The 115,343-nt window shown below is 47.0% G+C and carries 77 protein-coding genes and 1 tRNA gene (1 of these 78 running past the window's edge); 43 read left to right on the top strand and 35 right to left on the bottom strand.

Annotated elements, in window-relative coordinates:
- Positions 1 to 228: 228 nt before the first annotated feature.
- From OL444_RS15995 to OL444_RS15985, 3 genes are read right to left on the bottom strand one after another with little or no spacing between them, the layout of a single operon-like run.
- Positions 229 to 2,205, bottom strand: coding sequence for an OmpA family protein (locus tag OL444_RS15995; RefSeq protein ID WP_264731655.1), 1,977 nt, complete (start codon positions 2,203 to 2,205; stop codon positions 229 to 231).
- A 31-nt stretch (positions 2,206 to 2,236) separates the two neighbouring features.
- Positions 2,237 to 3,247: a PorP/SprF family type IX secretion system membrane protein gene (locus tag OL444_RS15990; RefSeq protein WP_264731658.1), complete on the bottom strand. Its 1,011-nt coding sequence runs from the start codon at positions 3,245 to 3,247 to the stop codon at positions 2,237 to 2,239.
- Between the two features lie 33 nt (positions 3,248 to 3,280).
- Positions 3,281 to 17,779, bottom strand: coding sequence for a T9SS type B sorting domain-containing protein (locus tag OL444_RS15985; protein WP_264731660.1), 14,499 nt, complete (start codon positions 17,777 to 17,779; stop codon positions 3,281 to 3,283).
- Positions 17,780 to 18,411: 632 nt separating this feature from the next.
- On the opposite strand from OL444_RS15985, the gene OL444_RS15980 reads away from it, so the two are divergent.
- The gene (locus tag OL444_RS15980) at positions 18,412 to 19,470 is read left to right on the top strand and encodes a WD40 repeat domain-containing protein (RefSeq protein WP_264731662.1); all 1,059 of its coding nucleotides are present in this window, start codon (positions 18,412 to 18,414) and stop codon (positions 19,468 to 19,470) included.
- 272 nt (positions 19,471 to 19,742) lie between these two features.
- Here OL444_RS15980 and OL444_RS15975 read toward each other — a convergent pair whose 3' ends face one another.
- The 4 genes from OL444_RS15975 to OL444_RS15960 are packed head-to-tail and all read right to left on the bottom strand — an operon-like array spanning position 19,743 to position 25,823.
- Positions 19,743 to 20,363 carry an alpha-ketoglutarate-dependent dioxygenase AlkB family protein gene (locus OL444_RS15975; protein ID WP_264731664.1) on the bottom strand — a complete coding sequence of 207 codons (621 nt, stop codon included), beginning with the start codon at positions 20,361 to 20,363 and terminating at the stop codon, positions 19,743 to 19,745.
- 6 nt (positions 20,364 to 20,369) lie between these two features.
- The gene (locus tag OL444_RS15970) at positions 20,370 to 23,579 is read right to left on the bottom strand and encodes an error-prone DNA polymerase (protein ID WP_264731665.1); all 3,210 of its coding nucleotides are present in this window, start codon (positions 23,577 to 23,579) and stop codon (positions 20,370 to 20,372) included.
- An 11-nt stretch (positions 23,580 to 23,590) separates the two neighbouring features.
- Complete coding sequence (locus tag OL444_RS15965) at positions 23,591 to 25,084, bottom strand: Y-family DNA polymerase (RefSeq protein WP_264731667.1); 1,494 nt, start codon at positions 25,082 to 25,084, stop codon at positions 23,591 to 23,593.
- Positions 25,085 to 25,088: 4 nt separating this feature from the next.
- Positions 25,089 to 25,823, bottom strand: coding sequence for an ImuA family protein (locus OL444_RS15960; RefSeq protein ID WP_264731668.1), 735 nt, complete (start codon positions 25,821 to 25,823; stop codon positions 25,089 to 25,091).
- 70 nt (positions 25,824 to 25,893) lie between these two features.
- Between OL444_RS15960 and OL444_RS15955 the strand changes: the two genes are divergently transcribed.
- The gene (locus OL444_RS15955; protein WP_264731669.1) at positions 25,894 to 26,715 is read left to right on the top strand and encodes an XRE family transcriptional regulator; all 822 of its coding nucleotides are present in this window, start codon (positions 25,894 to 25,896) and stop codon (positions 26,713 to 26,715) included.
- On the opposite strand, the gene OL444_RS15950 is transcribed toward OL444_RS15955, so the two are convergent.
- Genes OL444_RS15950 through OL444_RS15930 form a run of 5 tightly spaced genes read right to left on the bottom strand, consistent with a single transcriptional unit; the run spans position 26,712 to position 32,351 of the window.
- Positions 26,712 to 27,485: an ABC transporter ATP-binding protein gene (locus OL444_RS15950; RefSeq protein ID WP_264731671.1), complete on the bottom strand. Its 774-nt coding sequence runs from the start codon at positions 27,483 to 27,485 to the stop codon at positions 26,712 to 26,714. The genes OL444_RS15955 and OL444_RS15950 overlap by 4 nt on opposite strands.
- Positions 27,485 to 28,456, bottom strand: coding sequence for a FecCD family ABC transporter permease (locus tag OL444_RS15945; protein ID WP_264731673.1), 972 nt, complete (start codon positions 28,454 to 28,456; stop codon positions 27,485 to 27,487). The genes OL444_RS15950 and OL444_RS15945 overlap by 1 nt, the downstream gene beginning before the upstream one ends.
- Positions 28,457 to 28,494: 38 nt before the next feature.
- On the bottom strand, positions 28,495 to 29,184 hold the full coding sequence (locus OL444_RS15940) for a class I SAM-dependent methyltransferase (RefSeq protein WP_264731675.1): 690 nt from the start codon (positions 29,182 to 29,184) through the stop codon (positions 28,495 to 28,497).
- On the bottom strand, positions 29,181 to 30,191 hold the full coding sequence (locus tag OL444_RS15935; protein ID WP_264731677.1) for an ABC transporter substrate-binding protein: 1,011 nt from the start codon (positions 30,189 to 30,191) through the stop codon (positions 29,181 to 29,183). The genes OL444_RS15940 and OL444_RS15935 overlap by 4 nt, the downstream gene beginning before the upstream one ends.
- 9 nt (positions 30,192 to 30,200) lie before the next feature.
- Entirely contained in the window at positions 30,201 to 32,351 is a 2,151-nt protein-coding gene (locus OL444_RS15930; RefSeq protein ID WP_264731679.1) for a TonB-dependent siderophore receptor, read from the bottom strand.
- Positions 32,352 to 32,621: 270 nt separating this feature from the next.
- Here OL444_RS15930 and OL444_RS15925 point away from each other — a divergent pair, with 270 nt between their 5' ends.
- The 12 genes from OL444_RS15925 (at position 32,622) to nikR (ending at position 41,458) form a co-directional block, all read left to right on the top strand.
- Positions 32,622 to 33,017 (top strand): hypothetical protein, encoded by a 396-nt coding sequence (locus OL444_RS15925; RefSeq protein WP_264731681.1) that lies wholly within the window; start codon positions 32,622 to 32,624, stop codon positions 33,015 to 33,017.
- Between the two features lie 296 nt (positions 33,018 to 33,313).
- Positions 33,314 to 33,619 (top strand): urease subunit gamma, encoded by a 306-nt coding sequence (ureA, locus tag OL444_RS15920; RefSeq protein WP_264731683.1) that lies wholly within the window; start codon positions 33,314 to 33,316, stop codon positions 33,617 to 33,619.
- Positions 33,620 to 33,652: 33 nt separating this feature from the next.
- A complete protein-coding gene (gene ureB, locus OL444_RS15915) occupies positions 33,653 to 34,024 on the top strand; it encodes an urease subunit beta (RefSeq protein WP_307734889.1) in 372 nt (123 codons plus the stop codon).
- Between the two features lie 44 nt (positions 34,025 to 34,068).
- Positions 34,069 to 35,937 (top strand): urease subunit alpha, encoded by a 1,869-nt coding sequence (ureC, locus tag OL444_RS15910; protein ID WP_264731685.1) that lies wholly within the window; start codon positions 34,069 to 34,071, stop codon positions 35,935 to 35,937.
- Between the two features lie 11 nt (positions 35,938 to 35,948).
- Positions 35,949 to 36,413 carry an urease accessory protein UreE gene (locus OL444_RS15905; protein WP_264731687.1) on the top strand — a complete coding sequence of 155 codons (465 nt, stop codon included), beginning with the start codon at positions 35,949 to 35,951 and terminating at the stop codon, positions 36,411 to 36,413.
- On the top strand, positions 36,414 to 37,100 hold the full coding sequence (locus tag OL444_RS15900; RefSeq protein ID WP_264731689.1) for an urease accessory protein UreF: 687 nt from the start codon (positions 36,414 to 36,416) through the stop codon (positions 37,098 to 37,100).
- A 25-nt stretch (positions 37,101 to 37,125) separates the two neighbouring features.
- Complete coding sequence (gene ureG, locus OL444_RS15895; protein ID WP_264731691.1) at positions 37,126 to 37,734, top strand: urease accessory protein UreG; 609 nt, start codon at positions 37,126 to 37,128, stop codon at positions 37,732 to 37,734.
- A 10-nt stretch (positions 37,735 to 37,744) separates the two neighbouring features.
- The gene (locus OL444_RS15890) at positions 37,745 to 38,686 is read left to right on the top strand and encodes an urease accessory protein UreD (RefSeq protein WP_264731692.1); all 942 of its coding nucleotides are present in this window, start codon (positions 37,745 to 37,747) and stop codon (positions 38,684 to 38,686) included.
- Between the two features lie 38 nt (positions 38,687 to 38,724).
- A complete protein-coding gene (locus tag OL444_RS15885; protein ID WP_264731694.1) occupies positions 38,725 to 39,066 on the top strand; it encodes a hydrogenase maturation nickel metallochaperone HypA/HybF in 342 nt (113 codons plus the stop codon).
- 11 nt (positions 39,067 to 39,077) lie between these two features.
- Entirely contained in the window at positions 39,078 to 39,785 is a 708-nt protein-coding gene (hypB, locus tag OL444_RS15880; protein WP_264731696.1) for a hydrogenase nickel incorporation protein HypB, read from the top strand.
- Positions 39,786 to 39,827: 42 nt separating this feature from the next.
- Positions 39,828 to 41,033, top strand: coding sequence for a porin (locus tag OL444_RS15875; protein ID WP_264731698.1), 1,206 nt, complete (start codon positions 39,828 to 39,830; stop codon positions 41,031 to 41,033).
- 23 nt (positions 41,034 to 41,056) lie between these two features.
- A complete protein-coding gene (gene nikR / locus OL444_RS15870) occupies positions 41,057 to 41,458 on the top strand; it encodes a nickel-responsive transcriptional regulator NikR (protein WP_264731701.1) in 402 nt (133 codons plus the stop codon).
- A 1,316-nt stretch (positions 41,459 to 42,774) separates the two neighbouring features.
- On the opposite strand, the gene OL444_RS15865 is transcribed toward nikR, so the two are convergent.
- Entirely contained in the window at positions 42,775 to 43,578 is an 804-nt protein-coding gene (locus tag OL444_RS15865; protein WP_264731703.1) for an alpha/beta fold hydrolase, read from the bottom strand.
- 82 nt (positions 43,579 to 43,660) lie between these two features.
- Here OL444_RS15865 and OL444_RS15860 point away from each other — a divergent pair, with 82 nt between their 5' ends.
- Entirely contained in the window at positions 43,661 to 44,020 is a 360-nt protein-coding gene (locus tag OL444_RS15860) for a winged helix-turn-helix transcriptional regulator (protein ID WP_264731705.1), read from the top strand.
- 240 nt (positions 44,021 to 44,260) lie between these two features.
- Here OL444_RS15860 and OL444_RS15855 read toward each other — a convergent pair whose 3' ends face one another.
- Together OL444_RS15855 and OL444_RS15850 are read right to left on the bottom strand one after the other, a co-directional pair.
- Positions 44,261 to 44,485: a class I lanthipeptide gene (locus tag OL444_RS15855; protein ID WP_264731707.1), complete on the bottom strand. Its 225-nt coding sequence runs from the start codon at positions 44,483 to 44,485 to the stop codon at positions 44,261 to 44,263.
- A gap of 380 nt (positions 44,486 to 44,865) precedes the next feature.
- Positions 44,866 to 46,077, bottom strand: a complete 1,212-nt coding sequence (locus OL444_RS15850) for a cytochrome P450 (protein WP_264731709.1) — start codon at positions 46,075 to 46,077, stop codon at positions 44,866 to 44,868.
- 761 nt (positions 46,078 to 46,838) lie between these two features.
- On the opposite strand from OL444_RS15850, the gene OL444_RS15845 reads away from it, so the two are divergent.
- The 3 genes from OL444_RS15845 to OL444_RS15835 all read left to right on the top strand — a co-directional run bounded on the left by OL444_RS15845 (position 46,839) and on the right by OL444_RS15835 (position 49,201).
- Positions 46,839 to 47,942, top strand: a complete 1,104-nt coding sequence (locus OL444_RS15845) for a helix-turn-helix domain-containing protein (protein WP_264731711.1) — start codon at positions 46,839 to 46,841, stop codon at positions 47,940 to 47,942.
- A gap of 218 nt (positions 47,943 to 48,160) precedes the next feature.
- Positions 48,161 to 48,688: a hypothetical protein gene (locus tag OL444_RS15840; protein ID WP_264731713.1), complete on the top strand. Its 528-nt coding sequence runs from the start codon at positions 48,161 to 48,163 to the stop codon at positions 48,686 to 48,688.
- A gap of 45 nt (positions 48,689 to 48,733) precedes the next feature.
- Positions 48,734 to 49,201, top strand: a complete 468-nt coding sequence (locus OL444_RS15835) for a hypothetical protein (protein ID WP_264731715.1) — start codon at positions 48,734 to 48,736, stop codon at positions 49,199 to 49,201.
- A 399-nt stretch (positions 49,202 to 49,600) separates the two neighbouring features.
- Here OL444_RS15835 and OL444_RS15830 read toward each other — a convergent pair whose 3' ends face one another.
- Positions 49,601 to 61,243: a T9SS type B sorting domain-containing protein gene (locus OL444_RS15830; protein ID WP_264752025.1), complete on the bottom strand. Its 11,643-nt coding sequence runs from the start codon at positions 61,241 to 61,243 to the stop codon at positions 49,601 to 49,603.
- An 811-nt stretch (positions 61,244 to 62,054) separates the two neighbouring features.
- Between OL444_RS15830 and OL444_RS15825 the strand changes: the two genes are divergently transcribed.
- The 7 genes from OL444_RS15825 to OL444_RS15795 all read left to right on the top strand — a co-directional run bounded on the left by OL444_RS15825 (position 62,055) and on the right by OL444_RS15795 (position 72,590).
- Positions 62,055 to 62,567 carry a hypothetical protein gene (locus OL444_RS15825; RefSeq protein ID WP_264731798.1) on the top strand — a complete coding sequence of 171 codons (513 nt, stop codon included), beginning with the start codon at positions 62,055 to 62,057 and terminating at the stop codon, positions 62,565 to 62,567.
- 77 nt (positions 62,568 to 62,644) lie between these two features.
- Complete coding sequence (locus tag OL444_RS15820; RefSeq protein ID WP_264731801.1) at positions 62,645 to 63,193, top strand: sigma-70 family RNA polymerase sigma factor; 549 nt, start codon at positions 62,645 to 62,647, stop codon at positions 63,191 to 63,193.
- Between the two features lie 73 nt (positions 63,194 to 63,266).
- A complete protein-coding gene (locus tag OL444_RS15815) occupies positions 63,267 to 64,310 on the top strand; it encodes a FecR family protein (RefSeq protein WP_264731803.1) in 1,044 nt (347 codons plus the stop codon).
- An 85-nt stretch (positions 64,311 to 64,395) separates the two neighbouring features.
- Positions 64,396 to 67,851 carry a SusC/RagA family TonB-linked outer membrane protein gene (locus OL444_RS15810; protein ID WP_264731804.1) on the top strand — a complete coding sequence of 1,152 codons (3,456 nt, stop codon included), beginning with the start codon at positions 64,396 to 64,398 and terminating at the stop codon, positions 67,849 to 67,851.
- Between the two features lie 21 nt (positions 67,852 to 67,872).
- Complete coding sequence (locus OL444_RS15805; RefSeq protein ID WP_264731806.1) at positions 67,873 to 69,573, top strand: SusD/RagB family nutrient-binding outer membrane lipoprotein; 1,701 nt, start codon at positions 67,873 to 67,875, stop codon at positions 69,571 to 69,573.
- A 36-nt stretch (positions 69,574 to 69,609) separates the two neighbouring features.
- On the top strand, positions 69,610 to 70,965 hold the full coding sequence (locus OL444_RS15800; protein ID WP_264731808.1) for a PhoPQ-activated pathogenicity-related family protein: 1,356 nt from the start codon (positions 69,610 to 69,612) through the stop codon (positions 70,963 to 70,965).
- Positions 70,965 to 72,590 carry a glycerophosphodiester phosphodiesterase family protein gene (locus tag OL444_RS15795; RefSeq protein WP_264731810.1) on the top strand — a complete coding sequence of 542 codons (1,626 nt, stop codon included), beginning with the start codon at positions 70,965 to 70,967 and terminating at the stop codon, positions 72,588 to 72,590. The genes OL444_RS15800 and OL444_RS15795 overlap by 1 nt, the downstream gene beginning before the upstream one ends.
- Before the next feature lie 120 nt (positions 72,591 to 72,710).
- Here the strand turns inward: OL444_RS15795 and OL444_RS15790 are convergent, their stop codons facing one another.
- Together OL444_RS15790 and OL444_RS15785 are read right to left on the bottom strand one after the other, a co-directional pair.
- Complete coding sequence (locus OL444_RS15790; RefSeq protein WP_264731811.1) at positions 72,711 to 73,421, bottom strand: DUF3667 domain-containing protein; 711 nt, start codon at positions 73,419 to 73,421, stop codon at positions 72,711 to 72,713.
- A gap of 9 nt (positions 73,422 to 73,430) precedes the next feature.
- On the bottom strand, positions 73,431 to 73,673 hold the full coding sequence (locus OL444_RS15785) for a hypothetical protein (RefSeq protein ID WP_264731812.1): 243 nt from the start codon (positions 73,671 to 73,673) through the stop codon (positions 73,431 to 73,433).
- An 83-nt stretch (positions 73,674 to 73,756) separates the two neighbouring features.
- Between OL444_RS15785 and OL444_RS15780 the strand changes: the two genes are divergently transcribed.
- The gene (locus OL444_RS15780) at positions 73,757 to 74,518 is read left to right on the top strand and encodes a response regulator transcription factor (protein WP_264731813.1); all 762 of its coding nucleotides are present in this window, start codon (positions 73,757 to 73,759) and stop codon (positions 74,516 to 74,518) included.
- A 193-nt stretch (positions 74,519 to 74,711) separates the two neighbouring features.
- On the opposite strand, the gene OL444_RS15775 is transcribed toward OL444_RS15780, so the two are convergent.
- The 3 genes from OL444_RS15775 to OL444_RS31975 form a co-directional block, all read right to left on the bottom strand.
- Positions 74,712 to 75,065 (bottom strand): plasmid mobilization protein, encoded by a 354-nt coding sequence (locus OL444_RS15775; RefSeq protein ID WP_264731814.1) that lies wholly within the window; start codon positions 75,063 to 75,065, stop codon positions 74,712 to 74,714.
- 755 nt (positions 75,066 to 75,820) lie between these two features.
- Positions 75,821 to 76,096: a hypothetical protein gene (locus OL444_RS15770; RefSeq protein ID WP_264731815.1), complete on the bottom strand. Its 276-nt coding sequence runs from the start codon at positions 76,094 to 76,096 to the stop codon at positions 75,821 to 75,823.
- Positions 76,097 to 76,411: 315 nt separating this feature from the next.
- The gene (locus OL444_RS31975; RefSeq protein WP_371878154.1) at positions 76,412 to 76,594 is read right to left on the bottom strand and encodes a DUF6597 domain-containing transcriptional factor; all 183 of its coding nucleotides are present in this window, start codon (positions 76,592 to 76,594) and stop codon (positions 76,412 to 76,414) included.
- Between the two features lie 453 nt (positions 76,595 to 77,047).
- Between OL444_RS31975 and OL444_RS31970 the strand changes: the two genes are divergently transcribed.
- On the top strand, positions 77,048 to 77,329 hold the full coding sequence (locus OL444_RS31970; protein ID WP_371878170.1) for a hypothetical protein: 282 nt from the start codon (positions 77,048 to 77,050) through the stop codon (positions 77,327 to 77,329).
- Between the two features lie 152 nt (positions 77,330 to 77,481).
- Here the strand turns inward: OL444_RS31970 and OL444_RS15765 are convergent, their stop codons facing one another.
- The gene (locus tag OL444_RS15765; RefSeq protein WP_264731816.1) at positions 77,482 to 77,754 is read right to left on the bottom strand and encodes a helix-turn-helix domain-containing protein; all 273 of its coding nucleotides are present in this window, start codon (positions 77,752 to 77,754) and stop codon (positions 77,482 to 77,484) included.
- A 618-nt stretch (positions 77,755 to 78,372) separates the two neighbouring features.
- Here OL444_RS15765 and OL444_RS15760 point away from each other — a divergent pair.
- The 3 genes from OL444_RS15760 to OL444_RS15750 are packed head-to-tail and all read left to right on the top strand — an operon-like array spanning position 78,373 to position 81,035.
- Positions 78,373 to 79,350: an aldo/keto reductase gene (locus OL444_RS15760; RefSeq protein ID WP_264731818.1), complete on the top strand. Its 978-nt coding sequence runs from the start codon at positions 78,373 to 78,375 to the stop codon at positions 79,348 to 79,350.
- A 13-nt stretch (positions 79,351 to 79,363) separates the two neighbouring features.
- Positions 79,364 to 80,101 (top strand): SDR family oxidoreductase, encoded by a 738-nt coding sequence (locus OL444_RS15755; RefSeq protein ID WP_264731819.1) that lies wholly within the window; start codon positions 79,364 to 79,366, stop codon positions 80,099 to 80,101.
- A 19-nt stretch (positions 80,102 to 80,120) separates the two neighbouring features.
- Positions 80,121 to 81,035, top strand: a complete 915-nt coding sequence (locus OL444_RS15750) for a helix-turn-helix domain-containing protein (RefSeq protein ID WP_264731821.1) — start codon at positions 80,121 to 80,123, stop codon at positions 81,033 to 81,035.
- 292 nt (positions 81,036 to 81,327) lie between these two features.
- Here the strand turns inward: OL444_RS15750 and OL444_RS15745 are convergent.
- Positions 81,328 to 81,400 (bottom strand) — tRNA-Lys (locus tag OL444_RS15745).
- Between the two features lie 146 nt (positions 81,401 to 81,546).
- Here OL444_RS15745 and OL444_RS15740 point away from each other — a divergent pair.
- Positions 81,547 to 82,128: a YdeI/OmpD-associated family protein gene (locus OL444_RS15740; RefSeq protein ID WP_264731823.1), complete on the top strand. Its 582-nt coding sequence runs from the start codon at positions 81,547 to 81,549 to the stop codon at positions 82,126 to 82,128.
- A 46-nt stretch (positions 82,129 to 82,174) separates the two neighbouring features.
- Here the strand turns inward: OL444_RS15740 and OL444_RS15735 are convergent, their stop codons facing one another.
- The gene (locus OL444_RS15735) at positions 82,175 to 82,867 is read right to left on the bottom strand and encodes a hypothetical protein (RefSeq protein WP_264731825.1); all 693 of its coding nucleotides are present in this window, start codon (positions 82,865 to 82,867) and stop codon (positions 82,175 to 82,177) included.
- A 258-nt stretch (positions 82,868 to 83,125) separates the two neighbouring features.
- Between OL444_RS15735 and OL444_RS15730 the strand changes: the two genes are divergently transcribed.
- From OL444_RS15730 to OL444_RS15710, 5 genes are all read left to right on the top strand, one after another.
- Complete coding sequence (locus OL444_RS15730) at positions 83,126 to 84,256, top strand: PepSY-associated TM helix domain-containing protein (RefSeq protein WP_264731827.1); 1,131 nt, start codon at positions 83,126 to 83,128, stop codon at positions 84,254 to 84,256.
- A 187-nt stretch (positions 84,257 to 84,443) separates the two neighbouring features.
- Positions 84,444 to 86,015, top strand: coding sequence for a DHA2 family efflux MFS transporter permease subunit (locus OL444_RS15725; protein WP_264731829.1), 1,572 nt, complete (start codon positions 84,444 to 84,446; stop codon positions 86,013 to 86,015).
- Positions 86,016 to 86,047: 32 nt separating this feature from the next.
- Complete coding sequence (locus OL444_RS15720; protein WP_264731831.1) at positions 86,048 to 87,385, top strand: TolC family protein; 1,338 nt, start codon at positions 86,048 to 86,050, stop codon at positions 87,383 to 87,385.
- A 6-nt stretch (positions 87,386 to 87,391) separates the two neighbouring features.
- The gene (locus tag OL444_RS15715; RefSeq protein ID WP_264731834.1) at positions 87,392 to 88,438 is read left to right on the top strand and encodes an HlyD family secretion protein; all 1,047 of its coding nucleotides are present in this window, start codon (positions 87,392 to 87,394) and stop codon (positions 88,436 to 88,438) included.
- A 32-nt stretch (positions 88,439 to 88,470) separates the two neighbouring features.
- Positions 88,471 to 89,331, top strand: a complete 861-nt coding sequence (locus tag OL444_RS15710) for a helix-turn-helix domain-containing protein (protein ID WP_264731836.1) — start codon at positions 88,471 to 88,473, stop codon at positions 89,329 to 89,331.
- A 170-nt stretch (positions 89,332 to 89,501) separates the two neighbouring features.
- On the opposite strand, the gene OL444_RS15705 is transcribed toward OL444_RS15710, so the two are convergent.
- Positions 89,502 to 89,870 carry a YccF domain-containing protein gene (locus OL444_RS15705; RefSeq protein ID WP_264731838.1) on the bottom strand — a complete coding sequence of 123 codons (369 nt, stop codon included), beginning with the start codon at positions 89,868 to 89,870 and terminating at the stop codon, positions 89,502 to 89,504.
- Positions 89,871 to 90,132: 262 nt separating this feature from the next.
- Between OL444_RS15705 and OL444_RS15700 the strand changes: the two genes are divergently transcribed.
- The 5 genes from OL444_RS15700 to OL444_RS15680 all read left to right on the top strand — a co-directional run bounded on the left by OL444_RS15700 (position 90,133) and on the right by OL444_RS15680 (position 98,281).
- On the top strand, positions 90,133 to 90,711 hold the full coding sequence (locus OL444_RS15700; RefSeq protein ID WP_264731840.1) for an RNA polymerase sigma factor: 579 nt from the start codon (positions 90,133 to 90,135) through the stop codon (positions 90,709 to 90,711).
- A 104-nt stretch (positions 90,712 to 90,815) separates the two neighbouring features.
- A complete protein-coding gene (locus OL444_RS15695) occupies positions 90,816 to 91,949 on the top strand; it encodes a FecR family protein (protein ID WP_264731842.1) in 1,134 nt (377 codons plus the stop codon).
- Between the two features lie 300 nt (positions 91,950 to 92,249).
- On the top strand, positions 92,250 to 95,672 hold the full coding sequence (locus OL444_RS15690) for a TonB-dependent receptor (protein WP_264731844.1): 3,423 nt from the start codon (positions 92,250 to 92,252) through the stop codon (positions 95,670 to 95,672).
- 22 nt (positions 95,673 to 95,694) lie between these two features.
- Entirely contained in the window at positions 95,695 to 97,155 is a 1,461-nt protein-coding gene (locus OL444_RS15685; RefSeq protein WP_264731846.1) for a RagB/SusD family nutrient uptake outer membrane protein, read from the top strand.
- A complete protein-coding gene (locus OL444_RS15680) occupies positions 97,148 to 98,281 on the top strand; it encodes an AhpC/TSA family protein (protein WP_264731848.1) in 1,134 nt (377 codons plus the stop codon). The genes OL444_RS15685 and OL444_RS15680 overlap by 8 nt, the downstream gene beginning before the upstream one ends.
- Positions 98,282 to 98,377: 96 nt before the next feature.
- Here OL444_RS15680 and OL444_RS15675 read toward each other — a convergent pair whose 3' ends face one another.
- From OL444_RS15675 to OL444_RS15645, 7 genes are all read right to left on the bottom strand, one after another.
- The gene (locus tag OL444_RS15675) at positions 98,378 to 99,451 is read right to left on the bottom strand and encodes a dipeptidase (RefSeq protein WP_264731850.1); all 1,074 of its coding nucleotides are present in this window, start codon (positions 99,449 to 99,451) and stop codon (positions 98,378 to 98,380) included.
- Between the two features lie 15 nt (positions 99,452 to 99,466).
- Positions 99,467 to 100,504: a sugar kinase gene (locus OL444_RS15670; protein WP_264731852.1), complete on the bottom strand. Its 1,038-nt coding sequence runs from the start codon at positions 100,502 to 100,504 to the stop codon at positions 99,467 to 99,469.
- An 85-nt stretch (positions 100,505 to 100,589) separates the two neighbouring features.
- Positions 100,590 to 101,063, bottom strand: a complete 474-nt coding sequence (locus OL444_RS15665; protein ID WP_264731853.1) for a RidA family protein — start codon at positions 101,061 to 101,063, stop codon at positions 100,590 to 100,592.
- A gap of 38 nt (positions 101,064 to 101,101) precedes the next feature.
- On the bottom strand, positions 101,102 to 102,418 hold the full coding sequence (locus OL444_RS15660) for a gluconate:H+ symporter (RefSeq protein ID WP_264731855.1): 1,317 nt from the start codon (positions 102,416 to 102,418) through the stop codon (positions 101,102 to 101,104).
- Between the two features lie 59 nt (positions 102,419 to 102,477).
- Positions 102,478 to 104,760 (bottom strand): beta-N-acetylhexosaminidase, encoded by a 2,283-nt coding sequence (locus tag OL444_RS15655; RefSeq protein WP_264731857.1) that lies wholly within the window; start codon positions 104,758 to 104,760, stop codon positions 102,478 to 102,480.
- A 2-nt stretch (positions 104,761 to 104,762) separates the two neighbouring features.
- Entirely contained in the window at positions 104,763 to 106,310 is a 1,548-nt protein-coding gene (locus OL444_RS15650) for a SusD/RagB family nutrient-binding outer membrane lipoprotein (protein WP_264731860.1), read from the bottom strand.
- A 24-nt stretch (positions 106,311 to 106,334) separates the two neighbouring features.
- Complete coding sequence (locus tag OL444_RS15645; protein ID WP_264731862.1) at positions 106,335 to 109,523, bottom strand: SusC/RagA family TonB-linked outer membrane protein; 3,189 nt, start codon at positions 109,521 to 109,523, stop codon at positions 106,335 to 106,337.
- 367 nt (positions 109,524 to 109,890) lie between these two features.
- Between OL444_RS15645 and OL444_RS15640 the strand changes: the two genes are divergently transcribed.
- Positions 109,891 to 110,676 carry a DeoR/GlpR family DNA-binding transcription regulator gene (locus OL444_RS15640; RefSeq protein ID WP_264731864.1) on the top strand — a complete coding sequence of 262 codons (786 nt, stop codon included), beginning with the start codon at positions 109,891 to 109,893 and terminating at the stop codon, positions 110,674 to 110,676.
- 80 nt (positions 110,677 to 110,756) lie between these two features.
- On the opposite strand, the gene OL444_RS15635 is transcribed toward OL444_RS15640, so the two are convergent.
- A complete protein-coding gene (locus OL444_RS15635; protein WP_264731866.1) occupies positions 110,757 to 112,637 on the bottom strand; it encodes a M1 family metallopeptidase in 1,881 nt (626 codons plus the stop codon).
- Between the two features lie 177 nt (positions 112,638 to 112,814).
- Here OL444_RS15635 and OL444_RS15630 point away from each other — a divergent pair, with 177 nt between their 5' ends.
- On the top strand, positions 112,815 to 113,045 hold the full coding sequence (locus tag OL444_RS15630) for a hypothetical protein (RefSeq protein ID WP_264731868.1): 231 nt from the start codon (positions 112,815 to 112,817) through the stop codon (positions 113,043 to 113,045).
- A 64-nt stretch (positions 113,046 to 113,109) separates the two neighbouring features.
- On the opposite strand, the gene OL444_RS15625 is transcribed toward OL444_RS15630, so the two are convergent.
- Both OL444_RS15625 and OL444_RS15620 read right to left on the bottom strand, forming a co-directional pair.
- On the bottom strand, positions 113,110 to 114,510 hold the full coding sequence (locus tag OL444_RS15625) for a SusD/RagB family nutrient-binding outer membrane lipoprotein (protein ID WP_264731870.1): 1,401 nt from the start codon (positions 114,508 to 114,510) through the stop codon (positions 113,110 to 113,112).
- 21 nt (positions 114,511 to 114,531) lie between these two features.
- Positions 114,532 to 115,343: the end of a SusC/RagA family TonB-linked outer membrane protein gene (locus tag OL444_RS15620; RefSeq protein WP_264731872.1), read on the bottom strand. Its footprint extends 2,248 nt past the window's final position; only the last 812 of its 3,060 coding nucleotides appear in the window; the start codon falls outside the window, past its right edge; its stop codon occupies positions 114,532 to 114,534.

Raw genomic sequence — 115,343 nt, 5'->3', positions numbered from 1 at the left:
CGCCAGGGAGCAAAAGCAAACCAGTCAGGTGATATCCCGCCGGCGCTCCCCCTGTCCAGGCGCCACCATCGCCCCGTTTAAGTCAGGCGATGCCATTCCGTTTCGCTTACAGGCTGTATAATAAAAAAACAACGCCCGGGCGGGCGTTGTTTTTTTATTATATAAATACGCTGATACGTAAGTAAACCTGTAATCTTTTCCTTTTGTTACTGATCAGTTACTGCCAACTTATTCTCTTAATATTTTCACGGCTGTTCTCCTGTTTACTTCATGCTCCGCATCACTGCACTTTACAGACTTTGTACAGTTATTCAGTAAGTGCCTGCTACCATAACCTTTTGCAACCATGCGATTACGGGCAATCCCCTGCTTTACCAGGTAAGCTACAGCTGCGGCTGCTCTTCTCTGAGACAGCAGCAGGTTATACTTCGCACTGCCACGGCTGTCTGTATGCGCACTCAATTCGATACGCATCGTAGGATGCTCCCGTAATATAGCAGCCAGACTATCCAGTACCAGGGCTGCATCCGGACGAATCTCCGATTTATCGTAGTCGTAATGCAGGTTATTCAGGATAAAAACAGTTCCCTGTCTCAGTGTATTTTGCGGACATATTTCTTTCTGTAACACATCCGATCCGGTGAGTCCACGGGTACTGAATTTCACGCTATCTACCCTACCTCCTGCACCATGGATACGGATAACATAATCTGTTTCCCTTTCCAGTTTAATCCGGACCTTACCGTCTGCTTCAACCGCCAGACACCAACCGATACCCCGCTGTACGTTATATAGATATATACAGGCAGCCCTGAAAGGAGGACACACGTTGCCTTCGAAAGGTATCTGCAGGCCAGGAACCGGCAGCAAAGGAATGCGTTGTTCTTCCGGCGATGCCCATGCATAAATATCATCGCTCCCTTTTCCTCCCTTACGGTTAGAGGATAAAAATCCGGTACCATTATTCCGGCTTATCAGATAAAAATCATCTCCGGCGGAATTAACCGGATAACGCAGGTTGACTGGCTTGCTCCACTGCGCCAGGGCGCCATTGGTTTTGAAAATATCGTACCCGCCCATACCTGGCAACCCTTTACTGGAGTAGTACAGATTTCCGTCGGCAGCAATGGTAGGAAAAGCTTCATCTTCCGGTGTATTAATGACGGCGCCGCCATTCTGTGGTGTTCCCCAATTGCCGTCTGCCTGTTTTTCGCTATACCAGATATCCGTACCACCTTGTCCTCCGGGCATATCAGCAGCAAAATATAAAGTTCTGCCGTCAGCACTCACCGCCGCATGCCCCAGCGAGTACTGGTCCGGGCGATTATAGGGAAATGCCACTGCCTGCGACCATTTACCGCTGGAATCCCTGCGGCTGATAAATAGTTCGAGCCGGCGGTTACCGTAGATAATGATCCCCGGTTTAAACTTTTCTTTATGTACAGCAATGCGGCGGGCAGGGTCAGTAACGGTAAAATAAGCCGTATTATATCCTTCGTCAAATGCAACAGGACCAATATGATAACGGTATTGGTTAAACGCAGCAGACAGGTCATTGATATATACGTTGCCATAGTTGTTGCTGTCTGCAACATATAACTTGTAATACGGACGATTGGTACGGCCGTACACATTTTTATTGATATGGCTGGCAGGATGCAGAATACCATTACGCAGGGAATCCGACATGAATACAATCCCTTTCGGATAGTAGGTCGCTCCCCAATCGGAAGAACTGGTATTTAAACGCGCCACATTACTGATATTATCTTTACCGGGCGCCGCTATCCATTGTATGGCAGAATCGCAGCCAGCCTGGCGGTTAGCCACCTGTGCTGCCTGGTTATACTTCTGTGCGTATTGGGCGTAAGCGTTTTTTGCTTCTTCATAACGCCCCATGCTTTTGAGCATATCTCCATAATATAATCCGTCTTCCGGTTGAGCATCCGGCCTGGTCAACAGTTTGCTGTACCAGTTGGCCGCATCTTCGTAAGCATTCATCTTACGATAACTATCTGCCAGCCGCTCCAAGGTAAGTATACTCACCTTTTTTTTGCCGGCCAGTCTTTTATACAAGGCAGCCGCTTTAGCGTATTCATACCGCTGGTAATATTCCGCCGCTTTACGTCCTACTGATAATTGCTCCTGCGACCATACTCGCGACAACGGCAGAAAAAGTATTATTATTACGCATATTTTTTTCATAGACGGTATCTATATATGATTCACATGAATATTAAAAATACCGCGGGCTGATGATCCTGCGTTTTTTATTGGGGAAAGTGAAGCCCAGTGATATTTCATGAGAGCCACTCTGGGAAGAAGCCATTTTACTGATGGTAACATCATAGGCATAGCCTATCCGTAAACGTTCCGTTGCATAGATTTCCACGATGGCGCTCCATGCATCCAGTTGTTCCAGGTCGTTGTCCAGATGAGACTTACTCCACAACCGTACACCGGTGCGATAAGAACCACCCAGCCATACACGGTCTGATATCAGTAAAAAGGCATTCAGATCCAGATTGGTAGGTCCTTTAAAATCTTCCTTAATCAGAAATGAAGGCTTTAATTTAAGTTTTTCCGACAGATTAATCAGTGTACCAGCTGTGAGGTACAGGTGCTGTGTTTTGCGGATCACTTTATAAGTATACCCACTCCAGTAATACTTTGTATTATCCGTATACAAGGAAAACAAATCCATCACAGAAACACTTGCATAAAAATTAGGCGTATAGTAATAAATCCCAAACCGCGCATCCGGTACAAACGAAGAAACCTTCGCTGCGGGGACAGACGGATCTCCGGCATCATTATACTGCAAGGCTGTACCATCAACGGAGTACTGACTAACCCCAGCGCCTATACCCAAACATAAGCGCCGGGTTCCTTCTTCATCCAGTGGTATGCGGTAGGAATACATGCCGTAAAAAGATGCTGCATCCTGGGGGCCCAGCTTGTCAAACATCGCCTGCACCCCCAGCCCTACCCGCTCATCCCTTGAATTGATCACCCCATCCAAAGACACCGATCCTGTTTGAGGCGCACCAGGGAAGCTAACCCATTGATGGCGGTAAGTAGCATTCAGATACAAATCTTCCTTATACCCGGCATAAGCAGGATTTACGCTCAACATGTTAAACACATACTGACTGAATTGAAGATTCTGTTGTCCATTCACTAAAACAGGCATCAATCCTGATAAACTCAGCAATAGCAACAGCTTTGTATTAATTGATATGCGCATAGCACGTTTTTTAAGCATTACTATCAGATTTTATTACCGCAATAATTCTATCCAGCCTTTATAATTTCTTTCTCCCTGTGGAGTGTTCAATTTCAGTATATAATAGTAAGTGCCTTCATTCAAACCATCTCCTGTCCACTTGTTATCATAGTCCTTACTCTGATATACCATATTGCCCCAACGGTTATAGATATACAAACCACTACCCGGGTATTTCTCCAGTCCAGGTATTACAAACCGGTCGTTCTTTCCATCACCATTTGGTGTGATTACATTCGGAATGAATAAATCATCTGGTATTGTAACCCCTGTTGTAGAAGATGTATTATTACCCGCATCCGGATCAGGCTCATTACCTTTTACTGTGGCAGTATTAATTAAGTTACCACCACTGATGATACGGGCACTGAATTGCAGGGTAGCCGCTTCATTTACGGCCAGCGTATTCAATCTCCAGGTGAGTTTTTTGGTGATCACATCATAAGTAGCCTCGCCCGCAGAAGTGATAATGTCTATTGGTGAGTAAAGCATGTCTGGTATCACATCTGATACCACTACACCAGTAGCAGGATTAGGTCCTTTGTTCGTAACCAGTATGGTAAAGGATGCATTTTTACCTACTACCAGGGAGGCTGGATTGGCGGTTAATTGTTTGACAACCGACAGATCAGCACTCTGGTTTCCGGAGATGATAACCGAATCTCTTTCATTAGCCGGATTATCAGGATCTCCGATACTACCCACGTTCGTATATGGTCCGACAGCCCCTGCTTTCATCACCAGGGTTAAGGTAGCAGACCGGCCTTTCAGCGCATCTACTGTCCAGATACCTGTACCATTATTGTAAGTACCGGAAGATGGTGCACTGCTTACATAGGTGAAGCCTTGTGGCCGTTCAAATACCTGCACTCCCAGACTGTCTTTTGTACCATTGATGTTACCCAATGTAATCGTGAACGTAACGTCATCACCTGGTTTAACAACCGCCTTATCTGCCGTCTTCCGGATAGACAATGCCGCGAACCGAACACTATCACGCGGGTTGTCCGGATTATTCGGATCGCCTATACTTGCTACGTTACCGTAAGGACCGGTAGCATTGGCTTTCATCACCAGCGTTAAGGTAGCTGTCTGACCTTTCAGTATGTCTACTGTCCAGATACCGGTGCCACTATTGTAAGTACCGGCAGATGGAGCACTGCTTACATAAGTCAGCCCTTGCGGCAGTTCAAATACCCGTACACCCAGGCTGTCTTTTGTGCCATTATTGCTCAGTGTAACCGTAAACGTTACATTATCACCCGGTTTAACATTCACCTTATCTGCCGTCTTCCGGATAGACAATGCTGCGAACCGCACACTATCACGCGGGTTATCCGGATTATTCGGATCGCCTATACTTGCTACGTTACCATAAGGACCGGTAGCATTGGCTTTCATCACGAGTGTTAAGGTCGCTGTCTGGCCTTTCAGTGCATCTACTGTCCAGATACCGGTGCCGTTATTGTAAGTACCGGCTGATGACGTACTGCTTACATAAGTCAGCCCTTGCGGCAACTCAAATACCCGTACACCCAGGCTATCTCTTGTACCATTATTGCCCAACGTAACCGTAAACGTTACCTGATCGCCTGGTTTAACACTGGCCTTATCTGCGGTTTTCCGGATAGACAATGCTGCAAACTGCACACTATCACGTGGGTTATCCGGATTACTTGGATCGCCGATACTTGCTACGTTACCATAAGGACCGGTAGCATTGGCTGTCATCACCAGCGTTAAGGTAGCAGACTGGCCTTTCAGTGCATCTACTGTCCAGATACCCGTGCCGTTATTGTAAGTACCGGCTGATGGATTACTGCTTACATAAGTCAGGCCTTGTGGCAGTTCAAATACCTGCACTCCCAGGCTGTCTTTTGCACCGTCGTTTCTCAGTGTAACGGTAAACGTTACGTTATCTCCTGGTTTAACACTGGCCTTATCTGCGGTCTTCCGGATAGACAATGCTGCAAACTGCACACTATCACGTGGATTATCCGGATTACTTGGATCGCCGATACTTGCTACGTTACCGTAAGGGCCGGTAGCATTGGCTTTCATCACCAGCGTTAAGGTAGCTGTCTGGCCTTTCAGTGCATCTACTGTCCAGATACCGGTGCCACTATTATAAGTACCAGCAGATGGAGTACTGCTTACATATGTCAGGCCTTGTGGCAGTTCTAATACCTGCACGCCCAGGCTATCTTTTGTGCCGTCATTTCTCAGTGTAACGGTAAACGTTACGTTATCACCTGGTTTAACAGCAGCCTTATCTGCGGTCTTCGTTATTGACAACGCTGTCAGCTCAACGGTATCACGTGGGTTATCCGGATTACTTGGATCACCGATACTTGCTATGTTGCCGTAAGGTCCGGTAGCATTGGCCGTCATCACCAGCGTTAAGGTAGCAGACTGGCCTTTCAGCGCATCTACTGTCCAGATACCACTACCACTATTATAAGTACCGGCGGATGGTGCACTGCTTACATAAGTCAGTCCTTGTGGCAGTTCTAATACCTGCACTCCCAGGCTGTCTTTTGTTCCATCATTTCTCAGTGTAACGGTAAACGTTACCTGATCGCCCGGTTTAACATTCGCTTTATTAGCTGTCTTAGTGATCGACAATGCTGCAAACTGCACACTATCACGTGGGTTATCCGGATTATTCGGATCACCGACACTCGCTACGTTGCCGTAAGGACCGGTAGCATTGGCTGTCATCACCAGCGTTAAGGTAGCAGACTGGCCTTTCAGCGCGTCTACTGTCCAGATACCGGTGCCGCTATTATAAGTACCAGCAGATGGAGTACTGCTTACATAAGTCAATCCTTGTGGCAGTTCTAATACCTGCACGCCCAGGCTGTCTTTTGTGCCGTCATTTCTCAGTGTAACGGTAAACGTTACCTGGTCGCCTGGTTTAACATTCGCTTTATTAGCTGTCTTAGCGATAGACAATGCTGCGAACTGCACACTATCACGTGGGTTGTCCGGATTACTCGGATCACCTATACTTGCTACGTTGCCATAAGGACCGGTAGCATTGGCCGTCATCACCAGCGTTAAGGTAGCTGTCTGGCCTTTCAGCGCGTCTACTGTCCAGATACCGGTGCCGTTATTATAAGTACCAGCAGATGGGGCACTGCTTACATAGGTCAATCCTTGTGGCAGTTCTAATACCTGCACGCCCAGGCTGTCTTTTGTGCCGTCATTTCTCAGCGTAACGGTAAACGTTACCTGATCACCCGGTTTAACAGCAGCCTTATCTGCGGTCTTCGTTATTGACAACGCTGTCAGCTCAACGGTATCACGTGGGTTATCCGGATTATTCGGATCACCTACACTCGCTACGTTGCCGTAAGGTCCGGTAGCATTGGCTGTCATCACCAGCGTTAAGGTAGCAGACTGGCCTTTCAGCGCGTCTACTGTCCAGATACCACTACCACTATTATAAGTACCGGCAGATGGGGTACTGCTTACATATGTCAGGCCTTGTGGCAGTTCTAATACCTGCACGCCCAGGCTATCTTTTGTGCCGTCATTTCTCAGTGTAACGGTAAACGTTACCTGGTCGCCTGGTTTAACATTCGCTTTATTAGCTGTCTTGGTGATAGACAATGCTGCAAACTGCACACTATCACGTGGGTTGTCCGGATTACTTGGATCACCTATACTTGCTACGTTGCCATAAGGACCGGTAGCATTGGCCGTCATCACCAGCGTTAAGGTAGCTGTCTGGCCTTTCAGCGCATCTACTGTCCAGATACCACTACCACTATTATAAGTACCAGCAGATGGAGTACTGCTTACAAAAGTCAATCCTTGTGGCAGTTCTAATACCTGCACGCCCAGACTATCTTTTGTGCCGTTATTTCTCAGTGTAACGGTAAACGTTACGTTATCACCTGGTTTAACAGCAGCCTTATTTGCGGTCTTCGTTATTGACAACGCTGTCAGCTCAACGGTATCACGTGGGTTATCCGGATTATTCGGATCGCCGACACTCACTACGTTGCCGTAAGGACCGGTAGCATTGGCTGTCATCACCAGCGTTAAGGTAGCAGACTGGCCTTTCAGCGCGTCTACTGTCCAGATACCACTACCACTATTATAAGTACCAGCAGATGGGGCACTGCTTACATATGTCAGGCCTTGTGGCAGTTCTAATACCTGCACACCCAGGCTATCTTTTGTTCCGTCGTTTTTCAGTGTAACGGTAAACGTTACCTGATCGCCCGGTTTAACATTCGCTTTATTAGCTGTCTTGGTGATAGACAATGCTGCGAACTGCACACTATCACGTGGGTTATCCGGATTACTCGGATCACCTATACTTGCTACGTTACCATAAGGACCGGTAGCATTGGCCGTCATCACCAGCGTTAAGGTAGCTGTCTGACCTTTCAGCGCATCTACCGTCCAGATACCGGTACCACTATTGTAAGTACCAGCAGATGGGGCACTGCTTACATAGGTCAATCCTTGTGGCAGTTCTAATACCTGCACGCCCAGGCTGTCTTTTGTTCCGTCATTTCTCAGTGTAACGGTAAACGTTACCTGATCACCCGGTTTAACAGCAGCCTTATCTGCGGTCTTCGTTATTGATAACGCTGTCAGCTCAACGGTATCACGTGGGTTATCCGGATTATTCGGATCACCGACACTCGCTACGTTGCCGTAAGGACCGGTAGCATTGGCTGTCATCACCAGCGTTAAGGTAGCTGTCTGGCCTTTCAGCGCATCAACCGTCCAGATACCGGTACCACTATTATATGTACCAGCAGATGGGGTACTGCTTACATATGTCAGGCCTTGTGGCAGTTCTAATACCTGCACACCCAGGCTATCTTTTGTTCCGTCGTTTTTCAGTGTAACGGTAAACGTTACCTGATCGCCCGGTTTAACATTCGCTTTATTAGCTGTCTTGGTGATAGACAATGCTGCGAACTGCACACTATCACGTGGGTTATCCGGATTACTCGGATCACCTATACTTGCTACGTTACCATAAGGACCGGTAGCATTGGCCGTCATCACCAGCGTTAAGGTAGCTGTCTGACCTTTCAGCGCATCTACCGTCCAGATACCGGTACCACTATTGTAAGTACCAGCAGATGGGGCACTGCTTACATAAGTCAATCCTTCTGGCAGTTCAAACACCTGCACTCCCAGGCTATCTTTTGTGCCGTCATTTCTCAGTGTAACGGTAAACGTTACCTGATCACCTGGTTTAACAGCAGCCTTATCTGCGGTCTTCGTTATTGACAACGCTGTCAGCTCAACGGTATCACGTGGGTTATCCGGATTATTCGGATCACCTACACTCGCTACGTTGCCGTAAGGACCGGTAGCATTGGCTGTCATCACCAGCGTTAAGGTAGCAGACTGGCCTTTCAGCGCATCTACTGTCCAGATACCAGTACCACTATTATATGTACCAGCAGTTGGGGCACTGCTTACATAAGTTAATCCTTGTGGCAGTTCTAATACCTGCACTCCCAGGCTGTCTTTTGTTCCGTTATTTCTCAGTGTAACGGTAAACGTTACCTGATCACCTGGTTTAACATTCGCCTTGTCTGCCGTTTTTGTTATTGACAATGCAGTCAGCTCAACAGTATCACGTGGGTTATCCGGATTACTCGGATCGCCGATACTTGCTACGTTGCCGTAAGGTCCGGTTGCATTAGCAGACATTACCAGTGTTAAGGTAGCTGTCTGACTCTGCAGCGCATCTACCGTCCAGATACCCGTACCACTATTGTAAGTACCGGCGGATGGGGTACTGCTTACATAAGTCAATCCTTCTGGCAGTTCAAACACCTGCACGCCCAGGCTATCTTTTGCACCGTCGTTTTTAAGTGTAATCGTAAACGTTACATTATCACCTGGTTTAACATTCTCTTTATTAGCCGTCTTGGTGATCGACAACGCTGTCAGCTCAACAGTATCTCTTGCATTATCCGGATTATTCGGATCACCTACACTGGCAAGGTTACTGTAAGGTCCTGCAGCATTAGCAGACATCACCAGCGTTAAGGTAGCAGATTGGCCTTTCAGCGCATCTACTGTCCAGATACCACTACCACTATTATATGTACCGGAAGTTGGGGTGCTACTTACATATGTCAATCCTTGTGGCAGTTCTAATACCTGCACACCCAGGCTATCTTTTGTTCCGTCGTTTTTCAGTGTAACCGTAAACGTTACCTGATCGCCCGGTTTAACATTCGCTTTATTAGCTGTCTTGGTGATAGACAATGCCGCAAACTGCACACTATCACGTGGGTTGTCTGGATTATTCGGATCGCCTACACTGGCAATGTTACTGTAAGGTCCTGCCGCATTAGCCGTCATCACCAGCGTTAAGGTAGCTGTCTGACCCTGCAGCGCATCTACTGTCCAGATACCCGTACCACTATTATAAGTACCGGCAGATGGCGTACTGCTTACATAAGTCAATCCTTCTGGCAGTTCAAACACCTGCACGCCCAGACTATCTTTTGCACCGTCGTTTTTAAGCGTAATCGTAAACGTTACCTGATCGCCTGGTTTAACATTCGCTTTATTAGCTGTCTTGGTGATAGACAACGCTGTCAGCTCAACAGTATCTCTTGCATTATCCGGATTATTCGGATCACCTACACTGGCAAGGTTACTGTAAGGTCCTGCAGCATTAGCAGACATCACCAGCGTTAAGGTAGCAGACTGGCCTTTCAGCGCATCTACTGTCCAGATACCACTACCACTATTATATGTACCGGAAGTTGGGGTGCTACTTACATATGTCAATCCTTGTGGCAGTTCTAATACCTGCACACCCAGGCTATCTTTTGTTCCGTCGTTTTTCAGTGTAACCGTAAACGTTACCTGATCGCCCGGTTTAACATTCGCTTTATTAGCTATCTTGGTGATAGACAATGCCGCAAACTGCACACTATCACGTGGGTTATCCGGATTATTCGGATCGCCTACACTCGCTACGTTACTGTAAGGACCGGTAGCATTAGCAGACATTACCAGTGTTAAGGTAGCTGTCTGGCCTTGCAGCGCATCTACCGTCCAGATACCCGTACCACTATTGTAAGTACCGGCAGATGGCGTACTGCTTACATAAGTCAATCCTTCTGGCAGTTCTAATACCTGTACACCCAGGCTGTCTCTTGCACCGTCGTTTTTAAGCGTAATTGTAAACGTTACCTGATCACCTGGTTTAATATTCGCTTTATTAGCTGTCTTGGTGATAGACAACGCTGTCAGCTCAACAGTATCTCTTGCATTATCCGGATTATTCGGATCACCTACACTGGCAAGGTTACTGTAAGGTCCTGCAGCATTAGCAGACATCACCAGCGTTAAGGTAGCAGACTGGCCTTTCAGCGCATCTACTGTCCAGATACCACTACCACTATTATATGTACCGGAAGTTGGGGTGCTACTTACATATGTCAATCCTTGTGGCAGTTCTAATACCTGCACACCCAGGCTATCTTTTGTGCCGTCGTTTCTCAGTGTAACGGTAAACGTTACCTGATCGCCCGGTTTAACATTTGCTTTATTAGCTGTCTTGGTGATCGACAATGCCGCAAACTGCACACTATCACGTGGGTTATCCGGATTATTCGGATCGCCTACACTCGCTACGTTACTGTAAGGACCGGTAGCATTAGCAGACATCACCAGTGTTAAGGTAGCTGTCTGACCCTGCAGCGCATCTACCGTCCAGATACCCGTACCACTATTGTAAGTACCGGCGGATGGCGTACTGCTTACATAAGTCAATCCTTCTGGCAGTTCTAATACCTGTACACCCAGGCTGTCTCTTGCACCGTCGTTTTTAAGCGTAATTGTAAACGTTACCTGATCGCCTGGTTTAATATTCGCTTTATTAGCCGTCTTGGTGATAGACAATGCTGTCAGCTCAACGGTATCTCTTGCATTATCCGGATTATTCGGATCGCCTACACTGGCAAGGTTACTGTAAGGTCCTGCAGCGTTAGCAGACATCACCAGCGTTAAGGTAGCAGACTGGCCTTGCAGCGCATCTACCGTCCAGATGCCTGTACCACTATTATAAGTACCCGCAGATGGGGTACTGCTTACAAAAGTCAATCCTTGTGGCAGTTCTAATACCTGCACACCCAGGCTATCTTTTGTTCCGTCGTTTTTCAGTGTAACAGTAAACGTTACCTGATCGCCCGGTTTAACATTCGCTTTATTAGCTGTCTTGGTGATAGACAATGCCGCAAACTGCACACTATCACGTGGATTGTCCGGATTATTCGGATCGCCTACACTCGCTACGTTACTGTAAGGACCTACAGCATTGGCTGTCATCACCAGCGTTAAGGTAGCTGTCTGGCCCTGCAGCGCATCTACTGTCCAGATACCTGTACCACTATTATATGTACCGGCGGATGGCGTACTGCTTACATAAGTCAATCCTTCTGGCAGTTCTAATACCTGTACACCCAGGCTGTCTCTTGCACCGTCGTTTTTAAGCGTAATTGTAAACGTTACCTGATCACCTGGTTTAATATTCGCTTTATTAGCTGTCTTGGTGATAGACAATGCTGTCAGCTCAACGGTATCTCTTGCATTATCCGGATTATTCGGATCACCTACACTGGCAAGGTTACTGTAAGGTCCTGCAGCGTTAGCAGACATCACCAGCGTTAAGGTAGCAGACTGGCCTTGCAGCGCATCTACTGTCCAGATACCTGTACCACTATTATAAGTACCCGCAGATGGCGTACTGCTTACAAAAGTTAATCCTTGTGGCAGCTCTAATACCTGCACTCCCAGGCTATCTTTTGTGCCGTCGTTTTTCAGTGTAACCGTAAACGTTACCTGATCGCCCGGTTTAACATTCGCTTTATTAGCTGTTTTGGTGATAGACAATGCTGCGAACTGCACACTATCACGTGGATTGTCTGGATTATTCGGATCGCCCACACTCGCTACGTTACTGTAAGGACCTACAGCATTGGCTGTCATCACCAGCGTTAAGGTAGCTGTCTGGCCCTGCAGCGCATCTACTGTCCAGATACCTGTACCACTATTATAGGTACCGGCAGATGGGGTACTGCTTACATAAGTCAATCCTTCTGGCAGTTCTAATACCTGCACTCCCAGGCTGTCTCTTGCTCCATCGTTTTTAAGCGTAATCGTAAACGTTACCTGATCACCTGGTTTAATATTCGTTTTATTAGCTGTCTTGGTGATAGACAATGCTGTCAGCTCAACGGTATCTCTTGCATTATCCGGATTATTCGGATCGCCTACACTGGCGATGTTACTGTAAGGTCCTGCAGCGTTAGCAGCCATCACCAGCGTTAAGGTAGCAGACTGGCCTTGCAGCGCATCTACTGTCCAGATACCGGTACCACTATTATAAGTACCTGCAGATGGGGTACTGCTTACAAAAGTTAATCCTTGCGGCAACTCTAATACTTGTACACCCAGGCTGTCTTTTGCACCATCATTTTTAAGGGTAATCGTAAACGTTACATTATCACCTGGCTTAACGTTTACTTTATCAGCCGTCTTTGTTATGGATAAAGCTGTCAGCTTAACGGTATCTCTTGCATTATCCGGATTATTCGGATCACCCACACTCGCTATGTTACTATAAGGTCCTGTAGCATTGGCGCTCATCAGCAGCGTTAAGGTAGCTGTCTGGCCCTGTAGGGCATCTACTGTCCAGATACCGGTGCCACTATTATAGGTACCGGCAGATGGCGTACTACTTACATAGGTTAATCCTTGTGGCAGTTCTAATACCTGTACACCCAGGCTATCTTTTGTACCATCATTTTTAAGCGTAATCGTAAACGTTACATTATCACCTGGTTTAACATTCGCTTTATTAGCTGTCTTGGTGATCGACAATGCTGCGAATTGAACACTATCACGTGGGTTGTCCGGATTATTCGGATCGCCTACACTGGCGATGTTACTGTAAGGTCCTGTAGCATTGGCCGTCATCACCAGCGTTAAGGTAGCTGTCTGGCCCTGCAGTGCATCTACCGTCCAGATACCGGTGCCACTATTATAGGTACCTGCAGATGGCGTACTGCTTACAAAAGTCAATCCTTGTGGCAGTTCTAATACCTGTACACCCAGGCTATCTTTTGCACCATCATTCTTAAGGGTAATCGTAAACGTTACATTATCACCTGGCTTAACGTTTACTTTATCAGCCGTCTTTGTTATGGATAAGGCTGTCAGCTTAACAGTATCTCTTGCATTATCCGGATTATTCGGATCACCCACACTCGCTATGTTACTATAAGGACCGGTAGCATTAGCGCTCATCAGCAGCGTTAAGGTAGCTGTCTGGCCCTGCAGTGCATCTACCGTCCAGATACCGGTACCGCTATTGTAAGTTCCGGCAGATTGGGTACTGCTTACATAGGTCAATCCCTGTGGCAACTCTAAGACCTGTACACCCAGACTATCTTTTGTTCCATTTACATTATCCAGTGTAATCGTAAACGTTACATTATCGCCTGGCTTAACATTTTCTTTATTAGTCGTCTTCTTTATTCTCAACGATACAAAACGTGTCGTGTCTTTAGGATCATTGGGATTATTAGGATCACCGGTACTTACCACATTCATGTAAGGACCTGTGGCATTTGCTGTCAGGACTAATTGCAGCGTATGTGTCTCGCCCTGTAATACATCCAGTGTCCAGATGCCGGTACCACTATTATAGGTACCTGCGGTAGGCGCTGTATTACTACTATAGGTAAATCCGGCAGGCAGTTCCTGTACCTGCACACCAAGGGTATCTTTAGTTCCTGTATTCGACACTGTTATGGTAAACGTTACATTATCTCCTGGTTTAACATTTACCTTATCAGCTGTTTTCTTCACATGTAATTCGGTGGTTAACGCGGAGATCATCAGGCTATAGTCTTCTACCTCACCATCTGTTACAAAACCTGCGGGATCAGCTGTGGTAAGTGGATCCGTAGTTAATCGTATACGCGCATAAGTAATACCGCCGCTTGCGCCGCTACCGGTTATGAGTGTATTAACATTATTCCAGATTAATGTACCGGTGGTAGCATTATTGGCTACAGTAGCGGTGATACCTTCTGTTGCATCAAAGACACCATTTCGGTTAAAGTCAACCCAGCCTGCCAGGTTCGCCGTGGCACCGGTGGTATTGGTAACCGGGAAAGTAAGGGTGTAGGTCGTTGTTGTAGTGGCAAGCACAGGTAAAGGCGGTGTGAAGCCATCATCATTCAGATCCCCGTTAGGCGGGTTGGCATCTGCACCTGCAGCTACTGCCGGCGCCTCTGTTTTACCAGCAACGGTAGCACCTATCTTCAGATTCAGATTTATTGCATGTGCAGGACCATCACTTACAGATAATGTCTTATAACTATCGGGAGCATCGCCCATATCTGCCGCCGTTATTCTTACCACACCGCTGAATTCCGAAGTATTACTGATACTGACATCCGTTGCAGTTGCCGTCAGTAAACTGTTCAATATGGTACCCGGTAAACTCGACAATGGGATCTTGAACAGGAATTTGTTTGCTGTTCTGTTGCCAATTGTACCCGTACCATCATCCGTGTATATACCGGTACTTCCATCCAGATCCGTAACACCACCCACAGTGCCTCCTTCCTTTAAAGAAAGCAGGAAAGTGCGGCCTTCACCAAAACCATTGAGATTGGTATATGCCGGCGGTAATGGATTCGGGCTTAATGGTGGCGTTGGCGCAAAGCTGCCATCCCGGTCGGCCAGGAACAACTCAATTGTAGTACCAGGGCCGGAAAAGCCTTTCAGCACGAGGTTATTACCTACGATGGTAGCAGCAGTAAAAACAGGAAAGTTCAACAACTGGTTGGGGCCTGCATCTGCGTCACCATTATCATTAGGCAGTACCAGATTTCTGATAGCCGGATCAGGACGGAGATCAATACCCAGACCTGCATTATTGTAAGTACTATTCTGTGAAATATGCGAAGTAGTGGCACCTGTTACCGATATACCTGCAGAACCTGCGCCTGTCACTATATTTTTGCTGACAGACCCAATAATTACGTCACTTAACATGACGTTATCCAACGACGATAGCTGTGCAGGGGTCGGGCTGGCGACGGCTCCGTTACCGGGAATGGTATTATTCAGAATCGTAACAGTAGTTGCCAGTTGAATGACTATCCCATCCAATCCGTTATCAGCAATGCTATTGTTACTGATATTCCAGCTGTCATTTGCCCGTCCGCCACTGATACCACTACCATCTATCCCTATAACAGCTGCCGTATTGTTACCATTGTTCAATATTTCATTGCCGGAGATGATAATACTTCTAACACCGAACGGGCCAACGCCCCCTCCTTCTATACCATCGAAATCGGCTCTTGTAATGATGTTATTAATAATGTTGGTAGCAATACTCCCTACGAATATATTACTGCCAGGATTGGTGCCGGCAGGTTCATTATTCACGGATATAGCAGCTCCTCCAATAATATTCTCCGTACATATATTATTTGCACCCAGCAGAATATTCCCTCCTGCAGCAGTTCCGGTACCAAACCCATATATAGCAATATTGCGTATAGCGGTGCTAGGTCCGCCAATTAAACCGGTAATAACCCCACCATTACTGTGTATTTCTACTTCCGGTCGCTGCACACCAGGTAATGTCAATTGGTCGACTCCCACCAACGCACCCGGATGGCCTGCCACACCAGGCTGGCTGTTACCGATATTAGCTGTTTGCGTGCGGCCGTCAATAGTAGTAGCAGCATCCGTTATTGCGGGTAAGGCAGTAGCAATATTAAAGATAGCAGTAGACCCACCTCCGGCTGCGGTTAACTGGGATGGCTTATTGATACCCGGATGTGCCGTCCCATCAGGTATCATAAAGATGCTGGTTTCTTCACCGGCAGGCGGATCAAAAAGACTATTTGCCACTTGATCCAGCCCCGTGTTCCCCAACACATTACTATTGATAATAAACTGGCGTAATGACCCCTGTCCGGCATCATTGACATTAACAATGGTAGAAAAGTTAAAACCGAAATCTATATTATCTGCATTCCTGCTACCAACTACTACCTGGGATACAGAAGCAGCGGCACCGCTTACGCTGCCACTCAGCGTAAAATTAGTCGTATTGAGCGTGGTCGTACCTATTCCGCCACTACCGGGATCGGTGGTAGCCGGGCTTCTACCACCCACTTCATTTGATATAGGCGTTAATACAGTTGATACTGTTCTTTCCTGCCGGAATGTTTGTATACCCAGCTCCGTTCCATTACTACCCGGGCGGGAAGAACGCAAGGTTCCATTCGCAACACGGGTATAATATGTTCCATTATTATTTAACCCGATGGCATAATACCCATCCGGTGTGGTGGTGGTAAAATTCTCCAGATTTCCTGCTGCATCATATACTTCAACACGTGCATTACCTATGCCTGCAACGCCTGCCGCAGTAGTCGGACGTCCGGCGCCTCCCCCATAGTTCACATCTTCAAATACGCGACCTACTATTCTGAAAGTATTAGAACCCATATCACCAAAAGTGGCGCCTGGTGCAGGGTTTAAAACAGTAATAGAAGTGAAAGGGATACTCCCGCTGGTACTGGGCCATGAATTGACGCCCAAAAACTCGCTTGCATTGATGCGTACAATAGCAGCAACATTGGAAGCCGCACATACCAGGTTGCCCTGCAGATCAAACCCAATCCCGGAAATAAAAGAAGAACCCGGAATCGGCACCGTTTTAGACGCAATGATAGCCGCCGTAACTGCATCAACTTCCCATAGCACGGCAGAAGAACCAAAACCTCCGCATACAAACAGCCGGCCCGAAGGACTAAAGTCGATGTCTCCTCCGGATACCGTGATATCCATCACCCCGGGAGGAGGAGCGGGTATCACATCCGCAGATAATATCGCGCCGGTATTTTTATCTAATTTGATAACATATGGCCTCGATGGCAGGTTATCTGTATTTCCTCCATTGTAATTAGTGATGGTAAAAAGTTCTCCCGCTGTATTGGTAGCCAGCTTTCCAAAAACCAGGCTTCTGGCTACATTGTTCACATCATTAAATGTAGCGGGTAAGGCAGCTGCAATGGTTGACAAGGTACCTCCGATTGCCGGGGCCGGATTAGGTACGAACTTATACAATGTCGCTCCCGGATCCTCTTTGTCGGTAAAATACAGATCATCATTCAGATCTGTCGCCAGCGCAGTAGCCTGCGTAATCTGTCCCGGAGCGAAATTATGTATATTGGTAAGGTTACCAGTGACATTGTCTATCCGTACAATATTATTGTTGCTGTACGAATAAGAAAACCCGTACGATTGTGCATACGCCTGTTTGGTATAACCTGTACATAGCAACAGTAATAGCCACAGCAGATACCGGGTAATTCCAGGTACATGGCCGGAATTCTCGGATGTGCGAAATGATAAGACGTAGTCGATGCTTTTAGGAGTAGATCTTTTCCGCATACACTGATTTGAATTTGTGTAACTGGTTTGCTGCTTAGAAACTTACATAGCAATAGCCATCGGCCATTCTGGCCTATTCAATAGTAAAAACAAGAATCTGGTTTATTCTGGAATAGCTAGGGCTGATCAATAAATCAACACTTGAGTAATTTGCCAATATTAGAGAACAGAAAGAACAAATTAATTGTTCAAAAAAATGTTAATTTAATGGTGTTAAAACATCTCGTCTTAGTTAATCCCTTCCTGTTAAGATTAAGTCATAGCTATTTAATAATTATGATCATTTAATAATATCAGCGCCCCAGGCGCTTTGTATGCCCCGCGTTCATGGGGATATGTGCGCCTTTGCGTCCGGAAGCGATAACCCCTCCTATAATTATCTGATTTCAATGTTTTCCACTATTTATTGGTATAAGGCAGGATTTTAATTTCAGTGACGCAGCAGTCTATGTGGCGACCGGGGAGGCGAAGCTGGACCTCTTTTTACAAAAGGTCTGCAAAAAACACGATAGCCAGCAGCCCACCGGCAACTACCACCGGTAAATATAACGATACCTTCATCCACTGAAAAAGTTGCAAGTGATCAGAAAAGTGGTTTGTACCTTATCTTTGCGCCGGTTTAAACAAAAAACATGAGTCAATTTCCGCATATAAACCTGCCGTTACAGCACAAACTAACATTCACTGCCAATCCGGTAAACGTAGTACCATTGCCGGATGGAGAAGTCCTGATGAACTTTGCGAGTCAGCCGCTGATTACAAAGCTCAACGCCAACCTTGAAATTGTCTGGGAAAAAATCATCCTGGGACAAAATGCGAACTATGTAAGCAGTAAACTGTCTGCCTCCTCTGATGGCCGCCTGATTGCGATTGCCGGTATGACCGACATACGCATTCTTGATGCAGCAGGCACCCAAATATTACATACCGTGGAACATGACTCCTGGGGATGGTTCCTGGGTGCTGCCTGTTATTTCACCCGTGATAATAAAACCATCTGGTACGTATTACCTGGTCATGAAAATGAACCAGATCAGCTGCAGGTAATAGATGCAGCTACTTTTGAAATACTGGCTACTTCCCCCCTGCTGGAAAGCCAGCAATACACCTATGCCTTTCACCATACGCCAGATAATGGCATTGTGTTGCTGGAAGCTGCTGCCGGCCAGGAACAATCCATCCTGATGCAGTTACAGCTGCAAGATGGCGCCATCTCCCTGACTACACTTACACAATGTAATAATGTGATCATGGGTAACTTTGCGCCATCCGGAAAAGAATTTGTGATGGCCCCTCATTATGATGGCCCCTTAGCCATTTACTCCTTCCCTGAAATTGCCCGGATAGCGGAGCAGGATCAGGAGGCTATTTTCGCCGGTAGTAAAGATTTTCCGGCTACTGAACCCGATAATATCAACTACAGTGTATATTTTGTAGATGATCATCATATCCTGATCGTTTCCCAGTTTGGCAGATTGTTATTACTGGACAGAAAAGATTTACGTTGCAAGGCGGAGGTAATGCCGGAGGGTATTGAATTTACGGCCTATGACCTGGATGGTAATCCTACTACCAATCCGGATTACATCTATGATTACAGCAGTAATATTATCAATGTAATGATGGTGCATAACCAGCTGTTGATGACGACCGGTGATGGTCAGTTACGCAGCTATGCCCTGCCTGTATGATAAAAAATGGTAAAAGTGTCTCCTAAATCCGGAGACACTTTTTTTTACAAGTTATCGAACAGCCGGCAAAACCCCTACTATGGCTGATCATCCCCATGAATAATAATATCGGGTATCGTTTTCCGAACGGCATCTTAGCTGCTACTCCATTCTCTTGCAGGATTGGAAATATGCGGACAGTTAATCAGTTACCATATGGTAAGACTGATTTTTCAGTGGAGATGTATACAGGTTTTAGCGCTATCTCTTACCGATAAAACATTGTACGATTATCAGGCAACATCCGGGGCCACCATTATTCCACCCACTTTCCTGAAAGTAAGGTTAATTCTCGCTTTCATCGGTTTAATAGACTTAGCGATACGGTGCTCCCAATATCTTTGCAGATCCCCTTTCATCAGCAGCAATGATCCATGTTGCAGTTTTATCGAATAACGACGGCGGTGATCATCTTTACTACGGAAATCAAAATGGCGCTCCTCTCCCAGGCTGATGGAAGCGATTTCTGTTTTTAATCCCGGTACCGTGTCCTTGTCTGCATGCCAGGCCACAGAATCATTATTATCTCTGTAATAGTTCAGCAAAACACCATCGAATACGATTCCGGCTGCTGCTTCCACTTTTGTTTTGAGTGCCAGCAATTCATGAGGCCAGGGCAACACCGGGCGTTGGTCGCCACTCCGGATAGGTTCCGTACCAAACCAGGCAGATAGCCGCGGTGTCAGCACTTCCTTTTCATACATCATCACTTTGCTTTGTTGCCAGGGCACAGTGTTGAGCAGCTGTTCCAGCAACCCATCACTTTCCTCTCTGCTCAGAAAAGCAGGATCATATGCTATCAAATCCTCCGGCAGCATCAACAGCCTATCCTCATCAAATAATTTCAGTTGCATGATTCACTATTTAAAATTCCTGCCTTTCGGAAAAAGTTCCGCCTGTACCATTTTAGGAGCCGGCTTTTTCATGGCAGGAGATGTATGATCACTATAAGATACCTTCATCCGCTGTTCTTCGTCAGTCGGCACCGATAGCTGATTAAGCCATGCATTGCAGTTATAGCATTTTTCAATGACAACATGTGTTACAATACCTTCCCGCTGCAATTTCCCTTCCACCATCAGCAAACGTGCTGTCACGATCTCTTTCCGGAACTGTTCAAAAATGCGGGCAAAAGCCACCAGGTTGGCGCTGCCGGTTTCATCTTCAATGGTGATAAAACAGATACCGCTCGCCGTGCCGGGTCGTTGGCGTACCAATACCAGTCCTGCTACCCTCAAAGGCGTTCCATCCGGCCACAGGTCCAGTTCCCGGATAGACAGCACCTTGCGTTCAAACAGCTGCCGGCGTACAAAACTTACCGGATGGGCTTTCAGCGATAAAGCCATGGCAGCGTAATCCTGTACCACCTGTTCGGAAGGCGTCATCAATGGCAGCTGCACCGGTGCTTCGCCGGCACTCGCTGATGGCTGGCCTTCAAAGAGCGCGTGGGGTCTGTCTGCCAATGCCGACACTTCCCATAATGCCTGCCGGCGGTCCATTTTCATAGACCGGAAAGCATCTGCATCTGCCAACCGCTCCAGCGTAGTTAAACTTACGCCGGCATCCATCATGGCATGTATATTCACATAAGACGCTGCCCTTCCTGCTATCAGCCGTTCCATCTCTTCCTGCCCCAATCCTTTTACCTGCCTGAATCCCAGTCTCAGTACCCGGTATTTGCCGGCCTGCTCTTCCAGGGTATTGTTCCAATGTGAATGGTTCACATCCACCGGACGTACGACCACACCATGATTACGGGCATCCGTCACCAGTTGTGCGGGCGCATAGAAACCCATCGGCTGACTGTTCAGCAAGGCACAGGCAAAAACATCGGGGTAATAACATTTAATCCAGCAGGAAACATATACCAGCAACGCAAAACTGGCAGCATGGCTCTCCGGAAAACCGTAAGAACCGAATCCTTCCAGCTGCTTGAATATCCGTTCGGCAAATGCCAGGTCGTAGCCTTTTTTCACCATCCCGGCAATCAATTTCTCCCGCCACTTCACCACCTGTCCGTGTGCTTTGAAAGTAGCCATGCTGCGCCGGAGGCCATCTGCTTCTGCTGCGGTAAAATCCGCAGCCACCATAGCAATTTCCATGGCTTGCTCCTGAAATAACGGTACGCCCAGGGTGCGCTTAAGAATGGCTTCCAGTTCTGGTTTAGGATACACGGCTGCTTCTTCGTTGTTCCGTCTGCGGAGATAAGGATGCACCATGCCGCCCTGAATAGGTCCGGGTCTTACAATCGCCACTTCAATGACCAGGTCATAAAACTGACGGGGCTTTAATCTCGGCAACATCGACATCTGTGCCCGGCTTTCTATCTGAAATACGCCAATCGTATCTGCTTTACAGATCATATCATACACCGCTTCATCTTCTTCCGGAATAGTAGCTAAGGTATAATGCTGGTCATAATACAACCGGAGCAGGTCAAACGCTTTACGGATACAGGTGAGCATACCCAGTGCCAGCACATCCACCTTGAGGAATCCCAGTGTTTCGATATCGTCTTTGTTCCATTCAATATTGGTACGGCCTTCCATTCTAGCATGGAGGATAGGGCAAAGGTCAGACAGCTGGTGCTGCGTAATAACAAATCCGCCGGTATGCTGCCCCAGCTGCCGCGGAAAGCCAATGTATTGGTCTGTCAGTTCCAGTACTTTCATCAGCACCGGATCTTTCGCTTTAAAGCCTTTACTGGAAGCCGTATTTCCTTCCATCCATTCGTCGGTAAATTCATACCCGGCTTTCGCCAGATGATCTACCGCATCCATCGACAAACCCATTGCCTTTCCTACATCCCGTATCGCCCCTTTCCAATGCACCTGGGTCACAGTAGCTACAATCCCTGCTCTGTCGCGGCCATATTTTGCGTAGACATACTGAATCACTTCTTCCCTGCGCTCGTGTTCAAAATCCACATCTATGTCCGGGGCTTCATCCCTGGCATCAGACATAAAGCGGGCAAACAACAGGTTTACTTTCTGGGGATTGATAGCCGTAATGCCCAAACAAAAACATACAACGGAGTTGGCCGCAGAGCCACGGCCCTGGCATAAAATATCCTGGCTTCTTGCAAAACGTACCAGGTCATATACCGTCAGAAAATATGCTGCATAATTTTTCCGGGCCATAAAAGCCAGTTCTTCCCTGATACTGTTCGCTACTTTCTCCGGAATACCATCCGGGAATCGTTCGCCGGCGCCGCGCCAGGTCAGCATTTCCAGCTCCTCCTGGGGTGTCCGGCCTTCTGTGGTGATTTCTTCCGGGTAAACGTATTCCAGGCTGTCCAGCGAAAACTGACAGGAGGCGGCTATTTCCTGTGCATGCGCCAATGCTTCCGGATAATGCCGGAACAAACGCTGTATTTCTGCGATCGGTTTCAGATAACGCTCCGCATTCTGGTACAGCCGGTATCCGGCATCATGAATCGTACATTTTTCCCTTACGCAGGTCACAATATCCTGCAGTTCCCGCCGCTCCGGATGATGATAGTATACGTCATTCGTAGCTACCATACCAATATGCAGCGCGGCGCAACACTGCGCAATGCGGTACAGTTTCTTCCCGTCATTGCCCCGGTAAGACCACGACGCCGCCATGTATAAGTCCGATTTGAAATGTTGCCGGTACTCCCTGGCCGCTCTTTTAAAATCATCTTCAAAATCAAAAGCGCCATTTAAAGCAACAGGTGGTATCATTACGAATTTGATGCCTGCTGCATATTGATACACATCTTTTTTATAGAGTATACATTTACCTTTTTCCGTACGGAGGTTACCGGTAGACAACATGGCTGACAAACGGCCATAGGCAGCCCTGTCAGTAGGATAAGCCAATAATGGCGGCCCATCCTGTAAATCCAGCCGGCAGGCAGGGATGATCCTGATATCTTTCCCTCTTGCGGCCGCATGCGCCCGTACAATACCGGCCAACGTATTATGGTCAGTAATGGCTATCGCCGTGTATCCCAGGCTGAGTGCCTGTTCCACAAGTTCTTCCGGGTGCGATGCGCCCCGTAAGAAGCTAAAATTCGTTGTGATCTGTAATTCCGTATATCCCATACCGTTATTATTCACGCAAAGTATCCGTGTATAAACCACTCCGGCTTATGTTCGCCATAATGCCCGGAGCGAAACAACCAATACCTGCCTCCTGCTTCATCTTCCACCTGATAATAATCTCTTTGTAATCCTTTCTCTATCCACCATTCCCGTTCTATCCTTTCCGGCCCGTCGGCCTTCACCACCTTATGGATGTTGCCTTTATGAATAAAAAGAATAGGCGGGTAATCGGGAATGGGTACCGACACTTCGATGCGCACCGGTGCCCCCAACAGGCTTACCGGCCGCATGGGATATTCCGGCCAGGCCACTGCCGCCGCTTCCTGGATGTCTGTGGTTTGTCTGATGGAACGTTCCGGCCAGTGGTGCTCTTCAGGCAGGTAGCGATGAATGGCCGCGGCGCCAAGGCGGTTTTCCAGCCGATCCAGTAATTTAGTCACGGCCTCTTTTTTCCCGCAGGTGTCCAGGTCCCATAGCCGTTCCTGTTGTGTCGTCAACCCTTCTACGACCGGCGCCTCCAATACAAACAGCTCGATACCCAGATCGGGTTCGATGGTTTCTATTTTCAGTTCGAAAAGCCGGAACAGGTGTTCCTGGTTACGTACCGGACTGTTGGTGCCGATGGCTATCTGTTGCTGCTGGCCATCGGTGCGGTAACATACCAGCCTTGCTTTACGCAGCCCTTTCTCTTCCTGTTGGAGCCGCTGACAAATCATTGCCAGCAGTTGCCGGATGGCCAGCTCAATGCCGGGAGCCGTTCGTATCGGATCGAAGCAGGGAAGCCGCTCCAGGTAAGGCACCGGTGGTTGTACCGGCACCAGTAGTTCCGGCAGATGGCCGAGTACTTTGCCAAGGCATTCCTGTACCTGCAGCCCGAATCGCCGCCGCAATACAGCCGGTGGCATATCCATAAACAGCCCTATCTGCGTAAGACCTAATTTCCGCAGGCGGTCTACCACAGCCGGCTCCAGCCGCAATGCTTCCGGTGGCAGGTAGCGCATGACAGCTGCCTGGCCTCCCTGTGCAATGACCGGATGAGTGCTCCCATACCGGGCCACTGCCCAGGCTGCCGCCATCGTATCTGCAATAGCGGCCCGTACATGATAGCCGCCGCTCTGTAGCCTGGTAACTATATTTTCGAAGTAAGTTTCTTCTCCTCCCCACAGGTGCGTACAACCACTGATGTCGAGTATCAGGCCGTCGGGGCCATCTACGCCGGTGATAGGCGTAAAACGATCACACCATACGGCGAGAGATGCCAGCAGTTTCTCCTGCGAAGGATCTTCCTCATAAAACAACAGGTCCGGATATACCGCCCTTACATCTGCCAGCACGGTACCTGGCAGTATGCCAAGTCTACCGGCCTCACGGCTCACCGCCCGGATGACGACCCTTCCCCGCTCCCGGGCAACCAATACAAAAGGCTGTTGACGCAGACCCGGGTAGCGCAGTGCCAGCCGGTCAGCCGCCAGATGGCGAAACCATACAGCCATGTAACGCTTCATACAACTAACCTGCTTTGATATAAATATTTTGTTGTTCCGTACTTTCACTACCGCCATGCTGAAACTGTTGCCCATCCCATGTTATCGGCCAGTTGCCAGGTTTTCCGTTCCGGACTTTCAGCAGGGATACCTGCCATTGCGGATCACCAACACCCGGCAAGCCTGCTTCCCGCAGACTGGCCATGGGACTAATCATCCAGCGGGTAGTACAAACGGTATTTTCCACGCTTCGCGGGCGATGCCGGTGCAGCAGACAGGGTACGCCGCTTTTTTCTATCGCCAGTTGAAGGCGTCGTAATGCAATGGGAGGAACATCCGGAATCTCTCCTACCACGGCTGCCAGGGCATTACATTTCAGGCACTCCTCCACCACCCAGAGCATTTCTTTCTCCGTTACCAGGTCTATAAAAATGATCCTGTCCGGTACAATACAAAATGTTTGCAGGGCCGGTGGAAACAGCATCCGGTGCGCCCCCACCCAAACAGCCATCTCCGGACCTTTCATGATACGGCTCAACAAACCGGCCATGAAACCCAGCGTAGCAGCCGCCGTTTCACTCGTATGACTGATAAACTCATGGGTGCCCCGGAAAGGGAAACAATGCCCTGGAAACGCCTTATTTAGGGGGCCCAGGTCAGGATGATCATTGACATAGGATGAAAATACAGTCCCCCCGGAAGAAAGAATTTCTCCTCTCAGCCTGGCTATCACCTCATTTCTTGCAGCTGACTGTTTCATATTTCAAAAAGTTGACTTACATTTGGCATTATTAGTGCCATTTTGCTGGCAGTAATAATGCCAAAAAAATATGAAAGAACAAAATAATTTTTGGGCCGCTAACCTGAAATTTCTCCGCAACAGGAAAAAAATAACGCAGGATGATCTGGCGGCTGCCCTGCAATTTACCCGTACCAAACTAAAGGCATTGGAAACCGGCGCCACCCGTAATCCGCTGTTGGAAGACCTGGTGCTGATATCTGATTTTTTTAAGATTGATATGGATACTTTCGTGCGCCTCGACCTGTCGCGGCTCGGGGAATTGCATCTGCGCGAACTGGAAGCCGGGGATATGAATTATGTAACCGGGAAAAAGATGCGGATACTGGCCACTACGATTACACCGGATAATAAGGAACAAGTGGAAATGGTTGCTCACAGTGTTCAGGCCGGCTATACCGCAGGTTTTGCTGACCCTGATTATATTTCCAGCCTCCCGGTGTTTCATATGCCGCAACTCCCGGCAGACCGGAAGTTCAGGATGTTTCCCGTTAAAGGCGAATCCATGTTACCTGTTCCGGAAGGCGCCTATGTTATTGTAGAATATATACAGGACTGGTCTGCCCTGAAAGACGGTACGCCCTGTGTGGTGATCACCAAAAATGAAGGCATTGTATTTAAGGTGGTCTATAACCGTATGCAGCAGAACGGCTTACTACACCTGGTTTCACTGAACCCGTTATTCAAACCTTATGACCTTCCGGTAAGAGAAGTGCTGGAAATGTGGAAATACCATAGCTACTGGACGAATACCGATTTGTCGCCACAGTCAGACATGGACGCTATTTTACAGGCATTGGGAAAACTGGATGCAAAGGTGGACCAGCTGGTAAATACGCATACTCCGGGCTAACAATAACGGTCTCCCACCGGCAATACAATCGGCAGGTCATCATGCGGGATATGCAGAAAATTCGTGTTGTACACGGCTTTCAGCATATCCAGTTCCGGTACAGCCGCATTGGCCGCCGGTACCACGGTTTTATTCAGCATAAAAAAGAAATCGTCTGCAAACTGATAAGCCAGTGTAGGATTGTGCATGATGGCTATCACCGTGCGCCCATCTGCCACAAATGCTTTGAGCTTATTCATTAAAAAGTGCTGATAGTATACATCCAGATGATTCGTAGGTTCATCGAGGATAATAATTTCCGGGTGTTGCATGAGTAAGCGGCCGATCATCACCATCTGCTGTTCTCCACCCGACAGCTGGGGGAAGCGCTTCTTCCGAAGCCCTTCCAGTCCCAGTTCTGCCAATACCTCCGCTACCATTACCCGGTCTTTTTCTGTGGGAGCAAAGCCAGAGAAAGCCGCGCGGCCGGTCAGCAGCATATCTTCCACCGTAAATGGAAACACGGTCTGATAAAACTGCGGCAAAAAACCGATCTGCCTTGCTTTCTGTTTATAAGTAAGCTGATCTATCGGACATCCCTTTACCTCCACGACGCCCTTGTAACCAGACAATATCCCCGTGATAGACTTAAACAAGGTGGATTTTCCACTGCCATTGGTGCCCAGCAGCACCGAAAACCGGCGCGTGCCAAACCCTGCATTCACATTCTCCAGAATGGTTTGTTTACCATAGGAAAAATTCAGCTGCTTTATTTCGATCGCTAATTCCATCAGTGCCAGTTTAATTTGTTTTTACGCATCAGGTATATAAAAAACGGTCCCCCCAGCAGCATGGTGAAGATGCCCACCGGTATTTCAAAAGCGAAAAGAGAACGGGAAAAATTATCGATCACCAGCAGAAAGGTCCCACCCAGGAATATACTGGCGGGAATAGCTTTCCGGTTATCCGCGCCCAGCATCATCCGCACAATATGTGGCAGGAAAAGTCCGTAAAAGCCAATCATCCCTACCGCCGCCACAGTGATGGCTGTCAGCAGGGTGGCGCAGCCGATCAATATCCATTTGTCCAGCCCGGGATTCACACCGGATGCTTTCGCGGCCTCATCTCCCAGCGATAAAATATTGAGGCGCCACCGGTAAATAAATACAATCACCAGCGCCAGTATAACGGGAATGTATATACGCCTTAATTCCTGCCAGGAAGCAGCATGCAGGTTGCCCATTGTCCACTGCACAATTGCCTGCAGTTTGTAGGGATTGCTGATGTATTGGATAATGGCCAGTCCTGCTGTAAAAATGCCGGAAATCACCATCCCGGATAATACAATGGTGACGATGTTGACACCTGATCCTGACCGGGCAATCAGATAAGACAGTAGTACCGCCAGTATCCCGCCTGCAAAAGCAGCCAGGCTCACCGGAATCAGGGCGAAGGTCATTGCCAGCGCAGCGCCGAATGCTGCCCCGGAAGAGATGCCCAGTACATAGGAATCGACCAGTGGATTACGGAATATGCCCTGCAGCACGGAACCGGAAACAGACAACGCTGCCCCCACCAGAAAAGTCATTAATACCCGTGGCAGCCGAACGTTATAGATGATATTCTTTATCATCGTCCAGCTCTCCTCTTCCGTTACTGCAAGCGATGCCCCCACCATGTTTTTGTATGCCAGCTCCAGTGCCGCACCCATCTCCGCCTGACCGCTTGAGCCGATAAAAAGCGAACATAAGATGACCGGCACTGGTAGTGCATAACATATTAAGTAGATAATTCCCTGTTTCAATGTAATGGCTTGTATCCTTTGAGTTCAAACAGATCCGACGTTCCTTCCGGTTGCAGCAATACCTCATCTTCCCTGGCAGCTGCCGACACCTCCACAAACCCGGCCGCCTGCAGTATGGCTACATCCTTCGCAGGACGTGGATGCTTCGAAATATCCAGCTGGCTCTTGATCCGGTTCGCCTCTTCCATAATGTCTGCCGGGTATTTTTCGTGTCCCTCCTGACTAAACCGGCAGGCGCCAAAGTCACCATCAAAGTTCAATAACAAACCACCAGGGGTTAATACCTTAAAACACTCCCTGTAAAAAGTTTTTACATCAGGAGTGGTCCAGGTCATGAGCCGGGTGAATACCAGGTCGAACCGGTTCTCCGGAAAAGCCAGCTGCTGGGCGTCCATCACCTGATAGTTGACGGGCACGTTGAGCGCCGCGGACACTGCTTTTGCTTCGGTGATCATATTTTCAGAAATATCTACCGCGGTGACTTCATATCCTGCCTGTGCCAGGATATTGGCGAAATAACCGGAAGCGGTGCCTACTTCCAGTACCCTGTTGCCTTGCAGCCGGGGTAATAACAGTTTAAAGTAAGTCAGCCACTGCTGTGTTACCGGCTGGGTCCATGCGTCTTGTTTTTCTTCCCGCCAGATGGCGCTTTGCTTATCCCAATAAGCTGCTATTTCCTGCATCATAATAAGGTGATTAACTGGTTACCGATTACCGGACCGTAATAGGTTACGATCATCTTTTTCACTTCCTGCAACGCCGCTTCTTCTGTCTGTCCTGTTGCCCATCCTTTGATACGCGTTGCCGCGATGGTTGATTTGAGGGTATGTGGATTATAAAAAAACATCGGCATCAGGTTATAGATGGCTTTGTTTTTTACGGCCTTTATACCCGAGAGTTCTTGTTTATTATAGAACAAATCAGCCGGATCATTCCACATCACGATCATATCCGGGTTCCAGCTGATCAGCGTTTCTGCATTGATGTTCGGCTGGTCCACAGGGGCCGTGCAGGCATTCCATACGCCGGCAAATTCCAGGCAATCGTTCATCATGCTGTTTCGGCCCGTGGTCGCATAAATGCGACCATTGGCCCAGGTGAAGTAGGCTTTCTTTTTATCCTTCTCCGGTACCGCCGCAGCAGCCAGCTGCATGGTATCGAATTGTTGTTTCGTATAGGCCACCAGCTCATGGGCTCTTTCCACCGCGCCGGTAAGCAGCCCCACATCTTCCAGCTCCTTTAATACCTGGTCATACTTTTCCGAAGAAGCCAGGTATACGGCGATACCCATGTCTTTCAGGCTTTGAATAGTACCGTCGCTCATGTGTTTGGCAATGACCAGATCAGGTTTAAGCGCCAGGATACTTTCGAGGTTGGCGGTTTCGTTGCTGCCGGGAATGGCCAGGCGTTTATCTCTTATCCGCTCGTCGATCAGGCTGAAAGGCACAAACGCTTCTTTATCAGAATACGTTTCTGCGGGTATTCCGACCAGCTTATGTTGCACCTGCAACATATATATGGCATCCAGCATGGGCTCAAACAAACACACGATTTTCTCCGCAGGTTTATTTAAAAGCACTTTGTTGCCTTGTACATCCGTTAATGTTATGGCGGCATCGTCTCCCGCACGCTGACCGGGATTGCAGGCTGAGAAATACATCAGCAAGGCTGCTAAAATAAATATATGCTTCATATGCTATCATTATAAGTTAACCGTCAGTGAGCAACGGAAATTACGTGGCGCCACCTGTACCCAATAATACATGTCGTTTCGCTTCCACGCAGTGCTGTACAAATGATCATCCAGGATATTGTTGACGATCAGGTTGAGACTATACTTTTTTCTTGTATAGGAGATACCTGCATCCAGGCGGAAGAAATCTTTCAGTGCTTCCGGGTTGGTGCTGGTATAACGTTCTGCCCGGCCGGCCATGTATTGATATCCCGTAGAAATAGCGATACCAGGCAGTTTGGCAATGGGCAGCGCATAATTCAGCCAGGTGTTCTGGATATGTTTTATTCTGTTGGGTGTTGCCATACCTACCATCTCCGGATTCTTCTCATCTTTGGTAATTTTCGATTCGGTGAAGGCGTAATTGACCACGATGTTCAGACCTTTGGCTACCCGGCCCCTGACATCCAGCTCCACCCCTTCTGATTTATTTTCTCCCGTCTGATAAATGTCGTTGGACACAGGATCTCTCAGGATCGTGCGTTTCCGGTAGATCTGGTAAACAGATAAGGTGGTATTCCACGTACCGTCGTGCCAGTCTTTCTTCACCCCTACTTCATAGCTTTTACCTGTCAGTGGTTTCAGGGGTGTTTTATCATGGGCTACACCTGCCTGTGGCAGGTAGGAATGATCATATAAGGCATATACACTTGTTGTGGGCTGCAACATGTAGTTAACACCTATACGTGGAGTGACTACCAGGTCGCTGGCATCCGTTTTAGTGCCGTACTGATTAAAGTTGGCGTTGGACTGTGTCATCCGGAGGCCTGCGTTCACTTTCAGTTTATCCGTTAACGATATTTCGTCCATCACATAGGCAGACACATAATGCAGCCGGCCGTTTGTCCGGTTACCTTCTCCCGTAATATCATTTTCTGAATCAAATGACCCGCCTATGCCGTTGTTGTTGGTGACCTCTCCATATTTCGGATGGGTAATACTCAGCGGATAAACCGTGGTGGCGGTACCCCAGGTATCGGTGGTGTTGTTGCGCTTATCATTATAATCTATTCCTGCCATCACAGCATGACCGACGGTACCTGTTTTAAAGCGGCCCTGTACATATGCCTGTGCGGAAAAAGTATTATAGCCTACGCCATCATATACATGGTACCGGTTCAGTATATCGGGGTTATTGTTATTTTTTCCATACACCCAGAATATACTACCGTTATATTCATTGTTGATATTACTGATACGGGTAGTCAGCTTCCAGTTATCATTGAGTTTATGATCCACTGTGAAGAAGATATTGTGATCGTAGGCCCTGTAAGGTCTGATATTGGGATCCGTTATGGAGAAATCCCGTGGTAATGTGCCATAGCCATATGGTGACATCTGTGCCTCGCTCAGCAACATATAATTCATCTGCTGATAAATATACTCGAGGGTGAAGGATGTTTTTTCACTGGCCTGGTATTTCACGGCTGGCGCAATCAATATGCGATTACTATTATCGAATTTCATAAATCCGTTGGTAGTCATTCCCATCAGATTGAACCGGTACTGCCATTTCCCTTTGTTATCCAATACGCCCCCCATGTCCGATTCAGCACGGAACAGCCCAAAACTGCCATGCATCATTTTAAATGTATGCTGTTTTTTTCCGGTAGGTTTTTTAGTGACAATATTATAGGAACCTGCAGGATCGCTAAGTGCGGTCATAAATCCTGACGGGCCTTTTACAAATTCCACGGCTTCAATCATGGCAGCATCATCCCCCAGCGGACCTTTAATCAATGGTCTCAGGTCTACACCATTGCGCTGTGCATTGATGTATCCTCCCCGGGAATAGATATCCGGCGACACCGCATTATGCAGTTCTTCGCGCATGGTACCACTCACATTACGCGCAACACTTTCTATCAGATTAGTGACTACCTGGTCTCTTAAAACTTCCGCACTGATAATCTGAATATTTTGCGGTGTTTCTATTAATGGTGATTGCAGCCGCAAGTCAGAAGATATCTTATTAAGATTATATTTCTTGTAGTATTTACTGGTCACAGTCAATTCATCCAGCATCAGTACCTTTAACGAATCTGTCGTTTCTTTTTCCTGAGCAGAAACGTGCAGACAAGCAAAGGCCAATGCCGCCAGGGACATAGTTTTCCTAAGCATATTGAGTAAAAAAATTAATAAATAAAATTGGCAATAGAAGAAGGCTGTGTATCAACAGCGTGTAGCCATGTGTGCTAGTAGAAGTAGCAAGAATTTTATTTTCGTGCCACGAAGGTCGTTTTTTTTGCGTTAACAAAAAACGTCATCAGCAAAAAAGTTTCAAACAATATGTTAAAAGATCCGCAACAAAACATAATTAATCCAATTTAGCTCTTGTTGTTTAATAACTTTTTACTACTTTCGCCGCAATTCATACGCAGTCACACTTTCATGCGGTTACAAAAATATACATATCAGTTTATCCGCCGGCTTTCTGCCGTACTCTCCATGCTGTTATTCACATGGGTGACTGTTAGCATGCCTTATATTTTAATTAAACAGGCAGAACATAAACAAATTCTATATTCTATCAATAAGGATAATACCCATTCCGCTTCCGATATCAATGATGAGTACTCCGATATCAATGAAGAGCGCTCCGGACTTAATGAAGAGCGGATGGAAGAAGACACGCCCCTTTCCGAATATCTTTGTGAGGGGAAAGATGCTGTTTTTATTATCCCTGATCCTGTTCAGCTCATTATGGGAGAAGATACCTTCTATCTGGATAACCACTCCCTTGAGCTAATAACCCCGCCTCCGGAAGGCCACCTTACTTTAGCCTGATTTTATTTTCGTTTCTATGGTGAATAACGTGTAGAAGACGTTATTCCGTCCAGCCATTTTTCAAGGTTGTCATTTGTGAATTTATTCTCTTTTTATTGCGAATAACGCATAGGAAACGTTGTATCGTGCGGTCTTTTCAAGGCTGTCACCTGCCGCATTTATTTCTATTTCCATAACCGGCAACGTATAAAAATGCAGTGCTGTTCAGCCTTTTCGGGCTGTCCCTGCCATGCCTGTGTCCATCCACATAGGGGAAGTCATCTAAGAATATTCAATCATAATAAAATACAATTACTATGCATCTAACCACCCGGGAAATTGAGAAGCTGTTGTTACACCAGGCAGGAGAGCTTGCTGCCAAACGGCTTAAACGTGGGGTGAAATTAAACTACCCGGAATGTATTGCCTACATCTCCAGTGAAATTATGGAACAGGCCAGGGATGGTAAAAAATCGGTGGCAGAACTAATGGAATGGGGCACAAAGCTGTTGACCAGAAGTCAGGTGATGGAAGGCGTTCCGGAAATGATCCACGATATCCAGATTGAAGCGTTGTTTCCGGATGGCAACAAACTGGTCACTGTCCATGACCCCATCCGATAACATCAATTGCTTAACCTGTTAAATGAATTAATTATGATACCTGGAGAAATCATTCTGAAAAGAGAAGATATTATCTGTAATGCAAAAAAGAATACTGCCAGAATAGAAGTAAAAAACACCGGTGACCGCCCTATTCAGGTGGGCTCCCACTTCCACTTTTTTGAAGTAAACAAAGCGCTTGATTTCGACAGAAACAAGGCATTCGGCATGCGACTTAACATCCCGGCCAGTACAGCGGTGCGCTTTGAGCCCGGAGAAAAAAAGATGGTAATTCTGGTTGAATTTGGCGGCAAAAAAAATATCCATGGTTTCAACAACCTGACCAATGGTAATGTCACCAGCAATACGGTTAAAACGGAAGCGATAGCCAGAGCGAAGAAGAACAATTTCAAAGGCGCCAAATAACCGGCATCGTTTGAAACATTTCACTTTTCATTAAATCAAATAGTATGTCTGAGAATAAAGAGAATAGAAAAAAAGGTGGGAGCTGGAACAGAAGAGAATGGATAAAAATCGTGGGAGTTACCACCGCCGGCTTAACGGTACTGGGCCTAAACAAGGCCTTCGCTCAGAATAGCAACGAAGTAAGATTTGAGAACGGTAACCTATATATAAAACGCGAGAAATATGCTTCCCTCTTCGGTCCTACTACCGGCGATAAAATGCGCCTGGCCGATACGGAGCTGTTTATTGAGATAGAAAAAGATTACCAGGTTTACGGCGAGGAAAATAAATTCGGCGGCGGTAAAACCGTGCGGGATGGTATGGGACAGGCCACTTCCGCGCTGGACAAAGATGTGCTGGACCTTTGTATTCTCGGCGCCACCATCATCGATCACTGGGGAATCGTGAAAGCGGATATCGGTGTTAAAGACGGTAAAATAAAAGCCATCGGTAAAGCTGGTAATCCTGATACACAGGACGGCGTTACACCGGGCATGATCATCGGTCCGGGTACAGAAGTACATGGCGGCTGGGGCTACATCGTTACACCTGGTGGCATCGATACCCACATCCACTTTATCTGTCCTGAAATCATCGACACGGCGCTATACAGTGGGCTGACTACCCTGATTGGCGGTGGTACCGGTCCAAACGATGGCACCAACGCTACTACTGTTACCGCCGGTAAATTCTTCATGGAAAAGATGCTACAGGCATCAGAGGAACTGCCTATCAACGTGGGCTTCTTTGGCAAGGGTAACGTATCCAACGAAGAAGCGCAGGCCGAAATGATCAGAGCCGGTGCTTTAGGTATGAAAGTCCATGAAGATTGGGGCGCCACGCCATCTACCATCGACATGGCGCTGCGGGTAGCCGACAAATACGATACTCAGGTAGCCATTCACACCGATACCTTAAACGAAGCAGGTTATCTCGAAGATACCATCAATGCCATCAACGGCCGGGTGATACACACCTTCCATACAGAAGGTGCTGGCGGCGGGCACGCACCGGATATTATCCAGATTGCGATGTATCCCAACATCCTGCCTTCTTCCACCAATCCTACCAAGCCCTATACCTTTAATACCGTTGCCGAACACGTGGACATGCTGATGGTGTGTCATCACCTGAGCCCTGAGATCAAGGAAGATGTTGCGTTTGCCGATTCCCGTATTCGCCCTTCCACCATCGCGGCGGAAGACGTTCTACACGATCTGGGCGTCATCAGTATGATGAGCTCCGACTCTCAGGCAATGGGCCGCGTTGGGGAGGTGATTACCCGTACCTGGCAGACTGCCCATAAAATGAAAATACAGCGGGGCGCCTTACCGGAAGACAACAAACACGGCAACGATAATTTCCGGGTAAAAAGATACATGGCCAAATACACCATCAATCCGGCGAAATCGCACGGTATCGATGAATATGTAGGTTCTATCGAGCCGGGCAAGATTGCCGATCTCGTTATCTGGAGACCGGAATTCTTCGGGATAAAACCTGAGATGATTTACAAATCAGGTATGATTGTAGCCTCAAAAATGGGTGATCCCAACGCGTCTATTCCAACACCACAACCTGTGCTCTACCGGAAAATGTACGGCGCTTATGGCGCAGCAACCGCACAGACCAGCTACAACTTCGTTTCCAAAATATCCATAGAATCCGGCAACATCGGGAAGCTGGGACTGAAAAAGAAATCGCTGCCGGTAAAAGGATGCAGAACCGTAGGTAAGAAAGACATGGTACACAACAATGCCATGCCTAAACTGGAAGTGGATCCGGAAACATATGTAGTAAAAGTAGACGGCAAAGTGGCCACCTGCGAGCCTTTGAAAGTGCTCCCGCTGGCACAGCGTTACCTGTTGTTTTAAACGATGTAGCTATGATCATTATTGAAGCAGTGTTGAATAATCCGGTTACCGGAAACAGATCAAGAGACGTTTTTGAGATTGAATGGTACGAGACGACCAAAACAATTATCAGGCGCCCTACCCTGTCGGGAATGGAAATAGTGATCAGAAAACACAACCGGGTTCCGCTGGCCGACGGCGATATTTTGTGGATGGACGATGAAAGATACATTGAGCTGGTGATAAAGCCCTGTGAGTGTATTGTGTTTACACCGAAGACACTCAGGGAAATGGGGATTATTTGTTTTGAGATCGGTAACAAACATATTCCCATTTACATCGATGAGGAGGATAGCATCAGTGTAGCGTACGAATCGCCTTTATACATGCAGCTGCAGCGGGCAGGTTATGCCCCCCGCATTGAAGAACGCAAATTATTGCAGACACATATGCTGCGGGCGCATGGCCATGGTAATAACAACGCAAATAACTACTAAATGCAGAAACTATTAACACTGTTACAGGTTAATGACTCCATGTTCCCCATAGGAAGCTTTACGCATTCCTATGGGCTGGAGTCTTATGTGAATGCCGGCATTGTGCATGATAACAGTTCAGCTGCCGAGTATGCCAGAACGATGCTCGAGCACAGTATCTATTACAACGACGCTGCTTTCCTTTACAGGACCATCACCTTACCTGCAGGAAAAAAAAGGTGGGAGCAACTGACGGAACTGGACATACTGGTGACCGCCCTGAAGGCACCCTATGAGATCAGAGATGCCAGTAAAAAACTGGCGATCCGGTTCCTGAAACTGGTGAATGAGCTGAAGGTATATCCTGTTTGCAAGAAGTACGCGGAAGCCATACAAAGCGGGGAACTGCACGGGCATTACGCCATCGCCTTCGGGTTATATGTGAAGGCCGCTGGCATCAGTACAGAAGATGCCCTCAGCGCCTTTTACTATAACACGCTGAATGGTATTATCACCAACTGCGCGAAGACAGTACCTATCAGTCAGACTGTCGGGCAGAAAATACTGTTTGAACTACAACCGGTGATTACGAAGCTGGTCAGCAAACAAAAGGATATGGACGAGCAGCAGTTGGGATTATGTTGTATAGGACAGGAGATAAAGTGTATGCAGCATGAAAAACTGTATACCCGTATTTACATCTCCTGATCATTAAACTTTAAATTATTGTGACATGACGAAATATGTAAAAGTAGGTGTGGCCGGCCCTGTAGGGTCCGGGAAGACAGCCCTGATAGAAGCGCTTACCAGAGCGATGAGTGATGACTACAGCATCTGTGTAGTTACGAATGATATCTACACCAAAGAGGATGCGCAGTTCATGATTAAAAATTCCAAGCTTCCTGCGGAAAGAATCCGTGGTGTTGAAACAGGCGGATGTCCGCATACAGCTATCCGGGAAGACGCCTCTATGAACCTGGAAGCCGTAGAGGAGCTGGTAAAACTTCATCCGGATACAGAACTTGTATTTATAGAAAGCGGTGGTGATAACCTGGCGGCTACCTTCAGCCCTGACCTGGCAGATGTAACCATCTTCGTGATAGACGTGGCAGAAGGCGAGAAAATACCCCGTAAAGGAGGCCCTGGTATTACCAGGTCCGACTTACTGCTGATCAACAAAATAGATCTGGCACCGTATGTAGGCGCCAGTCTGGAGGTAATGGAAAGAGACGCTAAAAAAATGCGGGGCGACAAGCCATTCCTTAAAACCAATATCCGGGAAAAACAAGGACTGAGCGATGTGATCGCCTGGATCAAAAAATACGCATTATTAGAAGCATAATCCAACGACAATGATAAATAGGGATAATTCACTGACAAGCAGGGTTGACATTAGCTGCAAGCGGGAGGGGGCCAAAACCCTGCTGGTGAACAGTTATTTTGATATTCCCTATAAAGTGGTACACTATGGTTCCAAGCGCCTGCAGGATCACCTGGAGGTGATGATGATGTGTTACTCTCCCGGCGTCATGGATGGCGACGCGCTGCAGGTAAGCGTGCATTGCCCGGAACACGTGGAAATGAAGCTGTTTACCCAATCTTTCAATAAGGTACACCCCATGAAAAAGGGGGCTTCCCAGGCGATGCATGTGAAAGTAGATGAACATGCGATCTTACAATATCTGCCTCAGCCCACCATCCCGTTCAAAAACGCCATTTTCGATATGGACAACCTGATAGAGGTGGCGGCAAACGGACACCTGATATGGGGAGATATCATCAGTGGTGGCCGTATCCACTCCGGCGAGCGGTTTGAGTTTTCGAAACTGCATAGCCGGACAAAAGTCTACAGTGGCGGAAAACTGGTGTTCTTTGACAACCAGTTAATGGCGCCGCGTAAACAGCCACTGGAACGTATGTTATTCTTTGAAGGACATACCCATCAGGGGACCTTACTGATCGTTTCTGAATATGCGAAGGCATTTAAGGAGGAGCTGGATGAAGTGCTGACGGAGCAATTTGTGGACATGCGTTACGGGTTTACCATGAGTGGGCCCAACACGCTGCTGATCAGGGCCCTGGGAGAAAGCGGCGATGCCATGCACGAGTGGCTGTCCAACATCGGTGATATGTGCTGGAGTTTCATCCGCCATCATACTGCCGATATGGAGCCTGTGAAGACGCCCGCAAAAGTTACTGCCAGCAAACAGACTTTGAAGAAGAAAGCAACACCTGCTACCAAAAGGCAGCCAGCCAAAAAGGTGGCCGCCAAAAAAGCGGTTGCCAAATTGTAGCCTGGGGCGGTTGCCCCGGAAACATTAAACAGGAAGCCATGCATGAAGTGCCGATAGTCAGAGATATTTTCAATACGCTTCAGGAAAACCATCCGGAGAAGTTCGACCGCATCACCAAGGTGCAGGTAGAAGCAGGGCTGTTATGTAATGTACAACCCATCCTGATCCAGAATGCCTTTGAAGCATTGATACGTGATGAGCCGCAGCTGGCTCATATAGACCTGGAAGTCGTGTTGTTGCCGATTGTGGCACACTGCGACACCTGTGACCAACACTTCACCGTGATCCGGCACAGGTTTGTATGCGCATGTGGCACACCTTCCAGAAAAATTGTGCAGGGCGAAGAACTGCGCATCAGCAAAGTTGAATTTCTAAACTAAAAATAACTACCATGATTGATACTAAACCTAAAAGCAACAGAATGCCGGCCGGTTCCGTGCAGTGTGACAATACCACTTTGAACCTGTTAAAGGCCAACGATTTTGTTGCCAAAGCAATTAAAGATAAAGTGCCGGATGTATTGATCCTCAATATATGTTCTTCTCCGGGCAGTGGTAAAACCACCTTACTGCAGGAAACCGGCAGACGCCTGCAGGATAAATTAAAAATTGCCGTACTGGTAGGTGATCCTGAAACAGAAAGGGATGCGGTGCGGTTACGGGATGTGGGCATCAATGCCTTACAGATCGTTACCGGCGGTATGTGTCATATAGAAGCGCAGATGATATACCAGGCGCTGGACCATATAGACCTGACGGAGGTAGACCTGCTGATTATTGAAAACGTAGGTAATCTCGTTTGTCCGTCGGCGTTTGACCTGGGCGAAGATTATCGGGTAACCTTACTGGCATCTACCGAAGGAGATGATAAACCTAAAAAATATCCGCGGATGTTTTTAACCAGCGAATTGATGGTGGTATCAAAAGCGGATCTCCTCCCCTACGTTCCGTTCTCCGTAGAAGCTGCCATTAAAGATGCCCGGGAAGTAAATCCTGATCTTTCGGCGATGCAGGTGAGCACCTTAACCGGAGAAGGTATTGATGAATGGTGCAACTGGCTGGAGGAAAAAGTAAAAGAGAAAAAGGCCCGGAAACAATAATAGTATCCGGCCGCCTTTCCTCTGAAAAATTGAATCTGATATATGAAAATGAAACTCGTTCTGACTGTAAGCTTTGTTTGTTTATCTGGTTACCTGTTTGCTCAGACAGCACCGGTACCTGCCAGCGATACGACCAAAGAAGTATCTGCTCCTTTAATAAAAAAGAGGCCGGAAGCACTGCAAAATGTTCATATGAATTTTTTGCTGCGTAGTTCCCTGGAGATTCCGGACGGAGACAAACAATCGGCTATGCGCCTCAATGAGGCCCGCATTGAAGTATTAGGTACCATCTTGCCGGACCTGGATTTCCGGATCCGCTACCGGCTCAACAGATCGCAGGTACAAAGAGATCTGGACAACGCGCCTGCTTCTTTAGACATCGCATCTGTCAACTATAAATTCGGGAACGGGAAAAAGTGGTCCGTCAATGTGGGGAAACAAGCCGCCTATGTAGGGAACTGGGAGTTTGAAACCAACCCTACCTACGAGTATCAGTACTCAGAGTTTGTGAACTTCCAGACCAATTTATTCCTGATGGGTGTACGGCTGGGATACCAGGTAAACAAAAACCATGGCTTCTTCCTGCAGCTGCACAATACCTACAATAATGCCTTCAATACCACCTATACCAATGCCGGTTATGCTGCTGATGGCCTGAAGGGATCCAAAACACCCATGGGCGTATATGCGAGCTGGTTAGGTAAAATGTTTGACCAAAAGCTCCATACCTTCTGGAGTTACGATATTGCACAGTATGCGTCTGGCAAAACCAATCATGCCGTGGCATTGGGTAATAAGGTGGTGCTGAACAAACTGAAAGGTTATCTGGACCTGCAATGGGCCGCTATGGCGGTAGATTATGTCAACATAGCATCTCCTTCCGTCAACAAGTACCAGCAACGGCTCCATCCCGATTTCACACCGGCATTTGCCAGGGACATCAATTATAAAGGCGCCGTTTTAAGACTGGACTATGAATTTGTTCCGGGATGGTTTATTACGACCAAAGGTATTTTCGAATCTGCCAGTCAGACGAAAAATAGTGCTGCGCCGGGAAAGAACTTCCGGCAGAATATTGGTCTGCTTGCAGGATTGGAATATAAACCTATTGCCAGTCAGAACATGAAGTTGTTTGGTTATTACTATAACAACCAGGTGAAGTACCGCAACGTGATCGCCGATGCCAATGCGCACCAGCGTTCCAGCCTGTTTGCCGTTGGTGTGCTGTACCTGGTCAATGCATTCTAAGTTGTAAGTTTTAAATGCCGCATATGAAAGTTGTAAGATTTGGTGTCTCCATAGAGAAAAATGTATTGCAGTTATTGGATAATTATATTGAAGACAACCAGTTTCCCAACCGGTCGCAGGCCATCCGCCATCTCATCCAGCGGATAGAAGTCGAAAAACAATGGCAGTCAGATGAAGTAGTAGGTGGCTCTATTACCTTGCTGTTTGATCATCATAAGAGAGACCTGCTGGACAAGATCACAGATATCCAGCATGATTATCATCATTTGATCCTTTGTTCCCAGCACATTCACCTGGACCACGACAACTGTATGGAAATTATTGCCGTCAAAGGAAAGGCCACCCTGTTAAAACAGCTGGCCAATGCATTGACGGCGGTAAAAGGCATTATACATGGAGAGTTATCTATGACGAAGATTAATTAAGGATCAACAGGCAGGTATAAAGACGCTATAGAAACAATAAGCAGCTGTCTCAAAGGGAATGTAGACAGCTGCTTGCTTTTTCCAAAGCAAGCAGCCTGTTAAGATGTATGTTCGTTAATCCATGCTGAAATAAAACAGCGCACTTTTGCATAAAATTAAGTGTGCTAATATGGAACAACAATTCAACCTCCCTGCAGCTACCGCTAATAGCAAAATGGATTTTATATTATTTAAGGAGAACCGATATTTCATTTACCAAAGGCAAGATGCGTGTGCATGCAGAAGAAAAGAATAGCGATAGAAAAAAGTAGGGAATGAGCATACCCACGCTCCTTTTATGCATCCATTCCGACAGCTATCTGCTGACTATTCAAGCCTTACAAATATTCTAATTATAAGCTGACAGCTGACCAACCGGCACGATGAAGATCAGTACAGCAAATCGGATATACATTACCTCATACCTAGTATTAGGTACTGCCCACCAATTATAACAAGGCACATCCCACCGGCAGCATTTATAAAACATCAGGCTACTATCGTTTATGTCTTATTAAAAATCGTGTAGTAAATAATTTTTAAAATAATGAAATTCCATCAACATTATTATACTAAACAGGTGAGTGTTACATTCTCCATTCCTTATATCTAATCGTATCACAGTGAAATTAATCAACCCTACCCTACTCAATTAATGTGGCAACACATATTTTTTCGCATGTCTATTCCTCACCCATCATAGCTCATTAGCAATACTCTTAAAACAGGAATAAAAGCAGCGGTTATCTTTAAATAAAAATAGCATTGGATTAATTGAAAGTACAGGATAGATCCAGGTAGTTATAACTTATATTTCAGGTATCCCTACATTCCCCTGGTACAACTGAACATATTATATCCAGTCAATACCTCGTTAGAAACAGGTTAAATAGCTCCACTCACCGACTAAAAGGAATAAGCTTTTCGTATATGCGTCCACTTTATTTTTTTGTAAAAACCCTTGACAATAAATAATGGTAGCATTTACTTATCCAATAATTGATGTAAAAAGAAAAGACTTCCAACTTAGGGACGAATACATTAACAAGGGAAAAGTTTCTAATAGAATAACAAAGCAATGTTATCATTGTAGTGATATGGTAAAACAAGGGATGTAAACACCATGCTCTCAAACACACAACTAAAAAACACCCCACACCTAACGACTAAGCAATCGATCCTATGGTACCCGAACTCCTTATCAATTTAAAAACAATGTAAAGGCGTTGTTGCATCAATAATGGCACCACCCCTATTTATGCAACAACGTCTTTGTTTTAATCGGCGAAGGATTCAATGAGTGTAGCGGTTTCTTTTGGAGCTGTCATCATCGCATCATGCCCTGTTACCAATTCAAAATATTTCCATTTCTTATCATTTTTAGCACTCCTCGCAAAATGTGCAAACGCAGGATTAATCTCCGCTGTACAGGCGATAAAAATCAATGGCAGGTGATTACCGAATGGATGAACTAAAGTCAGCTTTTGGGTAAAGGTCCGGAATGGTTGCCCGGTAAGCCTTTGTCCTACCCAGCGGGCATCTGCAGTATCTTTTATACCGAATACGGATACGGGCCACGACGAAATGGTTAACCCACCATTTTTCGCTGCTGATTCTGTGACATATGATGTTACCGATGGCGCATTAATAGCGGATAGCACACTCTGACCACTTTCCACCAATACCGGATCCAGGAACACCAGTTTACGCAGCCTTTGCGGTATCCGATCTGCCACACCTGTTATCACTGCGCCGGCATAACTGTGACCTACCAATATCACATCGTGCAGGTCTTCCATCTCTATTAGGTTCACGATGTCTGTAATATGTGTTTCAAGATTCACGACAGGGCTTACTGTATTCCGGTGTTCCCCAAGTCCGCTGAGTGTAGGCGTATATACCGTAGCACCGTTTCCACGCAGCATACCGCTGACCCGCTGCCAGCACCATCCGCCATGCCATGCACCGTGTACCAGTACATACACTGGTGGTATCTTGGGGGATTGTGCATAACTGTTACTGAATAGCAGTAGAGATAATAGCGTAGATATAACTACCCCTCTTATTCTTTTGTAGTCCATTTTAAATTATTTTTGGCAAATTTATCTACACATTACACCGTGACCAATATCTCACCTAAAAGTGAGTTATTAAATCAGCAATATGGCCAGCAACATTAAAACGAGTTCATCAAACGCGCATAATCGTCAGCTATTGGCCGACGCTCATGACGTGAATGATATTTTAAGAACGATCAGTGCCCGATGGAAAATGGAGATCCTCTGCAGTATAACCCTGGGAGTAAATCAGTTCAATCGTCTGAAAGAAAAGTTTCCCTCTTTATCTGATCAGATATTGGGTAAACGATTATCGGAAATGGTGAGTGAAGGATTAGTGCTGAAAGAGCATATCGCCGGAACGGTGCCACCACAAACTATTTACAAACACACCGAAAAGGCAACGGAACTGATTGTAATATTAAAGCAGCTACATTTATGGGGACAAAAGAAGCGGGATAAGTAACCTGCACTGCCCGGTATCACCGACGTACTTTATCAACAAATGAATTTGTAACTACAAGGCCACACTAAGTGTGGCCTTGTGCTCTCTATGGTACAATCTTTTTGTAATAGTCTGATCCCAATCCATCCGGTACTTTCCCACCATGACAATTAGTTATTTTGCAGATACCAGCTTTGGTGATAGCTGCACTGCGTTATACAACTGGTAAATCGACGAAAGAAATCCGCTGACATTCCTGGCTTAACAATTATTAAGTACACGGGAAAGGGCACATCTGGGGTCAACTGTAACAAAACATTTAATCATCCTGGTTTCAATATCAGTATCGCAGTATACAATACAACTCTTGACATAAACAGTGATTCCCAGATCTATGCCGCCATTCACATGCTGTTGGCTGGCGGGTGTTAAAGCGGCAATGTTGATTTTCTTAAGCGATAGTTTTTTGGCAATTTTCTTTTTCATAACATAATATTTGTGAAGGTTAAAGAAAGATTACAGGTTGCATCATAAAAACATGAAACAGTCGCGGGGTGCAGGATTAAGTAGTAATGACTGAGTCGTTGAACAAGCCATGTACTATTTATGGTTTTACAGACAGCACCGGAAGTGTTCGGGGCCGCCCCTGTCATAGCAGGCTAAAAAATACGACATAGTAATCTAATGACCATCCTATCCCTAAAAACCGTTCCCATCCCCCCAGGTTATAAGATAGGGACAGCGATGGAGTAAAACCGTACTGTCAGGTCAGATAGTAGCTATTACAGGTATCCATTTACTTTCCAACTGGAATGTTTGCTATTTGTTTATTGCTGTTGCTTATGTATAAATTTTACTCAGGGTAGCTATTCGAAAGGTTTGAACTTTATTTTCAGATTTTCCGGATAACGGGTGAAGAGGCCAATTTCCGTGGGTATATCATCTGTTGCAAACTGCATATCCTGGAGATCATTCAGAATAGCTTCCACTGCCACCTGCATTTCCAGTTTCGCTAATTGTGCACCAATACAGAAGTGCCGGCCGAATCCAAAAGTAGCCATATTTCTGGCAGCGGTAAAAGTGGTTTTAGTATCCAGTTCTTCGCGGAATATATTGAATTTGTCCGGGTCTTTAAATTGTGTTTCATCACGATTGGCCGCTGCCAACAAGCACGTCACGGTAGCGTTGGCAGGTATTTCCCCACCTGATACCTGTACCTTTTCATTGGTGACCCTTAATATCATACTGAGAGGAGGTGTATATCTTAGTGACTCTGTAATGGCTCTGTCTATCAGGCTACGATCCTGTAGCAGTTGCGTAAACTGGTCCGGATGCATTAACAGGTTCCGGAAGAGACTGGCCAGTCCCTTATCCGTTGTTTCTGCACCGGCCTGCATTAGTACGCCACAGAATCCCATTATTTCCAGTTTATCCATTCTTTTCCCATCAACGATGGTATTGCATAATGTGGACAATATATCGCTTCCATGCTGAGGGTCATCTGTTCGCTCGTCGATGATCCGGCTTAGATAGATATGAAATTGATCTCTATCGCGCAGTGCTTCTTGCAGTATTTCCGGATTGCCACTGAGGTCTTCAAAATATACTGCGAAGGAGTTGTACCATTTGTAGAAAAGAGAAGTGTCTTCATCGGGCAACCCCAATAAACTCATGACGACTTTAAGTGCAAATATGTTAGTGAACTCCATTCTCAAATCAGCCTGACTTTTCCCTTTCAATTTATTCAGGAGTCTGGTGGCGATGTCTTGTATGATGGTAGTGGATTGTTCCATCAGTTCTTTTCCCCGCAGCGCCGGCGCTACAAAATTACGTTGCCGGGAATGTTCTTTTCCATCGAGCTGGATAAAGGTTACCCCATGAAGTGGCTCTACCTGCCATGCATAATTGCGGGATGAAAATACAGGATCTTTCAAGGCTCTTTCCACATCTTCAAATCTGCTGAGCACGTAGCTTTGTGTAGGCTCATGGAAAAATAGCGGCTGCTCTTTATGCATATGCTTGTAATAGAAATAAGGATCTTTCTGATAAGATTCAGAGAAAAAATTAATGGTATGCATAGCGGAGGGTTTTAAAGGTTATATCATAACAAGGCGATTGGATATTTTGTTGAGTTGGAATGCAGGACGGACTGTCGTTATATACTTTGTCTCTTCTTTCTACAAGATGAAATTAGAAGAAGCAACTGCTATGGTGTTACATGATATGTTAATGTTGCCTGTAAAGATGAAATGGCGGTACCGGCTGATTAGCGGGAATAGCATGGTGGAGTTGTCGTCTTTTGTATATGACAGGGTGTTTAGACCGATTATAGCAACGAGACGGTTACGATACATAAAAGGGACTGTAAGGGTTAGCTGCGACGATTAAATGGTCTGGTGTAGGTGAGATGTTCCCTTATCAGCGAGCGGATGTTATTGTACGGGCATTTTACTTCGAAAGCACTTTGCATCAACTTATCTTGATTGATATTGGTAATAGCGCCCAGGTCATCAGTTATATTTTTCAACTTATGGATAGCATCCGCTCCAAATCGCGGGGAAGCCTTAGCCTGAATAATGCAATTCTCCAGGTTTATATCCTTCATCCAGGCATCCCATCATTTGCACTACTGTTGTGATCACGATAAGATACCCTTCGTGCATATATAAGCTACACTGGAAGCCAATTCAGTACTTCCCGAATTATAAAGCGTATAGTTACCCGGTACTTCTTAAAATCATGGAGGAATAACATATATTACATGCCACGCTGATATGCTGTTTTGTTCCGACAACATTTATTAGACCACTTATATTTTTTGAATGCTTAATCTAAGAATATGCAGATATGCTTCACCGGTATCGTTGCATTATTGGCAATGATCATTTCGCAATCTGTTTTTGCTGCCGGCTTATTATTTTTCGCAAAATACAACAAGCTTTCTAACCGACTGCTGGCTACATTGATCCTTTCCATCGCATTGGGTTTGACAGATCATTTTATGAGAATTGCCGGAATTTATGATCAAAGACCGGCGCTTTATTTTATGCCAATTTTTTATTCATTTGGTTTTGGCCCTTTACTCTATTTCTATGTCCGGTGCCTGGTGAATCAGGATTTTAAATTCAGGCGGATACACCTGCTACATTTTATTCCAGTTGCTTTACAGTTTGTATTGTATCTTATATTGGCCTTTTGCACGCTCTCTTTTAAAGAATGGTACTGGGAAAACGTTCACCAACCATACAGTTACAGGATTGAATTTGACGGCAGTTGGATCTCCCTTAGTATTTACTTGTTTATGTCAGTCCGTTTGTTGCTGCGTTACCAACGATGGCTACAAAATAATTTCTCAGAATTATCAAAAATAAAGCTGAACTGGCTCAAAACGCTATTAATTATATTAATGATTTTATGTTCGCAATGGTTTATTGAGATGCTGCTAAGAGATTGGAAGGGTTTATATTTTGATTACGACTATTCAGTAGAAATACTGGGAATTACAGCGCTTGTTCTTGGTGTCGCTGGAATACGGCAATCAAATCTGACCGGAATAACCTATGAGGTGGCTGATAAACAGGCGGCAGAAGATGCAAAGACATTATTTGAACCAGACCCCGAAATATTGAACAAAATCCGGGAGGCCATGGAAAAACAACAATTATATCTTAACCCGGGTTTAACATTGATTGAGCTTGCTCAAGCTATCAAACTAAATCCGAAGGTTGTTTCCCGTCATATTAATGCTGGTTTCAAAAAATCCTTTAATGATTTTGTAAATGGGTATCGGGTTGAAGAGGTTAAACGAAAACTAACTCCCGCCAATCTGGAAAGAACAACCATCATGTCCATAGCAATGGATGCAGGGTTCAATTCCAAATCTACCTTCAACCGCATTTTTAAGGAACTTACCGGTATGGCTCCCTCCGAATTCAATAGCTAAGTGGCTTATTTTTCATCCCCCCTGCCCTTTTGACTTACCGCAGGCATCCAACTTTCCCCCTATTGCAAATGCAGCCATAAACTCCTTTATTTTTATCTAGCAGCCCATTTTCTGCCTGAAACAGGTACCATATACGGTATTTGAGACGTCCCAAACTGATTTTGAACCTCCTTCAACAGCAGGAAAAGCCATTTTTGCCTCCTAACCAAAAAAAAATTATGACCAGAAAACAACGATTGAGTTATTGCATGGGGGGGATATTTGTGCTAGTCTGCCACCTACCCGCATTGGCACAGGTTTCATGGACCGATCGCTCCAGAATTCTCCCTGATGACCTGAGAAATATTCCTACAGCTATTTTACTTTACCATTCTCCAACACCGGTTTATCCCATGTTAAATGATGACACCATTGGATTCCCCGGTAAGTACATATGGAAACATAATACCAGCGTAAAAACAATGATGGCTGATTTGGAAGTCATCGCTGCCGGCAGTTATATCTGGTCGGCCAATAAAGGCTGGATCCCCAATATAAAATTAGACCGGCAAGAGTTTGCAAAAGAATTCAGTTGTAAGGATGGAATACTTAAGCAACACCGGCTCTATTTGTTTGTAAAAAACTACCGTTACGGAAACAAAATTTATCCAGGTGATGCACTTTGGTATGTAATTGCAAAAGACAATAACGGAAAAACCTATAAAGGCATTGCCATAGTGGAAACAGAAGCAACATTAAAACAATAACACAAAACAGCTAATATGAAATTCCCGCTAATTACATTAATGTTCATGATAACATTATATCAAACCAATACCAGACTTAAATCTAATGATCTTGACGGATTAACCGGTAAAAACTGGAGTGGCTCGCTCATCTACCGGGATTACAGTACCCAAAAACTGGTATCCATCCCAACAGCGCTAACCGTAACAGTTTCAGTAAAAGGAACCGGTTCCTACAATTTTAAAACTTCTTATCCCAAAGAACCCTCACATGATAACCTCCAGGTTATTGCGATTACCAATAAAGGGCAGACGATCGACGGAGAAAATGTTAAAGCCCGCACATTATTGCCCGAAGGAACCCTGACGTTTGTGACAGAGCGGAAAGGGGTTGATAATGATAGAGAGGCTCTATTCCGTTTTACTTATCGGATTGGTAAAACATCCTTTTCCCGTAAGCAGGAAGTTTGTTATGTGGGCGATTCTACCTGGTTTATGCGGAATGAGCTTTCACTAAAAGTAAGTACTGAATAAGTACTTCTTCTAAAAACTGATACAAACGCTTCCTGTTTCCGAGCCCGAAAATGTTCGCTTAAACGGCCTTCTTATATAAATGACAATTTCATATATCCATCGCCGTTATTATCTTCGGGCTGGCTTTTAAGCAGCTGTCGTAATGGTAGTACGTATTAATTGATAACTTACGATACTTTAATACACATAGGGTGCATACTATCCACCATATATATACCTGGTCATACCTCCATGCAGAAATTGGCTGAGGTCTGCGAAAAAATGATGGTTTACCTATGTAAAGTATAATAAAAAATATAGGATACAGTAAATCTGAATTTGTTTACTGTATCCTATATTCTATCTTCTCAGATTCATTTTGTATAATTTACCTTTTTATGGTAAAAGAAAAAGCCGCTTCTACCTCACCAACAATATCCATCCGCTGTACGGAATTATTCCGATTGGTGTTTTCAGATTTAATATATAAAAGTAAGTCCCTTCATTCAAGCCATAGCCATCCCAATTATTTCCGTAGTTGTTACTGATATACACCTGATTTCCCCATCTATTATAAATTTCAAGCCTGCTACCGGGATATTTTTCCAAGCCAGGAATTACAAATTTATCATTCTTTCCGTCTCCGTTCGGTGTAATAGTATTCGGAATAAACAGCCCTCCTGTTACTTTCGCCTTTACAACTGATGTATTATCAGCGGGATCAATATCATTTTCATTACCTGAAACAACTGCCATATTATCAATATCTCCCTCATTATTAAACATGCTAACCATAGTCAATGTGGTGTAAGCACCAGCATTCAGTGCACCAATACGCCAGCTTAATGTCCTGGTTAATGGATCATAAGACGCTATACCAGCATCAACTGTTATATTTTTCGGATCTGCCAATGCCATGACCAACACATCTTTCACTATTACCCCTGTTGCATCTCCCGGGCCGCTATTATGCACCATAATTTTATACGTGATTCGCTGTCCCGTTGCATATGGCGCTGGTTCAACAATAGTTTTAATAATCCCCAGATTAATCTGTGTTTCATTCAAAATCACCGTATCTGACGGATTATGGGGATCTGTAGGGTCACCCGCAACTACAATGTTACGATAAGGCCCGGTTGCAGCGGCATCCATTATCAATGTCAGCTGCTGCGTCGTTCCTTGCAAGGCGTCTACTGTCCAAATACCAGTGGCACTGTTGAAGGTTCCGGAAGTTGTTGAACTACTTACATAATTCAAATTTACAGGTAGATCATTTACTTTTAGTCCAAGGGTATCTTTACTTCCCCGGTTGCTTAAAGTAATTATAAAGGTTACTCTTCCTCCCGCTTTCACAGTTGCAACATTAGCTGTTTTTCTTACCGACAATACAACAAACCTTACTGTATCTTTCAGACTGGCAGGGTCATTAACGTTACCCGCAACAATGGTGTTTAAGTAGGGGCCTTCGGAATTAGCCCGCATGATCAACGTTAATACCTGAGTAGTATTCTTCAACGCATCTACGGTCCAAACACCGCTACCACTGTTATAACTACCGTTACTTACACTGCTGCTTACATAAGTAAATCCTTGTGACTGATCGGTCACCTGTAAGCCCAGCGTATCTTTTAGGCCACTGTTGGTGACACTTACTGTAAAGCTTACCGCGTCACCTGGCTTCACCACATTTTTATCGGCTGTCTTTTTGATGCTCAGCACAGCAAAACGAGCCGTATCTCGCGGGGTGGTCGGATCCACCGGATCTCCGATCACAGCTACGTTACCATAAGGACCACTCGCATTAGCCGTCATCACCAGCGTTAAAGTTTGGGTACTACCCTTTAGCGCATCTACGGTCCAGATACCGCTACCGTTGTTATAGCTGCCGTTACTTACACTGCTGCTTACATAAGTAAATCCTTGTGGCTGATCGGTCACCTGTAAGCCCAGTGTATCTTTTAAGCCACTGTTGGTGACACTTACCGTAAAGGTTACCGCGTCACCGGGCTTTACTACATTTTTATCGGCTGTCTTTTGGATGCTCAACACAGCAAAACGGGCCGTATCTCGCGGGGTGGTCGGATCTACAGGATCTCCGATCACGGCTACGTTGCCATAAGGACCGCTCGCATTAGCTGTCATCACCAGCGTTAAAGTTTGGGTACTGCCTTTTAGCGCATCTACCGTCCAGATACCACTGCCACTGTTATAACTACCACTGGTCGTAGTATTGCTTACATAAGTAAATCCTTGTGGCTGATCTGTCACCTGTAAGCCCAGCGTATCTTTTAGGCCACTGTTGGTGACACTCACCGTAAAGGTTACTGCGTCTCCTGGTTTAACAACACTTTTATCTACTGTCTTTTTGATGCTCAACACGGCAAAACGAGCCGTATCTCGCGGATTGGTCGGATCTACCGGATCTCCGATTACTGCTACGTTACCATAAGGGCCGCTCGCGTTAGCCGTCATCACCAGCGTTAAGGTTTGGGTACTACCTTTCAACGCATCTACGATCCAGATACCACTGCCACTGTTATAACTGCCGTTACTTACAGTGCTGCTTACATAAGTAAATCCTTGTGGCTGATCGGTCACCTGTAAGCCCAGTGTATCTTTTAGGCCACTGTTGGTGACACTCACCGTAAAGATTACCGCGTCTCCTGGTTTTACTACACTTTTATCGGCTGTCTTTTTGATACTCAACACGGCAAAACGAGCCGTATCACGCGGATTGCTCGGATCTACAGGATCTCCGATCACGGCTACGTTACCATAAGGACCACTCGCATTTGCCGTCATCACCAGCGTTAAGGTTTGGGTACTACCCTTTAGCGCATCTAGTGTCCAAACACCGCTGCCGCTGTTATAACTACCACTGGTCGTAGTATTGCTTACATAAGTAAATCCTTGCGGTTGATCAGTCACCTGTAAGCCCAACGTATCTTTTAAGCCACTGTTGGTGACGCTTACCGTAAAGGTGACCGCGTCACCTGGTTTAACAACACTTTTATCTACTGTCTTTTTGATACTCAGCACGGCAAAACGAGCCGTATCTCGCGGGGTGGTCGGATCCACCGGATCTCCGATTACAGCTACGTTACCATAAGGGCCACTTGCATTAGCCGTCATCACCAGCGTTAAAGTTTGGGTACTACCTTTCAGCGCATCTAGTGTCCAAACACCGCTGCCGCTGTTATAACTACCACTGGTCGTTGTATTGCTTACATAAGTAAATCCTTGCGGTTGATCAGTCACCTGTAAGCCCAGCGTATCTTTTAAGCCACTGTTGGTGACACTTACCGTAAAGCTTACCACCTCACCTGGCTTTACTACATTTTTATCGGCTGTCTTTTTGATACTCAGCACGGCAAAACGAGCCGTATCACGCGGGGTGGTCGGATCCACCGGATCTCCGATCACGGCTACGTTGCCATAAGGGCCACTCGCATTTGCCGTCATCACCAGCGTTAATGTTTGGGTACTACCCTTTAGCGCATCTACTGTCCAGATACCACTACCACTGTTATAATTACCATTACTTACACTACTACTTACATAAGTAAATCCTTGCGGCTGATCTGTCACCTGTAAGCCCAGCGTATCTTTTAAGCCACTGTTGGTGACACTTACTGTAAAGATGACCGCGTCACCTGGCTTGACTACATTTTTATCGGCTGTCTTTGTGATACTCAACACGGCAAAACGAGCCGTATCACGCGGATTAGTCGGATCTACAGGATCTCCGATCACGGCTACGTTGCCATAAGGACCACTCGCATTGGCCGTCATCACCAGCGTTAAGGTTTGCGTACTACCCTTTAGCGCATCTAGTGTCCAAACACCGCTGCCGCTGTTATAACTACCACTGGTCGTTGTATTGCTTACATAAGTAAACCCTTGCGGCTGATCGGTCACCTGTAAGCCCAGTGTATCTTTTAGCCCACTGTTGGTGACACTTACCGTAAAGCTTACCACGTCACCTGGCTTTACTACATTTTTATCGGCGGTCTTTTTGATACTCAAAACTGCGAAACGGGCTGTATCACGCGGGTTGGTCGGATCTACAGGATCTCCGATCACAGCCACATTACCATAAGGACCATTCGCATTGGCCGTCATCACCAGCGTTAAGGTTTGGGTACTACCCTTTAGCGCATCTAGTGTCCAAACACCGCTGCCACTGTTATAACTACCGTTACTTACACTGCTGCTTACATAAGTAAACCCTTGCGGCTGATCTGTCACTTGTAAGCCCAACGTATCTTTTAGGCCACTGTTGGTGACACTTACTGTAAAGGTTACCGCGTCTCCTGGCTTTACTTCATTTTTATCGGCTGTCTTTTTGATGCTCAACACGGCAAAACGAGCTGTATCACGCGGGTTGGTCGGATCTACCGGATCTCCAATCACAGCTACGTTGCCATAAGGACCACTCGCATTGGCCGTCATCACCAGCGTTAACGTTTGGGTACTACCCTTTAGTGCATCTACTGTCCAGATACCGCTGCCACTGTTGTAACTACCGTTACTTACACTGCTGCTTACATAAGTAAATCCTTGCGGCTGATCTGTTACCTGTAAGCCCAACGTATCTTTTAGGCCACTGTTGGTGACGCTTACCGTAAAGGTGACCGCGTCACCTGGTTTAACAACACTTTTATCTACTGTCTTTTTGATACTCAGCACGGCAAAACGAGCCGTATCTCGCGGATTAGTCGGATCTACAGGATCTCCGATCACAGCCACGTTACCATAAGGACCATTCGCATTGGCCGTCATCACCAGCGTTAAGGTTTGCGTACTACCCTTTAGCGCATCTAGTGTCCAAACACCGCTGCCACTGTTATAACTACCGTTACTTACACTGCTGCTTACATAAGTAAACCCTTGCGGCTGATCTGTCACTTGTAAGCCCAACGTATCTTTTAGGCCACTGTTGGTGACACTTACCGTAAAGGTGACCGCGTCACCTGGCTTCACTACATTTTTATCGGCTGTCTTTTTGATGCTCAACACGGCGAAACGGGCTGTATCACGCGGGTTGGTCGGATCCACCGGATCTCCGATCACGGCCACGTTACCATAAGGACCATTCGCATTAGCCGTCATCACCAGCGTTAAAGTTTGGGTACTACCCTTTAGCGCATCTACCGTCCAGATACCACTGCCGCTGTTATAACTACCACTGGTTGTAGTATTACTTACATAAGTAAACCCTTGCGGTTGATCGGTCACCTGTAAGCCCAGTGTATCTTTTAAGCCACTGTTGGTGACACTTACCGTAAAGGTTACCGCGTCTCCTGGCTTTACTACATTTTTATCGGCTGTCTTTTTGATGCTCAGCACAGCAAAACGAGCCGTATCTCGCGGATTGGTCGGATCTACAGGCTCTCCGATCACTGCCACGTTGCCATAAGGACCATTCGCATTAGCCGTCATCACCAGCGTTAAAGTTTGGGTACTACCCTTTAGCGCATCTACCGTCCAGATACCACTGCCACTGTTATAACTACCGTTACTTACACTGCTGCTTACATAAGTAAACCCTTGTGGCTGATCTGTCACCTGTAAACCCAGTGTATCTTTTAAGCCACTGTTGGTGACACTTACTGTAAAGCTTACCACGTCACCTGGCTTTACTACATTTTTATCGGCTGTCTTTTTGATACTCAGCACGGCAAAACGAGCCGTATCCCGGGGATTGGTCGGATCTACCGGATCTCCGATCACAGCTACGTTACCATAAGGACCACTCGCATTAGCTGTCATCACCAGCGTTAAGGTTTGGGTACTACCTTTCAGCGCATCTACTGTCCAGACACCGCTGCCACTGTTATAGCTGCCACTGGTCGTAGTATTACTTACATAAGTAAACCCTTGTGGCTGATCCGTCACCTGTAAGCCCAGCGTATCTTTTAGGCCACTGTTGGTGACACTTACCGTAAAGGTTACTGCGTCACCTGGCTTTACTACATTTTTATCGGCTGTCTTTTTGATGCTCAACACGGCAAAACGGGCCGTATCCCGGGGATTGGTCGGATCTACAGGATCTCCGATCACGGCTACGTTGCCATAAGGACCACTCGCATTAGCCGTCATCACCAGCGTTAAAGTTTGGGTACTACCTTTCAGCGCATCTACCGTCCAAACACCGCTGCCGCTGTTATAACTACCACTGGTCGTTGTATTGCTTACATAAGTAAATCCTTGCGGCTGATCGGTCACCTGTAAGCCCAACGTATCTTTTAACCCACTGTTGGTGACACTTACTGTAAAGGTGACCGCGTCTCCTGGTTTAACAACACTTTTATCTACTGTCTTTTTGATGCTCAACACGGCAAAACGGGCCGTATCACGCGGATTGGTCGGATCTACCGGATCTCCGATTACAGCCACGTTGCCATAAGGACCACTCGCATTAGCCGTCATTACCAGTGTTAAGGTTTGGGTACTACCCTTTAGCGCATCTACGGTCCAAACACCGCTACCGCTGTTGTAGCTGCCACTGGTCGTAGTATTGCTTACATAAGTAAACCCTTGCGGTTGATCAGTCACCTGCAAGTCCAGCGTATCTTTTAAGCCATTGTTGGTTACACTTACCGTAAAGGTGACCACGTCACCCGGCTTTACTACATTTTTATCCACTGTCTTTTTGATGCTCAACACAGCAAAACGGGCAGTATCACGCGGATTGGTCGGATCTACCGGATCTCCGATCACGGCTACGTTACCATAAGGACCACTCGCATTGGCCGTCATCACCAGCGTTAAAGTTTGGGTACTACCTTTCAGCGCATCTACGGTCCAGACACCGCTGCCACTGTTATAACTACCGCTAGTCGTAGTATTACTTACATAAGTAAATCCCTGCGGTTGATCGGTCACCTGTAAGCCTAGTGTATCTTTTAACCCGCTGTTGGTGACACTCACAGTAAAGGTTACCACGTCACCGGGTTTAACTACACTTTTATCTACTGTCTTTTTGATACTCAACACAGCAAAACGGGCCGTATCACGCGGATTGGTCGGATCTACAGGATCTCCAATCACAGCTACGTTGCCATAAGGACCACTCGCATTTGCCGTCATCACCAGCGTTAAGGTTTGGGTACTACCCTTTAGTGCATCTACGGTCCAGATACCGCTGCCGCTGTTGTAACTGCCGTTACTTACACTGCTGCTTACATAAGTAAACCCTTGCGGCTGATCGGTCACCTGTAAGCCCAGTGTATCTTTTAGGCCACTGTTGGTGACACTTACTGTAAAGGTGACCGCGTCTCCTGGCTTTACTACATTTTTATCGGCTGTCTTTGTGATACTCAACACGGCAAAACGAGCCGTATCACGCGGATTAGTCGGATCTACAGGATCTCCGATCACGGCTACGTTGCCATAAGGACCATTCGCATTGGCCGTCATCACCAGCGTTAAAGTTTGGGTACTACCTTTCAGCGCATCTACGGTCCAGACACCGCTGCCACTGTTGTAACTACCACTGGTCGTTGTATTGCTTACATAAGTAAATCCTTGTGGCTGATCTGTCACTTGTAAGCCCAACGTATCTTTTAGGCCACTGTTGGTGACACTTACCGTAAAGGTGACCGCGTCTCCTGGCTTTACCACATTTTTATCGGCGGTCTTTGTGATACTCAGCACGGCAAAACGAGCCGTATCACGCGGGGTGGTCGGATCCACCGGATCTCCGATCACAGCTACGTTGCCATAAGGACCACTCGCGTTAGCCGTCATCACCAGCGTTAAGGTTTGGGTGCTACCTTTCAGCGCATCTACGGTCCAGATACCACTACCGCTGTTATAACTACCGTTACTTACACTGCTGCTTACATAAGTAAATCCTTGCGGCTGATCTGTTACCTGTAAGCCCAGTGTATCTTTTAGGCCACTGTTGGTGACACTTACCGTAAAGGTTACCGCGTCACCCGGCTTTACCACATTTTTATCGGCTGTCTTTTGGATGCTCAGCACGGCAAAACGGGCCGTATCCCGGGGATTGGTCGGATCTCCCGGATCTCCGACCACCGCTACATTGCCATAAGGACCACTCGCATTTGCCGTCATCACCAGCGTTAAAGTTTGGGTACTACCTTTCAACACATCTACGGTCCAAACACCGCTGCCGCTGTTATAACTACCACTGGTCGTAGTATTGCTTACATAAGTAAATCCTTGCGGTTGATCAGTCACCTGTAAGCCCAGCGTATCTTTTAAGCCACTGTTGGTGACACTTACCGTAAAGGTGACCACCTCACCTGGCTTTACTACATTTTTATCGGCTGTCTTTGTGATGCTCAACACGGCAAAACGGGCCGTATCTCGCGGGGTGGTCGGATCTACAGGATCCCCGATCACAGCTACGTTGCCATAAGGACCACTCGCGTTAGCCGTCATCACCAGCGTTAAAGTTTGAGTACTACCTTTCAGTGCATCTACCGTCCAGATACCGCTGCCACTGTTATAACTACCACTGGTCGTTGTGCTGCTTACATAAGTAAACCCTTGCGGCTGATCTGTCACCTGTAAGCCCAGTGTATCTTTTAAGCCACTGTTGGTGACACTTACCGTAAAGGTGACCGCGTCACCGGGTTTAACTACATTTTTATCTACTGTCTTTTTGATGCTCAACACGGCAAAACGAGCCGTATCTCGCGGGTTGGTCGGATCCACTGGATCTCCGATCACGGCTACGTTGCCATAAGGACCACTCGCATTGGCAGTCATCACCAGCGTTAAAGTTTGGGTACTACCCTTTAGCGCATCTACCGTCCAGATACCGCTGCCACTGTTATAACTACCGCTAGTCGTAGTATTACTTACATAAGTAAATCCTTGCGGCTGATCTGTCACCTGTAAGCCCAACGTATCTTTTAGGCCACTGTTGGTGACACTTACTGTAAAGCTTACCGCGTCTCCTGGTTTAACAACACTTTTATCTACTGTCTTTTTGATACTCAACACAGCAAAACGAGCCGTATCACGCGGATTGGTCGGATCCACCGGATCCACCGGATCTCCGATCACGGCTACGTTGCCATAAGGACCACTCCCATTTGCCGTCATCACCAGCGTTAAAGTTTGGGTACTACCTTTCAGCGCATCTAGTGTCCAAACACCGCTGCCACTGTTGTAACTACCACTGGTCGTTGTATTGCTTACATAAGTAAATCCTTGTGGCTGATCTGTCACCTGTAAGCCCAGCGTATCTTTTAAGCCACTGTTGGTGACACTTACCGTAAAGCTTACCTCGTCATCTGGCTTTACTACATTTTTATCGGCTGTCTTTTTGATACTCAACACGGCAAAACGGGCTGTATCACGTGGGTTGGTCGGATCCACCGGATCTCCGATCACAGCTACGTTGCCATAAGGACCACTCCCATTTGCCGTCATCACCAGCGTTAAAGTTTGCGTACTACCCTTTAGCGCATCTACTGTCCAAATACCGCTGCCACTGTTGTAACTACCGTTACTTACACTGCTGCTTACATAAGTAAATCCTTGCGGTTGATCTGTCACCTGTAAGCCCAGCGTATCTTTTAAGCCACTGTTGGTGACACTCACCGTAAAGGTGACCGCGTCACCTGGCTTTACTACATTTTTATCTGCGGTCTTTTTGATACTCAACACGGCAAAACGAGCCGTATCTCGCGGGTTGGTCGGATCTACAGGATCTCCGATCACAGCCACGTTACCATAAGGACCATTCGCATTGGCCGTCATCACCAGCGTTAAAGTTTGGGTACTACCCTTCAGCGCATCTACGGTCCAGATACCGCTGCCACTGTTATAACTGCCACTGGTCGTTGTATTGCTTACATAAGTAAATCCTTGCGGCTGATCGGTCACCTGTAGACCCAACGTATCTTTTAAGCCACTGTTGGTGACACTTACCGTAAAGGTGACCGCGTCACCCGGCTTTACCACATTTTTATCGGCTGTCTTTTGGATGCTCAGCACGGCAAAACGGGCCGTATCCCGGGGATTGGTCGGATCTCCCGGATCTCCGACCACAGCCACATTGCCATAAGGACCACTCGCATTGGCCGTCATCACCAGCGTTAAAGTTTGGGTACTACCTTTCAACACATCTACGGTCCAAACACCACTACCGCTGTTATAACTACCACTGGTCGTTGTATTACTTACATAAGTAAACCCTTCCGACAAATCATTAACTTCTAATCCAAGCGTATCCCTAAGTCCGGTATTTTCTACCGTGACTGTAAAAGTAACCTGGTCACCAGACTTCACACTCCCCTTATCAACTGTCTTCAATATATTTAATGCACTAAACAATGTCGTATCACGCGGATTAACCGGATCATCAGGATCTCCAATGCCAGCGACATTGCTATATGGACCCGTTCCGTTGGCTGTCATCACCAGCGTCAGGCTCTCCAAACTATCCTTCAGCGCATCTACGATCCAGGTTTTGGTAGCATTATCGTATGTTCCTGAAGAAGCACTACTGCTCACATATGTAAACCCTGCTGGTTTTTCAATCACCCTTACACCTAAACTATCAGCTAACCCCGTATTGCTTAATACAATCGTGAAGGTGACCTGGCTACCCGGTGTAATAGTATGTTTATCTGCCGTCTTAACGATGGAGAGTATAGGTTTTGCGCCAATCGTAATGATTCCTGTAGCTTCATTTGATAAAGATCCACTGACGTCTTTTACAGTATATTTAAAATTATCCTGCCCGGTAAAACCAGCGTTAGGTGTATAGGTAACGGTGCCGTCTGCATTAACTGTCAGCACGCCGTTCAGGGGCTGCTGGGTAATGGTTACTGTTGCAGGGTCCAAAGCATCCCCGAAAACAATATCATTATTCAACACGGGTATGGTTACAGCAGTATTTACCGGTGTAGATACCGTGTCGTTCACAGCTATAGGCGGCACCACCCTTATGGAAGTATAGAGATAGCCCGGCTGGTTCCAGTCATCACAACCATATGGTGCATTACATCCACCGGGTGCACCATTAGCTTGCGGGTAGAACTTAAGGGTATACTGCGTTTGCCCTCTCACCAGCAATGCAGAAATATCTATCACATCTAAATCAAACCAGGGAAATGCAACATCATTTCCGGAAGCTGCATTTGTATATGAAAAAGACGATGCCGGATTCCGGCCGCTGGTAACAGGACTCCCCCTGTAGCTCCGGGATTCATTTAATGGATTGTTAGCCGGATTGACCGCATCACTCAGAAAAAAATTGTTTAACGCTGCCGAACTACCTGTAGCCGGTCTGTTATAAGTAACAGCGTCGTTCCAGGGCGCATTTGCTCCACCGATAAACCAGCCGGCTTCTCCGTCTATCGCCACGGAGGTATTTTCCGGCACCTTAAACCCCGTAGCTGTAACATCATTTGATCCACCGGTAACATACTTAAATCCATCTGTGAGGGATATCATCCTGAAATTATGAGATACATCCGAAAAGGGATACTCATATTCAACCCATAATGACCACCCTGCATATGGTGGATAGCCATTTGTAGCGGGAGGTTGAGGATCGGAATCAATATTAGCCACTGTATAAGTACCAGATTGCTGCACCAGCGCAGTGACGTCTTTCATACCCTGCCAGAAATAAGTACTAGATTGCCACGCTATATCCGGGATAATATTCACATAAGCACCAGAAGCAGGCGTTTTTATTTTCACGTGTGTGAAATTAGGCCTGGAAGCCGGCGGGTTACTTATATTATATACCGCGCCTGTACTATAACAATTTGACTGCCAGTACAAAAAAGCTTTTTTCACGCTGCTGCCGGCTGGAATTAAAAGGTCCTCACTGGAAGAGTTAAATGTAGTTGGATCCCCATCAATATCAATGTGGTAGGAATAAGGCACTGTCCGGGTTCGTACAACATTCGCATTACCCGCTACCAATACCCCTCCCCTAACAACATCCTGATAGCGCAATGCATAAGGTGTACCACTGCTGCTAATGAAAAACCGCGTTTGTGCCTTGACATTACTTTCAATCAATAATAATAAAAGGGTCAGAAGCAGTAAAAGTTTTCTCATAATTTCTATGTCTTTCGAATTTCACCAGATCTTTCTAATCACAGCTGCAATCCGAATAATGGTGCATCAGTTATTAGGATTAATAAGCTCAATTCATAACTGGTTATTATGACAAATGATTTATCCTACTTTGGTATGATCAACCAGTCTAATGGTCCTGGAATTCATAGTTAATAACTGGCTGATTTCGTTACGCTATTTCATACACATGAGACCCTGCCCCCCATTAGAATTTTTATTGCAAAAACAGATTACAAACTGGCTAACTAGTGGAGACAAATAACAAAACCTGAAATTATCTTATAGATAAAGCATTATGAAATGCTACGATATGACATTCTTCACTATCTTAACGTATCAAACATCCTACAAGCCGAATTGTTTGCATTTGCATTCAATAATTCACCCCTAAGGAATACAGGAGCCTCCTGGTTCCTCCGATCCCCGGCCAGGCATGGGTTATGCTTCGTTCATTTTCAGCTCCGTTTCGTTGGAGTTCATAACGGCAACATGGGTACTCTATTCCGGATACCCCTACAAAGGCGGGAGCGGCATTCAGGATATTCGCTACTGCAGACACACCTGAACACGCAGGAGATAGCCCTCCTGTTCCTGTATATCAAAATGCCCAAAGTATCAGGTATTGAACTGCTCAGGACCTTGCGGCAAGATTATGCACCGTCATCAATCAGTGCACTCCCTATATGAACTAATTGTTACCAGATGAGGGATTTATCTTTTCTAAACGAATACATCATAAAGGCTTCCGTAGCAAGTTATTCATCATCCCTATCATTTAACGTAAAAAGTTATGCGTAATTCTATACCTGTAAAAGTACTGGCGCTATTGGCAGCAGGGCAACTGCTGATGGCATCCTGTAAAAAGAACAAGGACGCTGCTCCTGATAAATCCGCCAAATACGAACTGGTAGCAGGCAACTGGCAACAAAAGGATCTTGTTTTTGCTGTTCCGGTAAAGCTCGGCGGGCAAAATATTCCCGCCGGCACCAGCATCATTAAACTGGCTCCTCTCTTAGGCCCGGCCGGCGCATTATTTACCTGTACCACCAACAACACGTATCAGTTTGGCGCCGATGGCAAATTCAATATCAAAGGCTGCACCGATCTGATACTGCCCACTGCCGGCAATACAGGCAGCTGGAAACTGGATGTACACGATGCGGTATGCTTACTCACCAACGAAAAAGGCAACAATGATCCGCACTGGATCGAAAATGTAAGCGATTCTACCCTGGACCTGTCTGTTACAGTCACCATTCCGGGCGTAGCCACCGCTCCGTTAGTATTGAAACTGAAGAAATAAGGAACCACCAAAATAACAATAATATAATCAGCAATTCCTTGTCTCTTGTTTAGGTCCATTAGATATTTGCGGGCATTATGGAAAGTATCGTACAGGATATAAAAAATGGAAATGTCGAGCGTTTCAAAATGATATATCAACAATATCATACAAAGCTCTATTTCTACGTATTGAAATGTACACATTCCGCTTACCTGTCTGAAGAGACAGTACAGCTGTCTTTCATATTACTTTGGGAAAAAAGGGAAAAACTATCAACAGAATACAATATTTCCGCGCAGCTTTTCCGTATAGCCAAAAGCGTCATGACGGATCTCCTGCGCAAACAACAGGTCAGGAACCGGCATACCGAGATCATGATCCGGGAAACGCCCGATTGGCACATGGAAACAGACCTTACCGTGAAAGATGAATTGACGCGGGTATATAACAGTATAGAACTACTGTCTCCCATCAGGAGATATGTTTTTAAACTAAGCCGCTTCGAAGGACTTCCACATAAAGAGATAGCCAAACAATTATCCATCTCCCCCAAAACAGTTGAAAATCACATTGTACGTGCAATACGGCAACTAAAAGATTCCCTGTTATTGTTATTACCAGCCATCGTCGCCTGGTTTTGCTGATTCTTTTTCTCACCTGAATATTTACTTATTGTTAAGCAGTGAGGGATTTACTGTTTTCAAACGAATACTACATATGAAGCATCCAGCAGCATTACTTGAAAAGTTTTTCCGGGGAGCATGTAACGAAGCAGAAAAGCAGGCTGTCACCGCTTATTTCGCGGAACATCCGGAAGCGATGCAGCCCTGGTTAACAGAAGAGAGCTGGCATTCTTTTCACCCGGAGCACACTTTATCAACCGACGTTTCCGACAAAATGCTGGCCGTCATTGAAAATCGTACCTGGCAAAAGAAAACGGTGAAGACCCTTTACTATAAATGGATCGCGGCTGCAGTACTGGGTGCTGTCCTTACGGGTTTTGTATGGAACAGCTACCGTCACCAGCCGGCAACGCAGATAGCAGCGGCCACACCTGTTACACGTGCGGTTACGGTGCCGGATACTTTTGTACAACAGGCCAATCATACGCGGGAAATAATGTCTATCCGTTTAAAAGACGGCAGCAAGGCAGAACTGGCACCTGGTAGCCAGCTAAAGTACCTGTCTTCTTTTGCTGTTACCGGCCGGGAAATATTTTTAACGGGAGAAGCCGTATTCAAAGTAGCTCCCGACAAAAACAAACCATTTACCGTACATGCAGGTAACCTGGCTACTACCGCCCTGGGGACCGTGTTCAAAATCACCGCCTGGAACGCTGCAAAAAAACCTATCCGCGTACAACTCATCAGTGGTAAGGTAAAGGTGCAACCAGACAGCCTGGCGGGCATTAAAGGGCTTAAAACCACTTATCTGCTGCCCGGCGAGGAGCTCTCTTTTGATCCGGTGAAAATGACCACGGTAGTCAATAAAACAGTGAGCACGCCCACCAGGCAGGTGATCGCGAAAGCGGAGAAGGAAATATTCATGTTCAACAATGAACCACTGGCAAATATTTTCAGGCTGATGTCGGAGAAATATCACCTCACCATTCAATGCCAGGAAGGTACGCTCAGAGACATGAGCTTTACCGGAACGTTTGATAGTAGCAAAGAGTCCCTGACCGATTTCCTGTCTACCATTGCTACGTTAAACAACCTGACAATGAAGCAGACAAACAATATCATTTACGTAACACCGTAAGCCGGATCTAATCATCTTTAACTATAACTAACTGCATCCTGAAAAGGCTGCCAGTGATTCCTTTTGCCTAAAAATGAAATATTTTATGCGTGTAAATATTCGACAATCCCGAAAAGATCGTCCCACCAAAACGATTTGGCTGCTCCTGTTATCGCAGTTGTGTATAGGCAGTCTGCTGGCGCAAAATACACATCCTGCTGCCATCGGTATTATCAAAAATGCCAACAACGAAGTGCTGGCACGTGTAATGGTAAGAGTAGAGAATGCAGACAATCAGGTACTGGCCAATACCCAGACCACAGAAAAAGGTATTTTCACTTTTCCGAAACTACCTGTCGGCGGCCCTTATCGTTTCATCTTTAACTATGCCGGCTATACAACAGATACCCTGAAAGGCTATACGATTAATGATTCCAGCAAACTATCGCTGTCGGTTGTCATGAAAAAAAAAGTAGAAGAGCTGGAACAGGTACTCGTCACCGCCCTCGGCATTAAAAGAGAAAAAAAAGCATTGGGTTTCTCCGTAGAAGAAGTCGGCGGCAAAGAATTTACCCGCGTCACACAGGAAAACCTACTGAATTCCATGTCTGGTAAAGTAGCCGGTGTTACCATCAACTCCACCGGCGGTACCGGCTCCTCTGTCAGCATGATCATCCGCGGCGCCACTTCCCTCAGCAGCGACAACCAGCCACTCTTCGTAGTAGATGGCGTACCACTGGCCAACACAGTGAATAACGTCAGCCAGATTGGTCAGGATAACAAGGTAGATTATGGCAACGCTATTGCTGATATTAATCCGGATAACATCGAAAGTGTTACCATCCTGAAAGGCCCCAGCGCCGCTGCATTGTATGGCTCCCGCGCAGGTAACGGGGTCGTACTCATCACCACAAAAACCGGTAAAAAAGTAAACCGCGCTACGGTTAATGCTTCCGTGAATACCGTATTCGACATTCCCTACAAATTCCTGAAATGGCAAACCAAATTCGGCGCCGGACAGTTCTCCGGTGTCCCCGTATCGCGCAGTGGTAATATGCTCACCAATCCTTTTGGTACCATTGTCACGGAAAATATTGATGCCACCTTCGGAGCCGAGCTGGATATGGGTTATGAAGAAGTACAATGGAACAGCCCGAAAGATCAGAACGGCAAACCAATTCCCATGCCACTGGTATCACATAAAAACAACGTGAAGAATTTCGTAAACACCGGCATGACCACCACTACGGCTGTTTCTCTGGCAAACAACAATGATAAAATTGCTTATCGGATAGGTTATGCCAACATGACCAGCAAAGGTATTATCCCTAACACCGACCTGTTCAAAAATGCACTCAACCTGAACTCCAGCCTGCAGGCCAATTCAAAACTGAGCTTCAGTACCAACGTGGATTTCAGCCGCACCAATTCCAATAACCGGCCGGCGGGCGACAGAGGCGCCAATCCCTTACAGGCAGTATACACCATCTCTCCGCACATCGATGTACGCGACCTGAGAGATTACTGGATGCCCGGCCAGGAAGGCCTGCAACAACGCACACAGGCCAACGGCGTATTCAACAATCCTTATTTCCTCGCTAATGAAGTAAAAAACGGATTTGTGAGAGACCGTGTATTCGGTAACATCAGGGCCGACTGGAAAATACTGCCCTCCCTCAGTTTCATGGCCCGGTATGCACTGGATACCTATAATGAAAAAAGAGAAACAAAAATCGCCAACAGTTATATCAACAATCCTGGTGGCGCATATGGTATCATCAATCTCAGCAACTTTGAACGCAATATAGATGTGTTGCTGACATATAAGAAAGATATCGGCCACTTCGACTTCTCTGTTGCTGCAGGTGGTAACAAACGCTATCAGACCGGCAAAAACATTATTACCTCTACTAAAGATGGTACCGGTTTAAATACACCAGGCGTATACACGATTCAGAACATTGCACCGCAAAACCTGAACTATAACAGTACGATGTTCGAGAAAGGGGTGAACAGCATCTACGGCACGTTAAACGTAGGCTATAAAGGGATGGCCTATCTGGATGTAACGGGTCGTTCCGACTGGTCCAGCACCCTGCCGGATGCAGCAGCCTATTTCTATCCCGCCGCCTCACTGAGCTTGCTGATAAATGAAATGGCCCATCTCACCTCCGGTGATATTAATCTCATCAAGCTGAGAGCCGGCGCCGCACAGGTAGGTAACGACGCCTCCCCCTATCAATTGCTGGCAACCTTGTATAATGCCGGCGCCTGGGGTAATATCCCACGCTTATCTACTTCCGGTAGCCTGCTCAATCCATTCCTGAAACCAGAAATCGCTACCTCTTACGAAGGAGGCGCCGACATCAACCTGTTCAGCAATCGCCTGCGTTTTGCCGCCACCTATTACATGGTGGAAAATAAAAACCAGATCTTCAGTCCTAAAACAGCCCCATCATCCGGATTCTCCTCCCGCAACATCAACGCAGGTTTGCTGAGAAGCCGTGGTGTGGAAATAACGCTCGGCGGTACACCGGTGCAACAGAAAAACTGGAAATGGGATGTTAATCTGAACTTCACCCGCAACAGAACAAAGATCATTTCACTCCCTGATGACATGCCTTACTATACCCTTTGGGAAGAAGGTAAAGGTGGCGCATGGACCTACGTAGGAGAAGATATCGGCGATATTTATGATGCACAACTGATGACCGTTACGGATAAATCATCTCCCTATTATGGCTATCCGCTACTGGATAATACCGGTAAATGGCAGAGTATAGATGCTACGAATTCCCGTAATAAAATAGGCAACTTCAACCCTAACTTTATTATGGGTCTGCAAACAACACTGAGCTACAAAAACTTCACCCTCAGTATGACCTTCGACTGGAGAAACGGCGGTGACTTCGTTTCCCAGACCTACCGTTACGGAGAAGAGAAAGGCAATTCACAGCTCTTCCTCGATAAACTCACCAATCCCGGTAACATGAAAGGACAGGAACTCAGAGATTATCTCGTGAGTCACCAGGACGAACTGATTATCCCCAGCGGCAACAAATTTCCTTTAGTGGGTGGCCCTACACCGGAGTATAATGGTTATGGATTTGCCTATGGTCCGTATGTACTGCCTTACGGTGGTGTATTTATTCCCGGTGTAAGAGCCAAAGGATACGATGCCAACGGTAACCCTACCGGCTATATTGAAAACCTGGGAGGCCCCGGTACCACTACCCTTCCTTACGCAGGCAGTACCGCCTGGGCTTTCACAAGAGCATTCCTGTTTCCGGCTTCTTACCTGAAACTGCGGGAAGTATCGCTCTCTTATGAATTACCCAAAAGCCTGCTCTCCGGTGTGAGCGTGCAGCATGCCAGTGTGTCTATCTACAGCAGAAATATCATTCTGTGGACGGCCGCCAAAATTGGTATTGATCCTGAAAATGCCTACCAGCCTTCTACCTCTGTACAGGGCTCTGGTATGCAATTTATGCAGGGCATCGAAAGATACAATGTTACTCCCTGGTCTATTCCCATGGGCGCTAAACTGAACGTTACTTTTTAAGAGCACCTTTAACGCAGCAACATGAAAACAGTTACTAAATCAATTATACTTTGCCTCGGGTTGTTAGGTACTTCCATGACCTCGTGTAAAAAGGACCTGATGAAATTGAATGAGAACCCGAATGGTTCCAATCCGGCAACAACTAATCCGAACCTCGTCCTATCTACCGTACTAACACAGGCAGGCATTGAAATCGTGACCCTGGGCTATCAGGATATGGCCGGTGTTATGCAACATACCCAAAAGGATGGATGGACCACCGCACACAATGAATATGACTGGGGTGGCAGCAATAGCTGGACCCCCTACTACGATATCCTGCGTAATAATCAGCTGGTATATAACCGCGCCGTGTCCTTACAAAACGAATTACAACAAGGCGTGGCCCTCGTGATGAAATCCATGATGTTTGGACTGATCACCGATCTGTGGGGAGATGCTCCTTATTCACAGGCATTAAAAGGAGAAGATGGTCCTCCTGCCACTACGCCGGTTTATGACCCGCAACAGGATATTTACACCGGCATACTCGCTGACCTGGAAAAAGCCAACATACTGCTTTCCAAGCCTAAGAGCGCTTATCCTGCCCCGATTGACGCTGTTGACGTGTACTACCAGGGCAACCCTGCAAAATGGCGCAAAATGGCTAATTCTCTCGCATTACGCTATTATATGCGCTTATCAGAGAAACTGCCGGCCATCGCCAAAGCAGGCATTGAAAAAATAGCAGGTAATCCAACACAATATCCTATCATCACCGACGCTGCAGACGACGCTACCATGTCTTTCCCCGGCAACAGCAACGCCGACTCATGGCCTGCCAACGCCGTGTATGACAGCGACAGCAGCAACTACCGTCGGCTGAAAATGTGCAATACCCTCGTTACCGGTCTGGAGGCGCTGCATGATCCGCGGCTGGGCGTATGGGCCAATAAAGTACAGTGCTTCCTGGTCATAAACGATAAACTGCCTCCCGGCACCGGCAACGTATACAAAGCCTTAGACACCGTAGTAAACGGCGAAAACAGGAAAGTAAGATATATATCGCCCGATGTACTTGCCGCGAAAGGATTGACGCTAAAGGATATTAACCAGGACGTGGACTATGTAGGATTACCTCCGGCCATCCCCGGCCCGGCAGTATATAATCTAAGTCCGGACGCGGCACAGGCTTCCCGGAATCCGCATGTATCCTGGCTCAATGATATCTACAAACAAGCCAAAGGACCCTTGCTGAAAGCCAGACTGATCTCCGCTGCAGAAGTGCATTTCATCCTCGCGGAAGCAACTGCTGTAAAAGGCTGGGCCGCCGGCGATGCGGAAACACATTACAAAGCCGGTATACAGGCTTCTTTCAGCACCTGGGGCATAAGCGGCAACCTGGCAGCTTATCTGTCTCAACCTAATGTTAAGTTTAACAATACACAGGAACAGATTATTACACAGAAATGGATCGCCAGCTGGACTGCCGCCACAGAAGCCTGGGCCGACTATAAACGCACCGGATATCCCAACTTACACGCCGGCTCTTATGCAAAGGCGCCGGTATTACCCGTACGGCTGTATTACATGCTGGAAGAAAGAAACCTGAATAAAACCAATGTGACAGAAGCCATGAAACGATTGGAAGTAACCTCCCAATCTGCTTTTGGCGCCAACGGTTCACAGAACAGTCCCTGGTCTAAACCGTGGATTATTCAAGGCACCGGTAAACCCTGGTAAAACATTTTTATCTTACTTTAAATCACTAGTCTGTATATGAAACAACGCTTTCTGAAAACAACCACCGCATTATTTGTCAACCTGCTTTTCTTCGTTGCGGCGTTTGCACAACAAACCGTTACGCCGGCCACTGCGCTGAAAAGCTACCTGAACAACGGCGACACCGCCTTCCATTATGAGCTGAAAGACTCATTCCATATCAAGGACGTAAAATGCTACAGTATTTTACTCACCTCTCAGCAATGGCGGGAATATACCTGGACACATCAGCTCACCATCTTTGTACCTGCCAACGTCAGCTATGATGGGGCGCTACTGTTCATCACCGGAGGCGCTATCAAAAACGGACTACCTAACTGGAACGGCCCTACGGACGAACTGTATCAGCAGATTGCTGCTATGGCCGGCACCAATAAAGCCATTACCGCCGTACTCAGACAGACACCCAATCAGCCACTCTTTAAAAATCTGACGGAAGACGCCCTGATCTCTTATACCCTTCATCAGTTTAAAGAAAATGGCGACTATACCTGGCCCCTGCTTTTCCCTATGGTGAAAAGCGCCGTGCGTGCTATGGATGCAGTACAGTCGTTTTCAAAAGAAAGACTGTCACAACAAATAAACAGGTTCGTGGTATCCGGTGCTTCCAAACGTGGCTGGACAACCTGGCTCACCGGCGCCAACGACAGCCGCGTGGCAGCCATTGCACCGATGGTGATTGATGTACTGAACATGCCGGTAAGCCTCGACTATCAAATCAAAACATGGAAAGAATACAGTATACAAATTGAAGACTACGTGAAACTCGGCATCCCGCAGGCAGCACATACGGAAGGAGGACAAGCCATCAATACCATGATAGATCCCTACTCCTATCGTCAGTTCCTCACTATGCCGAAAATGATTTTCATGGGTACCAATGATGAATACTGGGTAGTAGACAACGTTAAAAACTACCTCGACAGCATCCCTGGTAAAAATATGCTCCACTACACCCCCAACGCCGGACATAATCTGGGGGATAAAAAGCATGCCTTCGAAGGATTGAGCGCTTTCTTTGGAACGACGCTCACGCAACAGCCCTATCCTAACTGCAGCTGGACTACCAGTATCCGTCGTGGTAACGTAAAGCTGACCGCTAAAGCCAGTGCCGACCAACTTGTAGACGTAATATTATGGACGGCTAGTTCCACCGACCTGGATTTCCGCAATGAGAAATGGTCCTCACAAAGTCTGGGGCAAGCACATCAATCAACGGTAAAAGTAAGCACACCATTGCCCGCCAGCGGCTACCGCGCTTTTTATGCAGACCTTCAATATGTGAATCCTACCGGCGGCACTTATACTGTCAGTACCCGTGTATTCGTAACCGATACTAAAAAGATCTTGTAATGATAAAATACCTGTTCCTTTTTGCCGGCGCCAGCCTGTTGATGCAAAACACGATTGCACAACAGGCAGCACCGCTGCCCGCTACCAAAAATAAGTTTGTGGTAGTTGCCCATCGCGGTAACCATGTAGACATGCCGGAGAATACAGTCGCCGCTATTGCCGCCACCATTCAATGTGGCGCCGATTATGCAGAACTGGACCTCCGCACCACCAAAGACGGCCAACTGGTACTGATGCACGACGCTACCGTAGATCGCATGACCAACGGTAAAGGAAAAGTCGCTGACCTCACCTGGGCGGAAATCCAACTGTTAAAAATCAATAGTAAAGATGGAAAAGATTACCGCGTACCTACGTTCTCAGAAGCCTTACGTGCCAGCAAAGGGAAAGTTAATATCTACCTTGATTTCAAAGATGCCGATGTAGCCGAAACCTGGAAACAAATACAGGCCGCAGGGATGGAGCAACAGATAGTAGTATATCTCAATGGCAAGCAACAATATAAACAGTGGAGAAAAACAGCGCCGCAAATGCCACTGATGACCAGCGTACCTGATGAAGTAACTACACCCGCGCAACTGAACTATCTGCTGGACAATATCGCCATCGCGGTATTAGACAACGTCACAGATAGCGCCATGCTGGCTGTTACCCGGCAACATGGCGTAGCTGTATGGCTGGATGCACAAGCTTCATCAGAAGGTCCCGCCACCTGGAATACGGTATTAAGCAAGGGCGTACAAGGTATGCAGAGCGATCACCCGGAGGCACTCGTCAGCTATCTGAAAAAAAATAATCTGCGGGATGGGAGCAACGGCAGCGCACTACCGGCAGTAGCCAGCAGTACCAGGTACATTACGATGCGCAATGTACCCTATGGCGATGCAGGAGAAGATAATACCCTGGACGCTTATCTGCCGGAAAACCATTCGGCCAATACAAAAATAATTGTATACCTCCATGGCGGTGGCTGGACAGGCGGTGATAAAAAAGAATTGCCCAAACAACTCATCGAGGAACTGGCCGGCAAGCTGCACTATGGCGTAGTGTCCATGAACTATCGCCTGATCCGGGATCACCAAAACATTTACCCTGCCCAATTGGACGATGTAAAAAAAGCACTGGCGTTCATCTCTTCCAAATCCAAAAAACTGCCATTTGATGGCAACCAATTTGCCCTGATAGGCGGTAGCGCCGGCGCTTATCTCGCTATGCAGTACGCCTACGCCTGCGATAGTTTACGTCAGATAAAAACAGTGGTAGACTTATGGGGACCAACAGATTTCACTGATAAAAAAGTAAGACAGGAAAATAAAGATGCTGATGAAAAAGTAACCCGGCTGCTGGGGGAACCTGATCCTGCCGCCAAAATTGCATTTGACGCCAGTCCCTTTCACCAGCTCACTAAAGCCAGCGGCGTACCTACTATTTTGTTCCACGGCGGACAAGATCCACTGGTAGATGTCAACCAGGCAAAAAAGCTGCATGAAAAACTAACGTCGTTGCATATCCCAACACAAATTGAGTTGTATCCAACAGAAAAACATGGGATGGGATTAACCGCCTCCATGGATGTTTTTGTGAAAGTAATTACCTGGTTAAAACAATATTACCCTGCCGAATAATGATTGGTACAGCCCTTTCTTACTTTTTACCATAAAAGCGGAAAAGCCGCTTAAATCGAGTGATTTAAGCGGCTTTAATTTTCTTTGAATGGCCCGCCGGGATGACTGCGCCATACTTAATCATTTGAACCGATCTATTATCCAGGCCAACAATTCCACTGCCAACCAGAACGATCCCATGCCTAATATATAACCCACCAGTGATAAAACATATCCCTTTATCTTCCTCCCTCCCAATATCTGACCAATGGCCCACATACTGTATAACAGCGATACCACTTCCGATACCAGCTTTATATTTTTCCCGCTGATTCCCTGCACCAGTGCAAACAATGTATATATCAACATCCCCGTACCAATCACGAAACATAACATGATCAGTACCTCATAATAATTGTACGCGCTTTTGCGCATAAACAATTTCAACCAGGCGCCGATAAAAAGACCCATGATGATATTGGCATAGCCGTAATGCCCTTCTATCCATGTGGTGAGGGCCGCAAAAGTTTCGTACCGTATGGAGTCGCTTACGTAATGGTCCTTCTCGATATGAAAGAAATGGGTCATCAGCGTATACAACAGCGAACATATGATAAGGAAAATGACCGGTTTCACCAGCCGACTCCTGTCTTCTGTAAGGAACCTCCTGATATTTACGCCGGGGCGTATCAACAGCTCCTTGATTGTATACAATATTCCCTTCTCAAAATGCAGCACGTGCTGCACCTCATGAATGATATAATGGCTATCCACCCGCTTCAATGCTATCGGATTGCCGCAGTGTCCACAATACTTATCAGCAACAGCCGCGTTACATGATTTGCAATTCATAGTAAAAAATTATTTGGCGGAAGTTGCTGCACGGGATTGCAGCTCTTTCTTAATAGCTTTCAGCTGTTGAAATAAAGGTAAAAAGACCAGCGACAATGGCAACACCGGGGCGATATACACCACCTTCTTTTCTTTAATCATCAGTACACAAACGATCATTATCACGCACAGTAACTGGAATCCTGCCAGTATTCCCTGAATACGGCTTTTTCTTTTTAGCAGCTCCTTAGTGTCAATACTTGATAGGTTCATAATCTGGATTTCCACCAAAAATCCCGACTTTTTGCTTGCAAACCTCTACACTTGAGTGTAAATTTATAGCGATTTTAATACTTATGATGAAAAATAGGCCCGGCCATGCCCTGCTGACAAAGAACAGACCAGATAACATCACTGACAATGATCTCAGCGGGCAGCACTATCTGGATGTAGTGAAGGCGTTTGCACGGCTTTCTTACGAGAGTATCTATATAATAGATTATTCGAATATGTCATTTGAATACGTTTCGGACAATCCGCTGTTCCTCTGTGGCCATACGGCCGATGAAGTGATGCAGCTGGGTTATGAGTTTTACTTCCGCCATGTACCACCTCAGGACCTGGAAATGCTTGCCACGATCAACGATGCCGGGTTTGATTTTTATGCACAGCTCCCCGAGCCGGAAAAGAAGCAGTACAGCATCTCCTACGACTTTCACCTGCTTACCAAAGCAGGAAAACAAATACTGGTCAACCACCGGCTCACGCCCCTCTTCCTGACAACCGAAGGAAAAATCTGGAAATCCATGTGCGTGGTATCGCTCTCTTCCCAACAATACGCCGGCAATGTTCGTATATTCAAACAAGGTAGTAACGACATCTGGCAGCTAAACCTGCAAACAAGGAAATGGAGCAAAAATGGTAAACCTTTACTTACAGACAGAGAACTGGAAGTATTACGCATGTATGCCCAGGGACTTTCCATCAACCAGATCGCGGAAAAGATATTTGTAGTGCCGGATACGGTGAAATATTATCGACGGAAGATATTTGAGCGGTTAGAAGTGGGGAGTATTGCGGATGCGTTGGCGCAGGCGGTGAATAACAGGATGATGTAATGGGGCCGATGGGAGCAGGTGATTTACTTTTGGAGCTGCCTATTGCTATCCTCTTTTTCGTACAGTGGTAAAAGCGCGTTAACCTGTATAACCCTGTAACAGTAATATGGATGCAGATAGTATCCTTTCAGATTCCTTTGATATGATTTATCTTTTCATACCAAAAGCAGAAAAGCCGCATAAATCCTAAGATTTAAGCGGCTTTAATTTCCTTTGATATTCTTGTGGTGAACCTTATGCTACAAAATTCGAACCTTTTTGTATTTGATCTACAAAAATTAGCAGAAATACCCGAATTTGATACCTGATTGATGTTATTTGCTAAGTTGTTTGATATACGCCTGTTCCTCGTTAAATGGGCTGTAACGCTTCCAAACAATGCCATCTGACGGATATAACCTGTGTAATGCATACGTGCTTTAATGGCCTTTTCTTTCACGATAAAATACTCGGCTTTGGTAAACCTTACGCCTGTACGTATTTCTTTCCTTACGGCTTTAGGCGGTCTACCGCCTTTACCTTTCCTCTTTTCCTCCGTCTGTTCCATATCAGCTACGTTTTAATCTTCGAGGGCTGGCAGCTCTGCTACAATACCCGATATCTTTGAACAGATGGCAATGTCGTCTGTTTCGTCTACAAGGACGGGTAGCGTAGCTGCCCGTTACCAATCCGTTACAATCTCCGCTGCATTAATCCCCTTTGCTACCACCGGGAGTAAAGGGGCGAGCGGTTTTTGCGCAGCGAAAACACCGCTCGCTAACGGAGCGAAGATCCGTTCCGAATCAGCGAACGGGATACCGAAGGCGGCCCGTTCAATCTCCGCGGATGGAGCCTACGGAGAGCAGCCCCACCCCATCTCCACGTACAGGTGGCAACGTCTATACCATCTCCCTGAACGGGATGCCAAAGGCGGCCCGTTCGAACTTTGCGGCTTGGGGCCTGCGTGGAGCTGCCCCGCCCGATCTCTGCGACAGGTAGCAACGCGGCCTGTCATTCTTTCGGCTGTTCTCCGGCTGCAATAATCGCTGTATAATGATTAATTGTGGTAAGTACGAGTCTATCAAAAGCACGACAAACCTGCACTTATTTCGTACAGGGTTGTTATGCTTTTGATCCCGTTGGACCCTGATCTTAATGTCTATTTCTCTTCCGCTGGCTACCGTAGAAAATTCCAGGTTGCAGATTCAACGCATTGTAACGTGCGATGGCGACATCTGTAGCCGCCGTATAGGCGCCCGGCAGATTACTTACGGAAACAATGATGGTGCGGGGTAACCCTGAAACCAGGTTATGGGAGCTGGATTACTCTCCCTGGGCAGTACGCCTGGCAGGAGAAAATGTGCCCTCATTCAGGGCAGCTTCGGATAAGAAAATATTTCCTTCCACCACATACCCACCTGTTACTTTGCTAATGTTCCGGGTACTGAATCCCTGGGCCTTAATCTTCTTCTCTACATCCTCAGGAATGACCATTTTAGCAATTTGTCCCGCTCCCTGTCCTTCTTTTTTACAGGATACCATCAGGAGGGGGCTGGCCATCACCAGCGCACACAAAAACATCTTAACAAAGTACTTCATAGTGTATTTTTTTAAATAATTAACAAAATTGTGCTATCGTATTTTCGTCAACATGGCAGGTTGCAGATATGCTTTGTAAACCATAACATCAGGAGTACAGGGAGTATGAACAGCTCTACACGTTATCTTTGATAGATACAAATGTAGCAGAGCACAAATGCAGTATGACAGCAGTCAAACAGATACAACACAATGGTATAAGTCTCCTTTGTAAGAAGGCGTCCCGATAGTATTCGGGATATCTTCCGGCACTTTTAAAACCTATACTATTTATTCAGTTTTACACTCATAAAAACCGGCGCCAAGACAGACCAATCAACTATTTCCGTCTTCGGTGTATTGTTTATACAAATCACCATAGTGAAAAATCATTTTCATAGAGCCATCAGGAACGATGATGTTTTTTTCAGGTGTCTTTTCTTTCGGACTTTCCAATGTCCGATAACATTCGACCCATGTTGCTAAGTCCTGGTGGGGTGGATAGGTTTGATGGTTCATTTATTAGACGATGTTGATAGCATAACTTGTTGATAGATATTACAAATCTGCACAAATACCTCCATGCTTAATCATCACTATCCACAAAAGAACCGATCCGGGATATTGTCTGTAAATACTTCAAGGGTGTAGTTAAAACAGACCTATTAACATACTCCTTCCTTCTCAATAAGGCCCATTAACTTTTCTCCATTTCATCACCAGATGTTGAATGTTCATTGGATGGTCTATGAGTACAGGTATGACAGCCGCAGAAACAATTGTTGCCGCATGGTAAATGGCTATCAGGAATAGATCTGTGGTTAAGCATATGGTATTCCATTCCATTCCAACAGCAGCATACAATATGCAGGTCATGAGTTTCGAAAATCACTCAAAGGCATACCAGTACAGCAAAGTATGAGCAGAAAGGAGCATTGTTAGGATAATGCCGTAATGTAGAATTTCTTCAGGATTCTTAAATCAGAAAACGGTTACAATACCGCATATGCCGCTATTGAGATCCCAAAAAGAGAACGATTTGAGTTCATCGAAATATGGTACAACAGACAGCGAAAACATTCAATACCGGGATATTTAAATCAGGGTTATTCAAAAGGAACCCGACTAAACACTCAACTAAAAAACAAAACCTCCACGCCTTGCGTGGAGGTTTGTAAGTTGTCTGTGATCCCTATGGTACAAAACTCGAACCTTTTTGTTTCTGATCTTCGAAAACTAGCGGAAATAACCTGACCTACTGAAGTCAATCTCATTCCAACGATCCCGCTGGTACTTTTCCGAACTTTCTTATGTATTTAAGGAGGCTTCAAGCATATGTATATGATAACTAAGTATCAGAGGAAGATGCATAAAAAATCCTTTAGTTTATTACTTGGCATATACCATTATATTCGCAATTGCCCCAAATAGTAGGTGGTTCTTAAGTGTATAATCCGCGCTTCAATCTCACCTGCAATACGTAGCTTCAGATTTTCAGGACAAGATTTACTATTAATTAAGGCGCTTTCTCCTTCACTTTCATAGTCTTTGTTCCATTTATAGTAGGTTTCCTTAGATATGTCAAAGTATCGACAGGTTTTTGACACATTTCCTGGCTCTTGGCCGTATTGAATTATCCTAAACTTTTTACGAATATCTGATAGTTCCTTTGGACTCATATTTAGACATTTGATTGACAAGGCAAAAACTGTCAACCAAAGTCATGATTTCCATAAATAAAGCATTGAAAACAATGAGTACAAAGCTTTGCTGCATCCTTACATTTTAGCTTTGCTCCCAGTAAGAAATGTGACATCACATTAGCTGGTTAACTTGTACATGACATTAAAGATAATCAAACACCTTGCAAAAAGCTCATTGCAGTGAGCAATATATTCAACCAGGCTAAGTTTCCTCTCAGTCTTTCCTCCCTTACCTGTTTTAAGCATAATTTCCTGATCTTCCTTTTCAGCCCTTGATGCCTTATGATGTGTTGCATTACGGATTCCCGAATCATAAAATTCAGAAAGTTCCTTAAGATTAGGATTTGCGAGAAAATTCGTGCACCTAACAATAATACCGGAACAGCGAAAGTAGATATGCATCTTACTGATGGCGCAGCTGATTTTGATGCGGTCTATCTGAATGTGTAACAGGTACAGGTTAATTGTTCAAATGGTGGTTGGTGGAAAATCTGACTACAACAATTACCAATCCAACTACTTTTTATAGAGCGGCAATCAAGAATTTTGTACTTGAAATTTAAGTCAGTTTAAGAAACAATTAAAAATAGAATTATGCAAAAAAGAAAATTAGGAAATAGCGGATTGGAAGTTTCCGCATTAGGATTTGGCTGTATGGGTTTAAACTTTTTGGACGGTAAAGGTCTTGATAAGAAAGAGGCCATAGCATTACTACGCAACGCGGTTGAAAGAGGTATCACATTTTTTGATACCGCAGAAGCCTACGGACCTTACACCAATGAAGAAATTGTTGGCGAGGCATTACAGCCTTATAGAAAAGATGTAGTAATCGCAACAAAATTTGGTTGTAAAGATGCTAGGCCAGCAGTAGGTTTAGACAGCAGACCCGAAACTATCAGAGCAGTAACCGAAGCGTCTCTAAAAAGATTAAAAACAGATTACATCGATTTGTTGTATCAGCATAGAGTTGACCCTAATGTTCCGATAGAAGATGTTGCAGGAACAGTGAAAGACCTGATACAAGAGGGCAAAGTAAAATATTTCGGTTTATCAGAAGCAAGTACTAAAACTATCCGAAAAGCACATTCAATTCAACCTGTATCAGCATTACAAAGCGAATACTCTTTGTTTTGGCGTGAGCCAGAAGATGAAATCATACCGACTTTAGAAGAGTTGGGAATTGGTTTCGTTCCGTTCAGTCCTTTGGGCAAAGGCTTCCTCACAGGTATAATAAACAAAAAACTAGAGGATATCGACCGTAGAAATATTATTCCTCGTTTCAGCGAAGAAAACATAAAAGCCAACCTAGTTTTAGTAGATGCGCTTTCAGAAATTGCTCAACAAAAAAATATTACAACCGGCCAATTAGCATTAGCTTGGCTATTAGCTCAAAAGCCGTGGATAGCACCAATACCAGGGACTACAAAATTGCATCGTTTAGAGGAAAACATTGGCAGTACAAATATTGTATTAACAGCCGATGAACTTGCAAAAATTGATACAACGGTAAATGGAATTACACTTGTAGGTGACCGCTATCCTGAATTTTTAGAAAAACAAATAGACAAATAAAAAGCTAACATCAATGCAAAATATTAAAGGGAAAGTTATAGCTATTACAGGTGCAAGTAGTGGAATGGGCAAAGCCATTGCAATAGAATTAGCAAAAACCGGTGCAAAGGTTGTTTTGGGTGCAAGGCGAACAGAACAATTACAACAAATTGTTGAAGAAATTAAAAGCACAGGTGGTGAAGCCACCTGTGCTAAAATTGATGTAAAGAATAAAGCCGATTTAGTCCGGTTGGTAAATACAGCAGTTGAGCAATACGGAAAATTAGATGTCATTGTAAACAACGCAGGTGTCAGTCAATTAAGCCGTATTGACGAATTGGATATTGATGATTGGGAAGAAATGATTGACATTAACCTCAAAGGCGTTTTGTATGGGATGTCGGCTGCAATTCCCATTTTCAAACAACAACAATCGGGACATATCGTCAATATCATTTCAACGGCAGGAATAAAGATTGTCCCAATGCAGGGCGTTTATGCAGGAACTAAAAATGCCATTCGCACTATTGCAGAAGCGTTTCGTCAAGAGTCAGACGGAAACATACGCATTACAGGCATTTCGCCAGGCTTTGTGAAAACAGATTTTGCGAACAACCTAAAAAACGAAGAAATGAAAGTAACTATTCAAAAAGGAATGGAAGTAATTGCTATAGATCCCATAGCCATTGCCAATGCTGTCATTTATGCTATCAGCCAACCTGACGATGTTGAAATTGGCGACATTGTTATTCGTCCGTCAAAACAAAATTGATTAAATTCGTAAACAAAAAATGCAACAACAATCTAACATCAATCACATTAAAAGTATTTCGCAATTGGTGCGTCTCTTGGGAGTTCCTGCACCATTGCACCCACTGATTGCATTGGTTGATTATAATAATGTTCCGATTGAAATGTTTCCAAAGGGGCAAAAAGTAAGTCTTGATTTTTACAAAATTTCCTTTAAACCTACATTCACAGGACAGATAAAATACGGACAAGGATATTATGATTTTGAAGAAGGCGGATTAGCATTTTTGAAGCCAAAACAAATCGTTTTTCCACCGGAAGACATAGAAAGCTATGAAGGGATTGCTTTGTATTTCCATTCAGACTTTATCCGAAATTATCCGTTAGGAAGCACAATAAATCAATATGGCTTTTTCTCTTACGATGTTTCAGAAGCCTTATTTCTATCGGCAAAAGAAAAAGAAATCATAACCAATTTATTTGCTATAATAGCCAATGAATTAGACAACAATATTGACAGTTTCAGCCAAGATGTTTTGGTGTCGCAAATAGAATTGTTATTGAATTACAGCAATCGTTTTTACAACAGGCAATTTATCACGAGGAAAGCAATCAATCACGACATCATAACATCTTTGGACAAACTTTTAAACAGCTATTTTGAAGAAAAAAACAGTCTGAAAAACGGCTTGCCCTCAGTGAAATATATCAGTACAGAATTAAAGCTATCGCAACGCTATTTGAGTGACATGTTGAGTTCATTGACAGGGCTAAACACACAACAATACATTCAGAACGCAATCATAGAAAAAGCTAAAGAAAAATTATCAACTACAAATCTTTCCGTTTCGGAAATTGCTTATGAATTGGGCTTTGAACATTCACAATCGTTTAGCAAACTTTTCAAGACAAAGACAAATGCTTCGCCTTTGGAGTTCAGACGTTCGTTTAATTAAAGACGGCAGAAAGCAAATGAATAAAAGCGACTTGCCACTAACATTGGTTTGACAATATGAGGGCAGAAAACGTTTTTAACTGATACCAATACATGGATGCATCTGATAAGAAGAAAATTATCAGTTTGATATCACCTGCAAATGTTGATATTAAAACGATAGTATCTCACTGATTACCCAGTCTTCTTATTGGTATAAATTGAACTAGCTATCACTAAAGCCTAACTAGCTGCATGGTGTGCATGTATGAGCATAAAAAAAGAAACACCGTAATAACAGTGTTTCTTTGTTGTGATCCCGCTGGGACTCGAACCCAGGACCCATACATTAAAAGTGTATTGCTCTACCAACTGAGCTACGGAATCATTCCCTGTCCGTTGTTGTAAGGGAGTGCAAAAGTAATCATTTAAACTATATTTCCAAATCTTTTTAAAAAAAATATCAAACTAAACGTCACGCATATACGTTGATCTCATTTCCCCCTACTTCCCGAAAAATTGTAAATTTGGATATGGCTACCAAAAAAGAATATCCGGTCATTACCTGCAGCAACCAGGAAGAATGGGCTGCCTGGCTGCAACAACACCACGCCGCCGAAGATGGGGTATGGATACGCATCCATAAGAAACATACCGGCGTACCTTCCATCGTATATGCGGAAGCATTGGATGAAGCCCTGTGTTACGGTTGGATAGACGGCATGTCTAAACGTATTGATGAAGATACGTATGTACAGAAGTTTACCCCCCGACGGCCCAAAAGTGTATGGTCTGTACGCAACAGAGAACATATTGACCGCCTCCTCAAAGCAGGGAAAATGTTACCGCCCGGATTGCAGGAAGTAGAACGCGCCAAAGCAGATGGCCGTTGGGATGACGCCTATAGCAATACCAAAACGGCAGAACTGCCGGACGACTTCCTGGCGGTGCTGAAAAAAAATAAAAAAGCAACAGCCTTCTACGATACCCTGACCAAGCAAAATAAATTTGCCATCTACTATCGGTTACATACCGCCAAGAAGCCAGAAACCCGCACCAAAAGGATAGATACCATCATTGCCATGCTGGAGAAAAACGAAAAGTTCTACCCTTAATAAACATAAAAGCTCCCCGTTTCTTACGGGAAACGGGGAGCAGAGCTTACAACATACCATTATTGTGCGACATCACAGCAGGTATCGCCTGCGCCACCCGCCAATGCGCCGTAATACTATTTCCCCGTAACCGGAAAATATCATAACAGGCCCATTCCACGCCTTCGCGGACCATCATAGCTTGTACCCCTATCAGACTCCCCTCTCCCATTATCCGGTGTAGCTGATATTGCGTAACCGTCATCCAGGTATCATCGGGATAGTAGCCGGTATAGTCCGGTGCAAAGAAAGCGGACCAGGTAGCCGCTCCGGTTATGACAGCTGTATAACATTGTTGTATAAATGTTTTACCGGCAGCCGCATCTCCCGCCATGTCGCCACTGATCAGGGCTACCGGTGGCTGCACTTCCATGGCATCCCAGTGTTCTGCCAGCTGGTTATGTGCTATCCGGTACAGGTCTGCTACCGCCCATGTTTTCCCATAGAGGGAAAGGGATAACAGCAGGAGTACATAGTCGCCATCGGCAATGACCAGCCTCACCGGCGAAGTGGTGGTCGCAGGCCGGGGTTGTTGCTGCAGGGCAGATAATGCGGCCAGCAATCCGGCTTTCCCGTCTTTCAGGGTAGGATTATGTTGCCGGTAATGGTCGCTGATATAGTGATCCAACAGGGCGGTATTACCTTCGCCAATCAGTTGTTTAAAGGCATCGAGGACTAATTGTTTATGGTGGATAGACATACATACAGGTATTATCCGAAAAAGATGCTTTCGGAAAGTGAATAATCTGAATATCGTTTTGCAGGGAGGAAGGCTCAGCAATAGCTGTAGCCTGCCTGGGAGGCAGGTACCACCAAATGGGTGTGCTGATATGTGGTAATAATGATGATGTGGCAAAGATAATAAAAGCTGCGGTACCACGTGGAGCTTTATTTATCCATTATTTCTGATATTTTTGCGCTGCCCTCAAACCATGGGCAGCTCAATTATTACCGATACATGAAAAAAAACTATACACTCCGGAAATTATTCAATGACATCCATCTTTGGCTGGGACTGGCCAGCGGCCTGGTATTATTTATCGTTTGTTTAAGCGGTACCATCTATACCTTCCACGCGGAGGTGGAACAATTGCTGGAACCAGCCAGATTCAAGGTGGTAGCCCCCGCAGGAGCACAGCCACTGCCGGTGGATACCCTCATTGTCCGATTGGAACAACAATCCGGAGGTAAAGTAACATCGGTGACAATTCCCGGCAAGTCCGACCGGACCTACCTGTTCGGAGTGAAAAAACCAAAGCAGGAACGGGGTGAAACCTGGTATGTAGATCCTTATTCCGCCACCGTGAAGGCTACGGGCGAAAGCAGCACCTCCGGTTTCTTCTTCTGGATGATGCGTGTACACCGCTGGCTGCTGCTCGACAAAAACGGCGGCAGCATTATCGTGGGCGTATCCACCATCATCTTTATTTTCCTGGTGCTCACGGGTCTGGTACTATGGTTCCCGGCGCGGCTTAAAAACATCCGGCAGGGATTCAAAATCATGTTCAGCGCCAACTGGAAACGGGTCAACCACGACCTGCACAATACGCTTGGCTTCTACTCCTTCCTCCTGTTGCTGGTGATGGGCTTAACTGGCCTGTGCTGGTCTTTTGAGTGGTACCGCGATGGGGTAACCAAGGTAATGGGCGTAAAGGTGTTTCGGGGCAGAGGAGAAAAACCCATGCCGTCTGCCCTGCCGGCAGATACCACCCAGTTTCCGGCAGTAGCAGCCTACCTGGCCAAAGCCAATACCGTACTCGATTTCCAGGGTGATACCCGCATCTCCCTGTCGGGAGATATCCGTACCGCCGTAGTCATCACTAAATCACGTACCGGCTTCTTCTCTCTTTCAGCACCCGACAAAGTGCAGCTGGACCGCTTTACCACAGCGGTTTTGAAGACAGAACGTTTTGCAGATAAAAAATGGAATGAGAAAATCACAGACTCCATCCGTTCCCTGCATACCGGTGATATCTTCAATAATTTCTCCCGCATCCTATATTTTATTGCCTGCCTGATCGCCACCAGCCTTCCGGTAACCGGCACCCTGATATGGGTCAATAAATTCAAGAAGAAGCCACGAAAATAGGGCATCCCCGCAGTATAAATCAGGAGCAGGCAAACGTCATCAATGATAACGGTTGTCTGCTCCTGGTGCGTTACAGGGATCGCTGATATCCGTATTTCGTCCACCTAAAAGTGCGAATTGTCAGTTTTACTGCGCAAGGATCGGGAATAATTTTGCCGTCATTATTCACATAGGAAATCATGACGGCATGTTACAGGAATCAATGATTGAATACGGATACCGGCGAATCATCATCACGATGGTGGTGATGTTATGCGCCATACTGGAGCTATTGGATGTAACCATTGTGAATGTGGCGCTGAATGACCTGCAGGGCAATCTGGGTGCGACCCTCACCGAAGTCGGTTGGGTAGCTACCGCCTATGCGATCGGCAATGTGATCATCATCCCGATGACCAGCTGGTTGTCGCAGCAGTTTGGCCGGACGCACTACTTTGCAGGCTCCATCGTATTGTTTACCATCTGCTCTTTTTTATGCGGCCAGTCCAACAATATCTTCGCCCTATCGGTATTCCGTTTTCTGCAGGGCATGGGCGGCGGCGCGCTGCTGGCCACTTCGCAGACCATCATCACGGAAATATACCCCACAGAAAAACGCGGCCAGGCACAGGCTATCTTCACCCTGGGTGTCATTATCGGTCCGTCACTAGGTCCGATACTCGGCGGTTACATCATCGACAACTACAGCTGGCCAATGATATTTTATATCAATGTGCCACTGGGTATCATCGCCGCACTCCTCTCCTTTCAGTATATCCGGAGCCCGCAGTACGGCAGTAAAAAATCGGCCCGCGAAGTAGACTGGATGGGCATACTCTTACTGGCTGCGGCCATCGGCTCCCTGCAGTTTGTATTGGAACGCGGCCAGGAAGAAGACTGGTTCAACAGCGAAATCATTACCATTCTGTCTGTGATCGCATTCTTCGGTATTTTCTTTTTTATCTGGCGGGAGCTCACCTGTACACATCCCATCGTAAACCTGCGGGTATTACACAACAAAAATCTGCTGATGGCAACGATCCTGTCTTTTATTTATGGATTTGGTTCCTACGGGTCTACGTTTATTGTACCGCTCTTTACCCAATCGCAGCTGGGCTGGCCGGCTACCGATGCGGGGCTGCTGGTTGCCGTTTCTTCCATCTCCAGCATCTTTGTGCTGCCCGTGGTGACCCGGCTCAATAAAATGGGCGTAAAGCCACAATACCTGCTGGCTGCCGGTATGCTCCTGTTTGCGTTTAACTGTTACTGGAGCCGTAATATACTGACGCCACACACCGATATCTACACCTTTTTTACGGTATTGCTGTTCCGTTATATCGCGCTGAATTTCTTTGTCGTGTCTATCAGCAATATTGCATTTGCCACCATTAAAACCAATGAAATTGCCGACGGTGCAGCCTTTACCGGTATGCTGCGGCAACTGGGCGGATCGTTCGGTATTGCCGTTATCACCACTTATATTTCCCGGCAACAGGTATTCCACCGCAACACGCTGGTGAGCCACCTGGTCAATGCCGATCCGGCGGTACAGCATCGGCTCCTGGCCGTCCAACAATCTTTTCAGGGCAAGGGTATGCCGGTGAACATCGCTGTAAAAAGCAGTTACAAGCTGCTGGATATAAGTGTCAACCAGCAGGCAACCATCCTCTCCTATATGGATGTATACCTGGCTGTAAGTATGTTGTTCCTCCTGGCCGTGCCTTTTGTACTGCTGACGAAATCTGCTCATAAATCCGCACCTGCCGCAGACCTGCACTAAGGCGGCCGGTACTTACAAAAAACAATGATTGCATGAAAACAATAAGAAGCACCGCCCGGCTAACAGTGGCCGGGATCCTGATCTATGTCCTGCTGGGCAGTGGTAAGCTGCTGGCACAGACCATGCCGCTGTCATTGCCGGCAGCCGTGAAAATGGGGCTGACCAACAGCAAGGAATTAAAACTGTCACGCGGCCAGCTCGAAGCAGCGATGGCCCGGTATAACCAGGCCAGGGATGCCGCCCTCCCTACCGCTAAAGCGAGTTATGGTTTTACGCATGCGGAAATTCCCGCACACCGGCTGAACATGGGCGAACAAGCTATGCTGCTGCCCGACCGGGCCGACAGCTATATGGGTACCCTTTCCCTGTATACCACCCTTTTTAATGGCAACCAGCTGCGGTTTGCCCGGAAGTCAGCAGCACTGCTGGCCGACATCGCCCGGCTGGATATCGCCGGTAATGAAAATGAAATAGTATATGCCATCATCAGTACCTACTATGAGTTGTATAAGGTCATACAGCTCCGGCAGATAGCAGATAAAAACGAGGCTGCACTGGTGTTGCAGCTGCAACAGGCCAACCGCTTTTTTGAACAGGGACTCGTTACGAAGAATGATGTGCTGCGTTTTGAACTGCAGTTATCAGATATCCGGATACAGGCAGTCACCCTGGAAAACAATCGCCAAATCATTCAATACAACCTGGCGGTATTGCTGGGTATAGCACCGGAAACAGCCTGCTCGCCGGCCCCTCCGGACACCACCACGCCTGCTGCCGACAGCCTGGATCATTACCTGCAGCTTGCCTGGCAGCACCATAGTGGATTACAGCAATCGACCCTGCAGCAGGAAGCCGCACAGCTCCAGCTGAAAAGCATCCGGGCAGCACAGTTGCCTGCCCTCAAAGCGGGTGCCGACCTGTATTACGTGAATGCTGTCAGCAACTTCATTCCGGCATCCGGACAATATATCACGCCCATCACGGTAGGCGTGAAGGTCACCTGGGATATGGGCACTCTGTGGACTACCCGCAATAAGGCGGCCGGCGCCGCGGTACAACTCCGGCAAACCCATACACAGCAATTATTACAGCAGGATTATATCAGCCGGGAAGTACATGCAGCTTTCCGCAACTATCATCTGATGCAGGAAAAAGTACAGCTGCTGCAACCCACCATCCGCCAGGCGATCGAAAATGATAACATGATGGAGGTAAAATACCAGCACAATATAATAGCTGCGATTGACCGCATAGATGCACAGGTACAGCGGTTCCGCGCACAGATCAACTATGAGCTGGCTGTCACGGAAGCGGCACTGGCCTACTATACTTTATTGAAATCAACCGGTACACTGACCCATAACTTTTAACTGCATATGGAAACAAAGACAAAGAAAACGAATCAGAAAATCACCCTCCTGTTATCAGTATTGCTACTGGCAGGTACCGTATTAGGTATCAGGGAATACAACTATTACCGCCATCATGAAGATACCGATGATGCCCAGATAGATGGTGATATCAGCCCGGTAGTAGCCCGGATTGGCGGCTATGTGGATAGTATCCTCTTTGAAGAAAATACCCGGGTAACTGCAGGACAGGCACTGGTAGTACTGGACGACCGCGACTATACCGTAAAGCTGGAACAGGCCCTGGCAGCACAGAAAGGAGCGAGCCAGACGTTAGGCATTTCACAGGCAGGTATCCAGGCTACCCGTGCTTTTTCCTCCCGATACAAAGCAGAAGCCGAAGCGGCCCGGGTAAAGCTGTGGCAGGCAACGCAGGACTATGAACGGTATCAGCACCTGGTGAAAGCAGGCGCCATCACCCGCCAGCAATATGAACATGCCAAAGCAGCTAAAGACGCAGCCCAGGCAGCATACCTGGCTTCACAGGAGCAATACCTGGCCACCATGGAACAAATGAAAAGCGCACAGTCACAGCTGGCAGTAACCCACACCGGCATCGATCAGCAACAGGCAGCAGTAGATTTTGCACGGCTGCAACTCACCTATACCCGTATGATGGCGCCGGCGACAGGACTGGTTTCCAAAAAATTTATCCAACAAGGACAGCTGGTACAGGCCGGGCAGCAACTTTTTTCTGTGGTGCACGACAACAGTTTATATGTTACCGCCAACTTCAAAGAAACACAACTGGAACACCTCCGGCCCGGACAACCGGTGACCATCAAAGTAGATGCCTTCCCCGGAAAACCCTTGCAGGGAACGGTATACAACTATGCACCGGGTACCGGCGCCCGGTTTGCTTTATTGCCTCCGGACAACGCCACCGGCAATTTTGTGAAGGTTGTACAACGGGTACCAGTGAAAATCAGGATCACCGATTATCACCAGCTGCAATCCCTGTTATGCCCTGGTATGAGTGTGAAGGTATCTGTTACAACGACCACAGCACTTTAATAATCCGGCAATAATTTTTAAGTTGCAGCGTCATGAAACGTAAAAATATTCCTGTCAATCAGATGGATAAACAGCTGTCGGGCTTCCAGATCCGGCAGCTGCAGGAATTCCAGCAAACAGTTGAACAACCATCCGATGGCGAACATCGCGATGATCATTATGTATTTGTATTGGTAACACACGGTAAACTGGACCTGTTTGTCGACTTCCGGGAAATATCCCTGTCGGCCAGAACCCTGCTCCTGCTGCTACCCGGACAGATTCACAAAGTCCTTTCCTATCATAAAAGCCAGGGGTATGTGATCTCTTTCGATCACCTGCTCGTCAAAGAACATTGCAGCAATATGCTGGAACAATTGTCTGATGAATCGCTGGAAATAAAATTGAAAAAAGAAGAGGAAGATACGCTGACAAACTTTTGTCTGTCGCTCTTTCAGGCATTCGGCAACGAAAAGGCCATCCCTTTCACCCAACAGGTATTGCATGCCTTGCTGGAAGCATTCATCTACCGGGCCATGGGTATTTACACCCAAAGGGCAACAGCCGGCATACAACATCCGGCACGGGCCGTACAGCTGGTACGGGCATTCAAAAAACTGGTCAGGCAGCACTTCAAAACCATCAAACGTCCGTCACAGTATGCGTCTATGCTGAATATTTCTCCTTCCTATCTGAATGATACGGTGAAAAATCTCACGGGGCACACGCTCACTTTCTGGATTAAACAGGAATCAATACTGGAAGCCAGGCGGTTGTTGTATTACACCAATCTTAGCATCAAGGAAATTGCAGGCACACTTGCTTTTGACGATCCTAAATATTTTCTGCGGCTCTTCCGGCAGGCAACCGGACAAACACCTGGCGCCTTCCGGAGTAAGATGACGGGGAAATAATTGCCTTTTACTTTATCATCTCCCGATCATAAAATAATCCGCAGGTGGTATATTTTTTATTTTCGGGAGATGATATCCGGAGCGATCATTCACGGGCATAACAAGTCAGATCCGTTTCAGGAAGCGCGGCCTATCAGCGTATAACCGATAGCGTTAGTAACCGTTAAGACTTAGTATATTTCTTTTCCGAAAGGAGCAAAAGTGAGGCTCATCAGCTTGAAATGCTGCCGGGCAAAGGGAATACCAATAATAGTAATGGCCAGCATGAACCCCCAGAATAAATGATTCAGTGCTACCCAGAGGCCGCCGGTAAATATCCAGATGATATTGAAAATGGTTGCCAGACAACCGGTAGGCCCAGGTACATCCCGCACCTGGCTGCCAAAAGGCATCAACGTAAAGAGACCAATTTTAAAACACTGCAATCCGAAAGGAATGCCTATAATAGTAAGACACATCAACAACCCGCTCACCATATATCCGAGAAAGGCGAAGAAACCGCCGAAGATGAGCCAGATAACATTACCGATTAGATTCATATCTGTAATAATACAAAAAATCAACAAATTTCCCTCCTGTCATTATCCTGCTTGATAATTTCCTATCTTCCGCTGCTAAAAACAGCGCTATTTTAGCAATTAACCAACGCGTACCGGATAAATACCGCCGCCAGGACGAGCAATAAATACATAAATGCTGTAATTTTTCTGAAAATTGTTCTAATGTTGCGCATAACTTGTATCCATGCAGGGGCAGCACTGATACACACCATCGTACAAACAAAAGGGGCTTAATACACACATGACAGACTATACCGTGCTTAGTGATCCTGAATTGGCAACACTGCTGGCAGCAGACAGTGAACTGGCTTTTGCGGAGATCTATCGCCGTTATAGCCGCCTGCTGTTTGGGTATGCCTGCAAAAAGCTGCAGGACCCCGAAGAGGCCAAAGATATTGTACAGGAAATTTTTGTACAGCTGTGGAACAAGCGTAATACCTACTCCATGCAAACTTCGCTGGCAGGCTATCTGTACCGGTCTGTACGCAACAGGGCGCTGGATCTCTTTGCCCATAAAAAGGTGGCCGACCAGTACCTCACTTCCCTGCAACACTTCCTGGATCAGGATAATATCCTCACCGACCACCTGGTACGGGAAAAAGAAATTACCCTGCTCATAGAAAAAGAAATCGCTGCCCTGCCGCCCAAAATGCGGGAAGTATTTGAATTAAGCAGAAAGGCACATCTAAGCCACCGCGAGATTGCCGACCGGCTGCACATCTCCGAACAAACCGTCACCAAACAGGTGAAGAAAGCACTGAAACTCCTGAAAGTCAGACTGGGTGTACTCCTTTACCTGATCTGGCAACTGCATTCCTGAATAGTTATCTTTTTTTTAAAAAAATTTTATCACGACGTACCCCCTGCGTAATACTTAACCGTCTTGTTTACAGGAGGACGACTGGAAGTCCTTGTTTTTAAGCTATGCAAAAAAGAGATGCGCAAACATTACTGACCAAATACAGAGCGGGCGAATGTACCGAAGAAGAGCTGCTGTTGTTGCGCAACTGGTTTCACCAGTTACCGGAAGCCGCTGATACCGGTTTGTCTGAAGCCGAACTGGATAGTATCGACCGGGACATGTGGCAGACCATCCAGCTGCGCAAAGACAAAACCAGGAAGGCATGGCCATGGCCACGCGTGGCGGCCGCAGCAGCAATGTTCCTGTTTGCGTCCGGAGGTATCCTGTTGTACCTTAATCGTACCGCGGCTCCACCAGCTGCCGGTACCCGACAGGTAGCTGCTACACCCATTATGCCCGGTGGCAAACGGGCTTTCCTGATATTGGAAAATGGCACCCGTATTTCGCTCACGGATGCCGCCAACGGAGAAATTGCCCGTCAGGCCGGCGTACAAATCACCAAAAAAGCCGATGGCCAGCTGGTATATCATATCCTGCCTTCCGATAATAAAGGCAGTGCCATCACTTACCATACCATTACCACGCCCCGCGGCGGCCAATACCAGGTGAACCTGCCGGATGGCAGCACAGTATGGCTGAATGCGGCCTCCTCGCTGCGTTTCCCCACCCGGTTCGCCGGCAGGGAGCGGAAAGTGGAACTCACCGGAGAAGCCAGCTTTGATGTCAGCAGAAATCCGGATGCACCCTTCCTGGTAGCTTCGGACAAACAAGTTATCACCGTTCTGGGCACACTGTTTAACGTGAACGCCTATCCGGAGATGAAAAACATCACCACCACCCTGCTGACCGGCAGTGTTAAAATCAGTCTCGTAAAAACCGGCGCCACCACCATCTTACAGCCGGGGCAACAAGCCATCGCAGATGAAACGGTAAGACTGACCACGGTAGATGCAGCGGAAGCCTTTTCATGGAAAACCGGCTATCTCGTATTCGGCAACGAAGACTTTAAAACGGTCATGAACCGCATTGCCAGATGGTACGATATGGAAATCGTGTACAAGACTACGCCACCCGATTTACAGCTCGGCGGCCGTATCTCTTTATACAAAGACCTGTCCGTAGTACTGTCGGCCATGGAAGCTACCGGCAAGGTACATTTTACCATCGCAGGCAGAACAATTATAGTAACAGCATAAAAAAACAGCAGCAACAGTCGCAGGAAACCCATCGGATGTGCCACCAACACATCGGTGAAAAAAGGGTTATCCGTTATTAAGCACCGAATTACCACCACCAGGCGCGCCACCAATGCCCCTGGCAGCTACACGGATCTATCCGTTTATAAATGTTCAGAAACGCAAGAATCAACCAAACCGCTATGTTACGGTATGCTGCAGCACACAGCAACATGGCCTGAAAAATCAACACAAGGAATGAAATTTTACACTAAAATTTTATGCAAGCCTCCGTGCGGCATAACTAAACTATTGCTGGTGATGAAACTAACTGTTGCTTTACTGATCGCTGCCACCTTACAGGTGAGCGCCCGTACTTATGCCCAGGGAATCACCCTGCGGGAGAAACAAACACCGATACCGGTCATCTTTAAAAAGATATGGACACAGACAGGCTACGATTTCGTATATGACCAGGCGTTATTAAATACCACCAGACCGGTAGATATCAATCTGCAAAATGCGACACTGGAAGAAGCCCTGACCGCCTGTTTTGCCAACCAGGAACTGACCTATACGGTGAAAGATAAAATTGTACTGGTAAAACAGCGCGCGGCCACCCATCCGGGTACCAGCCAGGCTTCCCGTGAAGTAAGAGGGAAAGTCACCGATGAACAGGGCACTCCCCTCCCCGGTGCTTCCATTAAAGTAAAAGGCAGTAACCAGGCTACCACGACCAACAATACCGGCGATTTTGTATTACCGGATGTAGCGCCCGATGCCGTACTGGTGATCTCCTTCGTGGGCTATCTGCCCCGGGAAATCAATGCTGCCGGCAACCTGGGCGTGATCCGGCTGCAGATCAATAATGCGAAGCTGGATGAAATTGTGGTCATCGCTTATGGTACCCAGAAAAAACAAAGCGTGGTAGGCGCCATTGCCGCCGTAACCGGTGAACAGCTGGCCAAACAACAGGTTGTCAGCGTTACCCAGGGGTTACAGGGCCTGGCAGCGGGTGTTACCGTTGTCAATTCTTCCGGACAACCCGGTAGTGCACCGGAGATCCGTATCCGTGGTATTGGTTCCATCAACGCCTCCTCCTCTCCGTTACTGGTCGTAGATGGTATTCCCTATGATGGCAACATCAATACCATCAACCCCAACGACGTGGAATCCATGAATGTGCTGAAAGACGCCAGCGCGGCCGCCTTATACGGTTCCCGTGCTGCCAACGGCGTTATCCTCATCTCCACCCGGAAAGGTCGTGGCGGCAAAGATCCGGCCATTACCGTGTATGGCAGCTATGGGCTTTCTTCCCGCGCTACCAAAGAATATGCGTTCGTATCTTCCGAAGACTATATGAAACTGGCCTGGGAAGCACAAAAGAACTATGCGATCTCCCAGAATATTGCCAACCCGGGTAAATATGCCTCCGATAACCTGATCACCGGCGTAAACACGTTCGGATTAAAATACAATCCCTACAACGTCGCCAATCCCATCGATGAAAACGGTAACCTGAAATCCGGCGCTACCCTGCTGTGGGATACCGATTGGGAAAAAGAAATCCGGAACCCGGCCATCCGCCGCAAAAATGTAGGCGTCAATGTATCCGGCGGCAGCGACAAATACAAATACTATATTTCTGCAGACTATCTCGATCAGGATGGGGTGGTACGGAACTCCAACTACAAACGTATCACCACCCGCTTTAACGGCGACGCCTATCTGAAAAAATGGTTGAAAGTCGGTGTCAATACCACCATTGCCTCCAGCAATGAAAACAACCCGACGCAGTCTGGCCCTACCTATAACAATGCGGTACAGTTCCCGCGGCTGGTGTCGTCCATCTATCCGTTATACCGGCGCAACGATGCCGGTGAAATTGTACTGGACAACAAACAGCAACCCATATACGATTTCGGATATCCCGTACCAGGCAATACCATCAACCATAGCCGGCCCGTTTCTGCCGCCGGTAATATGAACGTGGTATCCCTGCTGCAACGCGATAAAACCACCGGCCAGGGCTTACAAACATCCCTGAATGCCTATGGTGAAATCACCTTCACCGATTACCTGAAATTCAAATCCAATATCGGGGTAGACCGCTTCAACACCAACACCCTGCTGTATGCCAACCCTACTGTCGGCGATGCCGTTCCGGTAGGTGGCCGCGTACGTAAAGATGCGAACTTCACCAGCTCCTGGACCTGGAACAACATGTTGTCTTTCCAGAAAACTTTCGGCCTGCACAACATCGGCGCAATGGCCAGTGCGGAAGCCTATGACCTGAATATCAAAACCACTGCCGTAGGCAACACCGGCTTTCCAGTATCCGGCCTGGAAGAAGTAAGTGCCGGCGCCTCCAAGGAAACCTCCGAATCTGCTACCAGCAGAAACAGGATAGAAAGTTACCTGGGCCGTATTACCTATAGCTACAACGATAAATACTTCTTTGAAGGAACCCTCCGTACAGATGGTTCTACCAGATGGAGCAACAAAAAAAGATGGGGCGTATTTTATGCCGTGGGTGGTTCCTGGGTATTGTCTAATGAAGACTTCATGAAACACCAGTCTGTTTTTGACCTGGTGAAACTACGCGCTTCCTACGGAGAGCTGGGCAACCAGGCACTCCCGGAATACTTCCCCTACATCACCGCTTATGGTACTGGTTATAATGATCTCAGCTATCCGGGTATCTACAACAGCCTGCTGGGGAATCCCAATCTCAGCTGGGAAAAACTCGGTACCTATAATATCGGAGTGGACCTCTCCTTTGCCAACAACCGGATTGATCTCTCCCTCGAATACTACAACAAAAATACATTTGACCTGATATTCACCCGGCCTTTCCCTACTTCCACAGGCATCACCGGTATTACCGACAATATCGGCAAGCTGCGCAACAGTGGTATAGAAATTACCATTAACAGCCGGAATATGGTGAAAGGAGATTTCAAATGGTCGACTTCCTTTAACCTCACTACCTTGAAAAACCGCATCACGGCGCTGCCACAGGCTGCCATCATTTCCGGCAACAAACGCCTGGAAGTAGGCAACAGCTACGCTGCCTTCTGGATCTACGAGTGGGCAGGCGTAAACCCGGACAATGGTAAACCACAATGGTATGCCGATGATCCGAAAAATCCGGGCGGCACCGTGATTGTTAATCAGCTGGCGGCCATACCTGCTTCCGGCAGTAATCCGGGTTCTCCCGCTGCCAGAAGATCTTATCAGGGTAGTGCGCTGCCAACGATTACCGGCGGTTTAAGCAATAGTTTCAGCTACAAGCAGTTTGATCTTTCTTTCCTGCTGAACTATGCCTTTGGTGGTAAAATTCTGGATGCAGACTACATCCGCCTGATGCACGGCTTCTCCAGACTGGGTAGCTCCCTCAGCACCGACATCCTGGATCGCTGGCAAAAACCAGGCGATGTAACAGACGTACCCAAACTGGGCTTTGGTCAGAACGACTGGGAAAACGCTTCTACCCGGAACCTGTTCAGCGGGGATTATATCCGCCTGCGGAATATCACCCTCGGCTATACGCTGCCGGCTCACGTAACCGGTTATACGAACCAGGTGATTAAATCCTGCCGCATCTTCCTGCAGGCAGATAATATCTTCACCTGGTCCCGTACGAAAAAAGGAACAGATCCGGAACAGAACATAGACGGTACTACCAGAAACAGTTCTTCCGTATTCAAAACATTCAGTGTAGGCGTAAACGTTGGTTTATAATCCATCTCATTAAAGCGATTTTATGAAAAGAACCTTTCAACATATCAGTTATATAGGTTGCCTGGTAGCCCTGCTGGTGACCGGTTGCAACAAAAATTTCCTGGACGATCCCAAGCCTACCGATACGGTAGATCCGGCAGAAGTATTTGCTTCAGAAGCCGGTGTACGGGCCTTTTTCAATGGTATCTACAGCCTGTTGCGAACACAATGGCGCTCTCCTTCCGACGTATACGGCATTGTATCGGTAAACCTGGCCCGCGAAGTAAGAGGCGGAGATGTTTCCTTACCCAATGCCAACACCTATTACACCGATTACCTCTACGAGAACCGGGCAGCTACCTACCGCAGGAGCAGCTTTACCTGGGATTTTTTCTACAGCTTCATCAACTCGGCCAACAACCTGATCAGCGGCGTACATAACAGCCAGCTGGCAGAAAGCAGCAAACAGCAACTGGAAGCCGAAGGCCGCGCTTTCCGCGCCTGGTGCTACTTTGAGCTGGTACGGGAATTTTCCCGCTCCTACAGCGAACTGCCCGGCGGTCCCGGATTACCGATTTATACGGAACCAACTACGGCTTCCACCATCGGCCACCCACGTGCGGCGCTGCCGGAAGTGTATGCCCTCATCCGGTCCGACCTGGAATATGCCGTTACTTACCTGCCGGTGAAAAGAGCGAACGGCGGTTTAAAGGATATCATCAACCGGGACGTAGCCTATGGATTGCTGGCCCGGGTATACCTGGAGCTGGGCATGAAAGATCCTGCGTTCCTCACCAAAGCCATTACCGCTTCACAACAGGCGAGAGCCGGCTATCCGCTGAATGCAGCTGAACTTTCCGCTACCATGACCGCCGACTTTGCTACTAAAAAAGAAGTATTGTGGGGCTTCCCGCAGGCGCCGGATCAAACCATTTATTACGGCACCCCTTCTACTTTTTATGGCATCTCCGGCATCGGACCCTTCAACTTTTTTGTAGACAGTAACTTTGTAAGATTGTTTACCGACACAGATATCAGAAGAAGTAAGTTCGTGAATCCGGATGCTTCCTATGTAGGCCTCGCCAAATGGAAAACCATTAAATTCGGTACCACTACCAACTTTTCGGATTACATCGTGATGATGCGCTCTCCGGAAATGTACCTGATAGAAGCCGAAGCCAAAGCCAGGCTGAACGACGCCACTGCCGGCGATGTACTCTTTGCGGTACAGCAGAACAGAGATCCTGCCGCCACGCCGTCACACGCTACCGGCGCCGCCCTGATTGCAGAAATACTGGTGGAAAAAAGAAAAGAACTGTTTGGGGAAATTGGTATCGGCTTCCTCGATATCAAACGTACCAACGCACCGCTGGTAAGAAGCAACGGACATCCGGCCAACGCCGTATTCACCATTCCTGCCAACAGTGCCGGTTTCACCCTGCAGATTCCACAAACAGAATTTGATGCGAATCCGGCTTTAAAACCTACTGATCAGAATGATTAACCTACGCAATACACTCATCGCCGCCTGCGTGCTCCTCCCCATCCGGGGATGGGCACAACAGCCCGGCTACGTGATCAGCGGCATACTGCCTGCTGATACGGTTACCTACCAGGTATACCTGCAGTACGCTGTCAGCAAGGAAGAAAAAACCATCGACTCCACCACGGGCGCGCATGGAAAATTTGTGTTGCAGGGAAAAGTAGCCGCTCCCGTGAAAGCCACGCTGACAATCGTTTCTGCCTATCAGGCTGCACAGACATTGCCTTTCTACCTGGAGAATACCCGGATGACGGTACAGGTCAAAGATGCGCCACAATCAGCTGCCATCACCGGATCACCGCTGAATACCGCCTATCGCAAATATGCTACTTATCTGGAAAAACCGGAACAGCTGATGCAGGCCGTAAGCGCGGCTTACCGGAATGCGCCGGAAGAAAAACAAAAAGATCCTGCCTTCCGCGATCAGCTGGATGAACAGTATGCCCAGGCAGTAAAGCTGCAGGAACAGCTGCAATATGAATATATCAGCAACGAAGGCGATCCTTTTTTCAGCCTGCAGGCATTAAAGGATATTATCCGGCATACACCGGATCCGGCAAAAGTAGCAACGGTTTTCAGCACACTGCCGGCAGCCGTGCGGCAAAGTCCGGATGGGAAATTGCTCGCGCAAAAGATCACCATCGCACGTACAACCGCCATTGGCGCCCCGGCGCCGGATTTCGTACAGCCGGATGCAACAGGCAAAGCCGTGAAATTATCGCAGTTCCGTGGTAAATATGTGCTGGTTGATTTCTGGGCGTCGTGGTGTGGTCCCTGCCGCGCAGAAAATCCCAACCTGGTACGCCTCTACCACGCCTACAAAGACAAGGGCTTCACCATACTGGGTGTTTCACTGGACCGGAAAGATAAAAAGGCAGACTGGCAAAAAGCCATCCTGACCGATCAGTTGTCCTGGACACAGGTATCTGATCTGCAGGGCTGGAACAACGCCGTCGCCAAACAATATGGTATCGAATTTATTCCCCGGAATTTTCTGATAGATCCCAATGGCATCATCATTGGCCGGGATCTGAAAGGAGAAAAACTGGCCGCAAAGCTGGCTGGGTTGCCGGCCACCAATAAATAAAGCAAATCTTCGGGAGCCATCTGTACCCGCAAGCAGTGCTGTTCCCTTCAAACCGGAAAGTGGCACAGCGTGCGGGTATTTTTTTTGGAAGATGGGTTAATCAATCCAGGTACTTCTCAGCAAACGAAGCCAGTTGCCATGCATGATATTTTCAATATCAGCTGCCGCATAGCCGCGTTTCGTCAGCAAGGCGGGAATGGTTTGCAGATCAGCAATAGTTTCCAGGTCGTACGGACACTGTTCTTTACCGAAAGCCCCATCGAGATCCGTACCGATACCCACGTGCAGCGCATTGCCTGCCAGCTGGCAGATATGATCCATATGGTCTACCAGTTTCTCCAGGTTACACCCCATCGCTTCCGGCGTGGATTGTTGTCTTACCCATCCCGGTACCATCATCCAGGCATCCAGTGCACCACCAATAACAGCACCCTTCTGAATCAACACCCGGATCATATCATCACTGAACTGACGGTTATGATCTACCAGTGTACGGCAGTTGTTATGACTGGCCCAGATAGCGCCGTTATAGAGATCCATGGCATCCCAGAATGCATCATCGCAGAGGTGCGTGGCATCCAGGATCATGTTCAGCTGTTCCATTTCTTTCAGCAGCGCACGTCCCTGTTCTTTCAGCCCACCAGTAGCATCCGTACCATTGGCATAACGCCCGGGTCCGTAGTGTGCCGGCCCGATAGCCCGCAAACCTTTATTATAAGCCTTTTCTACGTGTTTAAGGGTTACCAGTGAATCTGCCCCTTCCAAGCTCAGGATATAGCCGATTGGCTTACCGTCATTCGGTTTACCATCGTTCCATAACAGCAGGTGTTGTTCCAGTCCTTTGCGGTCTTTGATCATCACCATTTCGCCGGCGTCTTCCATTGCCTTGTACCAGGCCAGCTGTCCCTGTGTCTGGGCCCATGCCTGTTCCGGCGAATGCCATCCCGGCAATTTGTTATCCGGCGCCACATAGCGGGCAATCTGTGTGGCGACTACCAGACCGATATTTCCTTTTCTTAATTCCGGAAAGGCTACTACCCCTTTTGCCCGGTCGGGCTTATCCGTCAGGCCGGCTTCCCGCTCCCGGATGGCAGCAACGGGTTGCTGCAGATCTCTGTTCCACTCCAGCGCATTCATGCTGAGATCCAAATGTGCATCTATCGTAAACATCGTTGTATTTAATTTTTAGCGTACTATTCTTCCTGACAGGCCGTTTGTCATCAGGGTTTCCACTTCCTGCCTGCTGATGATTGCCCAATCGCCGGGAATACTTTGTTTGAGCGTGCCGCAGGCAGTGGCAAAATCAATGATCGTCTGGGGCGCCTCTCCCCTCATTAAACCATGCAACATTCCTGCAGTAAAAGCATCACCGGTACCAATCTGGTCTGTAACATGTGACAGGGCAAAGCCTTTGGAAAAATAAAAATCACCGGCATGTGCCAGTGCGCCGGAATACCATAGCTGATTCCCTTCTGTTCTACGGAAACTCATGCCCAGTGTTTTCAGCCGGGGCATATGTGGCTGCAACGCGGTAAAACATTGCCGGAATCTTTCTGCAACGGGCAACTGCGGATCGGTAGTGATACCGTAATATACCTGCACCGCATCCAGATCTGCCACGGCAATATCACTGTGTTGCAACAACGCAGGCATCACTGCCTGTGGGTGTTTACCATATTTCCATAAGGTAGTCCGGTAATTGAAGTCAGCCGAAATAATCAGGCCCGCTTCCCGGGCAGCCGTCAGCGCTTCCGCGCAAACTGCCGCCGCACTGTCCGACAACGCAGCCGCTACACCCGACCAATGGAAATAGTGCGTATGCTGTAAAATACTTTTCCAATCCATATCGCCGGGCTGCAACGAATCAAAGGCGGTACCTGTGCGGTCATAAATTACCCTTGCCGGACGGATATGATTACCGGATTCCGTAAAATACAATCCCAGCTTATGACCGCCGTATTGTATTTTACTGGTCTCCACACCCTGACTCCTCAACTGTTGTATACCTGCGGCAGCGATATCATTATCCGGTACACGGGTAATATAATCCACCGGAATTCCCAGTCTGGCCAGCAACACACATACATTGGCTTCTGCGCCCGCGTAATAGGCCGTATAGCCATCCGTTTGCTGAAACCGTTTACCACTGTTGCTGTGCAGTCTTAACAGGAACTCCCCGAAAGCGGCCAATCGCATATCTTTATTACCATCCGGCTTTTGCATTGCTCCATATTTTAAGGGAAAGTAAATATTTTCCCTGAATTCTGTACCAGCCAGTCAGCCGTCTGTCATTTACTGCCGGGATTTATCAGTACAGTTCGAACAATGCTTCTATTTCCACTGGAATATTATCCGGTAAAGAACCAAAGCCCACAGCACTTCTTACACCAATACCATTTTCTTCGCCCCATACTGCTGCAAACAGTTCACTGCAACCATTAATGATATAAGGATGACGTTCAAAATCAGGCGTACAGTTCACCATGCCCAATACCTTGATCACTCTTTTTATTTTATCGAGACTACCCACATGGGTTTTGATGGTAGACAACATCGTTAAACCTACCTGTCTGGCAGACAACTTGCCCTGTTCCATATCCAGTGCATCTCCGATACGGCCGATGATGAGGGAACGGTCCTGTTGTACCGGACCATGACCAGAAAGATACAGGTACTTGCCATCAATCAGAAAAGGTTTGTATACTCCTAATGGCGCCGGCGCCGGTGGTAATTCCAACCCCAGGGCGGCAAATTTTTCTTCTGCGTTGTTAGTGTTTTCCATTTTTCGATGATTTAAAATTACTGATAAAAAAAATTCAATTACAGGAAGTAATCCAGTATCAATACACCTATCAGGCCCATTACGCCTACGATAGTTTCCATGACAGACCAGGATAAAAAAGTATGTTTGATACTGAGGTTAAAATATTCTTTGAACAACCAGAAGCCGGCATCATTCACATGCGAAAACATCAGGCTGCCGGCACCTACAGACAATACCATCAGATTGGGATCTACCTGTTCCCGGACCATTAAAGGCAGAATCATACCCGCTGCAGTAATCCCTGCAATGGTAGCAGAACCGATACAGGCGCGGATCAGCGCCGCCGTCAGCCATCCCAGTATCAATACCGGAATATGCCACGACTGCATCACCACGGCAATCTGTTCGCTCACGCCACTATCTGCCAACACCTGCTTCAACGCGCCTGCCCCGCCGATAATCAGCAGAATCATTACCACATCTTTCACAGCGTCTGCATACACCTGCATAACACTTTTGATACTCCTTTGCTGTAAAACACCCAGCGAAAAAGTAGCCACCAGCAAACAGCACAGCATCACCACAGTAGCATCTCCGGCAAAAGCCATGAACTGCTTACAGGCAGGCGTACTGTCTTTCAACAGGTACTGCAATCCCGTGATGAGCACCAACAAAATAACCGGCAGCAATGCCGTCAGAAAGCTGTTGGCACTGCCAGGCACCTGCGTATCCGGTGTAGCATCGGACTTAAAAAGTGTAGCCGGCGCCGTAGGAATATTTTTCAGGTAACGGGCAAAAAACGGCCCGCCTACCAGCAAAGCAGGAATAGCCACCAGTAATCCATAGATGAGGGTAAGTCCCATATCTGCATGAAACTGGGTTACCAGCGCTGCCGGCGAAGGATGTGGCGGTAAGAAACCGTGGGTAATAGATAATGCTGCCAGGGTAGGCAAACCAATATATACTGCCGGCAATTTATACTGATATACCACCGAAAAAATAAGCGGTACCATCAGCACAAAACCAACGCCGTAATACAAGGGAATACCGATAATAAAACCGGCAATGAGCAACGCCCACTGCAAATATTTAGGGCCGAAAACCCGCATGAGGGTATTGGCAATCTGCCGGGCAGCCCCGCTTTCCGCGACCAGTTTCCCCAGCATGGCACCCAGTGCAATAATAGACACCAGGCCCCCAAGCGTATCACCGATGCCCTTTTGCAGGGACCCTGGAATTTTATTGGCCGGGATGCCGAGCAGCAACCCCGCCAGTATAGATACCAGGAGGAAGGCCACAAAGGCATTCATCTTCCCCCAGGTGAGTAACAAAATCAATATCAGGATACAAAGAAAAACGATGAAAAAAGCCATGTTGTGAATGTGTTGATGAATGTGTGATACCTGTGTGCGCTATTCCTGTATACGCGCTGTTAATTCACCAGCAACTCATCCACCATCAGCAGGCTGTTACCACCTGCGCCATATTCACCTGCCGGAATCACTCCTTTATTGATCGCTTTTACTTTGATATATCTGGCCTTCATCGCCGGTACGGCTAAACGAACTTCGTTGATACCATTCACCGGAAATGCGTTGGCGGCACCCAGCTGCTGATAATGCACTCCATCTTCGGAGGCTTCAAACTGCAGCGATACCGGCGCCCACATTTTTTGCCAGTGATAGTTCAGGATATTGGCGCCTGCCTGCCGGATGGTTTCCACCGCACCCAGGTCGATCACCGCATCCAGGTCATTCACCGAAAAACCCAACCATTGCTGGTCGTTAAAACGGTGCGTACCTGCCACCCCATTTACCAGCTTGCCGGCGCCACCACCATATTTGGCGCCTGGCTGTTGCTGCAGCGTAATGGCTGCACCAGTAGCTTTATGCACCAGGAATGGCTGCCGGAATACCCGTCCTACAGGTTTACCTGCTTCAAACAGTTGCGCCTGGAAGTCCGTATTGCCGGAGAGTACGATCCTTCCTTTGTACAGCGGGCTTTTCAGACCAGGCGTACTGCCATCTGTGGTATAACGGATCTGTGCATTCGTGGCATAGGTATGCAGGGAGATATATAACTTTCTTTTACCTACGCTGTCCAGCGTATAATTGATTTCCTGATACACTGGTTTATGGGCAATACCTACTTGCTGTAAGAGCGGTTGCTGCGCTTCGAGGCGACTGGTAAAGTCATTGAAATCCCTGACATGCTGCGGCGACCAGGCTCTTTCCGCCATGGCTTGCAAACGAGGGAAGATCATGTAGCGTGCGTGTTCTGCAGTAGGCAGGTATTCACTCCAGATTTCACCCTGGATACCCGCAATAAATGGCAGCAGGGCTGTATCTGCAGCCACGTGCAATGGTTCGTAAGCATATACTTCGTCTAACGGGGTAAAGCCTCCTGCTGCCACTTTTTCTGCAGGGTATAATGATTGATAGTGATCAAAATACAACTCGTCTTCGGGAGTCATGATCACTTGTTGTTGTTGCCTGGCGGCGGATACTGCGCCCTCTACTCCTCTCCAGCTCATCACCGTTGCGCCGGGGGCCAGCCCGCCTTCCAGGATTTCATCCCAGCCTATGATACTACGTCCTTTACTATTTACATAATCACTGATACGGCGGATAAAATAACTTTGCAGCGCCGATTCATCCGGCAGGTGCAATTGTTTCATCCGTTGCTGACAGGCCGCACATACTTTCCACCGGGCCTTCGGACACTCATCCCCACCGATATGGATATACGAAGAAGGGAACAAGGCGATCACTTCATCCAATACATCCTGCAGAAAGAAGAAAGTGCTGTCTTTACCCGCGCAGAAAACATCATCGAATACGCCCCAGAACTGCGCCGTTTTATAAGGACCGCCGGTACAACCCAGCGTTGGATAGGCTGTCAGGGCTGCCAAAGCATGTCCCGGCATTTCTATCTCCGGAATAACATTAATATGCCGTGCCGCCGCATAGGCGATCACGGACTTCACTTCTTCCTGTGTATAAAAACCACCGTAACGTTTTCCATCAAAGCGGTGTGGTAATTCTTTTTTATGGCCGATCATGGTTTGGTCGCGCCATGCAGCTACACTTTGCAGCCGCGGATATTTTTTGATTTCAATCCGCCATCCCTGGTCATCCGTGAGGTGCCAGTGGAAATTATTGATCTTGTACAGGGCCAGCTGGTCAATAAACTGTTTGATGAATTCCACAGAAAAGAAATGGCGGCCCACATCGAGGTGCATTCCTCTATAGCCGAAGCGCGGGTAGTCTGCAATCCGTGCACCCGGAACGGCTAAAGAACCTGACGTGGTATGCCGCCATAATTGCCGCATGGTTTCCATTGCATATACGACACCAATTGGACCGCGTGCTATAAGTTTTACCTGCTGAGATCCAGCCTGTAACAGGTAACCTTCTTTGTGTGTAACCGCCAGTGTATCTATTTCTAAAATAATTTTCTTAGGGGCCTGGGCAACATTTACCGGCAGTTCCAACCCGCTTGCTGCGTGTATGTATTCCCGTAGCAACGCTGCTTCCGGCGCGAGGCCGGAAGCAGCAATAATGCTAACATTTGCAGTGATATAAAATGTATCCGTGCTATAGGAAGCGGCTACGGGTAAAGGGATCACGGCCGCTGTGGGAGCAGCCCCCTTCCTTTGCGCAAGTAGGCAGTTATGAACGATCGTTAGTATGGTTATCAGTAATATCTTTTTCATATTTATTTATCCCACCAGATTCTCGTAGTTAACAAATCAGGTCCTTGCCTGCTGATTGCTGCATTATAGTTGGCAGCATTGATACCTTGTTCCGCCTGGGAATAAGGGAAGCGACGGGGAATAATACCGCCGGTAGCATTACCGATATAGTTCACCGGTGTCAGCTGCGGATAACCGGTTCTTCTCCAGTTTGCATAGGCTTCATGTTCATCCAGCAGTAATGCCGCCCAGAACTGAGAATGGATCTGGTTCATCTGTGCGTCAAAATTACCGGTAGTCGTCAGCGGATGATCGTTGACAAACTGGTCGATCTTAGCAGGAGCAATGGTACCAGCCGGACCAAACAGGGCCCAGTTACGTAAAGCCGCTGTTACGCCGTTGCGGAACAACTGGGCTTTATCACCACTACCCCATCCGCGTAAAGCTACTTCACTCATCAGCAGGTTGGTTTCTGCATTGGTAAGCAACAACAGCGGAGAACCATATTGCAGGATCGTAGCCGGATTCGGTTCGGAGAAGGTCACGAAATCAGCGCCTTTTTTATCGGTGCCATTGGGCATGCCCTGTTGAATGGCGGCGGAAGTATCTGCCACACCATTGTTCCATACCACTGCTACCACACCTAAACGCGGATCGTGCTGTGTTTTCAGGAAGTCGATAAATGTTTTGCTGAACTTACCCCACTCTGTATTGTTTTTGCCTTTAGCGCCGGTCACATAATCCTGTGATGCCAGCTCAAATGCGATGGGGTTGTTGTTATAGGTTTGCGGACCATTGGTATAACGCAGTACGGCGTTGTCGGTACCTTCTGTAATCACGCCACCGGCGATCGCTTTCAACGCCCAGTCTTTCGTAGGAATTTTACCATCTGTTACCTTGGTGGTACGCATGGCTACACGCAGCATCAGGGAATAACCAAATTTCTTCCACTGCGCAATGTTACCATTGTACAACAGGTCGGCGGATCCGAAAGTAGGTTTGCTGTTGTCAAATGCTTTGATAGCCTCGTCCAGCTCTTTCAGCATATCGGCATAGATGTCTGCCTGTGTATCATACTTTGGCTGAAAAACATTGCTCCGTCCTTTTATCGCATCAGAATAAGGTACGTCTCCGTACAGATCGGTGATACGTTGCATCAGCAACACTTTCCAGATACGGGTGGCCGACAGTTTGTTCACGTTTTCCGGCGCCTGGGCGGCGTTGATAATTTCGCCCAGGGTGGTAATTGCGTTGGTATAGATATAACGGAAATAAAAGCTTTGGTAGAAATCATTCACCGCATATTTATCGCCACATCCCGCACCGGCAATTTCCTTGGCGGTGGCGAAGTGCTGGATAAAGTTACCGCAGTTGAGATAAGAGGTATAAAAATATCCGCGGTCGTAAGGCAGGTTTCCTTTCAGTAAACTCTGCGTAAACAGCAGGTCTACATTGGGCTTCTCTGCGGCATTCGGGTTGATATTCATCTTCTCAAAACCTTTGTCGCAGGACGCCAGGCCGAGCACCGCACTTGTCAGCAGGAGAAAGGTATATTTAGCAAAACGTTGCATGTATTGACTATTTAAAAAAATGAACTAAAGTTTTACCATCAGGTTAACACCATAACTCCGGGTACGTGGTACGCCAAACATTTCAAAACCCTGTGCATTTGAATTGCTGAAAGTAGATTCCGGATCGATGTTCGGAGCGTTCTTATACAGGATCAGCAGATTTCTGGCTACCAGTGATACGGACATCGCCTGCAGTTTGGTGAAGGCAAAGGCTTTCACAGGTAGGTTGTACGTCAGTACTACCTGTCTCAGTTTAATGAAGCTCGCATCGTATACAAATTTCTCAGAGAGATTTTTGTAGTTGTCATAGTAGCCCTGCAGGTCTTTACCATAGGTAAAGGTTCTGGAGAATGGTTTTCCGTCTGTATCCACACCATTTACTGTGAGGCCATCTTCCCTGCCTGGCAACGTGATCTTAGACAAACCGAAACGGGTCGCATACAGGTTGGTAGCAGAATATACATGTCCGCCGAACTTACCATCTATCAGGAAGCTCAGGTTGAATTGTTTGTAACGGAAATTGTTGGTGATACCGGCAGAGAAAGGAGATACACCTGTTCCCAGATCGGTGAGTTCTGATTTTACTTCGTAGCCGGTGGCTTTATCGTAGATGGTATTACCCGCTGCATCTTTCTTCACTTTAAAACCTTTGATGGTGCTGTAGGGTTTACCTTTCTCCGCATAGATATAGGCGTAGCTGTTTACGCTCACGTCGAGCTGTAAGCCGCTGATACCTTCTGCCAGGCTCAGTACTTCATTTTTATTGTAGGCCATGTTATAGCTCACATCCCAGGAGAAGTCTTTCTTTTTCACCGGGTTGCCGGTTAACAATACTTCAATCCCTTTGTTGCTCATTTCACCTACGTTGAGCAGTGCGTAGTTATATCCGGAAGCAGGAGAAATCGCTGCCTGCATGATATCGTTGGTGGTTTTACGGCTGTAGAATGTGATGTCTGCAGATAAGCGGTTGTTCAGGAAACGTGCTTCGATACCTGCTTCCAGGGTAGTCGACAGCAACGGTTTCAGGTCCGGATTAGGCGCCTGCAATAAGCCGGAGCCACCGATGCCGGATTGGGAAGGAATCTGCGTAGGTGTTTGCAGGGGTTGTCCCAGGTGACCGCCACCGGATAAAATGGTATAGCTCTGGTACAGGCCATAAGGTTGCGGTGTAGCGCCACCTACCTGTGCCCAGGAAGTTCTTACTTTGGCAAAGTTGATAAAGTCCGGCATTTTCACCGCTTCTGATAACAGGAAGCTGGCGCCTACAGACGGATAGAAGATGTTGTTGTTTTTCGGAGCCAGTGTAGAGAACCAGTCGTTACGGCCGGTAACAGTCAGGTACAACATGTCTTTGAAAGACAGATCCACGGAACCAAACAGAGAGTTGGTAGCCTGACGCAGGTTTACATTGGTCGTACTTAAACTTACCACATTGGAAGGATCATAAAATCCTGGTGCAAAAAAGTCGGTACCGTTCAGGTTCACCGCATCGGAGATCGACTTCCGCTGGTTACCACCCGCCATCGCAGTGATACCCAGGTCGCGGGTTAATTTACCCTGATAGTTCACGGTTAACTCACCGTTGGTTTCTGTGCTGGCAGTGCTGTACTGCTGATAAAATCCTTTCGGCGCATAGGCGGTACCGGTAGGTACAATACCTGTATAGTTCAGGTTAATGTAATCGTGGTTCACCCGGCCGCGTACAAACAGGTTGGGCAGCAGGTTGTATTTCACACTGAGGTTACCGATAAAGCGTTTACGATCGTCGTTATTCCGGAATTTGTTGATCACAAAAAACGGGTTGCTCGCAAAGCCGGAAGGGTTCCAGTTAATTTCCTTGCCATCAGCATCATAACCTGGATCCAGGCTACGGATGTCTATGGAGTTACCCAGCATATAGGTACCCCAGTTTACGTTACCGGGAGCATCAGATACACCACTTCTGTTCTGCGCCTTCTCAATATTATACTGGGCGTAGGCTTCGATGCTCAGGTTTTTAGCCGGATTCACAGCCAGGCTTACTGCCCCGATTTTTTTGTTGAGATGCTGATTGGGTACCAGGCCATGATTGTTCATGTCTGACAGGGATACCCGGTAGGTAGCCATGTCATTACCACCAGATACTGCAACCGTGTTGGTAAAGGTGGTACCGGTGTTATAGAAGTTCTTGATATTTCTTTTCTGTGCCTCATACGGACGGCTTACGCCATCGAACTGGATCACATTGCTGCCATCCATTTTAGCACCCCAGGAAAGGCGGCCGGCGTTGATCGCGTCTGCCTGTGACAGTGGTTTTTGTCCGTTCTGTCCGGAGCCGTATTCGTATTGCCAGTCAGGAATGATAGCGGGAGTTTCCACGGTGAAGGTGGAGTTATAATCTACCCCGATACCTTTTTGTTTCACGCCTTTTTTGGTAGTGATGAGGATAACGCCATTGGAAGCGCGGGCGCCGTACAAAGCGGCAGCAGGGCCGCCTTTCAGTACGGTGAGGCTTTCAATGTCATCCGGGTTGATACCTGCGATACCATCACCCCGGTCGCTGTTCAGACCAATGGCGCCGTTGCCGCTGGCTACGGAGCTTTGGGTGGTGTTGTCGATGGGCATACCGTTTACCACGTACAGCGGCTGGTTATCGCCATTCAGGGAACCGTTACCGCGGATAATAACGCGGCTGGAGCTACCCGGGCCACCGGCAGTACTGGAGGCATTCACACCGGCTACTTTACCGGTAAGACCATCTGCTATATTGATTTCACGAGCCTGGGTAAAGTCGCTGCCTCTTACTTCCGTAACGGCATAGGCCAGTGCTTTTTTCTCTTTTTTAATACCGAGGGCAGTTACCACCAGTTCTCCGAGGGCTTTTGAGCTCACTTCCAATTGAACATTGACGAGCGTCTGGCCTGGATTTACTTTCACTTGTTTCTTTTCAAAGCCCATAAAACTGACCAGCAGTTCTACGTTAGCCTGGTTGGCTGCAGGAATTTTTATGACAAACTTACCTTCCGGATCTGTCATGGCGCCGACGCCTTTGGCAGCGACGAGCGAAACGGAGGCTCCGATAATTTTCTGGCCGTCGGCGGCGCTGGTCACCGTGCCGGAAATTTGCAACGGATTGTTGGCAGTGGTCTGAGCGGAACTTCCCAAAGAAAACAGCAGGCCGGAGAGCGACAGTATTATTTTCAGGAAGCCAGCCACGTGTTTGCTAGTTTTCATCACAGTGGTTTGGTTGATTGAATAGTTCAATAATTATTAGTGGAACACGATCTAAAAGTAGGCATTTCATTTACAATTGCAAATTTTTTGCAGTAAAAAATTGCAAATAGTGCGTATTTTTTCTCCAAAGGGGCTATCAGTCAGTATCAATGGGTTGATAAATAAGAATTTATACTTTTAAGCAGCTATTTAAATTATCGCAAAAAAATTATTTATATTGCTAAAAGTGCAAAATTGTAACCGAAAACCTATTTTTGCCCGGTTAACATTAACCCACTGTCACCCGGGAATGTGTCAGTAGCTCGATAGCTTTTTTGCATATTCTCCAATTTTTACCTAACATCACTATATAGAATCTACAGACGCTATGGACAGCACGAATACGCAAGATCAGGTGCCCCCGGTTTCCCTGACTAAAAAAGCCAGAAAAGAGCTTATCATCAAACAGGTAAATATCCATACCCGTATCACCTACAGCGAACTGGTAAACCTGATCAATGTGTCGGAAGACACCATCCGCCGGGATGTCAATGAATTAGCAGAGGAAGGAAAAGTGGTGAAGATAAAAGGTGGCGCGATGTCCATTGCCTATCATTACGGCCATGAATCAGAAACCTATGCCCAGAACAACAAACTGGTGATTGCAGAAAAAACCCTGCAACTGCTCCGCGACGATATGATCGTACTGATCGGCGGCGGTACGACCATCCGGGAATTCATCAAAAAAATACCCGCTACCCTACGCGCCACCTTCATCACAGTCAACGTACTATCGGCCGTGGAACTGCTGGACAAGCCCATGATCAAAACCATCGTGATCGGCGGACAAATATCCGCCTACAGCCAGATGACTGTAAGCGGCGAAGTATTCGAATACCTGTCCAACATCAAGGCAGACCTGTGTATCATCGGTACCAACGCCATCGATCCGGTACACGGCCTCACTGATGCCGACTGGGAAACCATCCAGGTGAAAAAAGCCATGATCAAGGCGGCAGACCAGGTAGCCATCCTCGCCATCTCCGAGAAACTGAATTCTTCCATGAAAATGAAAATTGCAGACCTCCAGGATATCCAGTACCTCATCACCGAATTACCGGCAGATCATGCAGCGTTACAGCCTTATAAAGCCCAGAACCTGACGATCCTGTAACTACACTACGCGCAAAAAAAGCAGGGCAGCTATCCATGCGATAACTGCCCTGCGGAACTATTTATATAAACAGATAACGACTACCCCTTCTTCCACTCATTATCTGCTGCGGTAGCATCCATAAACAAATTGCCATCCAGCTTCACCGTGGCCACCGGCTTGGTAGCCGGCACCGTTACTGTGGCCTGACGGGCCTGCGTTTTCCAGATCACCGGCGTATAGTGCGTTTTGGTACTGGTACCATCCGTATACGTCACCACCACATCAAAAGGAATCGCAAAACCACCGTTGTTATTGATTTTAACCGTTGCCTTGTTATCTTTCTGCTGCACCCCGGCAATAGCCAGATCTATATAGTTATTGGTGAAAAACCAGTTCTGCCAGTACCAGTCCAGGTTTTGTCCGGCCGTGGCATTAAAGGAGTTAAAGAAATCCCACGGAATAGGATGTTTACCATGCCAGGTATCCATGTAAGTATGCAAACAAGCCTTGAACCGGGCATCGCCCAGCAGGTCTTTCAGCCCCAGATACGCCAGCGAAGCCTTTCCGTAGGAGTTGCTGCCATAGCCCATTCCACTCACCTGATTAGACAGGGAAATAATGGGCTGGTCTTCCTCCGTGGAAGGATCAGCGATATACCTGTGTACCCGGAACTTCCGGTAAAACTCATCGGCATGTGCCTGCCCCTTTTCTGCAATATTGATCAGGTATTCAAAGGTGGTCGCCCAGCCTTCATCCATAAAGGCATAGCGGCTTTCATTGATGCCCATATAAAAAGGGAAATACGTATGTACCATCTCATGATCCTGCAACAGCTGCGCAAAATCCAGGTTATCTCCCACAGAACCATCATTCACCATCATCGGATACTCCATATCTGCCTCACCCTGAAAAGCGGTCATGACAGGGTAAGGATACGCTACCCCCGGCCAGTGATGCGAAAACCAGTTGAGTGCATATTTACCAAAACCAACGGAATGCTTAAAGTCGGGCGCCGACTCACTATACGCTGCCTGTACGCTGGCACGGCGGCCTGTGCTGCTATCTGTTACCGCGCTGGCAGCATCCCATACATAATGGTTGCTAAGTCCCAGTGCTACATCCGGTACATTACCGGCGCTGAACCGCCAGGTGTTCCAGGGTTGCTGCCGCGTAACAAGCCCCTGCAGCGTTTCCGCAGGCGAAGCGATGCGCATCACTTCGTCCGAAGTATAGGACTGCTGTAACCGGGTGGCTACTGCCGGCTGCAATACTTCGGACGCATTCTGCAAGGTGCCGGTACCCCATACGACATAGTTGGCGGGTACTTTCACGGCTACTTCATAATCATTGAAATCATTATAGAACTCTACCCGGCCGGTATGCTCTGTTCTGTCCCAGCCATTGTAGTCATCGTAAACGGCTACACGCGGATAATAGTAAGCAAGGAAAAAAGTAGTGCTGTCAATCATCCCTTCCCGCCCGCTTTGTTCAGACATATCGTAGTGCCAGTTGAACACCAGCTGCGCGCTATCGCCGGACAGCAAAGGTTTTGGCAGCTTTACGCCAGTGGAGGTAGCGCTGTTGTTGTTATATTGCAGATCCGTACCATTCACGCTGAAAGCATCTACGGTAACACCGGATGTGAGGTATTTTTTATCTACAAAACCAGACCGCGGCGCCTCATTTTTATGCACGTTGCAAATCAGCTGTATCACCAGGCCACGCAACGTATCCGGACTGTTGTTGATATAGGAAATGGTAGCGGTACCATTGATTCTTCTGGTGGGCGGCTGCGCCGTAATTTCAATCCGGTAGCGGCCTTTGTTCTGCCAGTAACGCTTACCCGGTTTCCCGGATTTGTCTCTCGTATTATTTACATACGCCTGCTTAATGTGGCGCGGCGTATACAATTCCTGCGCCTGCGTCACGATGGCCAGTCCCAACAGACCCGCCAGGCTGTATAACATTTTACTCATCATCTTATAAAAGTGTTGGTTAACCGCAGTAAAAGTAGAAAAAGAATTTAAAACGGGCGGGCGGCACATCCGGCGGATCTTACCGCTCATATAAATAAAACCGGCTTTCTCCCTCCCGAACGGTCTGCTTTGTTCCTCCTGCTGGCCTGATAGTTGTGCCATCTTCCAAAAAACTATCCCATGGGCAAATTTCATATCAAACTGCATCATGACAACGTCACTGTGGAAAGACGTTCCAGTCATTTGTTCTCTGTGCACCTGCCGGAAAAGGTATTACACCTGCAGCTGAAAGAAGATAATGAAGGCGCCAGCCACTGGTTTGAAGAAGGCAAAGATGATGAAACACCCGAAAATGCGGCGATCGGCCTGGTGATAGAAACCTATCTCAACAACGAAAATCCGGCAGAATAGCCCACAGCAAACGGCCGCCCCTTTGGAAAGAGGCGGCCGTCATTTATCATCGTCATTCGGGCATTTATTTCGTATCCCACCATACGCGGTCTGCGGTACTGGCATTCTGTCCGGGTTGCGGATTAGCCAGTATTTCATTAGACGGATAAGGCCACCTTCTCGGAATATAATTCACGTAGGCATTCTGTACCAGCTGTAACTTCGGATAGCCGGTACGACGCCAGTCGTTATACGTTTCGATAGACAGAAAACCAGCCACATACTTTTCATAAATGATCTGTTCCAATGCATTGGCAGCCGTCATCGGCACCCGGGCAGCTATATAGGCTGCTGCAGCCGTGCCATCTACTTTCAATAACGACATATGGGAATTGACCGCAGCGGCAAACACCGGCACGGCAGCTGGTACCCCTTGTTTAATCAGCGTTGCTTCTGCTTTAATGAACAGCGCTTCGCTGTAGGTAGCCAGGAACAAAGGCGAAGCAGCGCCACCGTAGAAGGTATTCAGCTTCGACAATACATTCGGATTGGGAATGGTATTGGCGCCCGGTACCCGGCCGCTATAGCCGCCACTGGCGTCTTTGGTGGCAATCACCGGCAGGCGGGGATCATTATTGTTTTTCAGGAAATCGATGAATGTCTTCGACATCACCACGCCACCGGCACCCGGCAACGTATTCTGATACCAGGGGCTTTCCGCCTGCGCCGTGCCCGGATAAGGCATCACGGCATTGTCTTCATTGCCCACAAAACCTTTGGCCAGTGCCGTCAGCGCACTATCTGCCTGCAAAGCAGCCGTACGGCCCGGCGCCTTGGTCAGGCGCAGATAAAAACGGGCTTTCAGCATATAGATAAACTTCTTCCACTTATCCATATCTCCCTGATAAATATAATCATCTCCACCCGGCGCTATTTTACTGGCAGGCTGCGAAGCAAAATACAATGCACTATCCAGCATCCCCTGCAGGTTAATATATACCGACTCCTGACTGTCGTACTTAGGCCGCATGATAGCAGGCACTTTCAACGCATCAGTGTAGGGTACATTGTTCCAGATATCCGTAGCGATGGCCAGGTTGAAGGCATACAACGTTTTACCGATAGCCGCATATTCATAATGCTTCGCGGCAGTAGCCTGGTTTATCATCTTCTGCAGATTCGCCAGTATATTCGGATAAATGTAAAACGTCCAGGTATTATCTACATCAGAAGATAAGATCCGGTAGGACTCCATATCAGGCGCCGGCTGATTCTGCGACAACTGCTGCATCCAGTAAGCAGCACTGGAACCATTGAAACCACCCACTACCTGCGTACCTATGGTTACCTCCACCGGCGGCAGGATCAGCTTCTCCGATACTTCCAGCGGATTGTTGGGATCATCATTTACATCCAGAAATTTCTTACACCCGCTGCCTAAAGCAAGTGCACTTAATAATATGATAGCAATATTTCTCTTTCTCATGTTGATGCTTTTTTGATGCTGCTAAAACGATGCTTTTAATCCCAGAATAATGCTATGGTTGGCAGGCGCCATGAAGTTGGACAGTCCCTGCCCGTTACCACTGCCATTCAGACTCACTTCCGGATCGGAACCGGTATAGTTCTTATGCAGGATAAAATTGGTACCGGTTACATTTAATACCAGGGATTTAAAGGGCGAATGTTTCAGCATATGACCGAAATTATAGCCCAGTGATACCTGCCGTAGTTTCAGGTAGGAACCATCTTCTACAGATGTTTCATCTGCGGAGCTGAAAATATTCTGGTAATAGCTTTGTGTCAGCACCACTGATTTGGTATTTTCTTTCTGTGTGCTTTCAATCAAACCAGGGAAAACAGTACTGGTACCACGGTTTTCCGTTACTTTAGGCGTGCCGTAGAAATACAGGTAGTGATTATCCAGGTTCAGGATATCGCCGCCGTTTTTGTAGTCCAGCACAAAAGAAAAAGTAAGTCCCTTGTAGGTAAGCGTGTTGGTGATACCGCCCGTCCAGTTGGGGGTTACGTTTCCGATTGGCGCCAGGTCATCGGCGAGTTGCGGATAGCCCTCATCATCCAGCAACAGCTGACCGCCTTCATTGCGTTTGAAATGCGAACCCATAATCACACCATAAGGCTGGTTGGCAAAGGCATAGATACCCGGATTGGTAAATCCTGCAAAGAACAGGCTGTTTAATCCTTCACTCAGCCGCAATACTTCATTTTTGATTTTAGTATAGTTCACGCCTACTTCCCAGGTAAAGTTTTTTGTTTTCACCGGCGTCACATTCAGCACCACTTCTACCCCCCGGTTGC

The organism is Chitinophaga nivalis (assembly GCF_025989125.1).
Lineage (GTDB): Bacteria > Bacteroidota > Bacteroidia > Chitinophagales > Chitinophagaceae > Chitinophaga > Chitinophaga nivalis.
Note: the sequence above shows the minus strand (reverse complement) of the source record. Positions and strands in the feature narration are given on the sequence as shown.

Excerpts from the sequence above, each read along its gene's own strand:
- OL444_RS15995 (WP_264731655.1), bottom strand. The coding sequence starts at position 2,205 with ATGAAAAAAATATGCGTAATAATAATACTTTTTCTGCCGTTGTCGCGA.
- OL444_RS15990 (WP_264731658.1), bottom strand. The coding sequence starts at position 3,247 with ATGCGCATATCAATTAATACAAAGCTGTTGCTATTGCTGAGTTTATCA.
- OL444_RS15985 (WP_264731660.1), bottom strand. The coding sequence starts at position 17,779 with ATGCGGAAAAGATCTACTCCTAAAAGCATCGACTACGTCTTATCATTT.
- OL444_RS15980 (WP_264731662.1), top strand. The coding sequence starts at position 18,412 with ATGAGTCAATTTCCGCATATAAACCTGCCGTTACAGCACAAACTAACA.
- OL444_RS15975 (WP_264731664.1), bottom strand. The coding sequence starts at position 20,363 with ATGCAACTGAAATTATTTGATGAGGATAGGCTGTTGATGCTGCCGGAG.
- OL444_RS15970 (WP_264731665.1), bottom strand. The coding sequence starts at position 23,579 with ATGGGATATACGGAATTACAGATCACAACGAATTTTAGCTTCTTACGG.
- OL444_RS15965 (WP_264731667.1), bottom strand. The coding sequence starts at position 25,084 with ATGAAGCGTTACATGGCTGTATGGTTTCGCCATCTGGCGGCTGACCGG.
- OL444_RS15960 (WP_264731668.1), bottom strand. The coding sequence starts at position 25,823 with ATGAAACAGTCAGCTGCAAGAAATGAGGTGATAGCCAGGCTGAGAGGA.
- OL444_RS15955 (WP_264731669.1), top strand. The coding sequence starts at position 25,894 with ATGAAAGAACAAAATAATTTTTGGGCCGCTAACCTGAAATTTCTCCGC.
- OL444_RS15950 (WP_264731671.1), bottom strand. The coding sequence starts at position 27,485 with ATGGAATTAGCGATCGAAATAAAGCAGCTGAATTTTTCCTATGGTAAA.
- OL444_RS15940 (WP_264731675.1), bottom strand. The coding sequence starts at position 29,184 with ATGATGCAGGAAATAGCAGCTTATTGGGATAAGCAAAGCGCCATCTGG.
- OL444_RS15935 (WP_264731677.1), bottom strand. The coding sequence starts at position 30,191 with ATGAAGCATATATTTATTTTAGCAGCCTTGCTGATGTATTTCTCAGCC.
- OL444_RS15930 (WP_264731679.1), bottom strand. The coding sequence starts at position 32,351 with ATGCTTAGGAAAACTATGTCCCTGGCGGCATTGGCCTTTGCTTGTCTG.
- OL444_RS15925 (WP_264731681.1), top strand. The coding sequence starts at position 32,622 with ATGCGGTTACAAAAATATACATATCAGTTTATCCGCCGGCTTTCTGCC.
- ureA (WP_264731683.1), top strand. The coding sequence starts at position 33,314 with ATGCATCTAACCACCCGGGAAATTGAGAAGCTGTTGTTACACCAGGCA.
- ureB (WP_307734889.1), top strand. The coding sequence starts at position 33,653 with ATGATACCTGGAGAAATCATTCTGAAAAGAGAAGATATTATCTGTAAT.
- ureC (WP_264731685.1), top strand. The coding sequence starts at position 34,069 with ATGTCTGAGAATAAAGAGAATAGAAAAAAAGGTGGGAGCTGGAACAGA.
- OL444_RS15905 (WP_264731687.1), top strand. The coding sequence starts at position 35,949 with ATGATCATTATTGAAGCAGTGTTGAATAATCCGGTTACCGGAAACAGA.
- OL444_RS15900 (WP_264731689.1), top strand. The coding sequence starts at position 36,414 with ATGCAGAAACTATTAACACTGTTACAGGTTAATGACTCCATGTTCCCC.
- ureG (WP_264731691.1), top strand. The coding sequence starts at position 37,126 with ATGACGAAATATGTAAAAGTAGGTGTGGCCGGCCCTGTAGGGTCCGGG.
- OL444_RS15890 (WP_264731692.1), top strand. The coding sequence starts at position 37,745 with ATGATAAATAGGGATAATTCACTGACAAGCAGGGTTGACATTAGCTGC.
- OL444_RS15885 (WP_264731694.1), top strand. The coding sequence starts at position 38,725 with ATGCATGAAGTGCCGATAGTCAGAGATATTTTCAATACGCTTCAGGAA.
- hypB (WP_264731696.1), top strand. The coding sequence starts at position 39,078 with ATGATTGATACTAAACCTAAAAGCAACAGAATGCCGGCCGGTTCCGTG.
- OL444_RS15875 (WP_264731698.1), top strand. The coding sequence starts at position 39,828 with ATGAAAATGAAACTCGTTCTGACTGTAAGCTTTGTTTGTTTATCTGGT.
- nikR (WP_264731701.1), top strand. The coding sequence starts at position 41,057 with ATGAAAGTTGTAAGATTTGGTGTCTCCATAGAGAAAAATGTATTGCAG.
- OL444_RS15865 (WP_264731703.1), bottom strand. The coding sequence starts at position 43,578 with ATGGACTACAAAAGAATAAGAGGGGTAGTTATATCTACGCTATTATCT.
- OL444_RS15860 (WP_264731705.1), top strand. The coding sequence starts at position 43,661 with ATGGCCAGCAACATTAAAACGAGTTCATCAAACGCGCATAATCGTCAG.
- OL444_RS15855 (WP_264731707.1), bottom strand. The coding sequence starts at position 44,485 with ATGAAAAAGAAAATTGCCAAAAAACTATCGCTTAAGAAAATCAACATT.
- OL444_RS15850 (WP_264731709.1), bottom strand. The coding sequence starts at position 46,077 with ATGCATACCATTAATTTTTTCTCTGAATCTTATCAGAAAGATCCTTAT.
- OL444_RS15845 (WP_264731711.1), top strand. The coding sequence starts at position 46,839 with ATGCAGATATGCTTCACCGGTATCGTTGCATTATTGGCAATGATCATT.
- OL444_RS15840 (WP_264731713.1), top strand. The coding sequence starts at position 48,161 with ATGACCAGAAAACAACGATTGAGTTATTGCATGGGGGGGATATTTGTG.
- OL444_RS15835 (WP_264731715.1), top strand. The coding sequence starts at position 48,734 with ATGATAACATTATATCAAACCAATACCAGACTTAAATCTAATGATCTT.
- OL444_RS15830 (WP_264752025.1), bottom strand. The coding sequence starts at position 61,243 with ATGAGAAAACTTTTACTGCTTCTGACCCTTTTATTATTATTGATTGAA.
- OL444_RS15825 (WP_264731798.1), top strand. The coding sequence starts at position 62,055 with ATGCGTAATTCTATACCTGTAAAAGTACTGGCGCTATTGGCAGCAGGG.
- OL444_RS15820 (WP_264731801.1), top strand. The coding sequence starts at position 62,645 with ATGGAAAGTATCGTACAGGATATAAAAAATGGAAATGTCGAGCGTTTC.
- OL444_RS15815 (WP_264731803.1), top strand. The coding sequence starts at position 63,267 with ATGAAGCATCCAGCAGCATTACTTGAAAAGTTTTTCCGGGGAGCATGT.
- OL444_RS15810 (WP_264731804.1), top strand. The coding sequence starts at position 64,396 with ATGCGTGTAAATATTCGACAATCCCGAAAAGATCGTCCCACCAAAACG.
- OL444_RS15805 (WP_264731806.1), top strand. The coding sequence starts at position 67,873 with ATGAAAACAGTTACTAAATCAATTATACTTTGCCTCGGGTTGTTAGGT.
- OL444_RS15800 (WP_264731808.1), top strand. The coding sequence starts at position 69,610 with ATGAAACAACGCTTTCTGAAAACAACCACCGCATTATTTGTCAACCTG.
- OL444_RS15795 (WP_264731810.1), top strand. The coding sequence starts at position 70,965 with ATGATAAAATACCTGTTCCTTTTTGCCGGCGCCAGCCTGTTGATGCAA.
- OL444_RS15790 (WP_264731811.1), bottom strand. The coding sequence starts at position 73,421 with ATGAATTGCAAATCATGTAACGCGGCTGTTGCTGATAAGTATTGTGGA.
- OL444_RS15785 (WP_264731812.1), bottom strand. The coding sequence starts at position 73,673 with ATGAACCTATCAAGTATTGACACTAAGGAGCTGCTAAAAAGAAAAAGC.
- OL444_RS15780 (WP_264731813.1), top strand. The coding sequence starts at position 73,757 with ATGATGAAAAATAGGCCCGGCCATGCCCTGCTGACAAAGAACAGACCA.
- OL444_RS15775 (WP_264731814.1), bottom strand. The coding sequence starts at position 75,065 with ATGGAACAGACGGAGGAAAAGAGGAAAGGTAAAGGCGGTAGACCGCCT.
- OL444_RS15770 (WP_264731815.1), bottom strand. The coding sequence starts at position 76,096 with ATGAAGTACTTTGTTAAGATGTTTTTGTGTGCGCTGGTGATGGCCAGC.
- OL444_RS31975 (WP_371878154.1), bottom strand. The coding sequence starts at position 76,594 with ATGAACCATCAAACCTATCCACCCCACCAGGACTTAGCAACATGGGTC.
- OL444_RS15765 (WP_264731816.1), bottom strand. The coding sequence starts at position 77,754 with ATGAGTCCAAAGGAACTATCAGATATTCGTAAAAAGTTTAGGATAATT.
- OL444_RS15760 (WP_264731818.1), top strand. The coding sequence starts at position 78,373 with ATGCAAAAAAGAAAATTAGGAAATAGCGGATTGGAAGTTTCCGCATTA.
- OL444_RS15755 (WP_264731819.1), top strand. The coding sequence starts at position 79,364 with ATGCAAAATATTAAAGGGAAAGTTATAGCTATTACAGGTGCAAGTAGT.
- OL444_RS15750 (WP_264731821.1), top strand. The coding sequence starts at position 80,121 with ATGCAACAACAATCTAACATCAATCACATTAAAAGTATTTCGCAATTG.
- OL444_RS15740 (WP_264731823.1), top strand. The coding sequence starts at position 81,547 with ATGGCTACCAAAAAAGAATATCCGGTCATTACCTGCAGCAACCAGGAA.
- OL444_RS15735 (WP_264731825.1), bottom strand. The coding sequence starts at position 82,867 with ATGTCTATCCACCATAAACAATTAGTCCTCGATGCCTTTAAACAACTG.
- OL444_RS15730 (WP_264731827.1), top strand. The coding sequence starts at position 83,126 with ATGAAAAAAAACTATACACTCCGGAAATTATTCAATGACATCCATCTT.
- OL444_RS15725 (WP_264731829.1), top strand. The coding sequence starts at position 84,444 with ATGTTACAGGAATCAATGATTGAATACGGATACCGGCGAATCATCATC.
- OL444_RS15720 (WP_264731831.1), top strand. The coding sequence starts at position 86,048 with ATGAAAACAATAAGAAGCACCGCCCGGCTAACAGTGGCCGGGATCCTG.
- OL444_RS15715 (WP_264731834.1), top strand. The coding sequence starts at position 87,392 with ATGGAAACAAAGACAAAGAAAACGAATCAGAAAATCACCCTCCTGTTA.
- OL444_RS15710 (WP_264731836.1), top strand. The coding sequence starts at position 88,471 with ATGAAACGTAAAAATATTCCTGTCAATCAGATGGATAAACAGCTGTCG.
- OL444_RS15705 (WP_264731838.1), bottom strand. The coding sequence starts at position 89,870 with ATGAATCTAATCGGTAATGTTATCTGGCTCATCTTCGGCGGTTTCTTC.
- OL444_RS15700 (WP_264731840.1), top strand. The coding sequence starts at position 90,133 with ATGACAGACTATACCGTGCTTAGTGATCCTGAATTGGCAACACTGCTG.
- OL444_RS15695 (WP_264731842.1), top strand. The coding sequence starts at position 90,816 with ATGCAAAAAAGAGATGCGCAAACATTACTGACCAAATACAGAGCGGGC.
- OL444_RS15690 (WP_264731844.1), top strand. The coding sequence starts at position 92,250 with ATGAAACTAACTGTTGCTTTACTGATCGCTGCCACCTTACAGGTGAGC.
- OL444_RS15685 (WP_264731846.1), top strand. The coding sequence starts at position 95,695 with ATGAAAAGAACCTTTCAACATATCAGTTATATAGGTTGCCTGGTAGCC.
- OL444_RS15680 (WP_264731848.1), top strand. The coding sequence starts at position 97,148 with ATGATTAACCTACGCAATACACTCATCGCCGCCTGCGTGCTCCTCCCC.
- OL444_RS15675 (WP_264731850.1), bottom strand. The coding sequence starts at position 99,451 with ATGTTTACGATAGATGCACATTTGGATCTCAGCATGAATGCGCTGGAG.
- OL444_RS15670 (WP_264731852.1), bottom strand. The coding sequence starts at position 100,504 with ATGCAAAAGCCGGATGGTAATAAAGATATGCGATTGGCCGCTTTCGGG.
- OL444_RS15665 (WP_264731853.1), bottom strand. The coding sequence starts at position 101,063 with ATGGAAAACACTAACAACGCAGAAGAAAAATTTGCCGCCCTGGGGTTG.
- OL444_RS15660 (WP_264731855.1), bottom strand. The coding sequence starts at position 102,418 with ATGGCTTTTTTCATCGTTTTTCTTTGTATCCTGATATTGATTTTGTTA.
- OL444_RS15655 (WP_264731857.1), bottom strand. The coding sequence starts at position 104,760 with ATGAAAAAGATATTACTGATAACCATACTAACGATCGTTCATAACTGC.
- OL444_RS15650 (WP_264731860.1), bottom strand. The coding sequence starts at position 106,310 with ATGCAACGTTTTGCTAAATATACCTTTCTCCTGCTGACAAGTGCGGTG.
- OL444_RS15645 (WP_264731862.1), bottom strand. The coding sequence starts at position 109,523 with ATGAAAACTAGCAAACACGTGGCTGGCTTCCTGAAAATAATACTGTCG.
- OL444_RS15640 (WP_264731864.1), top strand. The coding sequence starts at position 109,891 with ATGGACAGCACGAATACGCAAGATCAGGTGCCCCCGGTTTCCCTGACT.
- OL444_RS15635 (WP_264731866.1), bottom strand. The coding sequence starts at position 112,637 with ATGATGAGTAAAATGTTATACAGCCTGGCGGGTCTGTTGGGACTGGCC.
- OL444_RS15630 (WP_264731868.1), top strand. The coding sequence starts at position 112,815 with ATGGGCAAATTTCATATCAAACTGCATCATGACAACGTCACTGTGGAA.
- OL444_RS15625 (WP_264731870.1), bottom strand. The coding sequence starts at position 114,510 with ATGAGAAAGAGAAATATTGCTATCATATTATTAAGTGCACTTGCTTTA.